Annotated in this window: 98 protein-coding genes, 1 tRNA gene, 1 pseudogene, 1 riboswitch and 1 other annotated feature; of the genes and pseudogenes, 60 read left to right on the forward strand and 40 right to left on the reverse strand. The window is 52.4% G+C overall.

The window, feature by feature from the left end; genetic code table 11:
- Nucleotides 1–36 precede the first annotated feature (36 nt).
- Nucleotides 37–123: transfer RNA gene (locus tag GTPT_RS05375), tRNA-Leu, on the reverse strand.
- 154 nt (nucleotides 124–277) lie between these two features.
- On the reverse strand, nucleotides 278–1309 hold the full coding sequence (rsmC, locus tag GTPT_RS05380; protein WP_025901156.1) for a 16S rRNA (guanine(1207)-N(2))-methyltransferase RsmC: 1032 nt from the start codon (nucleotides 1307–1309) through the stop codon (nucleotides 278–280).
- A gap of 104 nt (nucleotides 1310–1413) precedes the next feature.
- Here rsmC and GTPT_RS05385 point away from each other — a divergent pair, with 104 nt between their 5' ends.
- Genes GTPT_RS05385 through yjjG form a run of 3 tightly spaced genes read left to right on the forward strand, consistent with a single transcriptional unit; the run spans nucleotide 1414 to nucleotide 2949 of the window.
- The gene (locus tag GTPT_RS05385; protein ID WP_025901157.1) at nucleotides 1414–1824 is read left to right on the forward strand and encodes a DNA polymerase III subunit psi; all 411 of its coding nucleotides are present in this window, start codon (nucleotides 1414–1416) and stop codon (nucleotides 1822–1824) included.
- Complete coding sequence (gene rimI / locus GTPT_RS05390; protein WP_025901158.1) at nucleotides 1796–2236, forward strand: ribosomal protein S18-alanine N-acetyltransferase; 441 nt, start codon at nucleotides 1796–1798, stop codon at nucleotides 2234–2236. The genes GTPT_RS05385 and rimI overlap by 29 nt, the downstream gene beginning before the upstream one ends.
- Before the next feature lie 26 nt (nucleotides 2237–2262).
- Nucleotides 2263–2949: a pyrimidine 5'-nucleotidase gene (gene yjjG, locus GTPT_RS05395; protein WP_029989799.1), complete on the forward strand. Its 687-nt coding sequence runs from the start codon at nucleotides 2263–2265 to the stop codon at nucleotides 2947–2949.
- Between the two features lie 17 nt (nucleotides 2950–2966).
- Here the strand turns inward: yjjG and GTPT_RS05400 are convergent, their stop codons facing one another.
- The 5 genes from GTPT_RS05400 to GTPT_RS05420 form a co-directional block, all read right to left on the reverse strand.
- Nucleotides 2967–3842 (reverse strand): LysR family transcriptional regulator, encoded by an 876-nt coding sequence (locus tag GTPT_RS05400; RefSeq protein ID WP_025901160.1) that lies wholly within the window; start codon nucleotides 3840–3842, stop codon nucleotides 2967–2969.
- A 25-nt stretch (nucleotides 3843–3867) separates the two neighbouring features.
- Entirely contained in the window at nucleotides 3868–4761 is an 894-nt protein-coding gene (locus GTPT_RS05405) for an AEC family transporter (RefSeq protein WP_029989802.1), read from the reverse strand.
- 73 nt (nucleotides 4762–4834) lie between these two features.
- On the reverse strand, nucleotides 4835–6298 hold the full coding sequence (locus GTPT_RS05410) for an aldehyde dehydrogenase family protein (RefSeq protein WP_025901162.1): 1464 nt from the start codon (nucleotides 6296–6298) through the stop codon (nucleotides 4835–4837).
- Nucleotides 6299–6338: 40 nt separating this feature from the next.
- Nucleotides 6339–6866, reverse strand: coding sequence for a lactoylglutathione lyase (gene gloA, locus GTPT_RS05415; RefSeq protein ID WP_029989804.1), 528 nt, complete (start codon nucleotides 6864–6866; stop codon nucleotides 6339–6341).
- A 482-nt stretch (nucleotides 6867–7348) separates the two neighbouring features.
- On the reverse strand, nucleotides 7349–8047 hold the full coding sequence (locus GTPT_RS05420) for a YtjB family periplasmic protein (protein WP_025901164.1): 699 nt from the start codon (nucleotides 8045–8047) through the stop codon (nucleotides 7349–7351).
- Between the two features lie 119 nt (nucleotides 8048–8166).
- On the opposite strand from GTPT_RS05420, the gene serB reads away from it, so the two are divergent.
- The 3 genes from serB (at nucleotide 8167) to nadR (ending at nucleotide 11931) form a co-directional block, all read left to right on the forward strand.
- Complete coding sequence (gene serB / locus GTPT_RS05425) at nucleotides 8167–9144, forward strand: phosphoserine phosphatase (RefSeq protein ID WP_025901165.1); 978 nt, start codon at nucleotides 8167–8169, stop codon at nucleotides 9142–9144.
- 14 nt (nucleotides 9145–9158) lie between these two features.
- Complete coding sequence (gene radA / locus GTPT_RS05430) at nucleotides 9159–10544, forward strand: DNA repair protein RadA (protein WP_025901166.1); 1386 nt, start codon at nucleotides 9159–9161, stop codon at nucleotides 10542–10544.
- Nucleotides 10545–10671: 127 nt separating this feature from the next.
- Entirely contained in the window at nucleotides 10672–11931 is a 1260-nt protein-coding gene (gene nadR / locus GTPT_RS05435) for a multifunctional transcriptional regulator/nicotinamide-nucleotide adenylyltransferase/ribosylnicotinamide kinase NadR (RefSeq protein WP_025901167.1), read from the forward strand.
- 67 nt (nucleotides 11932–11998) lie between these two features.
- Here nadR and ettA read toward each other — a convergent pair whose 3' ends face one another.
- The 3 genes from ettA to GTPT_RS05450 all read right to left on the reverse strand — a co-directional run bounded on the left by ettA (nucleotide 11999) and on the right by GTPT_RS05450 (nucleotide 15361).
- Entirely contained in the window at nucleotides 11999–13666 is a 1668-nt protein-coding gene (gene ettA / locus GTPT_RS05440; RefSeq protein WP_025901168.1) for an energy-dependent translational throttle protein EttA, read from the reverse strand.
- A 172-nt stretch (nucleotides 13667–13838) separates the two neighbouring features.
- On the reverse strand, nucleotides 13839–14780 hold the full coding sequence (locus GTPT_RS05445) for a DMT family transporter (protein WP_025901169.1): 942 nt from the start codon (nucleotides 14778–14780) through the stop codon (nucleotides 13839–13841).
- The gene (locus tag GTPT_RS05450) at nucleotides 14777–15361 is read right to left on the reverse strand and encodes a TetR/AcrR family transcriptional regulator (protein ID WP_025901170.1); all 585 of its coding nucleotides are present in this window, start codon (nucleotides 15359–15361) and stop codon (nucleotides 14777–14779) included. The genes GTPT_RS05445 and GTPT_RS05450 overlap by 4 nt, the downstream gene beginning before the upstream one ends.
- 406 nt (nucleotides 15362–15767) lie before the next feature.
- Between GTPT_RS05450 and sltY the strand changes: the two genes are divergently transcribed.
- A complete protein-coding gene (gene sltY, locus GTPT_RS05455; RefSeq protein WP_029989810.1) occupies nucleotides 15768–17687 on the forward strand; it encodes a murein transglycosylase in 1920 nt (639 codons plus the stop codon).
- Between the two features lie 44 nt (nucleotides 17688–17731).
- Nucleotides 17732–18043, forward strand: coding sequence for a trp operon repressor (gene trpR, locus GTPT_RS05460; protein WP_025901172.1), 312 nt, complete (start codon nucleotides 17732–17734; stop codon nucleotides 18041–18043).
- A gap of 3 nt (nucleotides 18044–18046) precedes the next feature.
- On the opposite strand, the gene yjjX is transcribed toward trpR, so the two are convergent.
- Nucleotides 18047–18577, reverse strand: a complete 531-nt coding sequence (yjjX, locus tag GTPT_RS05465; RefSeq protein WP_025901173.1) for an inosine/xanthosine triphosphatase — start codon at nucleotides 18575–18577, stop codon at nucleotides 18047–18049.
- Between the two features lie 58 nt (nucleotides 18578–18635).
- On the opposite strand from yjjX, the gene gpmB reads away from it, so the two are divergent.
- Nucleotides 18636–19280, forward strand: a complete 645-nt coding sequence (gene gpmB, locus GTPT_RS05470) for a 2,3-diphosphoglycerate-dependent phosphoglycerate mutase GpmB (protein WP_025901174.1) — start codon at nucleotides 18636–18638, stop codon at nucleotides 19278–19280.
- A 62-nt stretch (nucleotides 19281–19342) separates the two neighbouring features.
- Here gpmB and robA read toward each other — a convergent pair whose 3' ends face one another.
- Nucleotides 19343–20230, reverse strand: a complete 888-nt coding sequence (gene robA, locus GTPT_RS05475) for an MDR efflux pump AcrAB transcriptional activator RobA (RefSeq protein ID WP_025901175.1) — start codon at nucleotides 20228–20230, stop codon at nucleotides 19343–19345.
- Nucleotides 20231–20436: 206 nt separating this feature from the next.
- Between robA and creA the strand changes: the two genes are divergently transcribed.
- A complete protein-coding gene (creA, locus tag GTPT_RS05480; RefSeq protein WP_025901176.1) occupies nucleotides 20437–20925 on the forward strand; it encodes a protein CreA in 489 nt (162 codons plus the stop codon).
- Nucleotides 20926–21005: 80 nt separating this feature from the next.
- On the opposite strand, the gene arcA is transcribed toward creA, so the two are convergent.
- Nucleotides 21006–21725, reverse strand: coding sequence for a two-component system response regulator ArcA (gene arcA, locus GTPT_RS05485; RefSeq protein WP_025901177.1), 720 nt, complete (start codon nucleotides 21723–21725; stop codon nucleotides 21006–21008).
- 558 nt (nucleotides 21726–22283) lie between these two features.
- Between arcA and GTPT_RS05495 the strand changes: the two genes are divergently transcribed.
- The 5 genes from GTPT_RS05495 (at nucleotide 22284) to thrC (ending at nucleotide 28013) form a co-directional block, all read left to right on the forward strand.
- A complete protein-coding gene (locus GTPT_RS05495; RefSeq protein WP_025901179.1) occupies nucleotides 22284–22970 on the forward strand; it encodes a tRNA/rRNA methyltransferase in 687 nt (228 codons plus the stop codon).
- Between the two features lie 120 nt (nucleotides 22971–23090).
- Nucleotides 23091–23240 carry a thr operon leader peptide gene (thrL, locus tag GTPT_RS16950; protein WP_241964926.1) on the forward strand — a complete coding sequence of 50 codons (150 nt, stop codon included), beginning with the start codon at nucleotides 23091–23093 and terminating at the stop codon, nucleotides 23238–23240.
- Nucleotides 23179–23297 (forward strand) — a sequence feature (Thr leader region). It overlaps the preceding gene by 62 nt.
- 25 nt (nucleotides 23298–23322) lie before the next feature.
- Nucleotides 23323–25785, forward strand: a complete 2463-nt coding sequence (gene thrA / locus GTPT_RS05500) for a bifunctional aspartate kinase/homoserine dehydrogenase I (RefSeq protein WP_029989814.1) — start codon at nucleotides 23323–23325, stop codon at nucleotides 25783–25785.
- Between the two features lie 2 nt (nucleotides 25786–25787).
- Nucleotides 25788–26717, forward strand: coding sequence for a homoserine kinase (gene thrB / locus GTPT_RS05505; RefSeq protein WP_025901181.1), 930 nt, complete (start codon nucleotides 25788–25790; stop codon nucleotides 26715–26717).
- A gap of 3 nt (nucleotides 26718–26720) precedes the next feature.
- Complete coding sequence (gene thrC / locus GTPT_RS05510; RefSeq protein ID WP_025901182.1) at nucleotides 26721–28013, forward strand: threonine synthase; 1293 nt, start codon at nucleotides 26721–26723, stop codon at nucleotides 28011–28013.
- Nucleotides 28014–28085: 72 nt separating this feature from the next.
- On the opposite strand, the gene yaaA is transcribed toward thrC, so the two are convergent.
- Complete coding sequence (gene yaaA / locus GTPT_RS05515) at nucleotides 28086–28859, reverse strand: peroxide stress protein YaaA (protein WP_025901183.1); 774 nt, start codon at nucleotides 28857–28859, stop codon at nucleotides 28086–28088.
- A gap of 261 nt (nucleotides 28860–29120) precedes the next feature.
- On the opposite strand from yaaA, the gene tal reads away from it, so the two are divergent.
- The 6 genes from tal (at nucleotide 29121) to nhaA (ending at nucleotide 36866) form a co-directional block, all read left to right on the forward strand.
- The gene (tal, locus tag GTPT_RS05520; protein WP_025901184.1) at nucleotides 29121–30074 is read left to right on the forward strand and encodes a transaldolase; all 954 of its coding nucleotides are present in this window, start codon (nucleotides 29121–29123) and stop codon (nucleotides 30072–30074) included.
- 98 nt (nucleotides 30075–30172) lie between these two features.
- Nucleotides 30173–30760, forward strand: a complete 588-nt coding sequence (gene mog / locus GTPT_RS05525; protein ID WP_029989815.1) for a molybdopterin adenylyltransferase — start codon at nucleotides 30173–30175, stop codon at nucleotides 30758–30760.
- 116 nt (nucleotides 30761–30876) lie between these two features.
- Complete coding sequence (locus GTPT_RS05530; RefSeq protein WP_025901186.1) at nucleotides 30877–32172, forward strand: MFS transporter; 1296 nt, start codon at nucleotides 30877–30879, stop codon at nucleotides 32170–32172.
- A 220-nt stretch (nucleotides 32173–32392) separates the two neighbouring features.
- A complete protein-coding gene (gene dnaK / locus GTPT_RS05535; RefSeq protein WP_029989712.1) occupies nucleotides 32393–34300 on the forward strand; it encodes a molecular chaperone DnaK in 1908 nt (635 codons plus the stop codon).
- Nucleotides 34301–34403: 103 nt separating this feature from the next.
- Nucleotides 34404–35546, forward strand: a complete 1143-nt coding sequence (dnaJ, locus tag GTPT_RS05540; protein ID WP_025901188.1) for a molecular chaperone DnaJ — start codon at nucleotides 34404–34406, stop codon at nucleotides 35544–35546.
- A gap of 159 nt (nucleotides 35547–35705) precedes the next feature.
- The gene (gene nhaA, locus GTPT_RS05545) at nucleotides 35706–36866 is read left to right on the forward strand and encodes a Na+/H+ antiporter NhaA (RefSeq protein WP_029989710.1); all 1161 of its coding nucleotides are present in this window, start codon (nucleotides 35706–35708) and stop codon (nucleotides 36864–36866) included.
- Between the two features lie 314 nt (nucleotides 36867–37180).
- Here the strand turns inward: nhaA and rpsT are convergent, their stop codons facing one another.
- Nucleotides 37181–37444, reverse strand: a complete 264-nt coding sequence (gene rpsT, locus GTPT_RS05550) for a 30S ribosomal protein S20 (protein ID WP_025901190.1) — start codon at nucleotides 37442–37444, stop codon at nucleotides 37181–37183.
- Nucleotides 37445–37762: 318 nt separating this feature from the next.
- On the opposite strand from rpsT, the gene ribF reads away from it, so the two are divergent.
- The 11 genes and pseudogenes from ribF (at nucleotide 37763) to ascB (ending at nucleotide 53960) form a co-directional block, all read left to right on the forward strand.
- The gene (gene ribF, locus GTPT_RS05555; protein WP_025901191.1) at nucleotides 37763–38701 is read left to right on the forward strand and encodes a bifunctional riboflavin kinase/FAD synthetase; all 939 of its coding nucleotides are present in this window, start codon (nucleotides 37763–37765) and stop codon (nucleotides 38699–38701) included.
- Between the two features lie 27 nt (nucleotides 38702–38728).
- Nucleotides 38729–41545, forward strand: coding sequence for an isoleucine--tRNA ligase (gene ileS / locus GTPT_RS05560; RefSeq protein WP_025901192.1), 2817 nt, complete (start codon nucleotides 38729–38731; stop codon nucleotides 41543–41545).
- Nucleotides 41545–42045: a signal peptidase II gene (gene lspA / locus GTPT_RS05565; protein WP_025901193.1), complete on the forward strand. Its 501-nt coding sequence runs from the start codon at nucleotides 41545–41547 to the stop codon at nucleotides 42043–42045. Before ileS ends, lspA begins: the two co-directional genes overlap by 1 nt.
- A gap of 3 nt (nucleotides 42046–42048) precedes the next feature.
- A complete protein-coding gene (gene fkpB / locus GTPT_RS05570) occupies nucleotides 42049–42519 on the forward strand; it encodes an FKBP-type peptidyl-prolyl cis-trans isomerase (RefSeq protein ID WP_029989709.1) in 471 nt (156 codons plus the stop codon).
- The gene (gene ispH, locus GTPT_RS05575; RefSeq protein ID WP_029989707.1) at nucleotides 42500–43453 is read left to right on the forward strand and encodes a 4-hydroxy-3-methylbut-2-enyl diphosphate reductase; all 954 of its coding nucleotides are present in this window, start codon (nucleotides 42500–42502) and stop codon (nucleotides 43451–43453) included. Before fkpB ends, ispH begins: the two co-directional genes overlap by 20 nt.
- A gap of 222 nt (nucleotides 43454–43675) precedes the next feature.
- Entirely contained in the window at nucleotides 43676–44491 is an 816-nt protein-coding gene (gene dapB, locus GTPT_RS05580; protein ID WP_025901196.1) for a 4-hydroxy-tetrahydrodipicolinate reductase, read from the forward strand.
- A gap of 443 nt (nucleotides 44492–44934) precedes the next feature.
- Nucleotides 44935–46083, forward strand: coding sequence for a glutamine-hydrolyzing carbamoyl-phosphate synthase small subunit (gene carA, locus GTPT_RS05585; RefSeq protein ID WP_025901197.1), 1149 nt, complete (start codon nucleotides 44935–44937; stop codon nucleotides 46081–46083).
- Between the two features lie 14 nt (nucleotides 46084–46097).
- The gene (carB, locus tag GTPT_RS05590) at nucleotides 46098–49322 is read left to right on the forward strand and encodes a carbamoyl-phosphate synthase large subunit (RefSeq protein ID WP_029989705.1); all 3225 of its coding nucleotides are present in this window, start codon (nucleotides 46098–46100) and stop codon (nucleotides 49320–49322) included.
- A gap of 699 nt (nucleotides 49323–50021) precedes the next feature.
- Nucleotides 50022–50504: a type 3 dihydrofolate reductase gene (folA, locus tag GTPT_RS05600; RefSeq protein ID WP_025901200.1), complete on the forward strand. Its 483-nt coding sequence runs from the start codon at nucleotides 50022–50024 to the stop codon at nucleotides 50502–50504.
- A gap of 588 nt (nucleotides 50505–51092) precedes the next feature.
- Nucleotides 51093–52460 (forward strand): annotated as a pseudogene (locus GTPT_RS05605) (PTS transporter subunit EIIC); the annotation flags it as partial.
- Nucleotides 52461–52568: 108 nt separating this feature from the next.
- Complete coding sequence (gene ascB, locus GTPT_RS05610) at nucleotides 52569–53960, forward strand: 6-phospho-beta-glucosidase (protein ID WP_029990251.1); 1392 nt, start codon at nucleotides 52569–52571, stop codon at nucleotides 53958–53960.
- A 41-nt stretch (nucleotides 53961–54001) separates the two neighbouring features.
- Here ascB and apaH read toward each other — a convergent pair whose 3' ends face one another.
- From apaH to lptD, 6 genes are read right to left on the reverse strand one after another with little or no spacing between them, the layout of a single operon-like run.
- Entirely contained in the window at nucleotides 54002–54826 is an 825-nt protein-coding gene (gene apaH / locus GTPT_RS05615) for a bis(5'-nucleosyl)-tetraphosphatase (symmetrical) ApaH (protein WP_029990250.1), read from the reverse strand.
- A 53-nt stretch (nucleotides 54827–54879) separates the two neighbouring features.
- Nucleotides 54880–55257 (reverse strand): Co2+/Mg2+ efflux protein ApaG, encoded by a 378-nt coding sequence (gene apaG, locus GTPT_RS05620; RefSeq protein ID WP_025901204.1) that lies wholly within the window; start codon nucleotides 55255–55257, stop codon nucleotides 54880–54882.
- Nucleotides 55258–55259: 2 nt separating this feature from the next.
- Nucleotides 55260–56084, reverse strand: coding sequence for a 16S rRNA (adenine(1518)-N(6)/adenine(1519)-N(6))-dimethyltransferase RsmA (rsmA, locus tag GTPT_RS05625; protein ID WP_029990249.1), 825 nt, complete (start codon nucleotides 56082–56084; stop codon nucleotides 55260–55262).
- Nucleotides 56077–57069, reverse strand: a complete 993-nt coding sequence (gene pdxA / locus GTPT_RS05630) for a 4-hydroxythreonine-4-phosphate dehydrogenase PdxA (RefSeq protein WP_029990248.1) — start codon at nucleotides 57067–57069, stop codon at nucleotides 56077–56079. Before pdxA ends, rsmA begins: the two co-directional genes overlap by 8 nt.
- Nucleotides 57062–58354 (reverse strand): peptidylprolyl isomerase SurA, encoded by a 1293-nt coding sequence (surA, locus tag GTPT_RS05635; RefSeq protein WP_025901207.1) that lies wholly within the window; start codon nucleotides 58352–58354, stop codon nucleotides 57062–57064. The genes pdxA and surA overlap by 8 nt, the downstream gene beginning before the upstream one ends.
- 55 nt (nucleotides 58355–58409) lie before the next feature.
- A complete protein-coding gene (gene lptD, locus GTPT_RS05640; protein WP_038011043.1) occupies nucleotides 58410–60782 on the reverse strand; it encodes an LPS assembly protein LptD in 2373 nt (790 codons plus the stop codon).
- A 179-nt stretch (nucleotides 60783–60961) separates the two neighbouring features.
- Between lptD and djlA the strand changes: the two genes are divergently transcribed.
- Nucleotides 60962–61774, forward strand: a complete 813-nt coding sequence (gene djlA / locus GTPT_RS05645) for a co-chaperone DjlA (RefSeq protein WP_025901209.1) — start codon at nucleotides 60962–60964, stop codon at nucleotides 61772–61774.
- 55 nt (nucleotides 61775–61829) lie between these two features.
- Here djlA and rluA read toward each other — a convergent pair whose 3' ends face one another.
- From rluA to GTPT_RS05660, 3 genes are all read right to left on the reverse strand, one after another.
- Complete coding sequence (gene rluA / locus GTPT_RS05650; protein WP_025901210.1) at nucleotides 61830–62483, reverse strand: bifunctional tRNA pseudouridine(32) synthase/23S rRNA pseudouridine(746) synthase RluA; 654 nt, start codon at nucleotides 62481–62483, stop codon at nucleotides 61830–61832.
- 37 nt (nucleotides 62484–62520) lie between these two features.
- Nucleotides 62521–65427 carry an RNA polymerase-associated protein RapA gene (gene rapA / locus GTPT_RS05655; protein ID WP_025901211.1) on the reverse strand — a complete coding sequence of 969 codons (2907 nt, stop codon included), beginning with the start codon at nucleotides 65425–65427 and terminating at the stop codon, nucleotides 62521–62523.
- 155 nt (nucleotides 65428–65582) lie between these two features.
- Nucleotides 65583–67943, reverse strand: coding sequence for a DNA polymerase II (locus GTPT_RS05660; protein WP_029990246.1), 2361 nt, complete (start codon nucleotides 67941–67943; stop codon nucleotides 65583–65585).
- A gap of 168 nt (nucleotides 67944–68111) precedes the next feature.
- On the opposite strand from GTPT_RS05660, the gene GTPT_RS05665 reads away from it, so the two are divergent.
- A complete protein-coding gene (locus tag GTPT_RS05665; RefSeq protein ID WP_025901213.1) occupies nucleotides 68112–68876 on the forward strand; it encodes a DedA family protein in 765 nt (254 codons plus the stop codon).
- Here the strand turns inward: GTPT_RS05665 and thiQ are convergent.
- From thiQ to thiB, 3 genes are read right to left on the reverse strand one after another with little or no spacing between them, the layout of a single operon-like run.
- Nucleotides 68853–69557: a thiamine ABC transporter ATP-binding protein ThiQ gene (gene thiQ / locus GTPT_RS05670; protein WP_025901214.1), complete on the reverse strand. Its 705-nt coding sequence runs from the start codon at nucleotides 69555–69557 to the stop codon at nucleotides 68853–68855. The two genes, GTPT_RS05665 and thiQ, sit on opposite strands and share 24 nt — an antisense overlap.
- On the reverse strand, nucleotides 69541–71151 hold the full coding sequence (gene thiP, locus GTPT_RS05675; RefSeq protein ID WP_029990244.1) for a thiamine/thiamine pyrophosphate ABC transporter permease ThiP: 1611 nt from the start codon (nucleotides 71149–71151) through the stop codon (nucleotides 69541–69543). Before thiP ends, thiQ begins: the two co-directional genes overlap by 17 nt.
- On the reverse strand, nucleotides 71127–72113 hold the full coding sequence (gene thiB / locus GTPT_RS05680; RefSeq protein WP_029990243.1) for a thiamine ABC transporter substrate binding subunit: 987 nt from the start codon (nucleotides 72111–72113) through the stop codon (nucleotides 71127–71129). The genes thiP and thiB overlap by 25 nt, the downstream gene beginning before the upstream one ends.
- Before the next feature lie 44 nt (nucleotides 72114–72157).
- Nucleotides 72158–72249, reverse strand: a riboswitch (TPP riboswitch).
- A gap of 270 nt (nucleotides 72250–72519) precedes the next feature.
- Here thiB and GTPT_RS05685 point away from each other — a divergent pair.
- Nucleotides 72520–73707 (forward strand): MFS transporter, encoded by a 1188-nt coding sequence (locus tag GTPT_RS05685; RefSeq protein ID WP_025901217.1) that lies wholly within the window; start codon nucleotides 72520–72522, stop codon nucleotides 73705–73707.
- 53 nt (nucleotides 73708–73760) lie between these two features.
- Here GTPT_RS05685 and leuD read toward each other — a convergent pair whose 3' ends face one another.
- The 4 genes from leuD to leuA are packed head-to-tail and all read right to left on the reverse strand — an operon-like array spanning nucleotide 73761 to nucleotide 78439.
- Nucleotides 73761–74366 carry a 3-isopropylmalate dehydratase small subunit gene (leuD, locus tag GTPT_RS05690; RefSeq protein WP_025901218.1) on the reverse strand — a complete coding sequence of 202 codons (606 nt, stop codon included), beginning with the start codon at nucleotides 74364–74366 and terminating at the stop codon, nucleotides 73761–73763.
- 10 nt (nucleotides 74367–74376) lie between these two features.
- The gene (gene leuC / locus GTPT_RS05695; protein ID WP_025901219.1) at nucleotides 74377–75777 is read right to left on the reverse strand and encodes a 3-isopropylmalate dehydratase large subunit; all 1401 of its coding nucleotides are present in this window, start codon (nucleotides 75775–75777) and stop codon (nucleotides 74377–74379) included.
- 2 nt (nucleotides 75778–75779) lie between these two features.
- Nucleotides 75780–76871: a 3-isopropylmalate dehydrogenase gene (leuB, locus tag GTPT_RS05700; RefSeq protein ID WP_029990242.1), complete on the reverse strand. Its 1092-nt coding sequence runs from the start codon at nucleotides 76869–76871 to the stop codon at nucleotides 75780–75782.
- A 2-nt stretch (nucleotides 76872–76873) separates the two neighbouring features.
- Nucleotides 76874–78439 carry a 2-isopropylmalate synthase gene (gene leuA, locus GTPT_RS05705; protein ID WP_025901221.1) on the reverse strand — a complete coding sequence of 522 codons (1566 nt, stop codon included), beginning with the start codon at nucleotides 78437–78439 and terminating at the stop codon, nucleotides 76874–76876.
- 888 nt (nucleotides 78440–79327) lie between these two features.
- Here leuA and ilvI point away from each other — a divergent pair.
- From ilvI to mutT, 22 genes are all read left to right on the forward strand, one after another.
- Nucleotides 79328–81049 carry an acetolactate synthase 3 large subunit gene (gene ilvI / locus GTPT_RS05710; RefSeq protein WP_029990241.1) on the forward strand — a complete coding sequence of 574 codons (1722 nt, stop codon included), beginning with the start codon at nucleotides 79328–79330 and terminating at the stop codon, nucleotides 81047–81049.
- A complete protein-coding gene (gene ilvN / locus GTPT_RS05715; protein ID WP_025901223.1) occupies nucleotides 81049–81540 on the forward strand; it encodes an acetolactate synthase small subunit in 492 nt (163 codons plus the stop codon). Before ilvI ends, ilvN begins: the two co-directional genes overlap by 1 nt.
- Before the next feature lie 182 nt (nucleotides 81541–81722).
- Nucleotides 81723–82733 carry a catabolite repressor/activator gene (gene cra, locus GTPT_RS05720; protein WP_025901224.1) on the forward strand — a complete coding sequence of 337 codons (1011 nt, stop codon included), beginning with the start codon at nucleotides 81723–81725 and terminating at the stop codon, nucleotides 82731–82733.
- A gap of 400 nt (nucleotides 82734–83133) precedes the next feature.
- The gene (mraZ, locus tag GTPT_RS05725; protein WP_025901225.1) at nucleotides 83134–83589 is read left to right on the forward strand and encodes a division/cell wall cluster transcriptional repressor MraZ; all 456 of its coding nucleotides are present in this window, start codon (nucleotides 83134–83136) and stop codon (nucleotides 83587–83589) included.
- Between the two features lie 3 nt (nucleotides 83590–83592).
- Nucleotides 83593–84534, forward strand: a complete 942-nt coding sequence (gene rsmH / locus GTPT_RS05730; RefSeq protein ID WP_029990240.1) for a 16S rRNA (cytosine(1402)-N(4))-methyltransferase RsmH — start codon at nucleotides 83593–83595, stop codon at nucleotides 84532–84534.
- Nucleotides 84531–84851 carry a cell division protein FtsL gene (gene ftsL, locus GTPT_RS05735; RefSeq protein ID WP_025901227.1) on the forward strand — a complete coding sequence of 107 codons (321 nt, stop codon included), beginning with the start codon at nucleotides 84531–84533 and terminating at the stop codon, nucleotides 84849–84851. The genes rsmH and ftsL overlap by 4 nt, the downstream gene beginning before the upstream one ends.
- A gap of 15 nt (nucleotides 84852–84866) precedes the next feature.
- Nucleotides 84867–86633 carry a peptidoglycan glycosyltransferase FtsI gene (ftsI, locus tag GTPT_RS05740; RefSeq protein ID WP_029990239.1) on the forward strand — a complete coding sequence of 589 codons (1767 nt, stop codon included), beginning with the start codon at nucleotides 84867–84869 and terminating at the stop codon, nucleotides 86631–86633.
- A complete protein-coding gene (gene murE / locus GTPT_RS05745) occupies nucleotides 86620–88107 on the forward strand; it encodes a UDP-N-acetylmuramoyl-L-alanyl-D-glutamate--2,6-diaminopimelate ligase (RefSeq protein WP_025901229.1) in 1488 nt (495 codons plus the stop codon). Before ftsI ends, murE begins: the two co-directional genes overlap by 14 nt.
- Nucleotides 88104–89468, forward strand: coding sequence for a UDP-N-acetylmuramoyl-tripeptide--D-alanyl-D-alanine ligase (gene murF / locus GTPT_RS05750; RefSeq protein WP_029990238.1), 1365 nt, complete (start codon nucleotides 88104–88106; stop codon nucleotides 89466–89468). Before murE ends, murF begins: the two co-directional genes overlap by 4 nt.
- Complete coding sequence (mraY, locus tag GTPT_RS05755) at nucleotides 89462–90544, forward strand: phospho-N-acetylmuramoyl-pentapeptide-transferase (RefSeq protein ID WP_025901231.1); 1083 nt, start codon at nucleotides 89462–89464, stop codon at nucleotides 90542–90544. Before murF ends, mraY begins: the two co-directional genes overlap by 7 nt.
- A gap of 2 nt (nucleotides 90545–90546) precedes the next feature.
- Nucleotides 90547–91863, forward strand: a complete 1317-nt coding sequence (gene murD, locus GTPT_RS05760; protein WP_025901232.1) for a UDP-N-acetylmuramoyl-L-alanine--D-glutamate ligase — start codon at nucleotides 90547–90549, stop codon at nucleotides 91861–91863.
- Nucleotides 91863–93089: a cell division protein FtsW gene (ftsW, locus tag GTPT_RS05765; RefSeq protein WP_025901233.1), complete on the forward strand. Its 1227-nt coding sequence runs from the start codon at nucleotides 91863–91865 to the stop codon at nucleotides 93087–93089. The genes murD and ftsW overlap by 1 nt, the downstream gene beginning before the upstream one ends.
- Nucleotides 93086–94144, forward strand: a complete 1059-nt coding sequence (murG, locus tag GTPT_RS05770) for an undecaprenyldiphospho-muramoylpentapeptide beta-N-acetylglucosaminyltransferase (protein WP_025901234.1) — start codon at nucleotides 93086–93088, stop codon at nucleotides 94142–94144. Before ftsW ends, murG begins: the two co-directional genes overlap by 4 nt.
- Before the next feature lie 72 nt (nucleotides 94145–94216).
- Nucleotides 94217–95692, forward strand: a complete 1476-nt coding sequence (gene murC / locus GTPT_RS05775) for a UDP-N-acetylmuramate--L-alanine ligase (protein ID WP_029990237.1) — start codon at nucleotides 94217–94219, stop codon at nucleotides 95690–95692.
- A gap of 73 nt (nucleotides 95693–95765) precedes the next feature.
- The gene (locus tag GTPT_RS18035; protein WP_029990236.1) at nucleotides 95766–95987 is read left to right on the forward strand and encodes a hypothetical protein; all 222 of its coding nucleotides are present in this window, start codon (nucleotides 95766–95768) and stop codon (nucleotides 95985–95987) included.
- A 216-nt stretch (nucleotides 95988–96203) separates the two neighbouring features.
- Nucleotides 96204–97052 (forward strand): cell division protein FtsQ, encoded by an 849-nt coding sequence (ftsQ, locus tag GTPT_RS05790; protein WP_029990235.1) that lies wholly within the window; start codon nucleotides 96204–96206, stop codon nucleotides 97050–97052.
- The gene (gene ftsA / locus GTPT_RS05795) at nucleotides 97049–98305 is read left to right on the forward strand and encodes a cell division protein FtsA (RefSeq protein ID WP_025901238.1); all 1257 of its coding nucleotides are present in this window, start codon (nucleotides 97049–97051) and stop codon (nucleotides 98303–98305) included. The genes ftsQ and ftsA overlap by 4 nt, the downstream gene beginning before the upstream one ends.
- 73 nt (nucleotides 98306–98378) lie before the next feature.
- The gene (ftsZ, locus tag GTPT_RS05800; RefSeq protein WP_025901239.1) at nucleotides 98379–99533 is read left to right on the forward strand and encodes a cell division protein FtsZ; all 1155 of its coding nucleotides are present in this window, start codon (nucleotides 98379–98381) and stop codon (nucleotides 99531–99533) included.
- A 101-nt stretch (nucleotides 99534–99634) separates the two neighbouring features.
- On the forward strand, nucleotides 99635–100552 hold the full coding sequence (lpxC, locus tag GTPT_RS05805; RefSeq protein WP_029990234.1) for a UDP-3-O-acyl-N-acetylglucosamine deacetylase: 918 nt from the start codon (nucleotides 99635–99637) through the stop codon (nucleotides 100550–100552).
- Nucleotides 100553–100805: 253 nt separating this feature from the next.
- A complete protein-coding gene (gene secM, locus GTPT_RS05810; protein ID WP_025901241.1) occupies nucleotides 100806–101318 on the forward strand; it encodes a secA translation cis-regulator SecM in 513 nt (170 codons plus the stop codon).
- Between the two features lie 65 nt (nucleotides 101319–101383).
- A complete protein-coding gene (gene secA, locus GTPT_RS05815) occupies nucleotides 101384–104089 on the forward strand; it encodes a preprotein translocase subunit SecA (RefSeq protein ID WP_029990232.1) in 2706 nt (901 codons plus the stop codon).
- Nucleotides 104090–104222: 133 nt separating this feature from the next.
- Nucleotides 104223–104618 carry an 8-oxo-dGTP diphosphatase MutT gene (gene mutT / locus GTPT_RS05820; RefSeq protein WP_025901243.1) on the forward strand — a complete coding sequence of 132 codons (396 nt, stop codon included), beginning with the start codon at nucleotides 104223–104225 and terminating at the stop codon, nucleotides 104616–104618.
- Nucleotides 104619–104671: 53 nt separating this feature from the next.
- On the opposite strand, the gene yacG is transcribed toward mutT, so the two are convergent.
- From yacG to GTPT_RS05855, 7 genes are all read right to left on the reverse strand, one after another.
- Nucleotides 104672–104863: a DNA gyrase inhibitor YacG gene (gene yacG, locus GTPT_RS05825; protein WP_025901244.1), complete on the reverse strand. Its 192-nt coding sequence runs from the start codon at nucleotides 104861–104863 to the stop codon at nucleotides 104672–104674.
- Nucleotides 104864–104872: 9 nt separating this feature from the next.
- Nucleotides 104873–105616: a cell division protein ZapD gene (gene zapD / locus GTPT_RS05830; protein ID WP_025901245.1), complete on the reverse strand. Its 744-nt coding sequence runs from the start codon at nucleotides 105614–105616 to the stop codon at nucleotides 104873–104875.
- Nucleotides 105613–106230, reverse strand: a complete 618-nt coding sequence (coaE, locus tag GTPT_RS05835) for a dephospho-CoA kinase (RefSeq protein ID WP_025901246.1) — start codon at nucleotides 106228–106230, stop codon at nucleotides 105613–105615. Before coaE ends, zapD begins: the two co-directional genes overlap by 4 nt.
- Before the next feature lie 645 nt (nucleotides 106231–106875).
- Nucleotides 106876–108072 (reverse strand): protein transport protein HofC, encoded by a 1197-nt coding sequence (gene hofC / locus GTPT_RS05840; protein WP_029990231.1) that lies wholly within the window; start codon nucleotides 108070–108072, stop codon nucleotides 106876–106878.
- Entirely contained in the window at nucleotides 108065–109453 is a 1389-nt protein-coding gene (gene gspE / locus GTPT_RS05845) for a type II secretion system protein GspE (RefSeq protein WP_029990230.1), read from the reverse strand. The genes hofC and gspE overlap by 8 nt, the downstream gene beginning before the upstream one ends.
- Nucleotides 109450–109896, reverse strand: a complete 447-nt coding sequence (gene ppdD, locus GTPT_RS05850) for a prepilin peptidase-dependent pilin (RefSeq protein WP_025901249.1) — start codon at nucleotides 109894–109896, stop codon at nucleotides 109450–109452. Before ppdD ends, gspE begins: the two co-directional genes overlap by 4 nt.
- Before the next feature lie 169 nt (nucleotides 109897–110065).
- Nucleotides 110066–110977 (reverse strand): nicotinate-nucleotide diphosphorylase, encoded by a 912-nt coding sequence (locus GTPT_RS05855; protein WP_025901250.1) that lies wholly within the window; start codon nucleotides 110975–110977, stop codon nucleotides 110066–110068.
- Nucleotides 110978–111180: 203 nt separating this feature from the next.
- Here GTPT_RS05855 and ampD point away from each other — a divergent pair, with 203 nt between their 5' ends.
- Nucleotides 111181–111750 (forward strand): 1,6-anhydro-N-acetylmuramyl-L-alanine amidase AmpD, encoded by a 570-nt coding sequence (gene ampD / locus GTPT_RS05860; protein ID WP_025901251.1) that lies wholly within the window; start codon nucleotides 111181–111183, stop codon nucleotides 111748–111750.
- Between the two features lie 17 nt (nucleotides 111751–111767).
- Nucleotides 111768–112622 (forward strand): beta-lactamase regulator AmpE, encoded by an 855-nt coding sequence (gene ampE / locus GTPT_RS05865; protein ID WP_025901252.1) that lies wholly within the window; start codon nucleotides 111768–111770, stop codon nucleotides 112620–112622.
- 78 nt (nucleotides 112623–112700) lie between these two features.
- Here the strand turns inward: ampE and aroP are convergent, their stop codons facing one another.
- Together aroP and GTPT_RS17425 are read right to left on the reverse strand one after the other, a co-directional pair.
- On the reverse strand, nucleotides 112701–114056 hold the full coding sequence (gene aroP, locus GTPT_RS05870) for an aromatic amino acid transporter AroP (RefSeq protein WP_025901253.1): 1356 nt from the start codon (nucleotides 114054–114056) through the stop codon (nucleotides 112701–112703).
- 173 nt (nucleotides 114057–114229) lie between these two features.
- On the reverse strand, nucleotides 114230–114484 hold the full coding sequence (locus GTPT_RS17425; RefSeq protein WP_145959595.1) for a hypothetical protein: 255 nt from the start codon (nucleotides 114482–114484) through the stop codon (nucleotides 114230–114232).
- A gap of 38 nt (nucleotides 114485–114522) precedes the next feature.
- On the opposite strand from GTPT_RS17425, the gene pdhR reads away from it, so the two are divergent.
- Complete coding sequence (gene pdhR, locus GTPT_RS05875; RefSeq protein WP_025901254.1) at nucleotides 114523–115287, forward strand: pyruvate dehydrogenase complex transcriptional repressor PdhR; 765 nt, start codon at nucleotides 114523–114525, stop codon at nucleotides 115285–115287.
- Nucleotides 115288–115343 lie beyond the last annotated feature (56 nt).

Genomic DNA, 115343 nt, shown 5'->3' on the forward strand with positions numbered 1-115343 from the left:
CGCAGTATTCAGGATAATGATGAAACTTGTGGTTTTTGGTGCGAAGAGAGGGACTTGAACCCTCACGTCCGTTAAGACACTAACACCTGAAGCTAGCGCGTCTACCAATTCCGCCACCTTCGCATACCATCAATACAAAAAGATTGTATTGTTACCACGGAGGCGCATTGTAGAGATTTTACACCCCGCGTCAACTGATATTTCGCTGACGGGGGTGTGATCGCTGTAAAAAACAGCAGCCTGCCATAAGCGCTACCGGCGTCAGGGACGTCCGGTATTATTTTGCCCGGCTGCCTCTGCCGTACACACTGCGGTAGACACGGAATTTACCGGTCTGCGCCAGGATCTCGTGGTTACCGAAAGTTTCTTCCAGGATTTGCGGATAAGGGAGGAAGGCATTCGCCACAATTCGCAGTTCGCCACCGGTATTCAGGTGTTTTGCCGCGCCGCGGATCAATGACGAGGCCGCGTCCAGGCTGGTCTGTAATCCGTCATGGAACGGCGGGTTAGAGATAATCATATCAAAACGGCCGCTGACGTCTGAAAACACGTTGCTGGCAAAGACTTCACCTTCCACACCGTTTGACGCTAACGTTGCTTCACTGGCGGCCAAAGCGGCGGCATTCACATCGGTCAGCCACAGGCGAACTTTCGGTGAATGTTTTGCCAGCGCCACGGAAAGCACACCCGCACCACACCCCATATCCAGCACTTTGCCTTTGGTATGTGGTGTCAGAGTGGAAAGCAGCAGCGCACTGCCGTTATCCAGGCCATCGCGGCTGAAGACGCCCGGTAAAGTATCAATGGTCAGGGTATCTGTCTGATACTGTTCTCTGAATTCAGCGATATCGAATGCCGGCTGAGTCTCCAGCTGGCCGTGATACAGACCACAGCGACGGGCACTGTCGATTTTCTCTAAGCGGGCCCACGGGGCCAGCAGATTTTCTGCGCTGCGTACGCCACTGCGGTTTTCGCCGATGACGAAGATATCGCAACCGGCGGGCAGCAGTGACAGCAGGTTCTGTAACTGAAAACGTGCTTCCGGCTTATTTTTCGGCCAGTAATACACCAGAGTATCGCAGCCACTGACCATGGCGGCATCGGCCACCAGGCTGAAGCTGGCATCTTCACCCATCAGCTGGCTCAGTTTTTGCCAGTGGTGATATTGCTGGGTATGAACTTTGCGGGAAGCCGTCACCAGATGTGCGGGCAGGTCATCCTGCAGGTCCCCGGCAAATAAAACATGACGGGTTTCGAATTCTTCACTGTGGCGCAGTATTACTTCACTGGCCGGTGTATATACGGACATGTTGGCTCCTTATGCTTTAGCCCGATGATTATAGTGGTTTGTTGGCGCATGTACGATGGGTTTGCTAGCATAGACACGCAATCTTCTTCAGGACGGATAAATGCATGGCAGGCAGGCGCGACTGGTTATTACAGCAGATGGGTATTACGCAATATCGTTTACATCGCCCACGGGTGCTCCGGGGGGAGGTGGCTGTTCGTCTGCGACCGGAAACCCGGCTGGTGATTGTCACGTCAGAGACACTCTCTCTGACACCTGCATTTATGCAGGACGTGTTGCGTACTCTGGCCCTTAATGAGCATCAGTTATTAATACTGACAGAGCGGCAACTTTCTATGCTGCCGGCTCCGGTCCCCTGTGCTGTATGGCTTTTGGGGGTTCCGGCCGAAAAACAGTATGCGGGGGTACAACTGACCACTCCGCCACTGGCAGAACTTATTGATAACAGCGAAGCGAAACGTAACCTGTGGCAACAAATAACAACTTATGACAGTCATTTCTCTTCTCGCGCCTGAAGATCAGGCGCTGGCGCTGGCGATAGAGCAGCGCAGCCACGCCTTTCCCTGGTCGGCTGACACCTTTGCCGGTAATCACGGCGAGCGTTACCTCAACCTGCGGCTGGATGCTGACGGAAAAATGGCAGGGTTTGCCATTACTCAGATAGTCCTCGATGAAGCCTCGTTATTCAATATTGCGGTCGACCCGGATTTCCAGCGTCGTGGCTTCGGAAGGCAGTTACTCGAACATCTGGTGACTCTGCTGACAGAGCGTGGTGTCCTTACCTTGTGGCTGGAAGTTCGTGAGTCCAATGCTGCCGCGATAGCGCTCTATGAGCAGATGGGGTTTAACCAGGTTTCCCGCAGAGCACGTTACTATCCGACCGCAACCGGCCGTGAAGACGCACTTATCATGGCGCTGGTACTGTAATCAGCCCCCAATTTCGCGGAGATTTCATGCTTAATACTCTGGATTGCATCATTTTTGATGCTGATGAAACCCTGTTTGCTTTTGATGCCTTTCGCGGGTTACAGAAGATGTTTCAGGCTTATGATGTCGCTTTTTCCGCAGATGACTATCAGGCCTATCAGGCGGTCAATAAACCTCTCTGGGTCGATTATCAGGACGGGAAAATTACAGCGGCACAGTTGCAGACCCGACGTTTTATCCCCTGGGCCACCCGTCTGAATGTGTCACCGGAAACCCTGAATAATCAATTTCTGTTGGCGATGGCGGATATCTGTCAGCCCCTGGACGGTGCGGCAGCCTTACTCGACAGTTTAAAAGGCAAAGTCAGACTGGCTATCATCACTAACGGGTTCACGGCCTTACAGCAGGCCCGCCTGCAACGTACCGGATTTGGGGATTACTTTGATGCCCTGGTTATTTCGGAGCAGGTCGGCGTGGCGAAACCGGACCGTATAATTTTCGAACATACATTGCAACTGCTGGGCAACCCGGCACCGGAACGGGTACTGATGGTCGGCGATACCCCGGAGTCTGATATTCTGGGGGGGATCAATGCCGGAATGAAAACCTGCTGGCTGGATCATGGCGTCCGGACTCTGCCGGACACTCTCCACCCGACCTGGCAGGTACCGAACCTGGCCGGATTACAGCAGTTATTAACCGGCCGCGAATAAGAGCCGATGCCAGGCTGTTACGATGTGCTGGCGGCAGCCTCTGAAAGCAGATGGCGATAAAACGTCTGTGCCAGCGCTGACTGTTCGGCGGCCGGGGCTGCCAGATAGATGTCACAGGGTGGCAGGTTATCCAGCGGAAAGTGATAAAGCCCGTCCAGCGCGGGGTTACCGGCAATAAATGTCTGCGGCATGACGGTAAACCCCAGTCCCTGGCGCACGGCATTCAGTATCAGGTCATAGGACTCAATATCCGCCTGCCGTGAATAGCTCAGAGCCTGCTGACTGAGCCACTGGCGGGCCTGCAGATAGTAGAAACAGCTTTCACCAAAACTGAACAAGGTCAGCCCCGCGGCCCGGGCCTTAAACTGCTGCTGATCCGGAAGATGGGTGACCAGCGACAGGCTTTCCGGCGCGAAAAAGCGGGTTTTCAGTGCCGGATGCTGAACCGGACCATCGACCAGAATCATATCCAGCTCCCCGCGAAGTAATCTCTCCATCAGCGGTAACGACGAATCACAGCAAATATTAATCTGTACCTGAGGGTTCTGTTGCATAAAGCTGATGACCGGTGCCTGTAACCGGCCTTTCAGAGCCACGTCCAGGACTCCCATCCGGAGTGTACCCTGCAACAAGGCATGCTGGAAAAAGGTCCGGCATTGCCGGCTCTGCTCCAGTAACTGCTGTGCTTTCGGATAAAAAGCACGACCTTCCGGCGTCAGTGTCAGACGCTGTTTATCACGGTTAACCAATGGTACTTCCAGGCTGGCTTCCAGTTCTTTAATACGGGTACTGACATTGGACGGAACACAGCACATCCGATCTGCGGCTGCTGCGATACTGCCTTCTTCCACCAGTGCGCAGAAAAAACTTAACTGATGCAGTTTTAATAGCATGCTGACTCCGTCATACACATAATCGCTATAAGATGCTGTGCCAGGCGGCCAGCGTGATGAATGAAAACAGGATACCGTAACTCTGTAGGGCATTGGCCAGTTCCGGTCTGAGCCCTGCCCGTTGTGCCATCATGGCGGCTGCAATCATCGGTGCCATGCCGGCCTGTAGTAGTGAAACACTGACGACCTCATGGCTGAGTGACGAAAAACCGGCGGACAACCACCAGACCACGGCGGGGGCGGCAATAAGCTTCCAGCAGGTGCCGGTGATCAGTGGGCCGAGTAACAGACGTGGTGGCCGAAGCCGGATTTGTAAACCGGTGCTGAACAGAGCCAGCGGCGTCATGGTGGCACCAATGGTGGCCAGAGGGGTCTGAAGTATTTCCGGCAATCCGCCAAAAGGTTTGAGTGCGAGGCTTACGATAAGAGCGATAAACGGCGGAAAGGTCGCAATCCGTGTGGCTACACTGCGCAGGCTGATCCCGCTTCCCGAGCAGAGCGCCATCGTCACCACACCTGCTGTGGACAGGATAATAAAACTGCCTAACTGATCGGCGATAACCGCTATCTTCAGCCCGTCCGCTCCGTAGTAGCCGGAGATCACCGGAAACCCCATAAAAGAGGTGTTACCGATACCGGCCACTAAGACCAGTACGCCACACACTTCCCGTGACCAGCCAGCGAAACGCCATGCCAGCAGGGCAATGACCAGAGCGCCCAGAAAGACCACCCACATACTCAGTACCGGAAACAGCCCGGTGCTGTCGAAGCGGGTATGGGGGATTAATGTCAGGATAACGCAGGGCAGGGCAATGGTGATAAGCCACCAGTTTACTGAAGGCACCAGTTGCTGAGGATAGCGGCCCGTACAACGGACACCTGCGCCAATCAGCAGACAGAGGACCAGTAACATATTCATGGGCGTTCCTGTCATGATATTGCACGGTCCCCGGCGTTGCCGCCAGGCGGGGAGAGGCTCTCCCCGCGTGCGATTAGTGATAATCGATATAGACGGTTTTACGTTTTACGTATAACTGATAGCCATGTTCGCCATCGTCGCCTCCCAGACCGGAGAGTTTCCATCCCGCATGGAACCCGTTGATCTCCTCAGGTCCGTGACGGTTGATATAGACTTCACCGTATTCCAGGGCATCAGACAGTGTCAGTGCAACTGACAGGTCCCGGGTGTAAAGATAGGAGCTGAGCCCGTATTCGGAGTCATTGGCCTTCTCAATCACTTCCTCAGGCGTATCAAAGACGACCACCGGTAATATCGGACCAAACACTTCTTCCCGCAGGATGCGCGCATTTTCCGGCAGATCGGTGACGATGGCGGGGGCAACCCAGTTTCCTCCCTGCAGTTCAGGATCGCGGGGTAATTCCGCCTGCCATATCACTTTGCCGCCTTCCTGCAGCGTTTCCTGCATCAGTTGTTCCACATGTTCTTTTTCCGGTACAGAGACTTTAGGGCCGACGGTCGTCGTTTCTGCCATCGGATCACCTACCACCACGCCGGCCGCCGCTTTCTGCAGCGCCTGAATAAAGGCGTCATAAACCCCGCGCTGGACATAGGTTCTTTCATTACAGATACAGACCTGACCGCAGTTTGACATCCGCGCATTCAGGGCATCGGTAGCTGCCCGCTCAATATCTGCATCGTCCATCACGATGAAGGGCGCTTTGCCGCCCAGTTCCAGTGACACCGGGATCACTTTCTCTGCGGCATTTTTCATTATCTGTTTACCGGCACCGGTAGAACCGGTCATGGTAATCAGTGCGGTGTCAGGATGTTTTACCAGCGCATCGCCAACGACGCGTCCGGTGCCGCAGACCACATTGATTACGCCCGCCGGGATGCCCGCCTTCTGGCTGAGCGTGGCCAGAGCGAGTGCACTGAGAGGCGTGACCTCACTGGGTTTGACCACAATGGTGTTTCCGGCCACGATGGCAGGGGCGGTTTTACGGATGAACAGGGCGAGCGGAAAATTCCAGGGCGTAATGGCTCCGACCACACCCAGAGGGACTTCCCGGGTTACGGAGTGCTGTCCCGGGGCGCTGGCTGCCAGGACTTCACCCTGATTTCTCCAGGCAAAGCTTGCCGAGTAACGCAACATGGTCAGCGCCATATCGACTTCGCCGCGGGCTTCACTTAAAGGTTTACCTTGTTCTGTCACCAGCAGATGAGCCAGTGCCTCAGCATGTTCTTTAACCTGTTCAATCCAGGCCTCAAGGAAGGCCGCGCGCTCCGGCTGAGGCTTTTTAGCCCAGCATTGTTGGGCTATAGCGGCCTGTCTGACGGCCTGGTCGATGGTTGTTTTATCCCCGGTAGCGACCCGCGTAATCACTTTACCGGTCGACGGGTTAAGAACCTCATCGCTTTCAGACGCGGAAACCCACTGACCATCGATAAAATGCGACGGTTGTTCAGGGAGCAGATGCTTAAACAGGTGAGTCATAGACACTCCTTAGCTTAGGGATAGAAATGAAAATAAGGCGTTAGTTCGCGAGCGGGGTGGGTTGCAGGATCTCAATCCAGTAGCCGTCAGGATCTTTGATAAACGCGACGTATTTCATCCGGCCTTCAGATAATTTTTTGCGGAAAGGCACGGATAGCTGCTCAAAGCGTTCACAGGCTTTGCGTACATCCGGTACGGTGACGCAGATATGGCCAAACCCCTGCGGGTCACTGTTACCATCGTGATAGCTGAATCCGGCTTCTTTTTCTGTACCGTGGTTCCAGGTCAGCTCAAGCACACCTGGCTGACTTAATACCCATTCTTTGAGTACCTCGTCATCCTGCGGAATTTCCGCAATCGGTCGGCGGACCAGGTAAACAATGGTAAACGCCGCCTCCTCAAAGCGTTCCTCATACACAGGAATAAACCCGAGAACACGACTATAAAAATCAATAGCGACCGGGAGGTCTTTCACGCGGATCATCGTGTGATTGAAAACATAACCGGCGGCCAGCAGGTTATCGCCCGCATTGATCCGGTATTTATCAATTAAGTCAGATAATGGCATGGTCAAATCCCTCATCGTTGATGAATAACCGGGTGATTATCATTACCGGCGGAGGGGCATTCAGGGCTCCGCGATCATCCCGGCGGGGGTGGAAGGCACTGCGTGCAACGGTGTGACGATCCCCCGCAAAACCTGGAACTTCCTTCCCCGTGACTGATGGAATAAGCCTGGCAGATAAGCGGAGTGCACGGTATTAACTTTTTTAGTAAAAAGTAATTCACTTTTAGTGAAGCGACGCGAAATACGCAGTGTGCAGGGGCAGTCAGGGCCATTAAAGCGGGTAGCAACAGCCGGGAGATGACACCGCAGAGCTGAGCTTCGGCAGCGGAGACCAGTAAGTGAGCTGAGTCGGTTCAGGGCAGCCAGCGAATATCAGGAGGAAGGCAGGGCTGGGTCATCCGGCCGGGTAAGCCCGGGCAGCGGAGACCAGCAAACTCAGGCCGCCGGAGCGGTCCGGCGGCTATGCGTTTTTTCCGGAGGCGTTATCGTTCAGGTGCGCCCGGTTTTTTTGCCGCAGTATGCGGAGGTGCAGCGGGTTCCCCGGTGCTGTCTGCCGGGTCCTCCGGCGGGACGGGCTGGCTGGCAGTCAGTAAAAAAGGCGATTGCTGCCAGTGGGTCCGTCGGTTCCTGAGTAATGTCTGGCTCAGGACCAGGCCGATCGCGAATGCCAGCAACAGCATCAGTCGCAGGATGTTGGTGGTGTTATCTACCTGCCGGGATTCAGTCGCCAGCACATGTGTGTCCAGAGTAATACGCAGAAAACCCAGCGGACCATTTTTCCCGACGATAGGCTCTACCAGCTGGTGGTTGAAATAGCTGCCGGCTCGCTGACCATCCAGAGCCAGCCTGTCACGCACTGTAATATTCTCACCGCTTTGTGTGATGATGGTGCCGGTAGTATCATAGACAGAAGCATCAAGGATACGACTATCGGTCGTCAGCTGCTTTAAAATGGCATTGATACGCACCAGGTGTTCGTTGCTGTCATCCATAAGTGGTTCGAGACTAAAAGTGACCTGCCGGGAGAGCGTCTGAGCCAGTTCCTCTACCTGCGTTGACTGAACTTTCTGATGATTCTGACTAAACCAGGAAACACCCTGCATCAGTAATACCAGTAATGCCAGACAGACCAGCGTGGTCACTGTCCGGTGCAGATTGATCTTCATTTTTTGCTGTGCCATGGGCGGCGGGTCTCATTCCTGACGTGAATATTCGCGATGACTTATGGTTTATGTTGCCAGAATAGCAGCAGTCAGGGTAGCCTCTTGCGTGGTTTTGTTGTCCCCCTACAGGAGTTCTGATGCCTAACCGTCTTACCTGGTGCGATCTGCCTGCGAATGTTGCGCAATGGCCGGGTCTGCCTTTATCTCTGAGTGGTGATGAAGTGATGCCACTGGATTATCGTGCCGGGAGTACCGGCTGGTTACTTTACGGACAGGGGCTGGATAAACAGCGTCTGACCGATTATCAGCACCGTTTAGGGGCTGCGATGGTGATCGTCAGTGGCTGGTCTGTTGATGATGTTCAGGTAATCCGGCTGGCCGGTTCGCTGACACCAAGAGCCAGTAAACTGGCCCATGACAGCGGGCTGGATGTCGTCCCGTTAGGGGATCTTCCGCATCTGAAAACCCCCGGGTTACTGGTGATGGATATGGATTCCACGGCGATAGAGATTGAATGTATCGATGAAATCGCCAGACTGGCAGGGTGTGGCGAACAGGTCGCGGAAGTCACAGAACGCGCCATGCGCGGAGAACTGGACTTTGAAGACAGTTTGCGTCAGCGGGTGGCCGCCCTGAAGGGTGCCGATGCCGGCATACTCAAACAGGTGCGTGATGAACTGCCGTTGATGCCGGGCTTGCGTTATCTGGTTAGCGAACTGCAGAAGTATGACTGGAAGGTCGCTATAGCGTCCGGGGGTTTTACCTTCTTTGCCGATTACCTGCGTGACGAACTCGATCTGGTCGCCGTGGCCGCGAATGAGCTGGAGATCTTTGATGGCCGTCTTACCGGTAATGTCATTGGTCAGGTCGTGGATGCAAAATATAAAGCCGTGACGTTGGAAAAACTGGCTGCACGCTTTGAGATCCCGCCACAGCAGACAGTCGCGATTGGCGATGGTGCAAACGATCTGGTGATGATGAAAGCCGCCGGTCTGGGCATTGCATATCATGCCAAGCCTAAGGTGAATGAAAAAGCCCGGGTCACCATCCGTCATGCATCCCTGCTCGGGGTACTGTGTATTCTGAGCGGTGGTTTGATTCACGAACAACGATAAGCTGAGGAGTAGTTTTGGCCAAAGCGGCAAAACGTGCCTATGTCTGTAATGAGTGCGGCGCTGATTATCCCCGCTGGCAGGGGCAGTGCAGTGCTTGTCAGGCATGGAACAGTATCACTGAGGTGCGTATCGCCTCTACACCTGCAGCGGCCCGCAGTGAGCGGTTATCCGGATATGCAGGGAGTGCCGGTGTTTCTAAGGTACAGAAACTCTCGGAAATCAGCCTTGAAGCCTTGCCCCGCTTTTCCACCGGGTTTATAGAATTCGACCGGGTGCTGGGCGGTGGCGTGGTCCCGGGCAGTGCAATCCTGATTGGCGGTAGCCCCGGAGCCGGGAAATCCACGTTATTGTTACAGACACTTTGTAAGTTGTCAGAGCAAATGAAAACGCTGTATGTGACCGGAGAAGAGTCATTACAGCAGGTAGCCATGCGTGCTCATCGTCTGGGGCTACCGACTGAAAACCTGAATATGCTGTCAGAAACCAGCATTGAGCAAATCTGTCAGGTGGCCGGCGAAGAAAAACCGGGCCTGATGGTGATCGACTCTATCCAGGTGATGCATATGGCGGATGTTCAGTCATCCCCTGGCAGTGTTGCCCAGGTGAGGGAAACGGCCGCTTATCTGACCCGTTTTGCGAAACTGCAGGGCGTCGCCATCATTATGGTCGGACATGTGACAAAAGATGGTTCACTGGCCGGCCCGAAAGTGCTTGAGCACTGCATTGACTGCTCGGTGTTACTGGACGGTGATGCGGATTCACGTTTCCGGACGTTGCGCAGCCATAAAAACCGTTTCGGTGCGGTGAATGAGTTGGGCGTGTTCGCGATGACCGGGCAGGGGATGCGCGAGGTGAGTAACCCTTCCGCTATCTTCCTGTCCCGCGGTGAGGAAGTTACCTCCGGCAGTGCTATCGTGGTGGTCCGCGAAGGAACGCGTCCTTTGCTGGTCGAAATTCAGGCGTTGGTTGACCATTCGATGATGGGGAATCCGCGTCGTGTGGCGGTGGGCCTGGAACAGAACCGGCTGGCCATTTTACTGGCGGTACTTCACCGGCATGGCGGCCTGCAAATGGCTGACCAGGACGTGTTTGTCAATGTGGTCGGTGGGGTGAAAGTGACAGAAACCAGTGCTGACCTTGCGCTGTTACTGGCATTGGTCTCCAGCCTGCGGGATCGTCCATTGCCTCAGGATCTGGTTATCTTTGGTGAAGTCGGGCTGGCGGGCGAGATCCGTCCTGTCCCGGGTGGACAGGAAAGGATCAGTGAAGCCGCCAAGCATGGCTTCCGGCGTGCGATCGTTCCGGCGGCCAATGTCCCGAAAAAAGCCCCGGAAGGAATGAAAGTCTATAGTGTGAAAAAACTGGCTGATGCGCTGGATATCTTCGACGAACTGGCCTGATACCGGGCAGACAGAGGCTTTTTCCCGGCTTAACGGCAGTATTCAGTGCTGCAGTTAAGCCTGCAGCGTCAGTCCCTGGAGCAGAGTGACAGACACGCTCTGCCTGCGAATCATTAAGAGGCACTGAATGTCGACTTACGATTATTTAAAAACGGCAATCCGCCAGCAGGGGCATACACTGCAACAAGTGGCAGATGCCTGTGATATGACTAAGGGTTACCTGAGCCAGTTGATTAATGCAAAAATTAACAGCCCGAGTGCCCGTAAGCTGGAAGCCTTACATCGTTTCCTCGGTCTGGAGTTCCCGCGCAGGGAGAAGACCGTCGGGGTGGTTTTCGGTAAGTTCTATCCGTTACACACCGGACATATCTATCTTATCCAGCGAGCCTGCAGTCAGGTGGATGAGCTGCATATCATCATGGGACACGATGACCCGCGGGATCGTCTGCTGTTTGAAAACAGCGCCATGTCAGAACAGCCGACCACCAGTGATCGCCTGCGCTGGTTACTCCAGACGTTTAAGTATCAGAAAAACATCCGTATTCATTCTTTTAACGAAGAAGGGATGGAGCCGTATCCTCATGGCTGGGATGTCTGGAGCCGCGGGATGACCAACTTTATGTCGGAGCATGGTATTACGCCTGACAGGGTATATACCAGCGAAGCCGCTGATGCGCCGATGTTTGAAAAGTTCCTGTCGATACAATCCGTACTGGTTGACCCGGATCGTTCTTTTATGAATATCAGTGGTAAACAAATCCGTCAGGATCCTTTCCGTTACTGGGAATACATTCCTACCGAAGTGAAGCCTTTCTTTGTGCGTAAGGTGGCGTTACTGGGGGGAGAGTCCAGTGGTAAGTCGACGCTGGTGAATAAACTGGCGAATATTTTCAATACCACCAGTGCCTGGGAATACGGGCGGGATTATGTCTTCTCCCATCTGGGGGGCGATGAGATCGCACTGCAATATTCAGATTACGATAAGATTGCCCTCGGTCAGGCACAGTATATTGATTTTGCAGTAAAATATGCGAACAAAGTCGCTTTTATTGATACGGATTTTGTGACCACTCAGGCATTCTGTCTTAAATATGAAGGGCGGCGACATCCCTTTGTTCAGGCGATGATCGATGAATACCGTTTTGATTTGGTGATCGTGCTCGAAAATAATGTGCCCTGGGTCGCTGATGGTTTACGTAGCCTGGGGAGTTCGGTGGATCGCCGGGAATTTCAGGGTTTGTTACTGGATATGCTGGCCGAGAATAATATCGATTATGTCCGGGTCGAGGAAGATGACTATGACTCACGTTTTCTTCGTTGTATTGAACTGGTGAAGCATATGCTGGAACATCCGGCAGAGCAGCCCCCGGTTATCCGTAAACAGTAAAGGGCAGGATGCCCATAAAAAAAGCCACCGGTATTCCCCGGTGGCTTTTTTACAGGAAAACCTGTAATTACTTGGTCATACGCTTGTACTTGATACGCTTAGGTTCCAGCGCATCGGCACCCAGGGTGCGCTTTTTGTACTCTTCATACTCGGTGAAGTTACCTTCGAAGAAGGCAACATTTCCTTCATCCTGATAATCCAGAATATGAGTCGCAATACGGTCAAGGAACCAGCGGTCATGGGAAATAACCATCGCGCAGCCCGGGAATTCCAGCAACGCATTTTCCAGCGCACGCAGGGTTTCCACGTCCAGGTCGTTGGTCGGTTCATCCAGCAGTAACAGGTTACCGCCAACCTGCAGCAGTTTTGCCAGGTGCAGACGACCACGTTCACCGCCGGACAGCTCGCCTACGCGTTTGCCCTGATCGGTGCCTTTGAAGTTAAAGCGGCCAACGTAGGCACGGCTTGGCATTTCAAAGTTGCCGATTTTCATGATGTCCTGACCCCCGGAAACTTCTTCCCAGACGGTCTTACTGTTATCCATGGCATCACGGAACTGATCCACCGAGGCCAGTTTTACCGTCTCGCCCAGAGTCACCGAGCCGGAATCCGGCTGCTCCTGACCTGAAAGCATACGGAACAGCGTGGATTTACCGGCACCGTTAGGACCGATGATCCCGACAATGGCCCCTTTCGGTACAGAGAAAGAGAGGTCATCGATTAATACGCGGTCGCCGTAGCTTTTCGTCAGGTGTTCAACTTCGATCACCTTATCGCCCAGGCGAGCTCCTGGCGGGATAAACAGTTCGCTGGTTTCGTTACGTTTCTGGTATTCAACGCTGTTCAGCTCATCGAAACGGGCCAGACGCGCTTTGCCTTTAGACTGACGGCCCTTCGCTCCCTGGCGCACCCACTCCAGCTCTTTCTCAATCGACTTACGGCGGGCGGCTTCAGAAGAGGCCTCCTGTGCCAGACGCTGATCTTTCTGCTCAAGCCAGGAAGAGTAGTTACCTTCCCACGGGATCCCTTCACCACGGTCCAGTTCGAGGATCCAGCCCGCAACATTGTCCAGGAAGTAACGGTCATGGGTAATCGCAACGACGGTCCCTTCAAAGTCGTGCAGGAAGCGTTCCAGCCAGGCGACAGACTCTGCATCCAGGTGGTTCGTCGGTTCATCCAGCAGCAGCATATCCGGCTTTTCTAACAGCAGGCGACACAGTGCAACACGACGACGTTCCCCCCCGGAGAGGTTCGCAATTTTTGCATCCCAGTCCGGCAGGCGCAGTGCATCCGCCGCACGTTCAAACTGGGTATTGATATTGTGGCCATCGTGGGCCTGGATGATCTCTTCCAGACGTCCCTGCTCGGCGGCCAGTTTATCAAAGTCGGCCTCCGGCTCGGCATAGAGCGCATAGACTTCGTCCAGGCGTTTCAGGGCACCGACAACTTCAGCCATCGCTTCTTCTACGGACTCGCGTACCGTATGTTCAGGGTTCAGCTGAGGTTCCTGTGGCAGATAGCCGATTTTCAGGCCAGGCTGCGGACGGGCTTCACCTTCAATATCGGTATCAATCCCGGCCATGATACGTAACAGCGTTGATTTACCTGCACCGTTAAGACCGAGGACCCCGATTTTTGCGCCGGGGAAAAAACTCAGAGAGATATTTTTCAGTATGTGACGCTTCGGCGGGACAACTTTGCCCACGCGATGCATGCTGTAAACGAATTGAGCCACGGAAATGAGCCTCTTTTAATACATAGTGTTCATAGGAATTCAGGCGGCAAGTGTAGCCTTTTTCCTGACATATTCACACCCACTGTCGCTGAATGTCCCCCTCTTATCGGCGGGTGCTCCGGAGCAAAGAAGAGCGAGCCTGAATGCCCCACCCGGCGGCATGCCGCAGTTATCACGGGTCCATGCGGGATTTTACCCGTTGCCGGAAAAAAACGAGGTGCTGTACCGGTAACGAGATAATGATCAGACACAGCAGGATCAGCCCGATCCCGACCCAGCCACTTAAAGGCAGTCGCTCACCGACCAGAGTCACCGCGAGCAGGGCTGCTACGACCGGTTCCGTCAGGGTCAGAGTCGTGGCTGTGCTGGCCCGGATACGGGCCAGACCATAGCCGTAGCAAAGATAGCCAATAAACATGGGCACCAGCGCCATATAGATACCCACAGCAGTGTTCACCCGACTGTCGAGCAGAGGCGCCCCGGTGACCAACAGTACCGGCAGCAACAGCAGGGCACCCGCACCAAAGGTGGACCCCATGGCTGCGCTGGCACTCACTCCGTATTGCATCATCTTTCTGGCTGACCAGGAGTAGAGGGCATAAGTAAACCCGGCGACCAGCCCGGTAATGATCCCGGTCGCGATTTGCAGGATGTTACCTGCGGAAGTCGCGTGGCTTTCCGCCAGACACAATAGAGTCATCCCGGAGACGCCGGTCAGTGCACCAAGGGACCATTGACGGTTCAGCGGATGCTTATCACACACATATTCAATCAGTGAGGAGAGCAGCGGGGCTGAGCCAATAGAGACAACGGTACCGACAGCCACACCGGCGTTGTGCATGGACGTATAAAAGGCCAGCGGATAGATGCCGACAGCAATGGCTCCGATCAGCAAATAGCGGAAGTTCCCGGCAATTCGGCGGCGCTGACGCAGTACCGGACGTAATGCGATCAGGGCCTGCAGCAACCCCCCGGTTCCCATGGCGATGGAACCAATAGCCAGCGGACTAACGCCGGTGGCGAAAGTGGCCGCGGTGCCGGTGGTTCCCCATAATACTGCAGCCAGCAGGACCGCAAATATCCCCGGTAAATTACGGGCGTCAGCCTGACTCATAGGGCCTCCACTAAGGCTTTCGCCATCGTTCCCGCCTGCAGAACACAGGCACTGTTACCTTCGAGTCCGGCGCGGGAAGCACTGCCTTCCAGCAGAAAAGCCAAATGACGGGCCAGCAGATGACAGCGTTGTGGATCCGGGACAAGCTGGCAAAGGTGGCTTTTCAGTATCGCTTCAATCTCTTCTTTGTGTTGCCGGATAGCCTGCCTGCCGGGCGCACCGGCGGGCAGTTCAGCCGCAGCATTCAGCAGGCCACAGCCGCGGAACCCTGCCTCATAGGCAACCCCTGCATGATCCGCATAAGCATCAAACACGGCCATCACCCCTTCCCGGGGGTTTTTGATTAGCGCAGCCCTTTTCTGATAGAGATCCAGCCATTCCTGGTGACGCACGGCCAGGTAGGCGGCAATCAGTTCGTCCTTTGAGCTGAAGTTGTTGTACAGACTTTTTTTCGCCACTCCGGCACGTTTCACAATGGCATCAATTCCGGTCGCGGTGATCCCGTAGTTATAAAACAGTACACGGGCCGCATTGATCAGTTTGTCATGGGCGGAAATTTTGTCGCGCTGTATCGCAGTCATGGCAATGCCCTCTGGTAAAGTAGGTAGACCAGTATACTTACTTTATGTCAGAGATCGAGACGGATCATAAGGAAAACGTCGACAGAACCCCGTCGCCATGCTCAGAGAGTTCCGGAAATGGCGATGCTGGTGGCCCCGGGCCACTGCAGGACAAGGTTTTCGGGACGGTTCCCCGCAATAGTGTTTGCAGCACGTGCTATAACTAAAGATAACCTGGTCGGTCCGGCGATATATCCCCCCGGAATTCCGCAGATTTGTTCAGTATGATTGCCCTCAGTGGAGAATTATTCTGTCAGTCAGTGCGGGTAAATTTTCAGCCAGCCATAGCAAGTCAGGGGGCAACCCGTTAGCATGGAAGACTGCCAGTGATACGGTATTCAACGCCAGGCGATAAGAGGAGAGAAGTGTGATTAAGTGGAAGAACTGGGTATTGGGCATCTGTCTGACAGGAATTGCGGGGATGAGTCAGGCCGATTCCTTAGATCAGCAGCGTCTGCGTTATCAGCAAATCAAACAAGCCTGGGATAATAATCAGATGGACACGGTAGAACAGATGCTACCGTCACTGAAGGATTATCCGCTTTATCCTTACCTTGAATACCGCCTGATCTCACAGGATCTTGATCAGGAAACCCCGCTGGCGGTGACCAATTTTATTAACCAGTACCCGACCCTGCCTTCTTCTTATACCCTGAAGGGCCGCTTTATCAATGAGCTTGCCCGCCGTCAGGACTGGCAGGGGATCATCAGTTTCAGTCCGAATCCGCCAGGCCCGGTCCAGGCGCGGTGTAACTGGTATTACGCCAACTGGGCGACCGGTAAACAAGCCGTCGCCTGGGAAGGTGCAAAGAAACTGTGGATGACTGGCGCGGATCTGCCGTCGAGTTGTGATGCCTTGTTCACGGCATGGCAGTCCTCGACGACCTTCTCCCCGCAGTCTGTGCTGTTACGGATAGAGTTAGCCTTTAACGATGGCAATGATGCATTGGTAAGAAAGTTAATTGCCATGCTGCCCGCCGACTACGGTACGCTGGCCGGTGCGCTCAGTGCGCTGCAAAAGGATCCTCAGGGACTGAGTCTGTTTGCCGGTTCAGTGTCGCCTACCGATTTCAGTCGCGAAATTACCCGTATCGCTTTTGCCAGGCTGGCCCGACAGGATGCGGATAATGCGAGAGCGATGATCCCTGTCCTTGCTTCTGAACAGAAAATGAGTGATGCGGAAGTCCAGCATCTGAAGGAAGATGTCGCCTGGCAATATATGGGGACCGATATCACCTCAGATCAGCTGCGCTGGCGTGACAATGTGGTGATGGACAGTGATTCGACCGCACTGATTGAGCGCCGCGTCAGACAGGCAATTTCGGATGATGACCATCGTGGACTGAATACCTGGATAGCCCGTTTGCCGGTGGAAGCGAAACAGAAAGATGAATGGCAGTACTGGCAGGCGGAATTACTGCTGGAGCAAGGGCATAAGCCGGAAGCGCAGCAGATTTTACGTGATTTGATGCAGAAGCGCGGTTTTTATCCGATGGTTGCCGCTCAGAAGCTGGGCGTACCTTACCACTTAACCATAGATTCGGCCCCGGCACCGACGGCAGCCATCACCCAGGGGGATGAAATTGCCCGGGTCAGAGAACTGATGTACTGGGGAATGGATAACCTGGCTCGCAGTGAATGGGCTAATCTTATCCGCAGCAAATCCCGTACAGAGCAACAGATGCTGGCACGCTATGCAGACGAACAGGACTGGTGGGATCTGAGTGTTCAGGCGACCATTACTGCGAAAATGTGGGACAGTCTGAAAGAGCGCTTCCCGCTCGCCTGGCAGCAATACTACCAGCAGTACGCCGCGGGCAAAGCGATCCCTGTGAGTTATGCCATGGCTATCTCTCGTCAGGAAAGTGCCTGGAACCCGAAAATCCGCTCTCCTGTCGGTGCGAGTGGTTTAATGCAGGTGATGCCGGGAACGGCTGCACATACCGTGAAAATGTTCCCGGGCAGCAATTACGTTAACAGCAGCCAGTTGCTTGACCCGCAGATGAATATTCAGATTGGTATGCAGTATCTGGATTACGTTTATCGTCAGTTCGACCAGAACCGTATCTTTGCCTCGGCAGCTTACAATGCGGGACCAGGACGGGTCCGTAAATGGCTGACAGTCAGTGGCGGTAAGCTGGATGCGGTAGGCTTCATCGAAACGATCCCGTTTGCCGAAACACGCAACTATGTGAAAAACGTGCTGGCTTATGATGCTTATTACCGTTATTTCCTGGGCCAGCCTGATCAGATAATCCAGGACGCGGAGTGGAATCGCCGCTACTGAGTATGCTATGCTTCCGTACTCATTAACGAGTACGGAAGTCTCCTATGCTGCCTGATGCACCTGCAGACGAAAATTTTGAATTTAACTGGTCACGTTTTGTGATGCTGCTGCAACAGGCAGTGCATGATAAGCAAGCAGAAACCCTGCTCCGGTTAATGATGACTCCGGATGAACGTGAGGCATTAGCCACACGTTTACGGATAATTGAAGAGCTGATGCGGGGGGAACTGAGCCAGCGACAGCTAAAAGATCAACTGGGGGTGGGGATTGCGACCATTACCCGTGGCTCAAACAGTCTGAAAGAGTCGCCGGCAGAACTGCGTCAGTGGCTGGAAACACTGCTGCCGAAGCTCTGAGTGTTATCGCAGCGTCGCCTGCTGATAAAGCGGATGCCTCATCGAACATAAGGCCAGTAACAGCGCCTGATGATACACCGAAGTCCGTGTCAGCAGGCCTTCAGTAATAACACTGATGGCGCCGCCTTTTTGCTTGATATTCTCAATACCGGTCAGTCCGGCCATCACATGCCCCAGTTCCTGCCCCTGGCGGAGCGCATCCATAATCGTTGAAGGCAGGGGTAAACTGGCCGAGCGGGATTCTGCCCGGGTGGCAGTGTTTTCTATAACAATCCAGCCAAACGTCTGATTTTCATCAATACCGGCTTCGATGGCGACCCAAAAATCAGCTTCCGGATGTTGCTGCCGTGCATTGGATACCCGCTGACGCGCACCGGTCAGGGTTTCCTGACTACTCATTGGCTGATCTGCAACACCACTCTCAGTTTCTGCGGCAGAAATATGGCACTGATCAGGTCCGAAAACGTCCGTAAAGGCTCTGGTAATAGCACTGATTTTTGCCGGGTTGCGGGTAGCGGCGACAACATGGTACATAATGGTTAACTCACTTCGGGCAGTGGCTGGATCTGCCTCAGTATAATGGATAGGTAACATGCTACAAGTCTTTCTGGTTCGTCATGGTGAAACACAATGGAATGCCGAACGCCGTCTGCAGGGACAGAGTGATAGCCCTTTAACCGCACAGGGAGAGCTGCAGGCAAAGCAGGTCGGAGAACGTCTGAAATCTTACGGCATCACCCATATTATCAGTAGTGATCTGGGACGTACGCAGCAAACCGCAGCTATCATCGCGGAGTGTATCGGGTGTTCAGTACAAACAGATCCCCGCCTCAGGGAATTAAATATGGGGGTGCTTGAAACCCGTATTCTGAGCGAACTGACCGCAGAGGAAGAAGGCTGGCGTCAGTCGCTGGTGGACGGAACCTGTGAGGGGCGTATCCCGCAAGGGGAGAGTATGTCTGAAGTCGCCAGCAGAATGCGTCAGGCACTGGATGCCTGCAAAGCGTTACCTGCCGGGAGCCGGCCTTTGCTGGTCAGCCACGGTATGGCTCTCGGCACGTTGCTTAATACGTTACTGGGGTTACCCGCCTGGGCTGAAAGACGTCTCAGACTCAGAAACTGCTCATTGTCACGGGTGGATTTTCAGCACAGCCCCTGGCTTGCCGATGGCTGGATCGTGGAAACGGCAGGGGATGTGGCACATCTTGGGGTTGTGACTGAGAGCGCCAGTCAGTAAACGTCGGGATTTCATGACAATCAGACAGCTCTTTTTGCCGGATTGCAGGAAATCCCGGAAGTTTAACCGGTGTGTTGCCCTTCATTGCGAATGGGGATGAGATATTCGCAATGGACTTCCACGTTGACTTCACGGCTCAGTTTACCGCCGCGCGTAAAGAAGCGTTCGATATCCTGGCCGGCACGACGGGTCAGACCGAGGGTCGGCATACAGGTACTGTAAAGCACCAGAATGAAATCCTGCAGTTTTTCCTTTGGCCCCTTGTAGGTAAACTGCACATAATCGCCGCCCTCAAGCGTGATTTTTTGTGCCGTTTGCAAATTACGGGTCGTATCGTCATCCGGGACTGCCGTGGTATACAGGATTTCCTGTTCGTCTTCTTTATCGATGCTCGAACGGACCTGATGCAAGCCATAAAGAATACGCGGAGCGGATTCGGTATCATGAAGAAACTGACGCCAGAAGTGACTGCGCATTTCAGCCCTGTAGACAGAGATTTGCTCCAGAGTACAGTTATAGCTTTGTGTCTGGCCCAGCAGGGAGGTTTCCGGCAGAGTCACAAATGTCGCCTGCGGCATAGAGAACTCACCCATACGAATAGGCGGACGCAGACCATAAGAGTTCCAGTCAGATGCCCGACGATATCCGGCCGGCGTCTGATTAAACTGTTTTTTGAACGCCCGGGTGAATGTCTGCTGAGAATCAAACCGGTATTGCAAAGCGATGTCCAGAATCGGACGACTGGTTAGCCTGAGTGCGACTGCCGCTTTAGATAAACGCCTTGCCCGGATATAGGCGCCGATTGCATGACCCGTTACATTTTTAAACATCCGCTGTAAATGCCACTTTGAATACCCGGCCTTGAACGCAACATTATCCAGAGATAAAGGTTGGTCCAGGTGGCTCTCCAGCCAGACAAGCAAATCGCGAATGATACCAGCTTGGTCCATATTACATCCTCATCGTCCTGGTTGGCACAAAAAGTCAGCAACCTACGTCAAACTAAGAATAGCATTAAATGCAAAAAAAAAGGGGCCGGCACACTTGTACCGTTTCCTGTTGTTACAATAAGTCAGTGCTGCAAAAGGAACACTTGAAGATATCAATAGTAACCTTATATTGATTATTCAGTAATCACCTAATAACGAGTAATTTAATGAAAATCAAAAAAATTCAGTATTTTGTCAACAAACTCCTCGCAGCTGGCTGCATTTTCTGTGCTGTTCAGGGAGTGGTGCATGCGGAGGAAATTGGTTCTGTTGATACAGCGTTCAAACTGTTAGGCCCTGATCATAAGATTGTAATCGAAGCCTTTGATGATCCAGATGTTAAAAATGTTACATGTTATATCAGCAGGGCGAAAACCGGCGGTATAAAAGGTGGACTGGGATTGGCAGAAGATACCTCCGATGCGGCTATCTCCTGTCAGCAGGTAGGGCCGGTTGAGTTATCCGATACTATTCAGCCCGGAAAGTCAGAAGTGGTCTTTAAGAAACGCACCTCACTGATTTTCAAAAGCCTGCAGGTTGTTCGTTTTTACGACAAGAAGAGAAACACACTGGTTTACATGAGCTATTCGGATAAGCTGGTTAACGGCTCGCCGAAAAATGCGATCAGCGCGGTGCCGATTATGCCCTGGCATTAAGCATTAAGACGGGTGCGGGTTATAAAAAAGGGCCTGGCAGAATAACTGTCAGGCCCTCAGAAAGCAGTGGCTTCAGCAGATTAGTGCTCTTCTAACTCACCACAAAAACGATAGCCTTCACCATGAATGGTGGCGATGATTTCCGGGGTATCCGCATTCGACTCAAAGTGTTTACGGATACGGCGGATAGTCACGTCGACAGTCCGGTCATGAGGTTTCAGATCACGGCCCGTCATTTTTTTCAGTAAGTCGGCGCGGGTCTGAATTTTGCCCGGGTTCTCACAGAAATGCAGCATCGCGCGGAATTCGCTACGCGGCAGTTTGTACTGATCACCCTGAGGACTAATCAGTGAACGGCTATTGATATCCAGCGTCCAGCCATTGAACTGATAGTTCTCAACATGCTTACGCTCTTCTGTGCTCACGGCCAGGTTCATGGTACGTGACAGGAGGTTACGGGCACGGATCGTCAGCTCACGCGGGTTAAACGGTTTAGTGATATAATCATCCGCACCGATTTCCAGACCCAGAATTTTGTCGACTTCATTGTCACGTCCGGTCAGGAACATCAGCGCAACACTGGCTTGCTCACGTAATTCACGCGCCAGCAGCAGTCCGTTTTTACCTGGCAGGTTGATATCCATAATCACCAGGTTGACATCGTTGTCAGTCAAAAGCTGGTGCATTTCGGCACCATCAGTCGCCTCGAATACAACGTATCCTTCAGCTTCAAAAATACTTTTCAGGGTATTTCGGGTTACGAGCTCGTCTTCGACGATAAGAATTTGCGGGGTCTGCATGTTTTGCTACCTAAAATTTGCCATCAAAATTGATACAAGGCATACAGTGCTGATGTCTGAAGATATCGGTTAACGTATTATGAGTCTGCATTGCCAATTTACGACGTTTTGTTCTTGATGCAGTACAGAATAACGCTAACGGCGGATTCAGCTTAAACACAATCTGTCTGTATGCGCCGAAACGGGTCTTTATCTGTTTCATCCTAACCGCTTTAACAGCCAGCTAACAGCACCAACAACATTCAGGAAGCAAATAAAAACGCTTCGTTGACTTATATCAAAACTGAGTGTAGCACGTTAACACTTGTGTGAAAAATATCTCTTTTTTATCTTACATGCGATAAATCGCAAAATAATTCACATCCCGGCGGGGGCTGGCGGATATTGCGGGAATTTTCACATATAACCTGTTGTATTTAAATAGTTAAATGGAATTTAACATCGATTATTATCCGTTACACATGAATTTTGCGTCGTCAGCCGGTTAAAATAGCCCGGAATCTGGCGGAGTAAAGTCTTCAGGCTTATCCCGTTTATACGCATAGATAAGGTTATGAAATGTCCTTTCCTGTTATTTTAGTCTCACCGGCCAGGCCAGAAAATGTGGGTGCCGCTGCCCGGGCAATGAAAACCATGGGATTTAGCGAATTACGCATTGTTAACAGCAGTGTCTGGCAGGATCCTGCGGCCTATCGGGTAGCACATGGTGCGACGGAGATCCTCGATAACGTTCGCTCGTTTCCTGATTTGGCCTCTGCTCTGGCTGACGTGGACTTTTCCGTTGCAACTACCGCCCGCAGCCGGGCGAAATTTCGTTATTACGCCACGCCGCAGCAGGCAGAGGGATTGCTGAAAGAAAAACAGCAATGGGCAGGGCGTCTGGCATTAATTTTCGGTTGTGAAGAGAGCGGTCTGACCAATGAAGAGCTGGCGCTGGCCGATCTTCTGACCGGTATTCCCATGGCTGTGGAATATCCGTCTCTTAATCTCGGGCAGGCAGTGATGGTACTCTGTTATCAGTTCTCTTCCCTGATGCAGGTTTCTACGCCCCGTCAGGAAACGGCGGACCCTCAGCAGTTACAGGCCTTGCGTGTGCGTTTACATCAATTGCTGGAACGTCTGGACGTCAGTGATGATATAAAAATGACAGACTGGGTGGATCAACGGCTGGGGTTACTGGAACAAAGAGACAGTGCAATGTTACACCGATTACTTCATGACATCGAAAAAAAACTCGCAGAGTAAATCTCTGCAGATGTTCCTGTTTATAGTGCCTGCTGTGGCATTAACGGTTCAGAATTTAGGGATCGTAAGGCTTTTTGCTGAAAGTGCCGAGTATTAAAGTGCCGGAGAAAAGCGGTGAATATGATAAATTTATTGACTTGGCGGGCACTTTGTTTTACTTCTGAAAGCAGACAGATTAAAAGCAAAGCAGACAGAGAATACATGCGTAACTACAGCCTGAACATTACTATTATTACCACCACCATTACCACAGGTAACGGTGCGGGCTGACGCATAACAGGAAAAAACGAAAAAGCCCGCACCCTATCAGGTGTGGGCTTTTTTTTGGCGTAAATTCAGGAGTTAGTGAATCATGCGAGTGTTGAAATTTGGCGGAACCTCCGTTGCCAATGCCGAAAGGTTTATGCGCGTTGTCGACATACTGGAAAATAATGCAAAGCAGGAGCAGGTTGCGACAGTTCTCTCTGCACCGGCCAGAATTACTAACCACTTAGTCGCGTTAATAGAGAAGACGATTTCCGGGCAGGATGCGTCCGCCAATCTGAATGAAGCCCGACAAATTTTTGAAACTCTGCTGCAAGAGTTATCGGCCGCACAGCCGGGCTTAGATGTTGCGGCACTCACACACTTCCTTGAGACTGAATTTACCCGCCTGCAGCACGTTATCCACGGTATCACCTTACTGGGGCAATGCCCTGACAGCGTCAATGCTGCAGTCATCTGTACCGGTGAAAAACTTTCGATTGCTATCATGCAGGCATTATTACAGGCCCGCGGCCACCGTGTGACGGTGATTGATCCGGTTGAGAAATTACTGGCCATTGGCGGTTATCTTGAGTCCACGGTGGATATTACCGAATCAACCCGTCGGATTGCTGCCAGCCAAATCCCTGCGGATCACTTTATTCTGATGGCAGGGTTCACTGCCGGTAATGAGCAGGGTGAACTGGTCGTGTTGGGACGTAATGGTTCTGACTATTCTGCAGCGGTCCTGGCCGCCTGTTTACGGGCGGATTGTTGTGAAATCTGGACAGATGTTGACGGAGTCTATACCTGTGATCCGCGTCAGGTACCCGATGCCAGATTACTGACCTCAATGTCGTACCAGGAAGCGATGGAGCTTTCTTACTTCGGTGCCAAGGTACTTCACCCCCGTACCATTACGCCAATTGCTCGTTTCCAGATCCCCTGCATCATTAAAAATACCGCCAACCCTGCCGCTCCCGGCACCCTGATTTCGGGAAATGCCGGTGATGACAACACGCCGGTCAAAGGGATCACCAACCTGAATAATATGGCGATGTTTAATGTTTCCGGTCCCGGAATGAAAGGGATGGTTGGCATGGCGGCCCGGGTATTTGCGGTGATGTCACGCAAAGGGATCTCGGTCGTTTTAATTACCCAATCCTCCTCCGAATACAGCATCAGTTTCTGTGTTCCGCAAAATGAGATGCTGGCGGCCCGTCGGGCGCTGGAAGATGAGTTTTATCTGGAACTGAAAGACGGGCTGTTAGAGCCGCTGGACGTGATAGAAAAACTGGCTGTCATCTCGGTCGTCGGCGATGGTATGCGTACACTGCGTGGGATCTCCGCCAAGTTCTTTGCCGCACTGGCGCGGGCTAACATTAATATTGTTGCGATTGCTCAGGGGTCATCAGAACGCTCTATTTCGGCGGTGGTCAGCAATGAAGATGCAACGACCGGCGTCAGAGTCGTCCATCAGATGTTATTTGCGACCGATCAGGTCATTGAAGTGTTTGTTGTCGGTACCGGGGGCGTAGGCAGTGCCTTGCTGGAGCAGTTGCATCGTCAGCAGAAATGGCTGAAAAATAAACATATTGACCTGCGTGTCTGTGGTATCGCTAATTCACGGGCCATGCTGACCAATGTTCACGGCATTCCGCTGGACAATTGGCAGGAACAATTATCAGGGGCAAAAGAGGTCTTCTCTCTTGAGCGCCTGACACGACTGGCTAAAGAGTATCACCTGCTGAACCCGGTCATTGTGGACTGTACCTCCAGCCAGTCAATGGCTGATCAGTATGCGGATTTCCTCAGTGAAGGCTTCCATGTGGTCACGCCGAATAAGAAAGCGAATACCTCTTCCCGGGAGTACTATCAGGAAATCCGTACTGCGGCTGAAAAGTCACGCCGTAAGTTCCTGTACGATACCAATGTCGGTGCCGGGTTGCCGGTCATCGAAAACCTGCAGAACCTGCTGAATGCGGGAGATGAGCTGATTAAATTCGACGGGGTTCTGTCCGGCTCGCTTTCCTATATTTTCGGTATGCTCGACGACGGTGTCACGCTTTCAGAAGCCACCCGTAAGGCCCGTGAGCTCGGGTTTACTGAGCCGGACCCGCGTGATGACCTTTCCGGTATGGATGTCGCTCGTAAGTTACTGATCCTGGCCCGTGAAGCCGGAATGTCACTGGAGCTGAGCGATATTGCTATCGAAGCCGTACTGCCGCAGGCATTGACTGACCTGGCAGATACGGAAGAGTTTATGCGTCGTCTGCCGGAACTGGACGCTGCGTTTGCCGCCCGCGTCAGTGAGGCGCGCGAAGAAGGCAAGGTATTACGTTTTGTCGGTGCGATTGACGAGCAGGGGCAATGCAGCGTGAAAATTGCTGCTGTCGATAATAATGACCCGCTCTATAAAGTGAAGAATGGTGAAAATGCGCTGGCTTTCTACAGCCGTTATTATCAACCGATCCCGCTGGTCCTGCGTGGATACGGTGCAGGAAATGATGTGACTGCAGCCGGCGTATTTGCAGATTTATTGAGAACTCTGTCGTGGAAGCTGGGAGTCTGATCATGGTAAAAGTTTACGCACCGGCCTCTATCGGCAATGTCAGTGTCGGCTTCGATGTTCTGGGAGCCGCGGTCTCCCCGGTGGATGGTACCTTACTGGGGGATTGCGTCACCGTTGAAACGGCTGATGTCTTCAGCCTTGAAAACCGGGGGCAGTTTGTGACAAAGCTTCCGGCTGACCCGAAAGAAAATATTGTTTACCAATGCTGGCAACGTTTTTGCCAGGAAATCGGCCGCGAAGTTCCGGTAAAAATGGTACTGGAAAAAAATATGCCTATCGGCTCCGGTCTCGGTTCCAGTGCCTGTTCGGTCGTTGCCGGACTGATGGCAATGAATGAATTTTGCGGAAAGCCTCTGGATGATAACCGCCTGCTGGCGCTGATGGGGGAGCTGGAAGGCCGCGTCTCCGGTAGCGTCCATTTTGACAATGTGGCTCCCTGTTTCCTCGGCGGTTTACAGTTGATGCTGGAGTCTGCAGGGATCACCTGTCAGCCGGTCCCTTGCTTTGAAGAGTGGTACTGGGTCATGGCCTATCCGGGAATTAAGGTCTCGACAGCCGAAGCCCGCGCGATTTTACCGGCGACTTACAGTAAAGCCGACTGTATTACTCATGGCCGTCTGCTGTCCGGGTTCATCCATGCTTGTCATACCCGTCAGCCACAACTGGCAGCGAGCCTGATGAAAGATGTGATGGCTGAACCCTATCGTGCCGGACTGCTGCCCGGGTTTGCAAAAGCACGCCAGGCCGTCACCGGGTTAGGCGCACTGGCCTGTGGTATTTCCGGGTCGGGTCCGACATTGTTCGCCGTCTGTGACACGCAGGAAGTCGCTGAGCAAGCCCGTCAATGGTTACAGCAGAACTACCTGCAGAACGATGAAGGCTTTGTACATATTTGCCGTCTTGATACGACCGGCGCACGTAAACTGGGATAAGCAATGAAATTATATAATCTGAAAGATCACAATGAGCAGGTCAGCTTTACTCAGGCCGTAAAACAGGGTCTTGGCTCACAACAGGGGCTGTTCTTTCCTAACGAACTTCCTGAATTTGAACTGACAGAGATAGACCAGCTGCTGGAGATGGATTTTGTGAGCCGCAGCAGCAAAATCCTGTCAGCGTTTATCGGTGATGAAATCCCTGAACAGGAACTGGCTTCCCGTATCAAAGCGGCCTTTACTTTTCCGGCCCCGGTACAAACGGTTTCTGACGATGTGGCATGCCTGGAACTGTTCCATGGCCCGACGCTGGCGTTTAAAGACTTCGGCGGCCGTTTTATGGCGCAGATGCTGGCGTTAAGCAAAAGCAGTGATGAAAAAATCACGATTCTGACCGCTACCTCCGGGGATACCGGTGCGGCAGTGGCCCATGCGTTTTATGGCATGGAAAATATTAATGTGGTGATCCTCTATCCGCAGGGAAAAATCAGCCCGCTGCAGGAGAAGTTATTCTGTACGCTGGGGGGAAATATCCGGACTATCGCCATTGAAGGTGATTTTGATGACTGTCAGGCACTGGTAAAACAGGCATTTGATGATCAGGAACTGAAACAGGCTATCGGTCTGAACTCCGCAAACTCAATTAATATCAGCCGGTTACTGGCACAGATATGCTACTACTTTGAAGCCGTCGCGCAGTTGCCACAGGAAAAACGTAATCAGCTGGTGATCTCTGTCCCCAGCGGTAACTTCGGGGATCTGACGGCGGGCTTACTGGCGAAGAGTCTGGGGCTGCCGGTGAAGCGTTTTATCGCGGCCACCAATGCCAATGATACGGTTCCGCGTTTTCTGAGCAGTGGCGACTGGACTCCGCACAAAACGGTAGCCACCTTATCGAATGCGATGGATGTCAGCCAGCCGAACAACTGGCCACGCGTTGAAGAGTTGTTCCGCCGTAAATCCTGGCAGCTGAACGCGCTGGGATACGGTGCGCTCAGTGATGAGCAAACCCGTGCGGCGGTACGTGAGCTGGCTGCAGAAGGCTATATTTCTGAACCCCATGCGGCCATCGCCTGGCGGGTTCTGCGTGATCAGTTACAGGACGGTGAGTATGGTCTGTTCCTGGGAACGGCCCATCCGGCGAAATTTAAGGAAAGCGTGGAAGATATCCTGCAACAGACACTGCCACTGCCGGCAGAGCTGGCAGAACGTGCTGACCTGCCGCTGTTATCAGACACTCTGCCTGCTGAGTTTGCAGCGCTGAGAACTTACCTGACCGGCAAAGCCTCTTAATGGGGTGATGCACACTGCGGGTCGCCAGACCCGCGGTGTGCAGCGACAGAAGGGCAGGTCTCGCAGGCTGAATTACTGTTCGTGACGTTTGAAGACCAGTTCATCTGCACTGCTGGCGGCTTCATCATAGAAATACCCGTCAGTATCGAAGGCCTTAAGCTGTTCAACAGAGGTCAGGCGATGGCGGATAATGTAGCGGGTCATCAGTCCGCGGGCCTTTTTAGCGTAGAAGCTGATCACTTTAAACTTGCCATTCTTTTCATCCAGGAAGACCGGCTTCACTATGCGTCCTTTCAGGACCCCGGGCTTCACTGCTTTGAAATATTCATCGGAGGCCAGGTTGACCAGCACGTCGTCACCCTGATCGTCCAGCGCGTCGTTCAGCACTTTTGTCAGACGCTCTCCCCAGAAACTGTACAGGTCCTTGCCATGCGGATTTGAAAGTTTAATTCCCATTTCCAGACGGTAAGGCTGCATCAGGTCGAGCGGTCGTAACACGCCGTATAACCCGGAGAGCATCCGCAGGTGTTGCTGTGCAAATGTGAAATCGTCTTCTTCCAGCGTCCCGGCATCCAGCCCGGTATACACATCGCCTTTGAAGGCCAGAATTGCCTGGCGGGCATTGTCGGGGGTGAAATCTGCCTGCCAGTCATTAAAACGTTCGGCATTCAGGTGAGCCAGTTTATCGCTGATACTCATCAGGGAGGCTATTTGTGCCGGGCTTAGCTGGCGGGCGATATCGATAAGTTGCTGCGATGCGGCGAGCAGTTCAGGCTGTGTATATTTTTCAGTGGCCAACGGGCTTTCATAATCCAGCGTTTTCGCCGGGGATATCACCATTAACATTTACCATTCCTCTTGATTTAAGGCCCGCAGGCGATAACTTACTGCCTGAGTTTAACAAAAAAGTTGCACGGATTGATCAATCGTTACTATTCCTCCGGGCTATGGTTAACAGGCCTGCCGGAATTTCAGCAGACCTGACATGCTACCCGCAGGGCATTATTTCACGGCTGTTTATCCGGGCTGGCCTTGCGCCTCAGCAAGTGCGTGATATTATCCGGAGAGGCTTTTTACACTGACAGTACAACAGAAGAGAAGCAAAACATGACGGACAAACTCTCATCACTGCGCAAGATCACTACCGTTGTAGCCGATACCGGTGATATCGAAGCAATGAAACTCTACCAGCCACAGGATGCAACCACTAACCCTTCACTGATCCTGAATGCGGCACAGATCCCTGAATACCGTAAACTGATCGATGAAGCTATCGACTGGGCGCGTAAACAAAGCAATGATAAAGAGCAGCAGATTGCTTTTGCTTCCGACAAACTGGCGGTAAACATCGGTCTGGAAATTCTGAAATTAATCCCCGGCCGTATTTCAACAGAAGTGGATGCTCGTCTTTCTTATGATACCGAAGCGAGTATTGCTAAGGCCCATAGCCTGATCAAGCTGTACAATGATGCGGGTATCAGCAATGACCGTATCCTTATCAAGCTGGCATCGACCTGGCAGGGCATCCGTGCTGCAGAGCAGCTGGAAAAAGAAGGGATCAACTGTAACCTGACGCTGTTGTTCTCTTTTGCTCAGGCCCGTGCCTGTGCAGAAGCCGGCGTATTCCTGATTTCTCCGTTTGTTGGCCGTATTCTGGACTGGTACAAAGCGAACACCGATAAGAAAGAGTATGCGCCTCAGGAAGATCCGGGTGTTGTTTCTGTGACTGAAATTTATGACTACTACAAGCAGCACGGTTATGAAACTGTGGTCATGGGCGCAAGCTTCCGTAACACCGGTGAGATTATTGAACTGGCCGGGTGCGATCGCCTGACAATTTCTCCGGCACTGCTGAAAGAACTGTCTGAAACTCAGGGTGAAGTTGAGCGTAAACTGAGCTATAGCGGTGAAGTTTCAGCTCGTCCTGAAAAAATGACCGAAGCTGAATTCCTGTGGGAACACAACCAGGATCCGATGGCCATCGACAAACTGGCACAGGGTATCCGCAACTTCGCTCTCGACCAGGGCAAACTGGAAAAAATGATTGCAGACCTGCTGTAATCTTTTCCTCTCTCCCGCAACATGCTGAGTGTTGCGGGTTATTAATGTTCTCCTGCCGCTTTTACTGTTTCGCTACCCTCAATACAAAGTGAATTATCATGAATACTCTACGAATCGGACTGGTTTCGGTCTCTGATCGTGCCTCGCAAGGCCTGTATCAGGATCAGGGCATTCCTGCATTGTCTGACTGGCTCAGCCAGGCGATGGCCACGCCTTTTGAACTGGAAAGCAGGGTTATCCCTGATGAGCAGTCACTGATTGAACAGACCTTGTGTGAACTGGTCGATGAATACCATTGTCATCTGGTATTGACGACCGGCGGGACCGGGCCCGCACTGCGTGATGTCACCCCGGAGGCGACTGTGGCGGTGGGTGATCGTGTGATGCCGGGCTTTGGTGAACAGATGCGCCAGATAAGCCTGAATTTTGTCCCGACCGCTATTTTGTCCCGACAGACGGCCGTCATCCGTAAACAGTCACTGATCCTGAATTTGCCGGGGCAGCCAAAATCGATAAAAGAAACCCTGGAAGGGCTGAAGGATGAATCCGGGCATGTCCGTGTTCCGGGTATTTTTGCAAGTGTACCGTATTGTTTACAGTTACTGGAGGGGCCTTACGTCGAAACACACCCCGCAGTCGTAGCATCTTTCCGCCCTAAAAGTGCAAAACGTGAGATAAACAACTGAGTGTCGTGTTTTTTTGGTATAAAATTCAGGGGTGCTGGTGTATAAAAATATTGACGATATAGTAATGAAAGATTTACGACTATATCGTCACCGGACCCCTGAAAAGATGACTTAACATGGAAAAACACGCTGCAAGACCCCTGAATGCACAGGATTATAAGACCTTGCTGCTGGCCGCCCTGGGCGGAGCGCTGGAGTTTTACGACTTTATTATTTTCGTTTTTTTTGCTGCCGTCATTGGCGAACTCTTCTTCCCCGCCGATATTCCTGAATGGCTGCGGCAGGTACAGACCTTCGGGATCTTTGCCGCCGGTTATCTTGCCAGGCCGTTGGGCGGCATCATCATGGCCCATTTCGGCGATATTCTGGGCCGGAAAAAAATGTTCAGCCTGAGTATTCTGCTGATGGCTCTGCCGACACTGGCGATGGGCCTGTTACCGTCCTACCAGGTGATTGGCCTGGCCGCTCCGTTGTTACTGTTATTGATGCGTCTCCTGCAGGGGGCTGCTATCGGCGGTGAAGTTCCCGGTGCCTGGGTCTTTGTTGCGGAGCATGTTCCGGAAAAACGCACGGGGATTGCCTGCGGAACACTGACAGCCGGCCTCACCGTCGGGATTTTACTGGGGTCACTGGTGGCGGGTGAAATTAACCGGCATATGACTCCTCAGCAGGTGGCCTCCGTCGGGTGGCGTCTGGCATTTCTGCTCGGCGGCGTGTTCGGGTTCGTAGCGCTTTTCCTGCGGCGCTGGCTGCAGGAAACTCCGGTGTTTAAGCAGATGCAACAGCAAAAAGCGCTGGCTGAGTCGCTGCCTTTGCAGACGGTTGTCCGTCATCACCGTAAGAGTCTGGTGATCTCGGTATTACTGACCTGGTTATTGTCGGGCGCGTTGGTGGTATTGATCCTGATGGCTCCGGCGTTGATCCAGAAAATGTACCATATCCCGGCGGTGGTCAGCCTGCAGGCGAACAGTATTGCGACCCTGATGCTTCTCATCGGCTGCCTGCTGGCCGGTCTGCTGGTGGATCGTTATGGGGCAGGGCCTTGCCTGATCGCAGGATGTGCGTTGCTGGCAGTGACGACCTGGGTGTTTTTCACAGTGACTGCGACGTACCCACAGTATCTGATGCCCGCCTATGGCTTACTGGGGCTGAGTGTCGGAACGGTGGGGATTGTCCCGTTTGTGATGGTGAGGGCATTTCCGCCTGCTGTACGTTTCAGCGGGATTTCACTGGCCTATAACCTTTCCTATGCCGTTTTCGGCGGCCTGACGCCGGTAATTGTGACGATGGCTTTACGTCTGACGCCGATGGCGCCCTGCGGATATATGGTCAGCCTGTGTGTGATGGGGGCAGTGATCGGGGGTTATCTTTGCCGGCGCAGCCTCTGCCGGACGGTACCGCAAACGGTGTAATTCCCTAAAGGCAGGAAAAAAGCAGCGCCCGGCGCTGCTTTTTTTTGATTTTTTTTTAGGGTAACCACTTGATGCGCGATAAAGCAGCCCCATTTACTTTGTCATACCGGAGAATGAACCTGAAAAAAAAGTTTTTTCTGCCGCTTGAAAATAGTTTCGGCGACCACATTTATGGTTCATATCCGAACAAAAACAGAATTTACGTGGGAGATGTGTAGAGATGGGTAAAATTATAGGTATTGACCTGGGTACAACCAATTCATGTGTTGCAATTATGGATGGTGGCAAAGCGCGCGTACTGGAAAATGCTGAGGGTGATCGTACCACACCTTCAATCATCGCCTACACTCAGGATGGCGAGACTCTGGTAGGTCAGCCTGCTAAACGTCAGGCCGTGACCAACCCGCAAAACACCCTGTTCGCTATTAAGCGTCTGATCGGTCGTCGTTTCCAGGACGAAGAAGTCCAGCGTGACCTGAAAATCATGCCTTATAAAATCGTCGGTTCAGACAATGGCGATGCCTGGCTGGAAGTGAAAGGCCAGAAAATGGCACCTCCGCAGATTTCTGCTGAAGTGCTGAAGAAAATGAAAAAAACCGCAGAAGATTACCTGGGTGAGCCGGTTACCGAAGCTGTTATCACCGTACCGGCTTACTTCAACGATGCTCAGCGTCAGGCAACTAAAGATGCCGGTCGTATCGCTGGTCTGGAAGTTAAGCGTATCATCAACGAACCTACCGCAGCGGCATTAGCGTACGGTATGGATAAAGCACAGGGTAACCGTACTATTGCGGTATACGACCTGGGTGGTGGTACTTTCGATATCTCTATTATCGAAATTGATGAAGTTGATGGCGAAAAAACCTTCGAAGTTCTGGCAACCAACGGTGATACCCACCTGGGTGGTGAAGACTTCGATAGCCGTCTGATTAACTATCTGGTTGACGAATTCAAGAAAGAGCAGGGTATTGACCTGCGTAACGACCCGCTGGCAATGCAGCGTCTGAAAGAAGCGGCAGAGAAAGCGAAGATTGAACTGTCTTCTGCACAGCAGACCGACGTTAACCTGCCGTATGTCACCGCAGATGCGACCGGTCCTAAGCACCTGAACATCAAAGTGACGCGTTCAAAACTGGAATCACTGGTTGAAGATCTGGTTACCCGTTCTATCGAGCCACTGAAAGTTGCTCTGAATGATGCCGGTCTGTCAGTGTCTGAAATCCATGACGTTATTCTGGTCGGTGGTCAGACCCGTATGCCTATGGTTCAGACCAAGGTTAAAGAATTCTTCGGTAAAGAGCCGCGTAAAGACGTTAACCCTGATGAAGCTGTTGCTATCGGTGCTGCAGTACAGGGTGGTGTTCTGGCCGGTGATGTGAAAGACGTTCTGCTGCTGGACGTTACCCCGCTGTCCCTGGGTATCGAAACCATGGGTGGTGTCATGACCAGCCTGATCAGCAAGAACACCACTATCCCGACCAAACACAGTCAGGTGTTCTCAACGGCAGAAGACAACCAGTCTGCGGTAACTATCCATGTGCTGCAGGGTGAGCGTAAACGTTCTTCTGACAACAAGTCACTGGGTCAGTTTAACCTGGACGGCATTCAGGCAGCACCACGCGGTATGCCGCAGATCGAAGTGACTTTTGATATCGATGCCGATGGTATCCTGCACGTTTCTGCTAAAGACAAAAACAGCGGTAAAGAGCAGAAAATCACCATCAAGGCCTCTTCCGGTCTGAACGATGATGAAATCGAAAAAATGGTTCGTGATGCAGAACTGAATGCAGAATCTGACCGTAAGTTCGAAGAACTGGTTCAGGCTCGTAACCAGGGTGATCAGGTTGTTCACAGCACCCGTAAGCAGTTAGAAGAAGCCGGTGACAAACTGTCTGCTGATGATAAAGCACCGATTGAAGCTGCACTGGCAGAGCTGGAAACCGCACTGAAAGGCGAAGATAAAGCCGCTATCGATGCGAAAATTCAGGCACTGGCTGAAGTTTCCGGCAAACTGATGGAAATGGCTCAGCAGTCCGCCCAGGCGAATGGCGCGGGTGCAGACGCTTCAGCTCAGAAAGATGACGATGTTGTCGATGCTGAATTTGAAGAAGTTAAAGATAAAAAATAATTGCCCATGAAGGGCCGGGCGATGGGGTAATCCATCGCCTTCAACCAGCACGGGCGTAGGATAATATCCACGCCCGTGCGATCATGTTAAGGGCAATGAAAAAATGGCGAAGAGTGATTACTACGAGGTTTTAGGCGTATCCAAAACAGCGGATGAGCGTGAAATCAAAAAAGCCTATAAACGGCTGGCAATGAAATATCACCCTGACCGCAATCCGGATGATGCAGAGGCGCTTGAAAAATTTAAAGAAGTTAAAGAAGCCTATGAGATCCTGACGGATGAGCAGAAACGCGCAGCTTATGACCAGTATGGTCATGCAGCCTTTGAACAAGGTGGCATGGGCGGCGGCGGATTCGGGGGTGGCTTCGGCGGCGGCGGTGCTGACTTTGGCGATATTTTTGGTGACGTATTTGGCGATATCTTCGGCGGTGGCCGTCGGCAGCGCTCTGCGCGGGGTTCTGACTTACGTTACAATATGGAACTTACGCTGGAAGAAGCCGTACGGGGTGTCAGCAAAGAGATCCGTATCCCGACGTTGCAGGAATGCGATACCTGTGATGGCAGTGGTGCAAAAGCAGGTTCAAAACCTCAGACCTGTTCCACCTGTCAGGGTGCCGGTCAGGTACAGATGCGTCAGGGCTTCTTTGCTGTTCAGCAACCCTGCCCGACCTGCCAGGGGCGCGGGACGATTATCAAAGATCCTTGTAACTCCTGCCACGGTCATGGCCGTGTAGAAACCACCAAAACACTGTCAGTAAAAATTCCTGCCGGTGTGGATACCGGTGACCGTATTCGTCTGTCAGGCGAAGGTGAAGCCGGTGAGCAGGGTGCGCCTGCCGGTGATTTATATGTTCAGGTGTCGGTGAAAAAACACCCGATTTTTGAACGTGAAGATAATAATCTTTATTGCGAAGTGCCTATCAACTTTGCAATGGCTGCACTGGGGGGAGAAATTGAAGTTCCAACCCTGGATGGCCGGGTCAAACTGAAAATTCCTGCCGGTACACAAACGGATAAATTATTCCGTATGCGTGGCAAAGGCGTTAAGTCGGTACGTGGTGGTGCTATCGGTGATCTGCTGTGCCGGGTCGTGGTCGAAACGCCGGTTAACCTGAGTGAGAAGCAGAAAGAACTGCTCAGCGAACTGGGTGAAACCCTCGGCGGGCCTTCAGGTGATCACAATAGCCCGCGTTCAAAAAGCTTTTTTGACGGCGTGAAAAAATTTTTTGATGATCTGACGCGCTAACCGGTCTGTTCCGGTGAACACGGAAGCCAGTACCCGCGGGGTGCTGGCTTTTTTTTGGCTGGAGGAAAGTGCCGGCGGGTAAACGTAATGCGATGTTAAACGCTGTGCTGCTATGTGAAAATACGCAGACAGAAAGTTCACGACGAGGATAATATCGGGATGTCAGCACTGCAAAAATGGGTAAAAAGTGAAGCCGCCGGGGGCGTGATACTGATTATCGCCGCGGCACTGGCACTCATACTGGCCAATGCCGGCTGGAGCGCTAAAGGTTATCAGCAGTTCCTGCATTTTACGCCGACAGGTGGAAACCGCAGTGAGCATCCGCACGATATTCTTTTCTGGATCAATGATGCCCTGATGGCCTTATTTTTCCTGCTGGTCGGATTAGAAGTTAAGCGGGAACTGGTGGCCGGAGCACTGGCCAGTAAACAACAGGCTCTTTTTCCGTTTATTGCCGCCCTTGGGGGGATGATTGCTCCCGCTCTGATTTTCCTGTCCTTTAACGCCTCCCACCCCGGTATCCGCAATGGATGGGCTATCCCGACGGCGACGGATATTGCTTTTGCATTAGGGATCCTTGCTTTACTGGGAAGCCGGGTTCCGCCGGTATTAAAAGTGTTTCTGATGGCGCTGGCGGTGATTGATGACCTGGGTGCGATAGTGATTATTGCATTATTCTATAGCAGCCATATCGCCTGGGGCGCGATGGCGCTGGTTGTGGCGGCGGTAGCCGTATTAGCATTGATGAACAGAGCGAAGGTTTCCTCGCCGGTACCTTACCTGCTGGTCGGGGCCGTGTTATGGGTCGCGGTGTTGTTGTCCGGTATTCATGCCACGATTGCCGGGGTGATCCTTGGTCTGATGATGCCTGTAAAGGGGGTACCGGATACCGCGGCTGCACCGCGCTTAACGCATACCCTGGAACCCTGGATCCGCTGGCTGGTATTGCCGTTATTTGCATTCGCCAATGCCGGGGTGGTTGTTGGTGATATTTCGCTTTCTCAGGCCTTTTCTTCACTGCCGTCAGGGATTATTGCCGGTTTGCTGGTGGGTAAGCCATTGGGTATCACGGTGGCGTGCTGGCTGAGTCTCCGGCTCGGCCTGACCCGCTTGCCGGAAAATACCGGTATCAGGGATATTGCTGCGATAGGCGTGCTTTGCGGGATAGGCTTCACGATGTCTATCTTTATCGCTTCTCTGGCCTACGGTCAGGAAGCGGCTTCACTGGTCAATGAAGCAAAACTGGGCATTCTGGGAGGGTCAGTGCTCTCTGCGGTTTCCGGTTATCTGCTACTGCGCCGTCGGTATGCCTTGCCGTAAACGCAGAGGCACTCCCGGTGGAACTGCCGGTTGTTGCTGGCGGAGTGTAAAACGGTCTGCGTTCCGGAGTGAAGATGCAGGTGAGCGGTTCTCTGTCGTTCCCTGCCGTGTTCACGGTGATTTCCCGGGGTAAGTGACTCCTGAGTGCAGCGCGCCGTTCAGCAGCGATTTATGCAAGCTTAAAGGCCGGTGTGGCAGGTTATGCGGATGGTGACAGGAAGCAGAGGCAGAAAGAACAGGCAGGGGGAAGGGATAGCGGACATAAAAAAACCGGCCTGAGGCCGGTTCTTTTCAAAGCAACAACAAATCAGCGATTAAGCCAGTTTGTTGATTTGTGCAGTCAGGTTTGCTTTATGACGTGCAGCTTTGTTTTTGTGGATCAGACCTTTAGCAGCCTGACGGTCCACGATTGGTTGCATTTCGTTAAATGCGTTCTGCGCAGCAGCTTTATCGCCAGTAGCGATTGCAGCGTATACTTTTTTGATGAAAGTACGCAGCATTGAGCGACGGCTTGCATTGTGCTTGCGACGTTTCTCAGATGTTACAGCGCGTTTCTTAGCTGATTTGATATTAGCCAAGGTCCAACTCCCAAATATGTTCTATATGGACAAATCAAAGGCCGAGGACTATGCCTTTTGCGCCTTCTCTTGTCAATGGATTTGTGCAAATAAGCGTCGTTTAAAAAACAACACCCGGTTACGTAATTGATGGCGCAAGATTCTACCAGCTTCCTTGTGTTGAATACAGCTTTTCGCAACAAAATTGTCGGGATTTTGCCCGGCAGGGAAGAAACATGAGGAAAAGCAGCAAAGAAGCGACGAAAGGCTTCGCTAACGGGTTAATTTTGTACGCTGTAAAGGGTATAATCCGGCGATTTCCAGCGATTTGAGTCGGCCATGAAGTTTATCCGCGGTTTACATAATCTCACTAAGCAGCATCGTGGCTGCGTTTTGACTATTGGTAATTTTGACGGTGTGCATCGCGGGCATCAGGCGTTGCTGAAACAACTTTGTGATGAAGGCAAAGAGCGACAATTGCCGGTGGTGGTGATGTTATTTGAACCACAACCTCGCGAGTTTTTTACCGGCGGAGAAGTGCCACCCCGCCTGACCCGTCTGCGGGAAAAAGTGAAATATCTGACAGAGGCCGGGGTAGATACCGTTCTCTGCGTGCGCTTCGATAGGGACTTCGCCGCACTGAATGCCAGCAGTTTTATCCATGATGTTCTGGTGGATAAGCTGGATGTCCGTTTTCTGGCGGTCGGTGATGACTTCCGGTTCGGTGCTGGCCGTGAAGGGGATTTCCTGTTATTACAGAATGCCGGTCGTCAGTATCACTTCGATGTGGTGAATACCCGGACCTTCTGTGAGCAGGGGACCCGAATCAGTAGTACCCGGGTCCGCCAGGCGCTGGCAGACGATGACCTCACCGGGGCAGAACGGTTGCTGGGACGGCCTTATGCCATCAGCGGGCGGGTGGTTCATGGTGATGCGTTAGGCAGAACGCTGGGATTCCCGACGGCCAATATTCCCCTGCGACGAGCGGTTTCACCGGTGACCGGTGTTTATGCCGTCGAGGTTCTGGGGATTGCAGAAAAACCGTACTTCGGTGTGGCTAATATCGGCACACGACCAACGGTGAAAGGCATACGACAGCAGCTTGAAGTCAACCTGCTGGACGTCAGTATTAATTTATATGGCCGCCATATCTCTGTGGTATTGCGGCATAAAATACGCAATGAGCAACGATTTGCCTCTCTTGATGAATTAAAAGCGCAAATTGCCAAAGATGTGGTGACGGCCCGCGAATTTTTTGGGCTTAAAGCAACGGTGTAATAACCGAAATATGGAACCGAGAATCTGATGAGTGACTATAAATCTACCCTGAACTTGCCGGAAACAGGCTTCCCGATGCGTGGCGATTTAGCCAAACGGGAACCTGCGATGTTGCAGCGCTGGACTACCGATAACCTGTACGGTGCGATCCGCGCGGCTAAAAAAGGCAAAAAAACATTTATCCTGCATGATGGCCCTCCGTACGCCAACGGCAACATTCATATCGGTCACTCAGTTAACAAGATTCTGAAAGATATTATTGTTAAATCTAAAGGACTGTCCGGATTTGACGCGCCTTATATCCCCGGCTGGGACTGCCACGGATTACCGATTGAGCATAAAGTCGAACAAATGATCGGTAAGCCTGGTGAAAAAGTGTCGGCTGCTGAGTTCCGTGCTGCCTGCCGTCAGTATGCTGCGGAGCAGGTGGAAGGGCAGAAAAAAGACTTTATTCGCCTGGGGGTACTGGGTGACTGGGATCGCCCGTATCTGACGATGGACTTCAGGACCGAAGCGAACATTATCCGTGCCTTAGGTCGCATCATCGGCAATGGTCATTTGCATAAAGGGGCCAAGCCTGTTCACTGGTGTCTGGATTGTCGTTCTGCACTGGCGGAAGCCGAAGTGGAATATTATGACAAGACATCACTGTCTATCGATGTCATGTTCAACGCCACGCAGCCGGAAACTGTCGCTGCCGCGTTCTCTGCAGCAACGCCGGCAACGCCGGTCTCGCTGGTGATCTGGACGACTACCCCCTGGACGATGCCATCAAACCGGGCCATCTCGGTCAACCCGGAGTTTGATTATCAGCTCATCCAGACGGAAGAGAGAGCACTGATCCTGGCGAAAGATCTGGTCGACAGTGTGATGAAGCGTGCCGGTATTACCGAATGGCAGGTACTGGGTGAATGCAAAGGCAGCGCGCTTGAAATGTTACGTTTCGCGCATCCGTTCCTGGCCTTTGATGTGCCTGTTTTACTGGGCGACCATGTCACCCTGGATGCCGGTACCGGTGCCGTGCATACCGCCCCTGGCCACGGTCCGGATGACTATGTCATCGGGCAGAAATATGGCATTGAAGCGGCAAACCCTGTCGGCCCGGATGGATGCTATTTACCGGGCACTTACCCGGGGCTGGACGGCGTGAATGTCTTTAAAGCTAACGAAATGATCGCCGATCTGCTGCGTGAAAAAGGCGCATTACTGCACCTGGAAAAACTGCACCACAGTTATCCGCACTGCTGGCGCCATAAAACGCCTATCATTTTCCGTGCGACTCCGCAGTGGTTTATCAGCATGGATCAGAAAGGACTGCGTGCGCAGTCGCTGAAAGAAATTAAAGGCGTACAGTGGATCCCGGACTGGGGCCAGGCACGTATTGAATCGATGGTAGCTAATCGTCCGGACTGGTGTATCTCGCGTCAGCGTACCTGGGGCGTACCGATGGCACTGTTCGTTCATAATCAGACCGAAGAGCTGCATCCGGATACGCTTAACCTGATGGAGCAGGTTGCCCTGCGGGTTGAGCAGGACGGTATTCAGGCCTGGTGGGATCTGGACGCGAAAGAACTGCTGGGTGCAGATGCGGACAACTACACCAAGGTACCGGACACGCTGGATGTCTGGTTTGACTCCGGGTCAACCAGCAGTTCGGTTGTCGATGTACGTCCTGAATTTAACGGACATAGCGCAGATATCTATCTGGAAGGCTCCGATCAGCACCGTGGCTGGTTTATGTCATCACTGATGATTTCGACGGCGATTAAAAACAAAGCCCCTTACCGTCAGGTACTGACCCACGGATTTACCGTCGATGGTCAGGGCCGTAAGATGTCGAAGTCTATCGGTAATACCGTCAGTCCTCAGGACGTGATGAACAAACTGGGCGCCGACATTTTACGTCTGTGGGTGGCTTCAACCGACTATTCCGGGGAAATGGCGGTCTCTGATGAGATCCTGAAACGTTCGGCGGATGCCTATCGTCGTATCCGTAATACTGCCCGTTTCCTGCTGGCTAACCTGAATGGCTTTAATCCGGAAACGGATCAGGTGGCCCCGGAAGAGATGGTCGTGGTTGACCGCTGGGCGGTGGGCCGTGCGCTGGCTGCACAGCAGGATATTGTGGCCTCTTACGAAAATTATGACTTCCATGAAGTGGTTCAGCGTCTGATGCAGTTCTGCTCTGTGGAAATGGGGTCGTTCTACCTGGATGTCATTAAAGATCGTCAGTACACCGCGAAAGCTGACAGTGTGGCTCGTCGCAGTTGTCAGACCGCGCTCTGGCATATTGCTGAGGCTCTGGTTCGCTGGATGGCACCGATTATGTCGTTCACTGCCGATGAAATCTGGGGTCATTTATCAGGGCAACGTGATCAGTACGTGTTCACCGGTGAATGGTATCAGGGGCTGTTTGGCCTGCCTGAGAACGAAGCACTGAATGATTCGTACTGGGAACAACTGCTTAAAGTTCGTGGTGAAGTTAACAAGGTCATTGAGCAGGCGCGTTCCGATAAGCGTGTCGGTGGGGCGCTGGAAGCCTCCGTCACTCTGTATGCTGATGCGGCACTGTCAGAAAAACTGACAGCGTTAGGTGATGAACTGCGTTTCGTGTTACTGACCTCGGCCGTTAAGGTTGCACCGCTGGATACCGCACCGACAGATGCGGTACAGAGCGAGCACCTGAAAGGTCTGAAAATTACTCTGGCTAAAGCCGATGGTGAGAAATGTCCGCGTTGCTGGCATTACACTACGGATGTGGGTCAGAACCCTGAACATGCTGAAATCTGTGGACGCTGCTACACCAACGTCTCCGGTGAAGGTGAAGAGCGTAAGTTTGCCTGATGAGTAAATCGTTATGTTCAACCGGCCTGCGCTGGTTGTGGGTTATGGTGCTGGTGATAGTCGCAGACTTCGCCAGTAAACAGTGGATTATGGCCCACATGCAATTGCATGAAACCCGGGCCCTGTTCCCCTCTCTTAATCTTTTTTATGCCCATAATTATGGGGCGGCCTTCAGTTTTCTGGCCGACAAGGGCGGATGGCAGCGCTGGTTCTTTGCCGGTATCGCCATAGCCATAGCCATCGCGCTGGTTGTGATGATGTACCGTAATCGCGCCAGTCAGCGCCTGACGAATATCGCCTATGCGCTGATCATCGGTGGTGCGCTGGGTAATTTGCTGGATCGTTTCTGGCATGGCTTTGTGGTCGATTTTATCGACTTCTATGTCGGTAACTGGCATTTCGCGACCTTTAATATTGCCGATTGCGGTATCTGTATCGGGGCCGCGCTGGTGATCCTGGAAGGATTTATCACGTCCTCCCGCAAAACGGACAAAGGGTAAGCCATGAGTCATCAGGTACAGCACGACAGCTCATTGTTAGTGCATTTTACCCTTACTCTGGAAGATGGCTCGGTAGCAGAGTCCACCCGGGCTAATGGCAAACCTGCCTTGTTTCGCTTAGGCGATGGCAGTTTGTCTCCGGCTTTCGGTCAGGCTCTTTTCGGTATGGCTGCCGGGGAAACCCGGCAGTTTACGCTGACGCCGGAGGATGCTTTTGGCACGGCCAGCCCTGACCTGATCCAGTACTTCTCGCGCCGGGATTTCGCCGGTGCGGCTGAACCGGAGGCGGGAACCATTATGTTGTTCACCGCCATTGATGGCAGTGAAATGCCTGGTATTATCCGTGACGTTTCCGGTGATTCGGTGACGGTAGATTTTAATCATCCGCTGGCAGGGCAGACGGTGACGTTTGCTGTCGACGTGCTAGAGGTTGATCCGGTCCTGGAGAATGAAAATGCAGATTCTGCTCGCTAACCCCCGAGGTTTTTGTGCCGGTGTAGACCGCGCTATCAGTATAGTGGAGCGGGCGCTGGAAATGTACGGCGCACCTATCTATGTCCGCCATGAGGTCGTGCATAACCGTTACGTGGTCGATAGTTTACGTAACCGTGGCGCTATTTTTATTGAAGAAATCAGTGAAGTCCCTGACGGGGCTATTCTGATCTTTTCAGCGCATGGGGTTTCACAGGCGGTCAGGGCTGAAGCCCGTGCCCGCTCACTGACCATGCTTTTCGATGCTACCTGTCCACTGGTCACCAAGGTGCATATGGAAGTGGCCCGGGCCAGCCGTAAGGGCGTGGAAGCGATCCTTATCGGTCACGCCGGCCACCCGGAAGTGGAAGGCACCATGGGGCAGTATAATAATCCTGAGGGTGGCATGTATCTGGTGGAATGTCCGGAAGATGTGTTCAGACTGAAGATTAAAGATGAGTCCAATCTGAGCTTTATGACTCAGACCACGCTGTCGGTGGATGACACTTCTGAGATCATCGATGCACTGCGTCAGCGTTTTCCGGCGATTATCGGCCCCCGTAAAGATGATATCTGCTATGCGACCACCAATCGTCAGGAAGCGGTTCGTACGCTGTCTGAACAGGCGGATGTCATTCTGGTTGTTGGTTCCCGGAACTCTTCAAACTCGAATCGTCTGGCTGAACTTGCCCGCCGGGCCGGTAAGCAGGCGTGGCTGATTGACTCTGCGGAAGATATCAGTGATAGCTGGCTGAAGGGTGCCGCCTGTATCGGTGTGACCGCAGGGGCATCGGCACCGGATATTCTGGTACAGCAAGTGATTGCCCGCCTGCGTGAGCTGGGCGGTGAGGCCGCTATCGAATTGATCGGCCGTGAAGAAAATATCGTTTTCGAGGTTCCTAAAGAGCTTCGTGTGGAAGTAAAAGAAGTCGAGTGATCTGCTTTATCCCGTAGCGGCCTCCTGCGGCCGGCTACGGGACCCTCGTTCCTGCTCCGTTTTTTACCGGTATTCTGCCGGGCTACACTATTCACGTCCTATTGATTTTACTGATAAGATTATCGGTGAAGCCTGAAATTCTAATGATATTTTTTTTGCTGGTACTGGCTCTGGTGGCTGGTTACCCTGACTCCGCATGCATATGTACAGGAATGAATAGTTATGAGTAATATCCGAATAGGTGTTGTCGGAGCTTCCGGAAGAATGGGTCGTCAATTAATTGAAGCGACGATGCTGGCTGAAGGGGCTACCCTGGGTGCCGCAGTCGTGCGTCAGGGATCATCTCTGGTGGGCTGTGATGCCGGTGAATTAGCCGGAGGTGCCAAAACCGGTGTGCTGATCAGTGACAGCCTGGAAGCGGTGAAAGATGACTTCGATGTGCTGATCGATTTTACACGTCCTGAAGCGACTTCTGACTACCTGAAGTTCTGTCAGGCGCATCATAAAGCTATCGTGATAGGCACGACCGGATTTGATGAGGCCGGTAAACAGGCTATCCGGGCTACCGCAGAGTCTGTCCCGGTCGTTTTTGCTGCAAATTTCAGTGTCGGTGTAAACCTGGTTCTGAAACTGCTGGAGAAAGCGGCTAAAGTTATGGGCGAGTACAGCGATATTGAAATTACTGAGGCCCACCATCGTCATAAAGTCGATGCTCCGTCAGGTACAGCTTTGGCGATGGGGGAATCCATTGCTGATGCCATGAACTGGACACTCTCTGAACATGCTGTTTATAGTCGTGAAGGGCATACCGGTGAGCGTAAACCGCAGACTATCGGTTTTGCGACAGTCCGTGCCGGCGATATTGTCGGAGAACATACTGCAATGTTTGCCGATATCGGAGAGCGGGTAGAGATTACCCATAAGGCTTCCAGTCGTATGACTTTTGCAAATGGCGCAGTAAAGGCTGCTTTATGGCTAAGTCATCATAAAAATGGCTTTTATGATATGCGGGATGTGCTTTCATTGAACGATATCTGATTTTCCAGGTTAGTGTCTTTGTTGTAATGCCTTAATTCTAAAGGGGGATTTTATATCTCTCTTTTGTTTTGACGTTTTGGGTGTGTTTTTTGATTTAGTCCGGTGTTATCCTTTCTTATTGCTCTTTTCTTCTTCTTATTCTCCCTGTTAAAAGTGTTTATGCTCATATATTGCACAGCAATCTCCGTCGGAGGACACATTTCTTCAGGCAATCGTTTTATTCACCCTCCATATATGCCTTTTTATGGCTATTTTATGGTTTTTACTCCCAGTGGCGTAAAAAAACAACTTTATCCGCTTTCAGACTGGACATCAGTTACGCTGCTCATTAGAATGCGCCCAATTTGCCGAAAATCGAGTATTCAGCGTTTTTTGGATTGATTCAGGCGATGCTTATGAATTAATATGCAGGTATAGTGACTATTTATTCCCCGGAGGAAGTTTTGATTAAGTCAGCAATCCTGGTTCTGGAAGACGGAACCGAGTTCCATGGCCGGTCCATAGGCGCAAGCGGGTCGGCAGTCGGAGAAGTCGTTTTCAACACATCAATGACCGGCTATCAAGAAATTCTTACTGATCCTTCCTATTCCCGCCAGATTGTCACTCTTACTTATCCCCATATTGGTAATGTTGGTACTAACCCGGCTGACGAAGAGTCATCCCATGTTCATGCTCAGGGCCTCGTTATCCGCGATCTGCCACTGATCACCAGCAATTACCGTAGTAAAGAAGACCTTTCTGCTTATCTTTCCCGTCACAACATCGTCGCTATCGCCGATATTGATACCCGTAAACTGACCCGCCTGCTGCGCGAAAAAGGGGCTCAGAACGGCTGTATCATTGCAGGTGATGCACCGGATGTGGCTGCGGCCTTAGCCCGGGCGAAAGCCTTCCCGGGACTGAAAGGGATGGACTTAGCGAAAGAAGTGACCACGCAGAAAAGCTATTCCTGGACACAGGGGAGCTGGACGCTGAGTGATGAACTGCCTGCGCCGAAAGACGAAAGTGAACTGCCGTATCACGTGGTGGCTTATGATTTCGGTGCGAAGAGCAACATCCTGCGTATGCTGACCGACCGTGGATGCCGCCTGACTGTGGTTCCGGCACAGACTTCTGCTGAAGAAGTCCTGAAAATGGCACCGGACGGGATTTTCCTGTCTAACGGACCGGGGGACCCGGAGCCTTGTGATTATGCCATCAGCGCGATTAAAGAATTCCTGACCACAGAAATTCCGGTGTTTGGTATCTGTCTCGGTCACCAGTTGCTCGCTCTGGCGAGCGGTGCGTCAACCGTAAAAATGAAACTGGGACACCACGGCGGAAACCATCCGGTCAAAGATCTGGACCGTAATGTCGTGATGATCACTGCGCAGAACCATGGCTTCGCCGTCGATAAAGAAGACCTGCCGGAGTGCTTACGCGTCACTCATACGTCACTGTTTGACCATACCGTGCAAGGGATCCATCGTACGGATAAGCCTGCATTCAGCTTCCAGGGACACCCGGAAGCGAGCCCGGGGCCGCATGATGCCGCGCCATTGTTCGACCATTTTATCGAGTTAATCAATACCTACCGTTCAGCAACCCGGTAATCAGGAGCTAATCAATGCCAAAACGTACAGACATAAAATCCATCCTGATCCTGGGTGCCGGTCCGATTGTTATTGGTCAGGCTTGTGAATTTGACTATTCCGGTGCACAGGCGTGTAAAGCCCTGCGTGAAGAGGGTTACCGCGTTATTCTGGTGAACTCAAACCCGGCAACCATCATGACCGACCCGGAAATGGCCGATGCGACCTACATTGAGCCGATTAACTGGGAAGTTGTGCGCAAAATCATCGAAAAAGAGCGTCCGGATGCTGTCCTGCCGACCATGGGTGGGCAGACGGCACTGAACTGCGCCCTGGAACTGGAAAGACAAGGCGTACTGGAAGAGTTCGGTGTCACTATGATTGGTGCAACTGCTGATGCGATTGATAAAGCAGAAGATCGCCGTCGTTTTGATAAAGCGATGAAAAGCATTGGCCTGGACACTGCGCGTTCAGGTATCGCACATACGATGGAAGAAGCATTTCAGGTAGCTGATGATGTTGGCTTCCCTTGTATCATCCGCCCATCCTTTACTATGGGTGGCACCGGGGGCGGAATTGCTTATAACCGCGAAGAATTTGAAGAAATTTGTACCCGCGGGCTGGATCTTTCCCCGACCAATGAGCTGCTGATTGATGAATCACTGATTGGCTGGAAAGAGTATGAAATGGAAGTGGTCCGTGACAAAAATGATAACTGTATCATTGTTTGTTCCATCGAGAACTTCGATGCCATGGGGATCCATACCGGTGACTCCATCACGGTTGCGCCAGCGCAGACGCTGACCGACAAAGAATACCAGATCATGCGTAATGCCTCGATGGCAGTATTACGTGAAATCGGTGTGGAAACCGGCGGCTCTAACGTTCAGTTCTCCGTGAATCCGGAAAACGGTCGTCTGATTGTTATCGAAATGAACCCAAGGGTATCTCGTTCGTCAGCCCTGGCCTCTAAAGCAACGGGCTTCCCGATTGCGAAAATCGCCGCAAAACTGGCCGTAGGTTATACGCTGGATGAGCTGATGAATGATATTACCGGTGGACTGACACCGGCCTCATTCGAACCCTCCATCGATTACGTTGTGACCAAAATCCCGCGTTTTAACTTCGAAAAATTCGCCGGCAGTAACGATCGCCTGACCACCCAGATGAAATCTGTGGGTGAGGTTATGGCTATCGGACGTACGTTCCAGGAATCGGTACAGAAAGCACTGCGTGGCCTGGAAGTGGGTGCCAGCGGATTTGACCCGAAAGTTGAGGCTGAAGATCCGGAAGCGCTGACCCGCATCCGCCGCGAACTGAAAGATGCCGGCAGCGACCGTATCTGGTATATCGCTGATGCTTTCCGTCTGGGAATGTCAGTGGATGGCGTTTTCAACCTGACCAATATTGACCGTTGGTTCCTGGTGCAGATTGAAGAGCTGGTCCGTCTGGAAGAGCAGGTTGCCCGCCAGGGAGTTAATGGCCTGAGCCACGATTTCCTGCGTCAACTGAAGCGTAAAGGCTTCTCTGACCTGCGTCTGGCTAAACTGGCCGGCGTTGCAGAAAACGAAATCCGTAAACTGCGTCAGCAATACAACCTGAACCCGGTATATAAGCGTGTGGATACCTGTGCGGCGGAATTTGCGACCGATACCGCGTATATGTATTCAACCTATGAAGAAGAGTGTGAAGCTAACCCATCCACCGATCGCGCCAAAATCATGATCCTGGGTGGCGGTCCTAACCGCATCGGACAGGGAATTGAGTTTGACTACTGCTGTGTTCATGCGGCACTGGCCTTACGTGAAGACGGTTATGAAACCATTATGGTTAACTGTAACCCGGAAACCGTATCCACCGATTATGATACCTCTGACCGTCTCTACTTCGAGCCGGTGACGCTGGAAGATGTGCTGGAAATTGTCCGCATCGAAAAGCCTGAAGGGGTGATTGTACAGTACGGCGGTCAGACGCCACTGAAACTGGCCCGTGAGCTGGAAGCTGCCGGTGTCCCGGTGATCGGTACCAGCCCGGATGCCATTGACCGCGCAGAAGACCGTGAACGTTTCCAGCAGGCAGTTGATCGTCTGGCACTGAAGCAACCGGCGAATGCCACTGTGACCGCGCTGGAACAGGCTGTCGAAAAAGCAGCGACCATTGGCTATCCATTAGTGGTACGTCCTTCCTATGTACTGGGCGGCCGGGCGATGGAAATCGTCTATGATGAACAGGATTTGAAACGTTACTTTATGACGGCGGTATCGGTCTCGAATGATGCGCCGGTTCTGCTGGACCGTTTCCTGGATGATGCGGTCGAGGTGGATGTTGATGCCATTTGTGACGGTGAACGGGTACTGATTGGCGGGATCATGGAGCATATCGAACAGGCCGGTGTTCACTCCGGTGACTCGGCATGTTCTTTACCGGCTTACACGCTGAACCAGGAAATTCAGGATGTCATGCGCGATCAGGTCACTAAACTGGCCTTTGAGCTGAATGTCCGTGGTCTGATGAACGTACAGTTTGCGGTTAAAGATAACGAAGTGTATCTGATTGAAGTGAACCCGCGCGCTGCCCGTACGGTACCTTTTGTGTCGAAAGCGACCGGTGTACCACTGGCGAAAGTCGCTGCCCGTGTGATGGCAGGTAAAACGCTGGCGGCTCAGGGGGTCACTGAGGAAGTCATTCCGCCTTACTATTCAGTGAAAGAAGTGGTGCTGCCGTTTAACAAGTTCCAGGGGGTTGACCCGATCCTTGGCCCGGAAATGCGGTCCACCGGTGAGGTCATGGGCGTAGGCCGGACTTTTGCCGAAGCCTTCTCCAAAGCGATGCTGGGCGCGCAGGCGACGATGAAAAAATCAGGCCGTGCGTTATTATCGGTCCGTGAAGGCGATAAGAAACGTGTGGTTGACCTGGCCGCTAAATTGCTGAAATTTGGTTACGAGCTGGATGCAACACACGGTACTGCGGTTGTTCTGGGTGAAGCCGGGATTAATCCACGTCTGGTGAATAAAGTTCATGAAGGTCGTCCGCATATTCAGGACCGTCTGAAAAATGGTGAATACAGCTATATCGTAAACACTACCGCCGGACGCCAGGCTATTGAAGATTCACGCCTGATCAGACGCAGCGCACTGCAGTATAAGGTGCACTACGACACCACGCTGAACGGTGGTTTTGCGACCGCGATGGCACTGAATGCTGACCCTACCGATCGTGTGATTTCGGTCCAGGAAATGCATGCTGAAATAAAAGGCTAAGGCCTTATCCGAATAAGCAACCCTGTTTCAGGGTTGCTTATCTCTTTCCGTCACGACCTCCTTATACCTCACTGTTGTTCCTTTATCTCTGCTGACTCCGAACTTCGGGTTTAAAAATGAGTTTCGTCCTGTTCTGTTTTTTTCCGGAAAAAGACCTGCTCCCTGATGCTATGTTCATGACGGATATCCGGCCCTGACATATTTTGGTGACCAGGCTGTCTGCACCCTCGGCAGATATTTATCTACCGGGATGTCTGTCATAGAACAGAAGCAGCCATGACTTTCTGCTTATTTTAATTCACTTCGTCAGTTCGTTTGCTCGCGGATAGGCTAAAAATATTTTCATTTTTGAAATGATTATAAAAACCCGATGTGAGTCACATGTCTGATTAATGAATAAGAAGAAATATAAACATTTTTATATTTATCAGGGGTGTTTATATTCCCTGCGGATGTCCAGGGATCAAATTTGTGCCACTGCTCAACGCGTTTATGTCCATCATAACGTCGCCAGGGGGCGGAGATCATTTCATCCTGACGGTGCACATCCGGAGCCCCGGAGGTCGGCACATACCGGGACCGCTTGTCATGGCGTGGCTATGTGCGGGGACAGGGTTTAGTGAAATAATGAACAATCCCTATCGACGAAGTCGATCCCTTTCCGTATGATGGCGCCAATTTTTCCAGCGGGTTAATGTAATGATTAGTTTGATTGCTGCAATGGCGGCAGATCGGGTGATTGGTATGGATAATGCGATGCCATGGAGTTTGCCAGCCGATCTGGCCTGGTTTAAAAAACAGACCCTGAATAAACCCGTGATCATGGGGCGGCGAACGTTTGAGTCCATCGGCCGACCCTTACCGGGACGACTGAATATCGTGATCAGCCGTACCGCAGGCACCTCTGAAGGTGTTAGCTGGGTAACGTCACCCGACGAGGCGCTGGCATTGGCCGGTGATGTGCCGGAAATTATGGTGATCGGTGGCGGGAAAATCTATGCTCAGATGCTGGAAAAAGCTGACCGGCTCTATCTGACACATATCGATGCAGAAGTCGAAGGAGATACACTGTTCCCGGATTATGATCCCGATCAGTGGCAGTCAGTATTCAGTGAGTTTCATGATGCTGACAGTAATAACACGCACAGTTTTTGCTTTGAGATCCTGGAGCGCCGGGTCTGAAGTGACTGACTCAGGGTATTGAGCGGCGGTACATGATAATACCCTCCCACAGGGGCGTCGGCACGTGTGGGAGGTTGCCATTATAAAATATCCAGCGTGATTAATACGTTAAATACGTTCTTTTATTCTAAAATAGACCTTCCTCACAGTTTTACTTACCCATTAAAATTAATCTGTATTCCGTTGTCGATGGAATAACACTCCCGGCTGGTTATATAAAATCTTTTAATAAAGGTTTATTAATATATGCTGGTTGGCGCGGGTATATTCCTTCCGGGCGTAAGAACACCCTGTAAGTTATGCTTTATATGAAAATTAATATCTATTCTTTGGTCCGGGAATAAGTATTCATCCGAAGGGGTGAGATTTTTACCCGCTGAAAAAGGCTGAAGGTTCTTTCCGGGGAATGGGTGGGTTTTCATTTTTCTTTAAACTTCATCAGTTATGACGAACGTCATGTATCCCGTATATCGGGAGTTAATACTCTGTTGTTAAGAAAAGTGCTCAATAAGGATCCTCCGGGCACAATAAACTGCGGAAGAATAATCATCCGGTAAAGGAATGGCGCTGTAAATTAAGGAGATTAGGATGACCCGATATTTGCAATTAGCTGAACAGATTATCGAGGGCGTCGGGGGAAAGAAAAATATCCGGACACTTGTCCACTGTGCAACCCGACTACGTTTTAAACTACAGCATACGCCGACAGGGGCCGCGGATCAGATAAAATCCCTTGACGGGGTTATGACGGTCGTCGAAAGCGGGGGACAGTTTCAGGTAGTTATCGGCAACCATGTGAGTGAAGTGTTTCGTGCCATTGAAAGCTCCCTGGCCGGAACGGCTGCTGTTTCTGATGAATCCGGCCCCGGGGCTGAAAGCGGGGACGAAACTTCCTCCTCAGCTTCTCTGCTGGCACGCTTTATCGATCTGGTCTCCGGAATTTTTACTCCGGTATTGAGTGTGATGGCCGCTTCGGGGATCCTGAAAGGTTTTCTTGCCTTATTTGTCGCGCTCAATCTGCTTGATCCGCAAAGTTCCACGTATCAGGTCTGGTTTGTCGCCAGTGATGCGTTGTTCTATTTTTTCCCGATGGTGCTCGGTTATACCGCCGGTAAGAAGTTCGGCGGATCACCTTTCCTGACGATGGCCATCGGTGGTGCACTGGTACATCCGACGATATTATCGCTGTCGGAACCGGCGACATTCTTTGGTATTCCGCTGACCCTGATCAATTACAGCTCGTCGGTGATCCCGATTATTTTCTCCGCATGGCTGAGCTGCTGGCTGGAGAAAAAACTTTATCCGCGCTTACCTGAATCGGTACGAAATTTTACCGCCCCACTGATTTGCCTGATTATTATTGTCCCGCTGACTTTCCTGGTGATCGGGCCTCTCTTTACGTTCCTCAGTCATTTACTGGCCAGTGGTTATCAATGGATTTATGACATCGCCCCCTGGCTTGCCGGGATTTTCCTCGGTGCCGTCTGGCAGGTCTGTGTCATTTTCGGCCTGCATTGGGGGCTGGTACCTATCGCAATTAACAATCTCAGTGTGCTGGGGTACGACACCATCATACCGTTGCTGCTTCCTGCAGTGATGGGGCAGGCCGGCGCAGCGTTAGGGGTCTTTCTGGCAACCCGTGACGCCAGACTGAAAATGCTGGCCGGCACATCAGTGACGGCAGGTATCTTCGGCATTACAGAACCCGCTATCTATGGCGTGACATTACCGCTGAAGCGACCTTTCCTGTTCGGATGCATTGCCGGGGGATTGGGGGGAGGCATTGTGGGGCTTTTCCAGGTGAAAGTCTGGTCTTTCGGCCTGGTGAGTATTTTTTCTGTGACACAAATCATCCCGCCGGGCGGGATAGACTTTACCGTCTGGGCCGCAATCTGCGGGACAATACTGGCACTGGTCTTGTCCTGTCTGCTGACGTTTCTGTTTGGGGTACCCCGTAACGGACAGACGCAGGAAACAGTGAAAAACGGATAACGTGACCCGCCTGTATCTGCTTTTACAGGCGGTGAACGGTATGTTTAAGTCATCATCATCAGGGAGAGAGTCATGAAATTATTTCCGGAAAGTTTTCTGTGGGGCGGGGCGATTGCAGCCAATCAGGTAGAAGGCGCATGGCGTGAAGGGGGGAAAGGATTATCGACATCTGATGTGTTACCTGAAGGTATTTTTGGCGGCCTTGATGAGCGCGGGTCTGAGAAAGAATATCTGAAGGATGTGGCTATCGATTTCTATCATCGTTATCCGCAAGATATCGCTTTATTTGCTGAAATGGGCTTTACCTGCCTGCGACTATCGATCGCCTGGAGCCGCATTTTTCCCCGCGGGGATGAAGAAACCCCGAATGAAGCCGGGCTTGCATATTATGATGCGATTTTTGCTGAACTGGAAAAATACAATATCCAGCCAGTGGTGACACTTTCTCATTACGAGATGCCCTGGGCATTAGTGAAAGAGTATGGCGGCTGGGGGGATCGTCAGGTCATCACTTTCTTCCTGCGCTACGCCAGAACGGTGTTTCAGCGTTACCGGCACCAGGTACGTTTATGGCTGACCTTCAATGAAATTAATATGTCTCTGCACGCGCCGCTGACAGGTGTGGGTATTCCGATGGAAAGTTCGCTGGGTGAAATTTACCAGGCCATCCATCATCAACTGGTTGCCAGTAGCCTGACGGTCAAAACCTGCCACGAAATGATCCCGGGCGCGAAAATAGGGAATATGCTGTTAGGCGGGTTACAGTATCCGTTAAGCAGTAAACCGGCCGATGTGATGGCGGCTATGCAGGGAAACCGGCATTGGTTATTTTTCGGGGATGTCCAGGTGAGGGGAGAGTACCCTGGCTATATGCAACGCTATTTCCGTGATAATAATATTGAACTGCACATTACGGATGAAGACCGGGAAGCTCTCAGACACGGGGTGGATTTTGTCTCGTTCAGTTATTACATGTCCGGGTGTGCCAGTGCCGAGCCGGAAAAATATCTGCAGGAGCGCGGAAATATCCTGAACATGATCCCAAACCCTCACCTGAGTGCATCGGAATGGGGCTGGCAAATCGATCCGCAGGGGTTACGGGTACTGCTGAATCTGCTATGGGATCGTTATCAAAAACCGCTGTTTATTGTTGAAAATGGTCTGGGAGCGCGGGATCAGCTCACTGCGGATGGCCAGGTGAACGATGATTATCGTATCAGCTATCTGAATGATCATCTGCAGCAAGTCCGGGAAGCTCTGGAAGATGGCGTGGATATTATGGGGTATACCAGCTGGGGGCCTATCGATTTAGTCAGTGCTTCTAAAGGTGAACTTTCCAAACGCTATGGCTTTATTTACGTCGATCGTCATGACGATGGTACCGGGACGCTACAGCGTTACCGTAAGAAAAGTTTCGGCTGGTATCAGTCAGTGATTGCCAGCCGGGGAGCCGTACTGAAATAAAGTTTATTCCGGGGCGGCCACTGACGGACGGCCCCGGAAGGTTAACTCTTTTTCTTTTGCAGGGAAGGCTGGTGGAAATATTGCTGGTCTTCCCAGCGCAGTAAGGTAAGGGTTCCGCCCCAGCAGCATCCGGTGTCCAGTCCCAGTATACCTTCCGGAGTACCTTTACCCTCCAGCGATGCCCAGTGTCCGAATGCAATGGTATAGCCTTCACGTACCGGGCCTTCCAGCATAAACCAGGGTTTCAGCGGCGGAGTGGCTTTTTCCGGAACATCTTTACATATCATGTCCAGTTGCCCGTTCGGAAAGCAATAGCGCATCCGCGTCAGTGCATTAGCGCTGAAACGCAGCCTGGCCAGTCCGCTGAGTTCAGGTGTCCAGTTGTTAGGCATATCGCCGTACATGGCATCCAGGAAGAGTGGATAGCTGTCACTGGAAAGTATGACTTCCAGTTCTCTGGCACAGGCTTTAGCCGTGTCGATATCCCATTGCGGGGTGATCCCGGCATGGGCCATGACCAGCTTTTTATCTTCATCGACCTGTAATAAGGGTTGGCGACGTAGCCAGTTGATCAGCTCATCACAGTCCCCGGCAGCCAGCAGTGCCGCCAGGTTATCTTTAGGTTTGTTGCGACTGATCCCGGCATAGACAGCCAGAATATGGAGGTCATGGTTCCCCAGCACCAGTCGGACAGAGTCACCCAGTGACTTCACCTTTCTTAATACCGCAAGGGAGTCCGGGCCACGAGCGACTAAATCACCGGTCAGCCAGAGTTCATCCCGGGTCGGGTCAAAACTGACCTGATCCAGTAATGCACAAAATTCTGTATAACAACCGTGAATATCGCCTATCAGATAAGTACTCATGTAAATCCTGTCAGCATAAACATCAGGCCTGCAGACACAGGCCGGAGGGGGGCTTAATGAAGCTGAGTAGAGACTGCAAGGCGAAACACCGGGATCGGTGTCGTAAAGCGCTCACCATTTTCATCTTCCATGACATAGTGTCCCTGCATGGTTCCGATCGGCGTTTCGAGGACGGCACCACTGGTGTACTGGTATTCGTCCCCGGGCTTTATTCGCGGTTGTTCACCGACGACGCCTTCACCCTGAACCTCAGTCTCTTTCCCGTTACCATTCGTGATTAACCAGTAGCGTTCACGTAATTGCACTTCAGAGTGCCCTAAATTACGGATGGTGATTGTATAGGCAAAAACATAACGTTCTTCCTCAGGCAGCGATTGCGAGGCGACATAAAATGTTTGTACATGTACGTAAACGCGTCTGGATCCACTCATGATTAACTCTCCCGGGGTTGTTCCGGATGCTCTGTCAGCCAGTGTGCCAGCTGGCAGTATTGGGCAATCGAAATGTTCTCGGCTCGCAGGGTATCATCAATACCCAGATCAGAAAGCACCTGTGCGGAGAACAGATGGCCGAGGCTGTTGCGTAGTGTCTTACGACGTTTACCAAAGGCCTCTGTCGTGATCCTGCTGAGGACTTTGACATCCACTTCAGGGTACGGAGAACAGGTATGTGGCACCAGGCGCACGACGGCAGAATCTACTTTCGGTGGCGGAGTAAAGGAGTGCGGCGGAACTTCCAGTACCGGAATGACCTGACAGTAGTACTGAGCCATGACCGTCAGGCGGCCATAAGCTTTACTGCCGGGGCCTGCCACCAGGCGATTGACGACCTCTTTTTGCAGCATAAAGTGCATATCTTTAATCGCACCCGGATAGCTGAACAGATGGAACATCAATGGCGTTGAGATATTGTAAGGCAGGTTACCGAAAACACGTAACGGCTGCCCGCGCTCAGCGGCCAGTTCAGCAAAATTGAATGTCATCGCATCCTGCTGAAAAATAGTCAGTTTCGGGCCCAGGAACGGGTGAGTCTGCAGGCGGGCAGCCAGATCTCTGTCGAGTTCGACCACTGTCAGCGCATCGACTTTTTCACCGACCGGTTCGGTCAGCGCTCCGAGGCCGGGACCAATTTCAACCAAAGCATCACTCTTAAGCGGATGGATGGCTGAGACAATGCTATCAATAATATATTGATCGTTCAGGAAGTTCTGCCCGAAACGTTTACGGGCATAGTGCCCCTGATGGACGCGATTATTCATTACTGCTCTTAATCATATTGATGGCGAGTTTAATCGCCGTAATAAAGCTGCCCGGATCGGCCTGCCCACGACCTGCCAGTTCAAGTGCAGTTCCATGGTCGACTGAAGTCCGGATAAATGGGAGGCCCAGGGTAATATTTACCGCCCGGCCAAATCCCTGATATTTTAATACCGGCAATCCCTGGTCATGATACATCGCCAGTACGGCATCGGCATGTTCAAGATACTTTGGCTGAAACAGGGTATCGGCAGGCAGCGGCCCGATGAGCGAAATGCCCTGCTGGCGTAACTCTTCCAGTGCCGGTTCGATAATATCAATTTCTTCTCGTCCCATATGCCCGCTTTCGCCGGCATGAGGATTTAATCCGCAAACCAGAATTTTCGGTTCAGGAAGATGAAATTTCTGCTGTAAATCCCGATGAAGAATAGTGATCACTTCGTGCAGGTTTTCCCGCGTGATCGCGGCAGAGACATCTTTCAGTGGAAGATGTGTGGTCGCCAGAGCCACCCGCAGTTCGGTGGTTGCCAGCATCATCACGACTTTATGACAGCCGGCACGATCTGCAAAAAACTCGGTATGCCCGGTAAAAGGAATACCGGCTTCATTAATCACGCCCTTATGAACCGGGCCTGTGACCAGTGCTGAAAATTCTCCGGAAAGACAGCCATCACAGGCGGTCCTGAGAGATTCGACAACATATTCACTGTGACTGACGGATAACTGACCTGCTGTCACGGGGGCATTCAGTGCCACCGGCAGCAAGGTCAGAGTTCCTGCTTGCTGGGCAGTGGCAGGGAGATCCGGCTGATAATCGGTCAGCGTGACGGAAACCCCCAGCGCTGCGGCTCTGTCCAGTAACAGTTGTCTGTCGGCACAGACCACTAACTGAACTGGCCAGTCAACACTGGCCAGTTGCAACGTCAGGTCCGGACCAATCCCGGCGGGTTCGCCGGGAGTGATGACTATACGGGGTATATCAGTCATTATTATCCAGAATCTTCACATAAGCAGATGCGCGTTCTTCCTGCATCCAGGTCTGAGCTTCTTCCGCAAATTTACGATTGAACAGGATATTATAGGCACGATCTTTCGCGACTTCATCTGTTCTGTCTACCTGACGGGTATCCAGCAACTGGATCAGGTGCCATCCGAAGGAAGAGCGAACTGGCTGACTGAGCTGACCTTTTTTCAGTTGCATCACTGCATCGCGGAACGCCGGGTCATAAATGTTCGGAGAGGCCCAGCCTAAATCGCCCCCCAGGTTGGCAGAACCCGGATCATCAGAATATTTATTAGCGGCATCAGCAAAGGTAATTTTCCCCGCGCGGATCTCGGCCGCGATCTGCTCAATTTTGGCGTGAGCCTGCTGATCACTCATTATAGGGGTAATTTTGATCAGAATATGGCGTGCATGAACTTCCGTTACCGAAACGTTCTGAGATTCACCGCGCATATCATTCACTTTCAGAATATGGAAACCCACACCTGAACGGATAGGCCCGACAATATCGCCTTTATGGGCAGCGCTTAAGGCCTGGCTGAACAGACCTGGCAGCTCTTCAATTTTGCCCCAGCCCATATTACCGCCTTTCAGCGCCTGTGGGTCGGCGGAATAGGTGACGGCCATTTTTCCGAAGTCGGCACCGTTTTTCAGCTCACCCACCAGTTTTTTCGCCAGGGCCTCTTCTTCATCAACCTGTTGCTGTGTCGGGTTTTCCGGCAACGGCAGCAGGATCATGCTGAGGTTAACTTCTGTGCCCGGCACGTTCTGGGATGAAATCTGTTTAGCCAGGTTATTCACCTCTTCAGGGAGGATAGTAATACGGCTTCTGACTTCATTATTGCGAACCTCAGCAATCAGCATCTCTTTGCGGATCTGGTTACGGTAATCGTTGTAATTCACCCCGTCGTACGTCAGACGGCTACGTAACTGATCCATGCTCAGGTGGTTCTGAGCCGCGATGTTCTGAATCGCCTGATCCAGCTGCTGGTCACTGATCTGCAGGCCGGCACGCTGGCCCATCTGTGTGATGATGCTATCCATAATTTCGCGTTCGAGGATCTGATGACGTAAAGTCTGATCATCGGGCAATTGCTGGCCGGCCTCCTTTGCCTGAGTTTTAACCGTGCTCATCAGGTTATCAACATCGCTTTCGAGAACGACACCGTTGTTGACTATCGCTGCGACTTTATCAATCATCTGTGGCGCAGCCAGAGCAGTCGTTGCTTTAAGCGCGACACACAGAATCAGCATTCTCCAGTTCTTCATACTATTTCCATCGTTGTTACCGCTATGCGGAATTTACCGGCCATACATTACAACATCAAAATGCGGACTGATAAGGGATGATCCCCTGGCTCAGCATTTGACGGGTTCCCAGGCCATAGTCAGAACTCAGGCCCCGGAACTCAATGTTGAATGAAATCTGGTTGTCATAATTACTTGTATCGTTTTCCCAGCCATTGATCTTACGCTCATAGCCTAAACGGATGGCATAACAGCAAGAACTGTATTGGACACCTAACAATTGCTCAGCAGGTTTACGGTTACGGGTATCGTAATAGTAAGCGCCGACCACTGACCATGCATCTGCAATCGGCCAGCTGGCGGTGGCACCTGCCTGTGATATTCCGTTTTTGTAAATCGGGCTGCTCAGCAAGGATTCATCGTTCAGTGCCGCAGCAACATACTGAGGACTGCTATAACGATAGCTCAACTGCACTAAGCGGTCAGCATCACGACGATATTCCAGGACAGCATTCCCCTGAGAGACATTGTCCAGTTTGGTGTCATATTGCAGACCGCCACGAACCCCCCAGCGATCACTGATCTTCCAGTAAGTATCTCCGGCCCAGGTCAGGCTCCCTGTACTGTCTTGATCGTCAATTGACGAAATTCCGGTACGTGCAGGGGTAAACGAATATATCTGACCCACAGAAATGTTAAATCGTTCAACCAGATTGCTATCATAAATGCGGGAAGTGACCCCGGTGGCCACCTGATCCGCAGAAGCGATACGATCCAGGCCACTGTAGCTACGGTCACGGAACAGTCCGGTATAGTCCGTTTGCAGTAACGTTGAATCGTAAGGGTAGATATTGCTCTGATTACGATAAGGGACATACAGATACTGAACCCGGGGTTCCAGAGTCTGAGTGTAGCCCGGAGACCAGGTCATATCCCGGTCAAAGACCATACGGCCATCGACTTTGAATTGCGGCATCGTCCGGTTGACGGAATTTGCCAGATTATAGCGTGAACCGCTTTCTGTCAGCGCACCACTGTTGTAATCATCCAGATTATCCTGCTGATAATGTGTCGCCAGCAGTTTGGCTTCGGTATTCAGACTTGCCCAGCCGTTGGATAACGGTAAGTCCAGGGTCGGCTCGATATGTAAACGGGTCGCCTGCGGATAACGCGGGTTGGTGTTGGTAAAACGCGCTATCTGACCAAAGACATGGCCATCAAACGGTCCGATATCATTCTGATACAGGTTAACATCCAGCTGCGGCAGGGTGCGGTAAATATTACTGTTGGTGCGTGAGAACGTCTGGAAATCACGTGTCGATAAGGTGGCATCCCAGTGCGTATCGGCATAGCCAATGCTGAATTTCTGCGATGCATAACCATCTGTCGAGCTGTAGTATTTGGAATCCAGATCGTTAAAGTAGTAAGTATCACTGACCTTGGTGTAGTCAGCATTGAAACGCCAATGCTGATCATAAACACCGGAATGACGCCAGTAAAATAACCAGCGGTCAGAGCTGGCGCTGTCTGCGATCCCCCTGGCGGATTTTTCATTGTTATATTGCTGATCCGAAGGCAGGTAATCCAGCTCCATGAGTCCGCCACCTAACCCTGAAAGATAGCGGAATTCGTTCTGCAGCTGCATACCCCGCTTACTCATATAATGAGGCGTGATGGTGGCATCCATCTGCGGCGAAATATTCCAGTAATAAGGCAACATAAATTCGAAGCCATTATTATTACCGTATCTTGCATTCGGGATCAGGAAGCCTGAACGGCGGCGATCGCCGATCGGCAGTTGCAGATAAGGGCTGTAAAAAACAGGTACCGAGCCGATTTTGAAGCGGGCATTCCAGATTTCTGCCACTTCTTCCTGCCGGTCCTGAATAATTTCAGAACCCACAACACTCCAGCTGTTACTGCCTGGCAGACAGGACGTAAAACTGCCGTTTTCCAGGATAGTGTATCGGTTATTATCGCGCAGTTTCATCTCGGTCGCAGTGCCACGGCCCTGACGTCCGACCATCTGATAATCGCCATTCCAGACGTTGGTATTTTTATTATTCAGATTGCTCCAGGCTTTTGAGCCCTTCAGAATAACCTGATTATCGTCATAATGAACGTTGCCCAGTGCATCGACAGTCCGGGTGGGTGTACTCTGCCCGGGTTGCTCATTCTGATGAAGTTGTATTTCATCGGCCTGAAGCTGACCATTTCCCTGATTGACACTGACTTTACCGGAAAAAACGGAATTATTCGGATACGTCCCTTTTGCCGAGTCAGAATTTATGGTTACGGGCTGCTCATTAGGCGTTCCGCTGGTCAGCGGGCGATTATATGAGGGAACGCCCAGCATACATTGCGACATCAGGTCATCGGCAAGGGTGTGCTGACTGTAGAGCGCTGCACCAATCATCGTGGCAAGCAGGGTAGGTATACGTTTATTCATACGCAGTATCTGGGATTCCGTTAAAACTGGCATCATGCCGACAATTGGGCGAAGACTAACTTACCGCATTATGAAGCTGGTGTTAATCCTGATCTATCCGGTTTGCCGATAGGCGGTTGAGCAAATGACGGGTATGATAATGCAAATTTCGACCTGAAGCATGGCGAATTGAGGAGTTTATGCGCTATTGGGGTAAAGTAATTGGATTTATGGCAGGTCTTCTCTCCGGCGCCGGTTTTTGGGGCGTGGTTCTGGGGATGATGATTGGCCATGCTATCGATAAAGTGATGAGCAGTAAGGGGCAGGGATATTTTTCTGACAACCAGTCACGTCAGAACCTGTTTTTTCGCACGACCTTCCAGGTGATGGGACATCTGACCAAATCGAAAGGACGGGTCACCGAAGCTGATATTCAGATGGCCACAGCGTTTATGGATCGTTTGCAATTGCATGGCGAGTCCCGTCGCTCAGCTCAACAGGCCTTTCGCGAAGGTAAGGACAGTCAGTACCCGTTACGCGAGAAGTTGCGTGAATTTCGCAGCGCCTGTTTCGGTCGTTTTGACCTGATTCGGATGTTTCTGGAAATTCAGGTTCAGGCGGCTTTTGCCGACGGCATTCTGCATCCCAGTGAACGACAGGTCTTATATGTCATTGCCGAAGAACTGGGCATTTCCCGCGGACAGTTTGATCAGTTTCTGCGGATGATGGCGGGAGGTGAGCAGTTCACCGGGGGGAGTTATTCCCGGCAGGAACAGTATCAGCAAGCGCAACGCGGACCGACACTGGAAGATGCCTGCAGTGTGCTGGGCGTCAAGCCGGGCGATGAGCCGACAACCATTAAGCGGGCTTACCGGAAACTGATGAGTGAGCACCATCCGGATAAACTGGTGGCGAAAGGGTTACCGCCGGAAATGATGGAAATGGCGAAACAGAAGACACAAAAAATCCAGTCTGCTTATGACCTGATCCGTAAAGAGAAAGGTTTTAAGTAGTCAGACGGAAGGGCCATTACCCGCGAGGGAAGTGGCCCTTTTTCATGATAGCCGTTCAGAAGCCGGCAGGCTGGCGAAATGTCATCGGCGTACCGTACGCCGGATGCGTGATGGTCAGTGATTCTGCATGCAGTAACAAACGATCTGCCATCGCTAAGGCCTCAGGATGTGCATAGAACCGGTCTCCCAGAATGGGATGGCCCAGCGCCAGCATATGCACCCTGAGCTGATGTGAACGCCCGGTGATGGGTTTTAGTTCGACCCGGCAACTGGCTTCATCACAATAGTCCGTCACCCGCCATTCGGTCTGCGCCGCTTTTCCTGTCTCGAAGCACACTTTCTGCATCGGACGGTTTGGCCAGTCACAGATTAACGGCAGGTCGACCATTCCCTTTTCTGCCTCCGGATGGCCCCAGATGCGGGCAACATAGGTCTTCTGAGGTTCGCGCTCACGGAACTGACGCTTCAGTTCACGTTCAGCCGCTTTGGTCAGGGCGACCACAATTACACCGCTGGTGGCCATATCCAGACGGTGAACCGACTGTGCCGTCGGATAATCACGCTGGACCCTGAGCATGATACTGTCATGGTGTTCCGGCAAACGTCCCGGAACGGACAGCAGCCCGCTCGGTTTATTCACCACCATGATATGGCTATCCTGATAAAGGATATGCAGCCAGGGTTCGCTGGGAGGATTATAGGGTTCCATTCACGTTTCCATCGGGGACCGAAGCCCCCGTAACCGGTTACTGGTGAGTGACAACGATCAGCCGTAAAGCATCCAGTCGCCAGTTTGCCTGAGCCAGACTTTCCATCACTTCCTGACGGTTGGTTTCCAGTGCTTCGACTTCATCGTCACGGATATTCGGGTTAACTGCCTGCAGGGCACGTAACCTGTCCAGCTCAGCCGTCAGCGTCTCGTCCGCCTGACGGCGGGCTTCTTCAATGACGGCCTGAGCATCGGTCACCACGAGTTCTTCACCCCGGGTCAGGATTTGATAAACATCCTGCTGAACCGCATTCACCAGTTTACTACCGGTATGGCGATTAACGGCACTCAGCTGACGGTTAAAGCTTTCAAACTCGACTTTCGCCGCCAGGTTATTACCGGCTTTATCCAGCATCAGACGCAATGGCGTCGGTGGCAGGAATCGGGTCAGTTGCAGGTGCTTAGGTGCCTGAGCTTCAACCACATAGACCAGTTCAACCAGCAAGGTGCCGACCGGCAGTGCTTTATTTTTCAGTAAAGAAATGGCGCTGCTGCCGGTATCACCGGACAGGATCAGGTCCAGACCATTACGGATCAGCGGGTGTTCCCAGGTAATAAATTGGGTATCTTCCCGGGAGAGTGCCTGATCACGGTCAAAGGTGATGGTACAGCCTTCTTCCGGGAGCCCCGGAAAGTCCGGCACCAGCATGTGGTCAGACGGCGTCAGCACAATCAGGTTATCACTGCGGTCATCCTGATTAATACCGACAATATCGAACAGGTTCAGTGCAAAGTTAACCAGTTCGGTATCGTTATCCTGCGCGGCGATAGCTTCAGCTAAACCGACGGCGGCCTCACCGCCGTTAGAGTTCAGCTCCAGCAGACGGTCACGGCCCTGTTCCAGCTGTGATTTCAGAGCATCGTGTTGCTGACGGCAGTCGGCAATAAACTCATCCAGCCCTTCGGTTTTTTCCGGGGCCGCCAGGTATGACAGTAACTGCGGATGCACCTTGTCATAAACTGTTCGTCCGGTCGGGCAGGTATGCTCAAAGGCATCCAGCCCTTCGTGGAACCAGCGCAGTAATACGGCCTGAGCAGTATTCTCCAGCCAGGGAACCAGGATCTGAATATCGTTCTGTTGTCCGATACGATCCAGACGCCCGATACGCTGTTCCAGCAGATCCGGGTTGAAAGGCAGATCAAACATGACCAGACGGCTGGCGAACTGGAAGTTACGTCCTTCTGAACCGATTTCGGAACACAGCAGGACCTGTGCGCCTTCTTCCTGTGAAGCAAAGAACGCCGAAGCCCTGTCACGTTCAATAATAGACAACCCTTCGTGGAAAACGGCGGCACGGATACCTTCCCGCTCACGCAGGTATTGTTCCAGTTGCAGTGCCGTGGCTGCCTTGGCACAAATCACCAGCACTTTCTCTTTACGGTTTTCCAGCAAATAGTCGGTCAGCCATTCGACACGCGGGTCAAAGGCCCACCAGGTACCGGAGTCGCCTTCAAACTCCTGGTAAATCTGCTCAGGGTAGAGCATATCGCGGGCGCGCTCTTCGGCACTTTTACGGCTCCCCATAATTCCGGAGACCTTGATGGCCGTCTGGTATTGCGAGGGCAGCGGCAGACGAAATTGCTGCAGTTGACGTGAAGGAAAGCCTTTCACACCCTGACGGGTATTACGGAACAGAACGCGGCTGGTGCCGTGGCGATCCATCAGCAGAGAAACCAGTTTTTTACGGGCTTCGAGGCGTAGTTCATCGCCGCTGTTTGCCCGTGCGATCAGATCTGAAATGTCCTGGTCACTGATCAGGTCATTGATCATCGCTTCTTCACTGGTCGCGATCGGGGTATCCGCCAGCAGGGAAGTCACGGCATCCGCGACCGGCTGGTATTGCTCCTGCTCTTCAACAAATAACTGATAATCGTGGAAACGGTCCGGATCCAGCAGGCGCAGACGGGCGAAATGGCTTTCCATACCCAGCTGCTCCGGGGTGGCGGTCAGCAGTAACACACCGGGAATATTTTCAGCCAGCTTCTCGACGACCAGGTATTCACGCCCTGGTTTTCCTTCAGACCATGACAGGTGGTGGGCTTCATCGACCACCAGCAGATCCCATTCAGCCTCAGACATCGCTTCCAGGCGCTGCCGGTTCTTACAGGCAAAATCAAGCGAGCAGATGACCAGTTGTTCGGTAAAGAACGGGTTACTGGTATCAAACTGCGCTTCGTTGTAACGGTCATCATCAAACAGCGCAAAGCGCAGATTGAAACGACGCAGCATTTCAACCAGCCACTGATGTTGTAATGTTTCAGGGACTACGATCAGCACACGCTCAGCACGGCCCGCCAGTAGCTGTTGCTGAATGATCATCCCGGCTTCAATGGTTTTTCCGAGGCCCACTTCATCGGCCAGTAACACGCGGGGTGCATGGCGACGACCCACATCGTGGGCGATATGCAGCTGGTGCGGGATCAGGTTAGTCCGCATGCCACGCATACCACTGACGGGCAGGCGATATTGTGCACTCTGATATTTACGGGCGCGGAAACGCAAGGCAAAACGATCCATCCGATCGAGCTGGCCGGCAAATAACCGATCCTGAGGCTTGCTGAATACCAGTTTACTGTCGAGCATGACTTCACGCAGGCTGACATCACTTTCCTGAGTATCCGTACGTGTGCCGGTGTAGGTCATGACGCCGTCATTATCCCGGACACTTTCTACGGTTAACTGCCAGCCTTCATGGCTGGTGATGGTATCGCCCGGGTTAAAAATGACCCGGGTAATAGGAGAATCATTACGGGCATACAGTCTGTTTTCGCCAGTAGCCGGAAAAAGTAAAGTGACCATACGTGCATCGATAGCGACGACCGTCCCCAGTCCAAGTTCACTTTCTGTATCACTAATCCAGCGCTGACCAAGTGTAAAAGGCATAAATAATTAGCTCGATTCTCTTAACGTGTAAAAAGATATTCATGCGCTGCAGGCAATAGCATGGCGACCAGACAAAAGGTCTGGTAAATAAAATGCAGAGCAATGAGATTCAGGGAGGCCGCTATGGTACTGGAAGGCGAGCCATTCGTCACCTATCAAAACAGTCCCAGCTGCCCGGTAATTAGTGTGGTGAAGTCACCGCCGACAAACCCGAGTATTCCGTCCGCCACCGGTTCAAGCTGACGTGTCAGATAATGATCGTAATCCAGCGGGGCGCTCCGTGCATTCAGGGGTTCCGGCCCGCGGGTGGTCATCACATAACGTATTGTCCCGCCTTTCTGATACCGTAAAGGATGTCCGGCCTTACGGGCATAGTCATCTGACAGCCTGGCGGCCCGCGCATGGGGCGGGACATTTCTCTGGTATTCTTCCAGCGGACGTCGTAACCGCTTGCTGTAAATTAATTTATCATCCAGTTCACCCGCCATCAGTTTAGCCACCGTGTCCCGGACGTATTGCTGCCAGGACTGACGGCGGAAAATCAGAGAATAGAGTGTTTGCTGAAACTCTTTGGCCAGCGGGGTCCAGTCAGTTCGGACGGTTTCCAGTCCTTTAAAAATAATCTGGTCCCGGCCATGATGATTCACCCAGCCGGCGTAACGTTTTTTACTGCCCTGTTCGGCCCCCCGGATGGTGGGCATCAGAAAACGGCAATAGTGGGTTTCATATTCGAGCTCAAGGGCGCTGTCCAGCTGAAACTGTTGTGCGAGCTGCTGCTTCCACCAGTCATTAACGCTGGCTGCCAGCTGACGACCAATCTCCTCTGCCCGGGCTTCGCTGTGGGCGGTTTTCAGCCAGACGAAGGTCGAGTCGGTGTCCCCGTAAATCACGCGATACCCCTGTTGTTCAATAAAATCACGGGTCTTCTGCATAATTTCGTGACCGCGCAGGGTAATGGACGAGGCCAGCCGGGGGTCAAAAAACCGGCAGGATGGGGTTCCCAGTACGCCGTAAAACGCGTTCATAATGATTTTCAGCGCCTGAGACAGTGGCTGATTATTCTGCTGTTTTGCCTGCTCACGGTTTTGCCAGATTTGCCCGACAATCTCCGGCAGGCAGAATGTCTGCCGGGAAAAGCGGGCATCCAGAAAGCCGGCGACGGAAGTTTCATCCCCCGGGTGCGCCATCCCTTCCACCAGGCCGACCGGGTCGATCAGAAAGGTTTTGATGATGGAGGGGTACAGACTTTTATAATCCAGCACCAGCACGGAGTCATATAATCCGGGGCTGGAGTCCATCACATATCCCCCGGGGCTGGCGACCGGGGCCACTTCACCGGTATTCGGTGCCACATAACCCGCCCGATGCATCCGCGGAATATAAAGGTGGCTGAAAGAGGCAACGGAGCCGCCGTGACGATCGGCCTGCAGTCCGTTCACACTGCTGCGCTCCAGCAGGAAGGGCATCAGGCGGGTATGGCGGAAGATCCGCGTCACCAGCTCGCAGTCCCGCAGGTTATAACGTGCCAGGGCGGGTTTGTCTGTCGCAAAGCGTTGATTGATCTCCGCCATCCGGTTGCCCGGCTCATCGATAAACTTCCCTTCGCCGAACAGTGCTTGTGAGACATTTTCCAGACTGAAGGAATCAAAATTCATAAAGGCCGATTTAAGTGCTTCAATACCGTCAATGATCAGCCTGCCTGCCGCCTGAGCCATATAGGTCCCGGGCTTGAAGCCATGTTCCCGCCACTCGAGGGGAACACCGCCGCGTCCTGCCAGCAGAGGTATCTGATACCGGTCTGCCTGTTTTTGTAAAACGCGTAAATCGAACTGGATCACATTCCAGCCGATAATGACATCAGGATCGTGTTCGGTGAACCACTGGTTCAGCATTTCCAGCAGTTCCCTGCGGGTACGGGCATACTCCAGGGTGAAATCCACCGCCTTTCCGCCGGGCGTCGGTGGTCCGAGCATCATTACCCGCCGCTCACCGCAGCCCTCAATACCAATGCAGTACAGTTCGCCATGCTCGTTTGTTTCAATATCGAGTGACATCCACGTCAGGGACGGACGATAGTCCGGGTGAGGCTTGAGCCGTGCTTCGTCGATCATACCGTCACGGGCCACGCCGCTGAACCAGACCGGCGCCGTGATAAAGCGTTCCATCAGGTAGCGGTCCGGTGGGCGGATATCGGCTTCGGCTACCGGAATGGCATTTTCCCGTAACAATTTCTCAAGCCGTTGCAGTTGACGATATTGCGGACAATACAGGCCGGCCTGGGGCTGCCGATGAAAATCCAGCAATTGCAGCGGACTCAGCCGGACCTCTTTTTCCCGTGACAGTAACGCCCGGGCTTTTTCGGTGTCGGACTGCGGGATAAAAGCCACCGCCTGCTGCGCGGGCACGCGCACTTTCACCGGCCCGGAATCTGTGGCCAGCCAGAAAGAAAGTTCGATTCCCCGGGGGGTATCCCGCCAGTGACGGGTTAATAAAAAGCCAGCTTGAGGGTTGTTCACAAAGACTCCGGAGCCGCAGAGTCATCAGTATAGCACAGGGGGCAGAGAGCCCGGTGAGGGGAGAGGTGCCGGGATGTTTTGTATCTGTTTGTATTTAACCGAACACTTAGCTTGACGTTCCGGGGCTTGCTCAGGACAATCCAGGCTCAGTTTATTCGAGGAATCTTTATGGAAGTCTGGATCCAACATCTGCTTACCCAATCGCTGGAGTGGGCTCTGTTTGCGGTCGCGGTGGTGACATTTTTTGAGTCACTCGCTCTGGTCGGGTTAGTTCTGCCCGGCACCGTAATGATGGCGAGCCTGGGAGCGTTGATCGGCAGTGGTAAGATCGGGCTGTATCCTGCCTGGGGAGCCGGATTTATCGGGTGCCTGCTGGGAGACTGGATTTCTTTTTATATCGGCTGGCGTTTTAAAGGTCCGCTGCATCGCTGGAAGTATCTGCAAAAGTATCGGAAACTGCTGGATAAAACCGAGCATGCCCTCAACGAACACAGTATTGCGACCATTCTGATCGGCCGTTTTGTCGGCCCGACCCGCCCGCTGATCCCGATGCTGGCGGGAATGCTGGAACTGCCGGTGAAGAAGTTCCTGCCACCGAATATTGCCGGCTGCCTGTTATGGCCTCCGGTGTACCTGTTACCGGGGATACTGGCCGGCGTCGCGATTGATGCACCGCATACCGCTCAGAGCAGCGATTTTAAATGGCTGTTGCTGGCGGAAGCCGTGGTGATTTGGCTGGCGGCATGGACGGGCTGGCGATGGGGCCGCGCTATCAAAAGTAAAAAACCGGCGACCGGATTTTTATCTACGGAACGTTTGCGCTGGCTGGCCCCGTTACTGATTATTCTGGCGATTGGCGGATTTGTCGCACTTCAGTTCCATCCGATGATGCCGGGCTTCCGTCATCTGTTATGGCGGGTCTTCATTGCCTGATCCCGGGACAGTAAAGCCCGGGATCTCTGCGTCGCCAGGGGCATTGACCTCCCGGACGACATGTCCGTCACGGATAACAATGGCCCGGTCCGCGATCCGGCGGATGTCCTCCTGATGGTGGGAGACCATTAACAGGGTGATGTGATGCTCACGGCAGAGCTGATCCGTCAGGGTGATCATTTCCTCTCGCAGGTGCGGGTCTAAGGCCGAAAAGGGTTCGTCCAGCAGCAATAGGGGGCGCTGGCGTAACAAACAACGGGCCAGAGCTACCCGCTGACGCTGTCCGCCGGATAACTGTCCGGGTAAGCGGTCAGCTAAGCCTTCCAGTCCCGTTTGCCGGAGAATATCACTGACCTGTTGTTTCTGACGTGAATTCAGCCGCAGACCCGGGTGCAGACCTAACCCCAGGTTCTGCTGCACGTTCAGATGCGCGAACAGATTATTTTCCTGAAAAAGCATCGAGACCGGACGTTCTGCCGGCGGCAGGCCGGTGCAGTCTTTCCCGTCAATCCATAACTCTCCCCCGGTGACCGGCAAAAAACCCGCGATCAGGCTGAGCAGCGTACTTTTACCGGCGCCGCTTGGGCCGAGGATGGCAAGCCGTTCCCCTTTCGCGGCCTGCAAAGTAAAGCTTAGTGTCCGGGACTGATAACGGTAGCTCAGGTCATTCAGTGTCAGCATGGGTTCCTGCTATTTTTTCGATCAGTGTGAAAAGGATAAAACAGACCAGTAACAGTAAAAAGGCGGTGATGGCACCCTGCTGCTGCCGGTAGGCGCCGATCTGCTGATACAGATAAAACGGCAGGGTCCGGAAATCATCATTGCCGAACAGAGAAATAACGCCGAAATCACCCACCGATAGGACACTGGCAAAGGCCAGTGCCTGGGCCAGGGGACGTTTTAACGCCGGATACTCGATTAACCGCAGTCGCCGCCAGCCGGTAACATCCAGAGACAGGCATAACCGGCTATAGTCGCGGGCGATATCCCGCATCGGGTTATCCAGGATCTTCATAGCGTAAGGCATCGCCATCAGGGCATTGGTGACAATAATGATCAGTGCGGGTGAGTCAGGGATCCCTGTCGTGGCATTAAAAAACATAAAGAAGCCGCTGGCCAGCACAATGCCGGGCATAGCCAGGATCAGCATACCACTGGTTTCCAGCACTCTGGCGGGAAACAGGTGTTCGCGTAAACGCAGCTCACGGCTGCTCCATAGCAACATAACGGTCAGGCCGGTGGCGAGTAAACCCGCCCGCAAGGCAATGCTGACGGAGGTCAGCGTAGCCTGCCAGAGGGCTGGCTGCTGCAGTGAGGGCAGAATATTGCCGTTAATTCCGTTAATGATCACCGCCAGCACCGGGGGGATCAGCAATAGGAGGGCCAGCAGGATCCACACACTGTCAGACAACCGTGCCAGCCAGCGTTGCTCCGGGGCGCGCCAGGGTGACATCAGTGAGGTGTTACCGGTCAGGACGGTATTCAGCCGCAGACTGAGGAGGACCAGTGTCAGACAAAAACCTAACTGAACCAGTGCCAGCATGGCGGCTTTGGCCGGGTCAAAGTCATAGCTCAGGGCCTGATAGATCGCCAGTTCAAGCGTGGTGGCACGGGGGCCGCCCCCCAGCGCAAGGACGATGGCGAAGCTTGAAAAGCAGAGCATAAAAATCAGTGCAGCCACCGGCAGCAACTGGCGTTTAAGCCAGGGCCACTCCAGCCAGCGGAACAGATTCAGTCCCTGCATATTAAGCTGGGCGGCCAGCTGGCGCTGTTCGGCGGGTATTTGTTCAAAGGTCTGTAACAGAAGGCGAGCCGCCAGAGGAAGATTAAAAAAGACATGGGCCAGTAAGATGCCATGCAGCCCGTAGAGCGAGAAGGTATAGGGCAGGCCCAGCCAGGCGCAAGCCTGTGCCAGCCAGCCCTCACGGCCATAGACACTGATAATGCCAAACACTGCCACCAGTACCGGCAATACCAGCGTCATGGCACACAGGCGAAGTAACCATCGTCGTCCCGGGAAGCGACGACGATAGAGTGCTCTGGCCACGGGTATGGCCAGCAGTACAGAGAGGGCAGTGGACAGCGTCGCCTGTTCAAACGAGAAGCGGACGACGTGCCACAGGTAAGGGTCGGAAAGCAGACTCAGCCAGCGCACCTGCGGCGCGTTGCAGAACAGGCTGACCAGCGCCAGTAGTGCGACACTGCAACTTAACAGGGCTGCAAGCAGCCCGGGAATAAGCCAGCGAGGCATTACTGACTCACTGCATTTTGCCAGGCATCCACCCAGGCTTCACGGTGTTCAGCGACCTGTTCAGGGGAATATTGCAGGGCTGTTTTCGGAGTGACCAGTTGCTGATAGCCGGCAGGCAGTGGCATTTTTATGACCGGGTACATCCAGTTGCCTTCCGGCAATGTTTTCTGGAAGTCCGGACTCGTGACAAATTGCATAAACGCTTTTGCCAGTGCGGGCTGCGGGCTGTTTTTCAGGCGCGCGGCAACTTCGACTTCCATATAATGGCCTTCACTGAAATCCGCGGCGGCATAATTATTATTATGCTCTTCAATGATATGGTACGCCGGTGACGTGGTGTAGCTAAGTACCAGATCACTTTCACCTTTCAGGAACAGGCTGTAGGCCTCACTCCAGCCACGGGTCACGGTCACTGTTTTCGCCGCCAGTTTCTTCCAGGCGGCCGGGGCGTTATCACCATAGACTTTCTGCATCCATAACAGCAGGCCCAGTCCCGGTGTACTGGTACGGGGATCTTCATAAATGACGCGCCATTTTTCAGGGCTCTCAACCAGTTGTTTCAGGCTGGTGGGTGGGTTCTTCAGCGTTTTCTTATTGTAGACAAACGCGAAGTAGCCATAGTCATAAGGTACAAACGTTTTGCTGGTCCAGCCGCCCGGTACGGTAAGCTGGCCGGTGCTGACGTCTGACGGGGCGAACAGGCCGGTTTTTTCTGCAGAATCCAGCAGGTTATTATCCAGTCCGACGACCACATCGGCTTTGCTGTGGCGGCCTTCCATGCGCAGGCGGTTGAGCAGAGCCACACCATCGCCCAGAGCGACATACTTCAGCTCGCAGCCACAATGGGCTTCAAAGGCTTTTTTTACCGCCGGGCCGGGGCCCCAGTCTGACGAAAAAGAGTCATAGGTATAGACAGTTAACACAGGTTTGGCGGCCAGTGCCGGGGTGCAGACAACCAGTAAAACGGGCAGAATTTTTTTTAACACTTTGCGCTCCTTGAGGCGTGATTTAGCAAGGCGCAAAGGATCTGAGGGGGCTGACTCTCAAATCCCTACGCCGGTATTAACCGGATCAGGTTCGACGGGTATCTCTCAGCATTCACATGCACCCCGTTGAGAACGGCTTATTCTATGCAATTCTGCCCGGGCGGGGAAGCCCGGAGTGATGTGCGGGCGGCGCTGTTACGATGAAAATACGGGTTCCGGGAGGGCGGGCAGTCATATGTGCATTTACCGGCTGACCGCGGACTGCGGATTTTTGTTATGACCTCCGGTTCTCCGCAGATATTCTGCGGTAAATGTGGCCGTTCCGGTGTAGATTATCTACCGGGCCTGCATTCACGCGAGCAGGAGCCTTAACGCCACTGTTGTCTCACCTCATACGGATGTTTTTATGGAAACCCCTGAAAGGATGCCTGCGAAAGGCAATACCGTATTTATCTTTTTTATGCTGGTCACCTTTTTTGTCAGTATTGCCGGGGCATTGCAGGCTCCCACGCTGAGCTTGTTTCTTAGTCACGAACTGCACGCAAAACCGTTTATGGTCGGCGCATTTTTTACTGTTAATGCAGTGACGGGAATTATTGTCAGCTTTCTGCTGGCCCGACGGTCAGATAAACAGGGAGACAGACGAAATTTACTGATGCTTTGCTGCCTGATGGCGCTCGGCAACGCGATTGTCTTCGCCTTTACCCGCAGTTACTGGGTGCTGATCACACTCGGACTGATACTGTCGGCCTTTTCCACTGTCGTGATGCCTCAGATTTTTGCCCTCGCCCGGGAATATGCGGATCACACTTCCCGTGAAGTGGTGATGTTCAGTTCGCTGATGCGTGCCCAGATGTCACTGGCGTGGGTCATTGGCCCGCCCATTTCTTTTGCGCTGGCCCTGAATTATGGCTTTATTGCGCTCTATCTGGTGGCGGCCTGTTTATTCTTACTGGCGCTCGGGTTTATACGTTTTACTCTGCCTTCCGTACCGAAAGTTTTCCCCCCGACGGATATTGCCCGTAGTGCGGTGACCGGCTGGAAAAACAGCCATGTCCGTCGCCTGTTTATCGCCTCTGTCCTGATGTGGACCTGCAATCTGATGTATATCATCGACATGCCGCTCTATATCAGTCAAACCCTCGGGATGCCGGAGAAAATGGCCGGTGTCTTTATGGGAACAGCCGCGGGGCTGGAAATACCGATCATGCTGCTGGCCGGATTACTGGCTAAACGGATCGGCAAACGTCCACTGGTACTGCTGGCGGTGATGGCCGGGGCACTGTTTTACCCGGGCATGCTGATTTTCCCTACCCGCGGAGCGATGCTGGCTTTACAGCTATTAAATGCTGTTTTTATCGGCATCGTTGCCGGTCTGGTCATGCTCTGGTTCCAGGATCTGATGCCGGGTAAAGCGGGCGCTGCGACGACGATGTTTACCAATTCCGTATCGACCGGGATGATTTTTGCCGGATTATTACAGGGGAGTCTCAGTGACTGGCTGGGACATCGGGCCATTTACTGGCTGGCCTCGGGGCTGATCCTGCTGGCATTGGTACTGATATGGCGGGTGAAAGAGCCTGTTGAGGGCTGATTTACCCCCTCCGGAGGGGAGGGGGAAGTGCTAAAACTGTGGCTCAGTGCGACTTAACGCAGGAAAGCAGGCTGTGCAGACTCGTACGAGGAAATAGCATCTTCATGCTGCAAGGTCAGACCGATGCTATCCAGTCCATTGATCATGCAATGGCGGCGGAAGCTGTCCAGAGTAAACGGATAGACTTTGTCACCGGCAGTGATCACCAGTTTCTCCAGGTCTACGACAAATTCGATGCCCGGTTCGGCTTTCACCAGACGGAACAGCTCGTCCACTTCAGCGTCGGTCAGCGTGACCGGCAAAAGCTGGTTGTTGAAGCTGTTTCCGTAAAAAATATCGGCGAAAGAAGGCGCGATCACCACACGGAATCCAAAGTCAGTCAGCGCCCAGGGGGCATGTTCGCGTGATGATCCGCAGCCAAAGTTTTCACGAGCCAGCAGAATGCTGGCACCTTTAAACTCAGGCTTATTCAGCACAAATTCCGGGTTAGGCACCTGACCGGCATCATCCAGAAAACGCCAGTCATTAAACAGATGTTGCCCGAAACCGGTACGGGTCACTTTCTGTAAAAATTGCTTAGGAATAATGGCATCGGTATCGACGTTAGCCGCATCCAGCGGGGCAACAATGCCGGTATGTTGTGTAAATTTACTGGCCATAAAATATTCCTTAATTCAGTTCACGAATGTCGGCGAAGCGACCGGTGACGGCGGCAGCGGCAGCCATTGCCGGGCTGACCAGGTGAGTACGTCCGCCACGACCCTGACGACCTTCGAAGTTACGGTTGCTGGTCGAGGCACAACGCTCACCGGCGTTCAGGCGGTCATTATTCATCGCCAGACACATGGAACATCCGGGCAAACGCCATTCAAACCCGGCATCGATAAATATTTTGTCCAGGCCTTCTTCTTCCGCCTGTGCTTTGACGGGACCGGAGCCCGGGACGACCATGGCAACGATCCCCGGAGCGACCTTACGTCCCTTCGCAATCGCGGCCGCTGCCCGTAAATCTTCGATACGTGAGTTAGTACAGGAACCGATAAAGACTTTATCGATGGCAACGTCGGTCAGTTTGACTCCCGCATCCAGCCCCATATAAGCCAGTGCTTTCTCCGCTGAAGCGCGTTCGACCGGATCGCTGAAGGATTCCGGTGCCGGAATCGGCTGGTTAATTGCAATCACCTGGCCCGGGTTAGTCCCCCAGGTGACCTGTGGGGCAATGTCGGCGGCATCCAGGGTGACGACAGAGTCAAAAACGGCATCACTGTCTGATTTCAGGCCCTGCCAGTAGGCCACAGCCTGTTCCCATTTCTCTCCTGTCGGCGAGAACTGACGCCCTTTCAGGTAATTAAAGGTAGTTTCATCCGGCGCGACCAGGCCTGCTTTGGCTCCCATTTCGATAGCCATGTTGCACAGGGTCATCCGGCCTTCCATGCTCAGTGCTTCGATTGCCGGACCACAGAACTCGACGACATGACCGGTACCGCCAGCGCTGCCGGTTTTACCGATCACGGCCAGCACGATATCTTTTGCAGTGATACCCGGAGCGGCATCTCCGGTGACTTCAATTTTCATGGTCTTAGCACGACCCTGTTTCAGGGTCTGGGTGGCCATGACATGTTCGACTTCTGAGGTACCGATACCAAAGGCCAGCGAACCGAACGCGCCGTGGGTCGCCGTATGGGAGTCACCACAGACAATGGTCATTCCCGGCAGCGTCATACCCTGCTCAGGGCCAATGACATGCACAATGCCCTGGAAGGGATGATTCAGGTCATATAACTGTACGCCGAACTCTTCGCAGTTTTTAATTAATTCCTGCATCTGAATACGTGCCATCTCACCGGAGGCATTAATGTCACGGGTCTCTGTAGAGACGTTGTGATCCATGGTGGCGAACGTTTTTGAAGGCTGACGTAACTGGCGTCCCTGTGCCCGCAGGCCATCAAATGCCTGCGGAGAGGTCACTTCATGGACCAGGTGACGGTCGATATACAGTAACGGTGTTTCATTAGGGGCTTCATAAACGACATGTGCATCAAATAACTTCTGGTATAAGGTCTTGCTCATTTTTATTTTTCTCCGGTGATAAAGCGGGCAATGATGTCGCCCATTTCATCGGTGCTGACAGAAGGCCCCTGACCGGCCAGATCGCGTGTCCGGTAGCCTGCTTCCAGCGCCTGGTTAACGGCTTGCTCAATACTGTCTGCGGCTTCGCCGGCGTTCAGGCTGTAACGTAACAGCAGTGCCAGTGATAAAATCTGTGCCACCGGGTTGGCGATATTTTGTCCCGCGATATCCGGTGCGGAACCGCCTGCCGGTTCGTACAGACCAAAGCCTTGTTCATTCAGGCTGGCGGAGGGCAGCATACCCATCGAACCGGTGATCATGGCACATTCATCTGACAGGATGTCACCGAACAGGTTTGAACATAACAGGACATCAAACTGTGACGGGTCTTTAATCAGCTGCATTGTCGCGTTATCGATGTAGATATGTTCCAGCTCAATTTCCGGGTACTCTTTGGCGATTTCCGTCACAGTCTCACGCCACAGGATGGACGATTGCAGTACGTTTGATTTATCCACCGAGGTGACTTTTTTACGGCGTTTCGCCGCAGACTCGAAAGCCAGCCGGGCAATACGCTCAATTTCATAGCGGTAGTAGACTTCCGTATCAAAAGCCCGCAGTTCGTCACCGCTGCCTTCACGGCCTTTGGGTTGTCCGAAATAGATGCCCCCGGTTAATTCGCGGACGCATAAAATATCGAACCCGCGGGCGGCAATATCACTGCGCAGAGGACAGAAGGCTTCCAGCCCGTGATAAAGCGCAGCAGGACGCAGGTTGCTGAACAGTTTGAAATGCTTACGCAGGGGTAACAGCGCGCCACGCTCAGGCTGCGCATCCGGGGCCAGGTGTTGCCATTTCGGGCCGCCTACCGAACCAAACAGGACCGCATCGGCCTGCTCACAGCCGGCTAACGTTTCCGGCGGCAGAGGCTGACCATGATTATCAATGGCAATACCGCCTACATCATACTGACGGGTGGTGATATCGAGAGAAAAGCGTTCACGGATAGCCTTCACTACTTTCAGGGCCTGCGCCATGACTTCCGGACCGATGCCGTCACCCGGCAATACTGCAATGTGAAATGATGTAGACATAATTACACGGTTTCCTTAGCTTCATTCTTAAATTTACGCTGCAATTCGATTTCAACCTGCTTCGCCTGCCAGATATTATTCAGGGCATTCACCATCGCGGTCGCCGACGACTCCACGATATCTGTAGCCAGTCCGACACCATGGAATTTACGGTTGTTGTAGCTGATAACGATATCTACCTGACCCAGAGCATTTTCTCCGTGGCCTTTCGCGGATAACTGGTATTTGACCAGTTCAGCCTGATACCCGGTAATGCGGTTAATGGCCTGATAAACGGCATCAACAGGGCCGTTGCCGGTCGCGGCTTCTTCTTTGATTTCATCACCACAGGCCAGCTTCACGGATGCGGTGGCAGAGATGCTGGAACCTGACTGAACGTTGAAATCCTGCAGACGGAAATGGTCGTGCTCTTCATTCTGTTTGTTAATAAAGGCCAGTGCTTCCAGGTCGTAATCAAAAATCTGACCTTTTTTATCAGCCAGTTTCAGGAAGGCATCGTACAGTGCCTCCGCATTGTAGTCGGTCTCTTTATAGCCCATCTCTTCCATGCGGTGCTTAACCGCGGCACGGCCTGAACGGGAGGTCAGGTTCAGCTGGACCTGATGCAGACCGATAGATTCCGGGGTCATGATTTCGTAGTTTTCACGGTTCTTCAGTACGCCGTCCTGATGGATCCCCGAAGAGTGAGCAAATGCGTTGGAACCCACAACCGCTTTGTTCGCCGGAATCGGCATGTTACAAATCTGGCTGACGATCTGGCTGGTGCGGTAAATCTCCTGATGATTAATACCGGTCGTGACATTCAGGATCTGCTGACGGGTTTTAATCGCCATAATCACTTCTTCCAGCGCACAGTTACCGGCACGTTCACCCAGACCGTTCAGTGTGCCTTCCACCTGACGGGCGCCGGCCTGCACTGCGGCAACAGCATTCCCGGTCGCCATTCCCAGGTCGTCATGGGTATGTACAGACAGGATGGCTTTATCGATATTCGGGACGCGTTGGGTTAACTGAGAGATGATATTGGCATATTCATGAGGCAGGGTATAACCGACGGTATCAGGGATATTGATAGTGCGGGCGCCGGCATTGATCGCGGCTTCAACGACGCGACACAAATCGTCTATCGGCGTCCGTCCGCCATCTTCACACGAGAATTCCACATCATCGGTATAGCGGCGGGCGTGCCTGATCATATGCACCGCACGCTCAATCACCTCCGGCAGCGTACTGCGTAATTTTGTGGCGATATGCATCGGTGAGGTGGCGATAAAGGTGTGGATACGGAAGGCTTCTGCCACACGTAAGGCTTCACCGGCAGCATCAATATCTTTCTCTACACAGCGGGCCAGCGCACAAACACGGCTGTTTTTAATGGTTCTGGCAATGGTTTGTACGGATTCAAAATCGCCCGGTGACGAGACCGGAAAACCGACCTCCATCACATCGACTTTCATACGTTCCAGTGCCATTGCAATTTGCAGTTTTTCTTTAACACTCAGGCTTGCCTGTAACGCTTGTTCACCATCACGCAATGTTGTATCAAAAATAATGACTTGCTGGCTCATATTCGTAGATTCCTTAAGTGTTTTTGGCACCGGCCAGCGGGTATAAAAAAACCCGCGCTGCGGCGCGGGTTTTTCTGTTTTCAGGCCCGAATCATTTATTAATTCCGCCCGCAACACTACCGCGCATATTTAATGCGAGAAGTAGTAGTCCTGCGAGGCGGATAAAACGAATCATTAGCTCAGACCCAATAAATAAAGTATGCCTATATTGGTACTGTAAACGCTGCCTGATGTCAACCTTATTGGGGCAGGAATAAATTCCGGGAGAAAGACGAATATTCTGCATTTTTACCGGCAGAGAGAGCTCTGTCATGTACAGACGGGACTTTCCACAAGTCACCGGCTGGAAAGCGTGGCGCCCCTAACGATGATAACCGCATAATATATTGATATTTATTGTTTTTATTTTACCTTTGCCCTGGCATAAAAGGTGGGGTTTTTATGGGTAGCTAGTGAAATATATCGGAATATTAAGTTTTTTCAGTAAATGACTTCGCTTGTTGGCAATTATTCCGAACAGGGCGCTGACATTCACGAGAATATAAAAAAGCTAAATTTAATAACTCTCTGCGATTAAATAAAAATACAGGATATTTAACTAATAACTTTGCCTCATCCGCTATTATTCTGAGCCCTGAGTTACAGATAGCAGGAGCTTTTATTAACTCTTCCGCTGGCTTCTCCCGGCAGAGGTTTGCCTGAGGTCGTTTCTGCGGTTATGTTAACCACAACAAAAACCGATAATAAAATGCCCGCTATGCTGTTTAAACGTAATAAAGCAACCCTTTCCCTGTTCTGAGGGGCGGTTTTGCGCGTTACGTCGTTGACGGAAGGTTGTGCTGGTGAATTATAGGTATCCGTGAGTTCAGTGTTTACCTGGAGGAAAGAATGGAGATGTTGTCAGGGGCCGAGATGGTCATCCGATCGTTGATCGATCAGGGCGTAAAACAGGTATTTGGTTATCCCGGAGGGGCAGTGCTGGATATTTATGATGCACTACAAACCGTTGGTGGTGTTGACCATATCCTTGTGCGTCATGAGCAGGCAGCGGTACATATGGCGGATGCACTGGCCCGTGCCACCGGTGAAACGGGGGTTGTACTGGTAACCTCCGGCCCTGGCGCGACCAATGCGATCACCGGTATTGCGACGGCGTATATGGATTCGATTCCGATGGTGGTGCTTTCCGGACAGGTTGCCTCTTCACTGATCGGCAGTGATGCCTTCCAGGAGTGCGATATGGTCGGAATTTCACGGCCTATCGTCAAACACAGCTTTCTGGTCAATAAAGCCGAAGAGATTCCGGCCGTGATCAAAAAAGCCTTCTGGCTGGCATCGTCGGGCCGCCCGGGGCCGGTAGTGATTGATTTGCCGAAAGATATCCTGAACCCTGCGGCGAAATATTCGTATCAGTGGCCTGAACAGGTGTCTATGCGCTCTTACAATCCGACGACGCAGGGGCACCGCGGGCAGATTAAACGAGCTTTACAGCAGCTATTAGCTGCCAGAAAGCCGGTTATCTATGCCGGGGGCGGCGTCATCACCGCGGGCGCTGAAAAAGCGCTGATTCAGTTAGCCGAAGTGCTTAATATTCCGGTGACGACCACGCTGATGGGGTTGGGAGCCTTTCCCGGAACTCACCGCCAGAGTGTCGGTATGCTGGGCATGCACGGTACCTATGAAGCGAACATGACCATGCATAACGCAGATGTCATTTTTGCTATCGGTGTTCGTTTTGATGATCGTACGACAAATAATCTGGAAAAATATTGTCCGGATGCCACGGTGATCCATATCGATATTGACCCGACCTCTATTTCTAAAACTGTGATGGCGGATATTCCCGTCGTCGGTGATGCTGCCCTGGTGCTTCAGCAGATGTTGGAATTGCTGCCGGCGGAAGGGGCGGATAACGCAGAAAACGCTGACTGGTGGGCACAGATTGAAACGTGGCGCGCACGCCACTGCCTGGCGTTTGACAAACATTCCCCGACCATCAAACCGCAGGCTGCCATTGATGCGCTGTGGCGTCTGACCGGCGGCGAGGCTTATGTGGCGTCTGATGTCGGCCAGCATCAGATGTTTGCAGCGCTGCATTACCGCTTTAATAAACCACGACGCTGGATCAACTCCGGAGGTCTGGGCACTATGGGGTTCGGCCTGCCGGCGGCTTTGGGCGTGAAAATGGCACTGCCGGAAGCCACCGTCGTCTGTGTGACAGGCGATGGCAGTATTCAGATGAATATTCAGGAGTTGTCGACGGCCTCACAATACAATCTGCCGGTGCTGATACTGAATCTGAACAATGGCTATCTGGGGATGGTCAAGCAGTGGCAGGATATGATCTATTCCGGTCGCCACTCGCAATCCTATATGGAATCATTACCTGATTTTGTGCGTCTGGCAGAGGCCTATGGCCATGTGGGGATGGTCATTGATAAACCGGAAGAGCTGGATGAAAAAATGGCAGAGGCCCTGGCGATTGTGGCCAGTGGCCGGCTGGTGTTTCTGGATGTCCGTGTCGATGGCAGTGAGCATGTCTACCCGATGCTGGTACGCGGGGGAGCGATGAAGGATATGTGGTTAAGCAAAACGGAGAGGACAGAATAATGCGCCGTATTTTATCGGTATTACTTGAGAACGAATCAGGGGCATTATCCCGCGTGGTTGGCCTGTTTTCCCAGCGGGGCTATAACATTGAGAGCCTGACCGTCGCTCCAACCGAAGACCCGACGCTGTCACGGATGACTATCCAGACGGTGGGTGATGAAAAGGTTCTGGAGCAGATCGAGAAACAACTGCATAAGCTGGTTGATGTTTTACGTGTCAGTGAACTCGGCCAGGGGCCGCATGTTGAGCGTGAAATTATGCTGGTGAAGGTGAAAGCTGAAGGTGCGCAGCGTGAAGAGGTCAAACGTTGTGCCGATATCTTCCGCGGCCAAATCATTGATGTGACAGCGACTTTGTATACGTTACAGCTGACAGGGACCAGCGAAAAGCTGGATGCCTGTCTGAGCGCATTACGCGCGGTAACGGAAATTGCCGAAGTTGTGCGTTCCGGTGTTGTGGGCGTTTCCCGCGGCGAACGCACTATTGGCTAACGCCAGGCGTCACTCTCTGCCATGATGATCATCAGGCCCGGGCGACCCGGGCCTTTTTTATGGTCACGGTTTACAATAAAAAAGTTGCCGGTGGCGGTTATCTGCGCTTAGATACGGAAGATAAAGGAATATCCCGCTGAGAGTGCTTATCCTGACGGGACAACGTGTGCAATGGGGTGAGAGTGAAACTGGATGAAATTGCTCGTCTTGCGGGAGTGTCGCGAACGACCGCGAGTTATGTCATCAATGGCAAAGCCAGACAATACCGGGTCAGTGAAAAAACGGTAGAGAAGGTGATGGCTATTGTCCGGGAATATAACTATCAGCCGAATGCCGTTGCCGCAGGATTACGCGCAGGCCGGACCCGCTCTATCGGGCTGGTGATCCCTGATCTGGAAAATACCAGCTATACGCGTATTGCTAACTATCTGGAACGTCAGGCCAGACAACGCGGTTATCAGTTACTGATAGCCTGCTCAGAAGATCAGCCGGATAACGAAATTCGCTGCATCGAACATTTGCTGCAACGTCAGATAGATGCCCTGATAGTCTCAACGTCACTGCCCCCGGAACATCCTTTTTATCAACACTGGGTGGGGAAATCATTGCCGATTATCGCCCTTGACCGCGCCCTCGACCGTGAGAATTTCACCAGCGTCGTCGGTGCTGACCAGGACGATGCCTTCTCCCTGGCCCGGGAATTACGTAAACAACCGATCAGTGATGTCCTTTTCCTGGGGGCATTACCTGAGCTATCTGTCAGCTACCTGCGTGAACAGGGGTTTCGTCAGGCCTGGGAAGGGGATGAACGGCGGGTTCAGTTTATCTACAGTAATAGTTTTGAACGGAGTATTGCCGCAGATACGTTTGTCCGCTTTTTAAGTGAAAATGACATGCCGGCGGCAGTATTTACGACCTCTTTCGGATTATTACAGGGGATGATGGACGCCTGCCTTCGCGTGCACGGCCATTTGCCCGCGCATGTCTCAATTGCGACATTCGGAGATAATGAATTACTGGATTTTCTGGAATGCCCGGTTTTGTCGGCAGGTCAGCGCCATCGTGATGTAGCGGAACGGGTACTGGAATTAGTGCTGGCAAGTCTTGATGAGCCTTGTAAACCGAAGCCCGGGCTGACACGTATTCGTCGCAATCTTTATCAGCGTGGCCGTCTCGGACGTCGTCCTCAGTAATACGGCTGGCGGCGGAAGATCTTAGAATAATGCCAGGTTTTCTGCCGCATCCTTCATTTTACAAATATCGTGCCGATCACGCTGTGCTTCCCCTAAGAAATTCCTTAAAATAACATTTATGAGGGTGCCGTACGAAGTTCACCCTTTTGTTGCTTTTTGCCGCTGTTTTTGAAGCCTTCCTCGCCATTTTCTCAAATTTCTTTAATTATTCATCAGGTTAATACTATCTGTACTGTTTTTTGTTCGTTTTACCTCTGGATTTCAGCGAATTCACGGCAGGAAATAATGTTATTAAGCGACCGTTGTCGCTTGACAAGGATTTCGTCCGCTCCGTACACTCAATCAGTGGTAAAATGTGGGATAAAGTGGTGAAACAGGTTAACTGAGGGCAACGACAGTTATGTTTCGTGGGGCAACGCAGGTTAATCTTGACGGTAAAGGCCGTATAGCTGTCCCTACACGCTATCGGGAAATACTGATTGGAGAATCTCAGGGACAAATGGTGTGCACCATTGACCTCCATCAGCCCTGCCTGCTGCTTTATACCTTGCCCGAATGGGAAGTCATTGAACGAAAGCTCTCACGCCTTTCTACCATGAATCCGGCAGAACGTCGTGTTCAGCGGTTGTTATTGGGGCATGCCAGTGAATGTCAGATGGATAATGCCGGACGACTCTTACTCGCCAGTACTCTGAGACAACACGCCGGTTTACAGAAAGAAATTATGCTGGTCGGTCAGTTCAACAAGTTTGAGCTGTGGGATAAACCGGCCTGGTATCAACAAATCAGGGAAGATATCGAATCAGAATCGGCTCAGGGGGAACTCTCTGAGCGATTGCAGGATTTATCGTTATAGCCTATGTCGGAAAATTTTAAACATACGACCGTCCTCTTAGATGAAGCGGTTAACGGACTCAACCTTCAGCCGGAAGGCATCTATATTGATGGAACCTTTGGCCGGGGAGGTCACTCGCGCCTGATCCTTTCACAATTAGGTGAAAAGGGCCGGTTAATCGCCATCGACAGAGACCCGCAGGCTATTGCAGCAGCCGCCGAAATTACTGACCCCCGTTTTTCGATTATTCATGGGCCGTTTTCCGGGCTACAGGAATACGTTGAATCGCTCGGATTGAGCGGGAAAATCAACGGGATTTTGCTGGATTTAGGGGTCTCTTCACCTCAGCTCGATGATGCCGAACGCGGATTTTCCTTTATGCGGGACGGGCCACTGGATATGCGTATGGACCCGACCCGCGGACAGTCCGCCGCAGAATGGTTACTACAGGCCGAAGAGCAGGATATTGCTTTTGTTCTTAAAGCGTACGGTGAAGAGCGTTTTGCGAAACGAATTGCCAGAGCCATTGTCGAACGTAACCGCGAGCAGCCAATGACCCGCACAAAGGAACTGGCGGATGTGATTTATCATGCCACTCCGGTGAAGGACAAATTTAAACATCCGGCGACCCGCAGTTTCCAGGCTATCCGTATCTGGGTGAACAGTGAACTTGAGGAAATTACTCAGGCACTGAAAGGGTCACTGAGCGTACTGGCCCCGGAAGGACGGTTATCAATTATCAGTTTCCACTCCCTTGAAGACAGACTGGTAAAGCGTTTTATGCGGGATCAGAGTCGGGGTGTTCAGGTGCCTTCCGGCCTGCCATTGACTGAAGCTCAGTTAAAATCGCTGGGGGGACGTGAACTGAAAACGCTCGGGAAACTGATCCCGGGAGAACGTGAAGTGAAAGAAAACCCGCGTGCGCGTAGCTCAGTGTTACGCATTGCGCAGAGGACGGCTGAATGACAGGGAACGAGCGCCATAGTCTGCCCGGTATTATCGGCGGAGATCTGCTGCGTCACGGAAAGCTGCCGTTATTACTGCTTATTGCGGTACTGGTCAGTGCGATAATGGTGGTTATCACTACGCATAAGACCCGGCTGCTGACGGCACAACGTGAGCAAATGGTGCTGGAGCAGGATTCGCTGGATATCGAATGGCGAAACCTGATCCTGGAGGAGAATGCATTAGGGGATCATAGCCGGGTTGAACGGTTGGCTATCGAAAAGCTTCATATGCAACATGTTGATCCTTCACAGGAAAATATAGTGGTTCAACCATAGGGAATCCATGACTGAATGAGCAGCGCGAAGAAAACGCTGAAATCCGAAAAACAGGAAAATAAGGCCAGCTTTATAAGCTGGCGTTTTGCGTTGCTCTGTGTGGGGATTCTGGCGGCTTTGGTCGGCCTGATATCCCGTATCGGATACCTGCAGGTTGTTAACCCCGGAAAACTGGTCAGGGAAGGGGATTTGCGCTCGTTACGTGTGCAGTCCATTCCGTCTTCCCGGGGAATGATAAGCGATCGCGCTGGCCGGCCTTTAGCCGTCAGTGTGCCGGTCAATGCCGTCTGGATAGACCCGAAAGTCGTGATTGAGAAAGGCGGGGTCACACCCGATAACCGCTGGAAAGCCCTTGCGGAAACCTTATCGATGACGACGGATCAGTTGTCTGCCCGTGTTACTGCTAATCCGAATAGCCGCTTTATCTATCTTGCCCGTCAGATAACCCCGTCCGTGGGTGAATACATTAAAAAGCTGAAACTGCCTGGTGTAAACCTGCGGGAAGAATCGCGCCGTTATTATCCGGCAGGGCAGGTAACGGCACACTTAATCGGTTTTACAAATATTGATGGCGTCGGAATTGAGGGCATCGAAAAGAGTTTCAATCGGTGGTTAACCGGTCAGCCGGGGGCTCGTACGGTCCGTAAAGATCGTCAGGGCCGTGTGATTGAGGGCATCTCTTCTACGGATAGCCAGGCCGCACATAACCTGACGCTGAGTATCGATGAGCGATTACAAGCCCAGGTCTATCGTGAACTTAACAATGCCGTGGCTTTTAATAAAGCAGAATCCGGGTCTGCGGTGCTGGTGGATGTGAATACCGGCGAAGTGCTGGCGATGGCCAACAGCCCGGCGTATAACCCTAATAACCTGGGGAATACCTCCAAGGATGCGATGAGAAACCGGGCCATTACCGATATTTTTGAGCCCGGTTCTACGGTGAAGCCGATGGCGGTGATGACGGCTTTACAACGTGGTGTTGTGCGGGAAGGTAGCGTGATTAATACCGTACCTTACCGGGTTAATGGCCATGAAATCAAAGATGTTTCTCGTTATAACGAACTGACACTGACCGGGGTATTGCAGAAATCGAGTAACGTCGGTGTGTCCCGACTGGCGTTAGCGATGCCATCTTCGGCGCTGGTCGACACCTATTCCCGGTTTGGCCTCGGAAAACCGACCAATCTCGGGTTAGTCGGTGAAAGCAGTGGCATATATCCCAAAAAACAACGGTGGTCTGACATTGAACGGGCGACCTTCTCATTCGGTTACGGTTTGATGGTTACACCGCTACAGTTAGCCCGTGTTTACGCCACCATCGGCAGCTATGGCATCGCCAGGCCCCTTTCCATTACGAAAGTCGATCCTCCGGTCGCGGGTGAACGGGTCTTCCCGGAAGCCACTGTCAAAACGGTTCTCCATATGATGGAAAGTGTAGCTCTGCCTGGCGGCGGCGGGGTAAAAGCAGCCATTAAAGGCTACCGCATTGCCATTAAGACCGGCACCGCGAAGAAGGTCGGCCCTGACGGACGCTATATCAATAAATATATCGCTTACACCGCAGGTGTCGCGCCGGCAAGCCACCCACGTTTTGCGTTGGTGGTTGTTATCAATGATCCGCAGGCCGGTAAATATTACGGAGGTGCGGTATCTGCACCGGTATTCGGCGCCATTATGGGCGGCGTGCTACGCACGATGAATATCGAGCCGGATGCCTTACCTGCCAGTAACAAAAATGATTCAGTAACTAATAACAATGGGGATTCAAGTGACAGATCGTAACTTGCGTTACCTGCTGGCCCCCTGGGTGCCGGGTGCGCCGGAACGTCAGCTGAGGGAAATGACACTGGATAGCCGCGTTGCGGCATCCGGCGATCTGTTTGTGGCTGTCTCGGGGCATCAGGTTGATGGCCGCCAATATATTCCGCAGGCGATTGCCGGGGGCGTGGCGGCAGTGATTGCTGAGGCTGAAGGTGAAGCTGCCGATGGTGATATTAAAGAATTTCAGGGTGTGCCGGTTATCTATCTGAAGCAACTGTCGCAACGCCTTTCTGCGCTGGCCGGACGTTTCTATGGGCAGCCGGCAGAAAAGCAGAAGGTTATCGGTATTACCGGGACTAACGGTAAAACCACTACCAGTCAGTTGCTGGCGCAGTGGGCTAATCTGCTGGGAGAAACCGGCGCAGTCATGGGAACCGTCGGCAACGGTCTTTTCGGCCAACTGGTGCCCAGCGAAAATACCACCGGTTCAGCGGTAGATATTCAGCATGTACTGTCAGATCTGCAGGCCAAAGGGGCCACGCTGACGGCGATGGAAGTATCGTCTCATGGCCTGGTACAGCATCGTGTTGCCGCCATTCCCTTTGCCGCCGCAGTATTCACCAATCTGAGCCGTGACCATCTGGATTATCACGGCGATATGCAAAGCTATGAAGCTGCAAAATGGTCATTATTCTCCGAGCATCAGGTCGGGCAAGCCATTATTAATGCGGATGATGCGACCGGGCGTCTGTGGCTGAAAAAACTGACAGACGGAGTGGCTGTCAGTATGGAAGGCAATATTGCCGCTGAACATAGTGGCCGCGCTATCGAGGCCACCGGGATCGTCTATCTGGAAAAAGGCGCCAGGGTCACCTTCCGTTCTGACTGGGGGGAAGGGGAGTTCACCAGCCAGCTGATGGGCGCGTTCAATGTCAGCAACATGCTGATGGCAATGGCAACCTTGCTCTCACTGGGGTATCCGCTGGCGCGCCTGTGTGAAACGGCACAACAGCTGCAACCGGTCTGCGGACGTATGGAGGTTTTCCATACTGAAGGCCGCCCGGCAGTGGTGGTTGATTACGCACATACCCCGGATGCACTGGAAAAAGCGTTAACCGCTGCCCGTTTACACTGCCGTGGGAAACTGTGGTGCCTGTTTGGCTGTGGCGGTGACCGGGATAAAGGTAAACGTCCGCTGATGGGGGCAATCGCTGAAGAGCTGGCCGATCAGGTTGTGATCACTGACGATAATCCGCGTACCGAAGATCCCGCCGCCATCGTCAAAGATATTCTCAGTGGTCTGCTGGATCCGGGGAAAGCGATGGTGATCCCCGGCCGGGCCCGTGCCGTTGAACAGGCACTGTCACAGGCTGGCCCGGACGATATTGTATTAGTCGCCGGTAAAGGTCATGAAGATTATCAGATTATCGGGCAACGACGTTTTGATTACTCGGACAGAACGACTGTCGCGGGGCTGCTGGGGGTAATGGCATGATTTCGGTAAGTTTACAGCAACTGGCAGAGGTTACCGGCGGGCAGCTTTCCGGGGAACCGGCATTTGAATTTACTGCCGTCACCACAGATACCCGTAAAGTAACCCCGGGCTGCCTGTTTGTTGCACTGATCGGCGAGCGCTTTGATGCTCATGATTTTATTGCTGATGCGATAAACGCCGGTGCCGGTGCTTTACTGGTGAGTAAACCCCTGCCAACAAACATTCCGCAGGTCGTGGTTAAAGATACCCGCATTGCTTTCGGGGAACTGGCTGCCTGCGTTCGGCGACAGGTCCCTGCCCGGGTTGTGGCTCTGACCGGCTCTTCGGGTAAAACCTCTGTGAAAGAGATGACCGCCGCTATCCTGAAGCAATGCGGAAATACGCTCTATACCGCAGGTAACCTGAATAACGACATCGGTGTGCCGATGACGTTATTACGTCTGACCCGCGAGCATGAGTTTGCTGTCATTGAGCTGGGGGCAAACCACCAGGGTGAAATCGCGTATACCACGGCGATGGTCCGGCCTGAAGCGGCGCTGGTCAATAACCTGGCAGCGGCACACCTGGAAGGTTTTGGCTCCCTGGCCGGAGTGGCGAAAGCCAAAGGTGAAATTTTCGAAGGGCTCCCTGCGGGGGGCATCGCTATTCTGAACAATGACAGTAATGATCAGGCGAACTGGCAGCCTCGTCTGGTCGATAAAATCGTCTGGCGTTTCTCGCCGAATGCGGAAGCCGGTGTCGGCTTCTATGCCAGCCACGTTGTGATCCACGGCGGAGGGACCGCATTTACGTTGCATTCTCCGCAGGGAGAGGTGGACGTGACTCTGCCATTGCCTGGCCGCCACAATATTGCGAATGCCCTGGCGGCGGCGGCGCTGTCTCAGGCGGTCGGCGCACCACTCAGCGCTATCCGTCACGGACTCAGCACCCTGCAACCGGTCCCCGGGCGTCTCTATCCTGTCCGGCTGTCAGAGACACACCGCTTACTTGATGACAGCTATAACGCGAATGTGGGATCCATGACCGCAGCGGCACAAGTGCTGGGTGAAATGCCGGGCTACCGGATCATGGTGGTCGGAGATATGGGCGAACTGGGCGATGAAGCGGAACAATGCCATCGTGCGGTGGGTCAGGCCACCCGGGAGGCAGGGATCGATAAAGTATTAAGTACCGGTCATCTGAGCCGGTTTATCTCAGAAGAAAGCCCTGACGGGGAACATTTCACCACTAAACCGGCGCTGGTTGACCGGTTAAAGACATTATTATCTGAACATCAGGAAGTCACTATTTTGATTAAGGGTTCGCGAAGTGCAGCTATGGAAGAAGTGGTTCAGCAATTACAGGAGAAGGGCACATGTTAGTCTGGCTGGCTGAACATCTGGTTTCATTTTACTCCGGATTTAATATTTTTTCTTACCTGACATTTCGCGCGATTGTCAGTCTGCTGACATCGTTATTTATCAGCCTGTGGATGGGGCCTCGCCTGATCAGCTGGCTGCAAAAATTACAGATTGGCCAGGTTGTCCGTAACGACGGCCCTGAATCACACTTCAGTAAACGAGGAACCCCGACGATGGGGGGCCTGATGATCCTTGCCTCTATCACTATTTCGGTACTGATGTGGGCTTATCCGTCAAACCCGTATGTCTGGTGTGTGCTGTTCGTATTGATTGGCTACGGGATTGTCGGGTTTGTTGATGATTACCGCAAAGTTGTACGTAAAGATACCAAGGGCCTGATTGCCCGCTGGAAATACTTCTGGCAGTCCGTGATCGCACTGGCGGTTGCCTTTGCATTGTATGCGACAGGCAAAGGAACGCCGGCCACAGAACTGGTGGTGCCGTTCTTCAAAGATGTGATGCCTCAACTAGGCCTGAGCTACCTGTTACTGACCTACTTTGTCATTGTGGGAACCAGTAATGCGGTGAATCTGACCGATGGCCTGGACGGCCTGGCGATTATGCCGACCGTGTTTGTGGCTGCCGGATTCGGGCTGGTGGCCTGGGCCACCGGTAACGTGAATTTTGCCGAATATCTGCATATCCCTTACCTGCGCTATGCCGGCGAACTGGTGATTGTCTGTACTGCTATTGTGGGTGCCGGACTGGGCTTTCTCTGGTTTAACACCTATCCGGCTCAGGTCTTTATGGGCGATGTCGGGTCGCTGGCCCTGGGCGGCGCGTTAGGAACCATTGCCGTATTACTGCGTGAAGAGTTCCTGCTGGTGATCATGGGCGGTGTGTTTGTCGTAGAGACCTTGTCGGTCATTCTGCAGGTCGGGTCGTTCAAGTTACGCGGGCAGCGTATTTTCCGCATGGCGCCGATCCACCACCATTATGAACTGAAAGGCTGGCCGGAACCGCGTGTCATCGTACGCTTCTGGATTATCTCATTAATGCTGGTTCTGATCGGGCTGGCAACCCTTAAGGTACGTTAATTATGTCTGACTATCGGGGTAAAAAAGTCGTCATTATCGGGCTGGGGCTGACCGGCCTCTCCTGTGTTGATTTCTTTCTGGCGCGGGGGGTAACCCCGCGTGTCACAGATACCCGGATATCGCCGGCGGGACTCGAAAAACTCCCTGAAACGGTAGAACGTTTTCTGGGGGGGATTAATGAAGACTGGCTGCTGGACGCGGATTTAATCGTCGCAAGCCCGGGCATCGCACTTTCTCACCCGGCACTTTCCCGTGCTGAAGAGGCGGGTGTCGAGATTGTCGGGGACGTTGAACTGTTTTGTCGCGAGGCCCGGGCACCGATAGTGGCTATCACCGGGTCGAACGGTAAAAGCACCGTGACGATGATGGTCGGCGAAATGGCGAAAGCTGCAGGTTGTCATGTGGCCGTCGGCGGAAATATCGGCCTGCCGGTACTCTCACTGCTCAGTGAGACCATTGAGCTCTATGTGCTGGAATTATCAAGCTTTCAGTTGGAAACCACCCATAGCCTGAAAGCGGCAGCCGCGACGATCCTGAATGTCAGCGAAGACCATATGGATCGGTATCCGCTGGGAATGCAGCAATACCGTGCCGCCAAATTACGTATTTACGAACATGCAACGACCTGTGTCGTCAACGCTGATGACGGATTAACGATGCCGGTGCGCGGCGTCGATAGCCGGTGTATCAGTTTCGGTGTGAATGTCGGTGATTATCACCTGAATACTCAGCAGGGGAGTACCTGGTTACGGGTGAAAGGGGAGAAAGTGCTGGATACCGGGGAAATGAAACTGACCGGGCAGCATAACTACACCAATGCCCTGGCCGCCCTGGCACTGGCCGATGCCGCCGGATTACCACGAGCGACCAGCCTGAAAGCGCTGACCACCTTCACAGGGCTTAGCCACCGGTATTGTCTTGCTCACCGGAGTCATGGCGTCGACTGGATTAATGATTCGAAAGCGACCAATGTGGGGAGCACGGAGGCAGCGCTGAAAGGGCTGATCGTGAAAGGTCAGTTGTGGTTGCTGCTGGGCGGTGACGGTAAATCGGCAGACTTTACACCGTTGTTACCGTACCTGCAGAGAGATAACCTGAAAATTTACTGCTTTGGTCGTGATGGCGATGAGCTGGCGGCGCTGCGTCCGGAGGTTTCCGTGCGTACCGATACCCTGCAGCAGGCAATGGCAGCGATTGCTCCACAGACTGCGCCCGGTGATCTGGTCTTATTATCCCCGGCTTGTGCCAGCCTCGATCAGTTTAAAAATTTTGAGCAACGGGGCGATGAATTTACCCGTCTTGCTAAGGAGTTAGGTTAATGCGTATCCCGGGCCTGAGATACCCTGTCGCACTGATACTTGCCATCTCCGGTCGCCTGAGAGACTGGGTGATGGGGGCGAAAGAAAGCGATGATACAGCCATTATTCTGTATGACCGTACGTTGTTATGGCTAACGTTTGGCTTAGCCATCGTCGGCTTTGTGATGGTGACCTCTGCGTCGGTACCGGTCGGGCAGAGAATGGATGATGATCCGTTCTATTTTGCGAAACGTGATGCGTTCTACCTGGGGCTGGGGTTTGCCATATCCCTGGTCACGCTGCGCTTACCGATGTCGTTCTGGCAGAAGTACAGTAACGTAATGCTGCTGATTTCTATCGTCATGCTGCTGGTCGTGCTGGTGGTTGGGAGCTCGGTCAACGGTGCTTCCCGCTGGATAGCCCTGGGCCCGTTGCGTATTCAGCCGGCAGAATTTTCTAAATTATCCCTGTTTTGTTATCTCGCCAGTTATCTGGTGCGAAAGGTAGACGAGGTCCGGAGTAACTTCTGGGGATTCTGTAAACCGATGGGGGTCATGGTGGTGCTCGCGGTCCTGCTGCTGGCGCAGCCTGACCTGGGGACGGTGATCGTATTGTTTGTAACAACGCTGGCGATGTTGTTTCTGGCGGGGGCTAAACTCTGGCAGTTCCTCGCGATCATCGGGTCGGGACTTTTTGCTGTGGTACTGCTGATCCTTGCAGAACCCTATCGTATGCGCCGCGTGACTTCTTTCTGGAATCCCTGGGCGGATCCTTTCGGCAGTGGCTACCAGCTGACGCAGTCTCTGATGGCCTTTGGGCGTGGTGAGTTCTGGGGACAGGGGTTGGGAAACTCGGTTCAGAAGCTGGAATATCTGCCTGAAGCCCATACCGACTTTATTTTCTCTATTATCGGCGAAGAACTCGGCTTTTTCGGTGTGTCACTCGCACTTTTGATGGTATTCTTCGTCGCTTTTCGGGCGATGTCGATTGGCCGCAGAGCATTGGAACTGGATCAGCGTTTTTCCGGTTTTCTGGCCTGTGCTATCGGGGTCTGGTTCAGTTTCCAGGCGTTGGTTAACGTAGGTGCCGCCGCGGGGATGCTCCCGACCAAAGGTCTGACCCTGCCGTTAATCAGTTACGGTGGTTCCAGCCTGATTATTATGTCGACAGCTATCGTGCTGTTATTACGAATAGATTATGAAACACGCCTGACAAAAGCGCAGGCGTTTACCCGGGGTAGCCGATGAGCGGCAAGCGATTAATGGTCATGGCCGGGGGCACCGGCGGACATGTTTTTCCGGGCCTGGCAGTGGCCCATCACCTGATGGCTCAGGGCTGGCAGGTTCGCTGGCTGGGGACCGCTGACCGTATGGAAGCGGACCTGGTCCCGAAGCATGGTATCGATATTGATTTTATCCGCATCAGCGGATTACGGGGTAAAGGCATAAAAGCTCAGTTGCTGGCTCCCTGGCGTATCTTTACGGCATGGCGTCAGGCCAGAGCGATTATGAAGCGCTGGAAACCGGATGTGGTGCTGGGTATGGGCGGCTATGTTTCCGGCCCCGGCGGACTGGCGGCGTGGAGTTGCGGTATTCCTGTGGTACTGCATGAGCAGAACGGGATCGCCGGTCTGACAAATAAAGGGTTGTCCCGGATTGCGCGTAAAGTGTTACAGGCTTTCCCGGGCGCTTTTGCGAACGCCGATGTTGTCGGAAATCCGGTTCGTACGGATGTACTGGCATTACCGGCTCCTGAACAACGTTTTGCCGGGCGTGAAGGGCCGATTCGGGTGCTGGTCGTCGGGGGCAGTCAGGGGGCCAGAGTGTTAAACCAGACGATGCCTTACGTGGCTGAAAAATGTGGTGACCGTATCACCCTCTGGCACCAGACCGGAAAAGGTGCGCTGGAGGCTGTTGAAGCGGAGTATGCCAGTGTCGGGCAGACCGGCCACCGCATCAATGAGTTTATTGATGATATGGCGCAAGCGTATGCCTGGGCTGATGTGGTGGTTTGTCGTTCCGGTGCATTAACGGTCAGTGAAGTCGCTGCCGCCGGACTGGCGGCGATTTTTGTGCCTTTTCAGCACAAAGATCGGCAGCAGTACTGGAATGCACTGCCGCTGGAAAATGCCGGGGCGGCCAGAATTTTTGAACAACCCGCCTTTACGGCTTCTGTCATCGCAGAAACCTTAAATGGCTGGGACCGTCAGCAATTGCTGACGATGGCATTAAAAGCCCGCGCAGTCGCCGTTCCGGACGCGACTGAACGCGTAGCAAATGAAGTGGCGAAAGTCGTTAAATGAATATAGCTCCGGGTGAGCGGCTTTTTCCGGGCAGAATGTCCCGGGGAAAGTATGAACAGGTAGTGTAACGAGATGAATACTCAACAATTAGCAAAACTGCGCTCTGTTGTGCCTGAAATGCGTCGGGTCAGGCATATCCATTTTGTCGGCATTGGTGGTGCAGGGATGGGCGGTATTGCTGAAGTGTTGGCGAATGAAGGGTATCAGATCAGTGGTTCTGATCTGGCACCGAACCCGGTCACTCAGCATCTGAGTGCTCTGGGGGCTATCATTTATTTTAACCACCGGCCAGAGAACGTGACCGATGCCAGTGTGGTTGTGGTTTCCAGTGCCATCTCTGCGGATAACCCGGAATTGATCGCCGCCCGTGAGGCCAGGATCCCGGTGATCCGTCGGGCAGAAATGCTGGCGGAACTGATGCGTTTCCGCCACGGGATTGCGATTGCAGGCACGCACGGTAAAACGACGACCACCGCGATGGTGTCCAGCATTTATGCAGAAGGCGGGTTAGACCCGACTTTCGTTAATGGCGGACTGGTTAAAGCCGCCGGAACGCACGCCCGTCTGGGAAGCAGTCGTTACCTGATTGCCGAAGCAGATGAGAGTGATGCATCGTTTTTGCATCTGCAGCCGATGGTTGCAGTGGTGACAAATATTGAAGCTGATCACATGGATACGTATCAGGGAAATTTTGACAACCTGAAACAGACCTTTGTGAATTTTTTACATAATCTTCCGTTTTATGGCCGCGCCGTATTATGTGTCGACGACCCTGTTATCCGGGAGCTTATTCCGCAGGTTGGTCGTCAGATAACGACTTATGGTTTCAGTGACGATGCAGATATCAGAATTGAAGATTACCGGCAGAAAGGTGCTCAGGGGCATTTTACCCTGGTCCGTCATGATAAGCCGGTCATGGAAGTCACTCTGAATGCACCGGGGCGCCATAATGCGCTGAATGCCGCCGCGGCGGTGGCTGTGGCGACAGAAGAAGGGATCGAAGATAGCGATATCCTTACCGCGCTGGAAAATTTCCAGGGGACAGGACGCCGCTTTGATCTGCTGGGTGAATACCCCACCGAACCTGTGAATGGTCAGCCAGGAACGGCGATGCTGGTGGATGATTATGGTCACCATCCGACAGAAGTGGATGCCACTATAAAAGCAGCCCGTGCCGGCTGGCCGGATAAAAAGCTGGTGATGATTTTTCAGCCTCACCGCTATACGCGCACCCGTGATTTGTTCGATGATTTTGCGAACGTGCTTTCTCAGGTGGATGTCCTGCTGATGCTGGAAGTCTATTCTGCGGGAGAAGCTCCGATAGCCGGGGCAGATAGCCGGGCGCTTTGCCGCTCAGTCAGAAGCCGCGGGAAAGTTGAACCGATATTGGTCTCCGATAATGAGATGCTGGCCGATGCGCTGGCACCGGCACTGAGCGGAAACGATCTTGTCCTGGCGCAGGGCGCCGGCACGGTGGGGCGAATTGCGCGGACTCTGGCTGACCGGAAACTGCAGCCGGTGACCCGGACAGAAGAACTGCCTGGCTGATAAAAGACGACCGGGAAAGCCCAGGTTTACAGCACCGGGGAGAGGACGTTACATTCTGCGGACTTATGGCGAAATGGTCATCGCCCGGAAAGCGTTTTCAGCGCCGTGTTTTCAAGGGGATAGTGATATCTTCGTAATGAACGGACAGAATGACACGGAATATGTTGCCGATGCAGAAGATGAAAAATCACTGTGTTCGGCGCGTATTAAGGTTAAAAATGAATTTTGCGACTACAATGCTAAGTATCTTGCTGATGAGACACAGTATTTCTGCCTCTCAGACGTTAAAAAATGAGCACAGTGCGCGCAGAATCAAACTGTCCTGCAGAGGTTAAAGGATCACAGAAGGGAGGTATCGATGTGCAATGGGTTGATAAGCATTATTTTCAGCCATTCTTCGTCGGTTTCTCGTCAGAGACGGTTCGCCGGAATCCGGGTACTTTAACAGTAAGGCAGGCGGCTATGAATTTTTCGGAATTATTGAGCAATAGGCTGGAGTTAACAAACTGATATGTCTCAGGCGGCTTTAAATACGCGGAACCGGGAGTCCCAGGGGCACCAGGGATCCGGACGGAGTCCCGGACGGAGTAATGGTACGCGCCTGTTCGGATTGATCTTTTTGTTACTGGTCATTGGTACTATGGTGTTGGGGAGTGTCATGGTCCTGAAATGGATGGATGATGCCTCCCGCTTACCGTTATCGAAACTGGTGGTCACAGGACAAACGCGCTATACCACCCACGATGACATCCGGCAGGCGATTTTATCACTCGGGCCTCCCGGAACGTTTATGTCACAGAATGTGGATGTGATACAGCAGCAGATTGAACGACTTCCCTGGATTAAGCAGGTAAGTGTCCGGAAACAATGGCCGGATGAATTAAAGATTCATCTGGTTGAATATGTGCCGGTTGCACGGTGGAATGATCAGAATGTCGTTGATGCTGACGGTGTCTCTTTCCGGTTGCCTTTAAGTCTCCCGGTTCAGCAGACTATGCCAATGCTTTACGGACCGGAAGGCAGCGAAAAAGAGGTGATGGCCGGTTTTTATCAGATGAGTGATGCCTTAAAGCCTTCGAAAATTACGCTAAAGGCGGCTTCGATGACAGCAAGGCGGTCATGGCAGCTGGTCACCAGCGATGACATGAAAATTGAGTTGGGGCGTGATGACACAATGAAACGTCTGCAGCGTTTTATTGACCTCTATCCGGTTCTGCTTCGTCAGGCGCAGACAGATAATAAACGGATAGGTTATGTAGATTTACGTTATGACTCCGGTGCGGCTGTGGGATGGCTTGCCGCCCCCGTCGACCCTAAGAACAGTAACCAGCAACAAAAGCAGGCACAGGCTAAACAATGATCAAGTCAACGGACAGAAAACTTGTAGTAGGACTAGAAATCGGCACCGCTAAGGTTGCTGCCCTTGTAGGGGAGATTCTGCCCGATGGTATGGTCAACATTATCGGCGTCGGTAGTTGTCCTTCCCGCGGTATGGATAAAGGCGGCGTTAATGACCTGGAATCGGTGGTCAAATGTGTACAGCGCGCGATTGATCAGGCTGAATTAATGGCCGATTGTCAGATTTCTTCTGTATATCTGGCGCTTTCTGGTAAACATATAAGTTGTCAGAACGAAATCGGGATGGTTCCGATTTCCGAAGAAGAAGTAACCCAGGATGATGTAGAAAATGTCGTGCATACAGCGAAATCTGTGCGTGTTCGTGATGAGCACCGTATTCTGCATGTGATCCCTCAGGAATATGCCATTGATTATCAGGAAGGTATCAAGAACCCTGTCGGTTTATCCGGGGTCAGGATGCATGCCAAGGTTCACCTGATCACCTGCCATAATGATATGGCAAAGAATATCGTGAAGGCCGTTGAGCGATGTGGCCTGAAAGTGGATCAGCTGATTTTTGCCGGGCTGGCATCCAGTTATGCCGTGTTAACTGAAGACGAACGCGAATTAGGCGTCTGTGTGGTTGATATCGGTGGTGGTACAATGGATATGGCAGTGTATACCGGGGGCGCATTACGGCACACGAAAGTGATCCCTTACGCGGGTAATGTGGTGACCAGTGATATCGCTTATGCCTTCGGAACACCACCGACCGATGCGGAAGCCATTAAAGTCCGTCACGGGTGTGCATTAGGCTCGATTGTCGGTAAAGACGAAAATGTCGAAGTGCCAAGTGTGGGCGGACGACCGCCACGCAGTCTGCAACGTCAGACCCTGGCTGAAGTCATCGAACCGCGTTATACCGAATTACTGAACCTGGTGAATGATGAAATTCTGGAATTACAGGAACAACTCCGTCAGCAGGGTGTAAAACATCATCTGGCCGCGGGTATCGTGTTAACCGGTGGGGCAGGGCAGATTGAAGGGTTAGCCGCGTGCGCTCAGAAAGTGTTCCATACCCAGGTCCGAATCGGACAGCCGTTAAATATTACCGGCCTGACCGATTATGCTCAGGAACCTTATTATTCGACGGCTGTAGGGTTGTTGCACTATGGTAAAGAATCACACCTGGGTGGCGAAGGCGATAGCGAAACAAGAGCATCAGTAGGCGGTTGGTTTAAACGAATTAACAGCTGGCTGAAAAAAGAGTTTTAATTTTTTACTAAAAGGAGGCCATGCTGTTAGCATTTATGGTCTCCAGGCGACAGGCACATAACGGAGAGAAATCATGTTTGAACCTATGGAATTAACCAATGATGCGGTGATAAAAGTCATCGGCGTTGGTGGCGGCGGCGGTAACGCCGTAGAACACATGGTACGCGAACGTATCGAAGGTGTTGAATTCTTTGCAGTGAATACCGATGCTCAGGCACTGCGTAAAACCGCAGTGGGTCAGACAATTCAGATTGGTAATGACATTACTAAAGGTCTGGGAGCCGGTGCGAACCCGGAAGTCGGACGTAACTCAGCAGAAGAAGACCGTGAAGCTCTGCGCGCAGCGCTGGATGGTGCGGATATGGTCTTTATTGCCGCAGGTATGGGTGGCGGTACCGGTACCGGTGCTGCGCCGGTTGTGGCTGAAGTCGCGAAGGACCTGGGGATCCTGACCGTTGCTGTGGTAACTAAACCCTTTAACTTTGAAGGCAAAAAGCGTATGGCTTTTGCCGAGCAAGGTATTGCTGAGCTTTCCAAGCATGTCGATTCACTGATCACTATCCCGAATGACAAGCTGCTGAAAGTTCTGGGCCGTGGTATTTCATTATTGGATGCTTTCGGTGCAGCCAATGATGTACTGAAAGGTGCGGTACAAGGTATCGCTGAGCTGATCACCCGTCCGGGCCTGATGAACGTCGACTTCGCGGATGTGCGCACAGTGATGTCTGAAATGGGCTATGCGATGATGGGCTCCGGTGTTGCCTGTGGTGAAGACCGTGCTGAAGAAGCGGCTGAAATGGCTATTTCCAGCCCGTTACTGGAAGATATCGATCTCTCCGGTGCCCGTGGTGTGCTGGTCAACATTACTGCTGGCTTCGATCTGCGTCTGGACGAGTTTGAAACCGTGGGTAATACCATCCGTGCATTTGCCTCCGACAATGCAACCGTCGTTATCGGTACCTCTCTGGATCCGGAAATGAACGACGAACTGCGCGTGACTGTCGTTGCTACCGGTATTGGTATGGATAAGCGTCCTGAAATCACCCTGGTCACGAATAAAACAACCAGCCAGCCAGTGATGGATCACCGTTATCAGCAGCATGGTCTGACTCCGTTACCTCAGGAACAGAAACCTGCCGCGAAAGTTGTGAATGATCCTGCCGGTCAGGCGAATAAAGAACCTGATTATCTGGATATTCCTGCGTTCCTGCGTAAGCAAGCGGACTAAGAATATACCGATATTTGGTCTGGTTCGCTCTTTGTGCTAAACTGGCGGTCAGTCAGTCATGTATAGTGACGAACGAAGAGTAATATTGCGAGATTAATACGATGATCAAACAAAGGACACTAAAACGTATTGTTCAGGCGACAGGTATCGGTTTACATACCGGTAAAAAAGTCAGCCTGACACTGCGCCCTGCGCCAGCCAATACTGGGGTCATCTATCGTCGCACTGACTTGAATCCACCGGTAGATTTCCCGGCTGATGCAAAATACGTGCGCGATACCATGCTCAGTACTTGCCTGGTAAACGACGAAGGCGTGCGTATTTCAACGGTTGAGCACCTTAACTCAGCCCTGGCCGGTTTAGGTATCGACAACATTATTGTTGAAGTCGATGCGCCTGAAATCCCGATTATGGATGGTAGTGCTGCGCCTTTCGTTTATCTGCTGCTGGATGCAGGGATCGACGAGCTGAACAGCGCTAAGAAATTCGTTCGTATTAAAGAAGCCGTACGTGTTGAAGAGGGTGATAAGTGGGCAGAGTTAACGCCTTATAATGGTTTTTCTCTCGACTTTACCATCGACTTCAAGCATCCGGCGATCGATTCAAGCTCACAGCGTTATCAGCTGAACTTCTCAGCAGATGCGTTTGTTCGCCAGATCAGTCGTGCGCGTACCTTCGGTTTTATGCGTGAAATTGAGTATTTACAGTCTCGTGGCCTGTGCCTGGGCGGTAGTCTTGACTGTGCCATCGGCTTAGATGATTTCCGTGTATTAAACGAGGAAGGCCTGCGTTTTGACGATGAGTTTGTTCGTCACAAAATGCTGGATGCTATCGGTGATTTGTTTATGTGTGGTCACAATGTTATCGGTGCGTTCAGTGCCTTTAAATCAGGGCATGCATTGAATAACAAATTGCTGCAAGCCGTACTGGCTAAACAGGAAGCCTGGGAATGGGCAACCTTTGAAGATGATGCTGAACTGCCACAGGCATTCAAAGCACCGAATCTGGTACTGGCATAAAATTGCTTAATGCAGCAGGTGTTACTGATAATCTCTCCGGTCAGTAACCCTGCTGTTTTTTTATGCTCCTCGTGCTCTGTCTAAAAATCCCCCAAAAACACCGAATTTATTCACTGCTTCCTTATTCTCTGATGTTGAAATCCGGCATTAGTGATACTATCTCACTCATACTATATTGGCGTATCCGGCCAGCGGACGCAGGGATTGCTGAGAGTCTCCCGGAACGCATACATCAGTTTTCAATGGATAGAATGTGATCGGAATTTTTTCGCGTTGGCGACAACTTGGCAGACGGTACTTCTGGCCGCATCTCCTTTTGGGGATGGTCGCGGCCAGTCTGGGCTTGCCTGTCGCTAATGCGCAACCCCCGGAGTCTGGTTCTGTCTCCGGTAAATCGGCCAATACCCTCTTTGTCGGTAATGCGGTTCGCTTTGAAAATCTTATCCGCTTGCGTGATACGGCCCGCAGGCCGGGGCTGAGTGCTGATTACTGGCATCAGCATGCTATCAGGGTGGTGATCCGCCATCTCTCATTCTCCTTACCGCAACTGCAAGCGCAGGTTCAGCATCCGCTTCTTCCTCTGACGGCACAGAAAATTGCTGTTTTACAGTCACTGCATGCCTTGCTGACGACACATAACCCTGTCTGCCCGCATCCCCCGGTCGGGAGTGCATTATCTTCCGTTCAGCAACCCGGCTTTAACAGTGGCTTGTGGCTTTCCGGGGTTCAGGGTATCCGGGCCGGGCCCGTGCTCTCTGAGATCTGATAGTCCAGGACGTAAACCCACCCCGAATTTTGCAGCCAGTGAGCTGAACTGAGATTATAAAAACTATGGTCATGAAATTATTAACTAAAATTTTTGGCAGCAGCAATGATCGTACCTTACGTCGTATGCGTAAGACGGTTGATATTATTAATAAAATGGAACCGGAATTTACGGCGCTGACCGATGAACAACTGAAAGCGAAAACCGTCGAATTCCGTGCCCGTCTGGAAAAAGGTGAAGCATTAGAAAGCCTAATCCCGGAAGCCTTCGCCACGGTACGTGAAGCCAGTCGTCGTATCTTCAATATGCGCCACTTTGACGTTCAGTTGATGGGCGGTATGGTGCTGAATGAGCGCTGCATCGCAGAGATGCGTACCGGTGAAGGTAAAACGCTGACCGCAACATTACCGGCCTATCTGAACGCACTGAGTGGCAAAGGTGTACACGTCGTTACCGTCAACGATTACCTGGCGCAGCGTGATGCCGAAAATAACCGCCCGTTGTTTGAGTTCCTGGGCCTGACTGTCGGTATCAACCTGCCAGGGATGCCGGCACCGGCTAAGCGTGAAGCTTACAATGCTGATATCACCTACGGTACTAATAACGAATACGGCTTTGACTATCTGCGCGATAACATGGCTTTCAGCCCGGAAGAGCGTGTGCAGCGCAAACTGAACTATGCGCTGGTAGATGAAGTCGACTCCATCCTGATCGATGAAGCCCGTACTCCTCTGATAATCTCAGGTCCGGCGGAAGATAGCTCTGAGCTTTATATTAAAGTTAATAAGGTTATTCCTCATCTGGTTCGTCAGGACAAAGAAGATTCTGATACGTTCCAGGGGGAAGGTGATTTCTCGGTGGACGAAAAGTCTCGCCAGGTTCACCTCACCGAACGCGGTCTGGTAAAAATTGAACAACTGCTGGTCAGCCAGGGCATTATGGAAGAAGGCGAGTCCCTCTATTCTCCGGCTAATATCATGCTGATGCACCACGTCACAGCAGCTTTGCGTGCTCATGCCCTGTTCACCCGTGATGTTGATTACATCGTCAAAGATGGCGAAGTTGTTATTGTCGATGAGCATACCGGTCGTACCATGCAGGGACGTCGCTGGTCAGATGGCCTCCATCAGGCAGTAGAAGCGAAAGAAGGTGTTGAAATCCAGAATGAGAACCAGACGCTGGCATCGATCACCTTCCAGAACTATTTCCGCTTATATGACAAACTGGCGGGGATGACCGGTACTGCGGATACTGAAGCCTTTGAGTTCAGCTCTATTTACAAGCTGGATACCATTGTGCTGCCGACTAACCGTCCGATGGTCCGTAAGGATATGCCGGATCTGGTGTATATGACCGAGCAGGAAAAAATTGCGGCTATTATCGAAGACATCCGTGAACGTACTGCCAATGGTCAGCCTATTCTGGTCGGGACCATTTCTATCGAAAAATCTGAAGTTGTCTCTCATGAGCTGACAAAAGCCGGTATCAAACACAATGTTCTGAATGCTAAATTCCATGCCAGCGAAGCAGATATTATCGCACAGGCAGGGCAGCCGGGTGCGGTCACCATAGCGACCAACATGGCGGGGCGCGGTACCGATATCATGCTGGGCGGTAGCTGGCATGCGGAAGTTGAAGCGAGAGAAAATCCGACGCAGGAAGAGATCGAGGCTATCAAAGCCGAATGGCAGAAACGTCATGATGCGGTTCTGGAATCCGGCGGTCTGCACATTATCGGTACTGAACGACATGAATCCCGTCGTATCGATAACCAGTTACGTGGTCGTGCCGGTCGTCAGGGGGATAAAGGGTCTTCACGCTTCTACCTGTCAATGGAAGATGCCCTGATGCGTATTTTCGCTTCTGACCGTGTCTCTGGCATGATGCGGAAACTGGGTATGAAGCCAGGTGAAGCCATCGAGCACCCGTGGGTGACTAAAGCGATTGCGAATGCACAGCGTAAAGTGGAAAGCCGTAACTTCGATATCCGTAAGCAGTTGCTGGAATATGATGATGTTGCCAGTGATCAGCGTCGGGCGATCTACACTCAGCGTAACGAGTTGCTGGATGTTTCCGATGTGAGCGAGACCATCAATGGTATTCGCGGTGATGTGCTGACCGCCATTATCGATAACTATATTCCGCGGCAATCTCTGGAAGAAATGTGGGATGTTCCGGGGCTGGAAGAGCGTTTACGTACTGACTTCGACCTTAGCCTGCCGATTGCTGAATGGCTGGATAAAGAACCTGAACTTCATGAAGAAACACTGCGCGAACGTATTATGGAACGTGCCGATGAAAGCTATAAAGAGAAAGAGGCTGTCGTCGGTGCTGAAATGATGCGTAACTTCGAAAAAGGTGTGATGTTACAGACTCTGGATACCTTGTGGAAAGAGCACCTGGCGTCGATGGATTACCTTCGTCAGGGCATCCACTTACGCGGTTATGCACAGAAAGATCCTAAGCAGGAATACAAACGTGAGTCTTTCGCCATGTTCTCTGCGATGCTGGAGTCACTGAAATATGAAGTGGTCAGCACCTTGAGCAAAGTTCAGGTAAGTATGCCTGAGGAAGTTGAAGCCATGGAGCAGCAGCGCCGTGAAGAAGCCGAGCGTCTGGCGGCTCAGCAACAACTTAGCCACGTCGATTCAGAAACTGAAGCCGCTGCCGAGCTGGCCGCGCAGGGAGGGGAACGTAAAGTCGGACGTAATGACCCTTGCCCGTGTGGTTCCGGTAAAAAATACAAACAGTGTCACGGGCGTATTGCATAATCTCCCGTCCCTGGCCTCTGGCCAGGGTTCTGTATGATTGTCTCAGGTCCATGGTGACATGGACCTTTTTATCGTCTGTCATAAAGTAAACCGCTGACAGATCGGCTGTGTGCTTTATATATAAGGGTAACTCATGAAACATCTGCAAGTCGCGGTCGGGATTATCCGGGACCCGCAACGGGGTATTTTTCTGGCCCGTCGTTCATCCTCTTCCCATATGGCAAATAAATGGGAGTTCCCTGGCGGTAAAATTGAAAAAGATGAAACCGCTGAACAGGCACTGAAACGTGAACTGATGGAAGAGACGGGTATTGAGGTGATGAGTGCACAGGCTATCGGACAGGCTGATCATACTTACGAGGATGTTCACGTCACACTGCACTTTTTCCTGGTTGAGCAGTGGAAAGGGGAACCCTGGGGGAAAGAGGGGCAGCCACAACGCTGGGTCAGGCAGGAGGCATTAATTGCGGAAGAATTTCCGCCGGCAAATCATCAACTGGTGGGCAGACTGGTGGCCGGTGAGCTGTAAGGATAACAAAGGGCACAACCTGGTGGTCTGTGCCCTCTGCTTTGCGGAAAACGCTATTCTCCGCTCCATTCATCTTCATCAGAAAGTTTGTCATCCACCGGGATACGCTTTTCTTCAGCCGCCCATTCGCCTAAATCAATCAGCTGGCAGCGTTTAGAACAAAACGGGCGCCAGGGACTGAGACTATCCCAGATCACATCAGCCTGGCATTGAGGGCATTTCACTGTGACAACTTCTTCCTGCATAGTACCTTCTTAACAACATGCGATTTCAAACTGCAGACGAGCGGGTATTTCACCGTATTCACTGTCCATTGGCATAAAGCGGATAGCATAGCGATTTTTATGTCCGGAGATCTGCGGGTAGAGCTGGTCTTCTGCTGTGAGTTGCAGACGGATCAGATCGGCGTCTTCCGCGTTATCCTGAAAAAAGCCATTGAGACTGGTTTCTGCATGGAAATTACCAGACTGACGGATGAGATCCAACACCAGACGTAAACTTTCTCTGAGGGGTTGCAGAGTAGAGCACCATTCGTCGACCCGGGTCTGACGTTCAGCCGCAGCACTATTGAGCCATATATGAAGGGCAGGCAGGTCAAAGCTGCAACATCCACCGGGTATTCCCAGTCGCTGACGAACCTGACTAATAAATCTGTCTTCTCTGAGTTGTTGACCCATACGCGGAACCGTCATCATCAGGGTACCCTGCTTTTTGAGTTCCTGCTGCAGCTCACTGACTCTGGTAGCATCTACGCCACTGACGGATAACCAGCTGTAAAGTTTTTGTTGCTGGCGATCCAGTTCCTTAACCAGGTCAGCACGGATATCTCCGCGGTCAAAAATATCTAATAAGTCACCGATCCCGCGGAAGAAACTCAATGCACTGGCAGGATCATCCACAGGCTGACTGCTACTGAGGTTGTTCAGAATATATTCAACCCGGAGCCAGGTACGCATTTTTTCGTTGAGCGGGTACTCAAACAGGATAACGGTGCTCATGATACAGATCCTTTTTTCACTGACGCCAGCCTCTGATAGAGGCGAAACAACGTATTGATATCCTGCTCTTGTTCGGCAGGTGTCCCGGTGTTGTCGATAATATCATCGGCAACCGCTAAACGTGATTGCCTGCTCGCTTGTGCAATCAGTATAGCTTCAGCCTGCTGGCGGCTGATCTGATCTCTTGCCATGGTACGATTGATTTGGGTTTCTTCATCCACATCGATCACCAGCACACGATCCGCTTTCAGGTGCAAATTATTTTCCACCAGCAAGGGAACCACCCACAGACACCAGTCAGCCGTGACAGCTTTTATCATGTCCTGAGTCCGTTGCTGGATCAACGGGTGAAGGAGGTTATTCAACCAGACCTTCTGTGGTGGTTCGGCAAAAATCTGCTGGCGTAACCAGCTGCGATCCAGTGAACCATCAGGCAGTAATGCCTGTGCGCCGAAATGTGTCTCAATCTGCTGAAGAGCTGTTGAACCTGGCGCAACGACTTCACGGGCAATCACATCGGCATCAATGACCGGAACCCCCCGTTCAGAAAACCGGTTAGCCACAGTGGTTTTACCGCTCCCGATCCCGCCGGTAAGTGCAACAACATAGGTCATAACATAGGTATCCTGGCTATTAAGAAACTCCCCGGGTCAAAATAGCGGGGAGCGTAAATTATTTTAGTCAGATTAGACGAATTATCGGCTAATAAAAAATAAAAACTCCGTTCTGTTATGACGTTATTACTTATCCGTTCCGGCTGCAGGTAGTCAGAAAATGAGCGGGCAGTCATCTTTCACTGACACAGTAACAGCTTACCGCGAGCTGAAAAGTAATACTCTAAGCGCTGTTTATTTAATGCCATAACCCGTATGGCAGCATTATATTCACCGCAGGGGGATGTTTTTTATGACTGATTTCAGGGCAACTTACTGTTTTGCAGTATGAATTTTGCTCAGTCTATTCTCTCAAAGAATAATGTCTTTTTCTGTCAGAGTTGATCACTCACGTATGAGCTAATCACCGGGAAAATTCATTTTCTATATCGCATTAATTAAATGTATAGAGCTTGTATCTGGTCGTTTTTTACGCTTGTCCGGGGGGCGTATTCTCTCTTTTCCGGAAATATTCACCCGGAAAGAGTAAATCTGAACGCCTTATATTTCCGTTTGGAAATAATATCTGCAGGTGATTTTATGGATAACCGTCGCGGGGGACTAAGCGGCGTGCGGTCAGCGTGGAAAACAGGCGGAGCGGACAGATTAAAATATCGCCTCACCCAGATTAAACATCGGCAGATACATACCGATGACAATACTTCCCGTGATAAGCCCGGTGATCAGCAACATAGCTGGCTCAATACTGTTACTCAGAAGATCGGTTTGTTGCCTGGCCTCAGTTTCAAACCACTGCGCCAGCCGCATAAAAACCACATCCAGGGTGCCGGTTTGTTCTCCTGAGCGGGTCAGCAGGTAACATATTGGCGGAAAACCGGGTTGATCATTCAGGCCAGCGGAGAGAGGAAGGCCCTGTTCAATATGGTGACGCAGCGTGTTTAGTGCTTGTTGCCAGAAAGGTGTAGCAAACACGTTCTCTGCTATCTGTAATCCTTCGCTCAGTGGTAATCCTGAACGCTGGGTCAGTGCCAGAATATCAAAAAGTTGTGCCAGCAGCGTGAACTGCCATAGCCGGCCAGCCAAAGGCAGACGTAACAATAAGCGCTGGGTTGTCAGCACCCGCGCGGCATTTTTTCTGCATCTCAGGTATCCGACACTGCCAGCCACAGCCATTAGCAGCACCGCTGGTATGGCGTGTACTAAAGACTGTGAAAAACCGATCAGATACCGCGTGAAAGCAGGCAGAGGTGTGTTAGCAGAGCGGTAAATGGCGGCAAACTCCGGTAATATCCACAGCAACATTCCCAGACTTATCACTGCGGCCAGCAGGAGGACAAACAGCGGGTATCTCAGGGCCTTGATAAGTTGCTGCTTCAGTTGGCGCTGTTTTTGCTGCTGCTCCGCCAGATTTTTACAGCAATATTCCAGTTGGCCTGTTTGTTCTCCGGTTCGTATCATTGAGATGCAGAGGGGCGGAAAAATACCGGGCCAGTGGCTGAGTGCGGACGAAAAGCTGGTACCGGACAGGATTTGTTGCTGCAATTGTTCCAGTAACGAGCGCCATGCCTTCGCCGGATGGCCACCTGCCAGCAGAAGTAAGCCCTCGGACAGTGTCAGGCCCGCCTGAAGCAACATACCGGTCTGGCTGAAGAAGACAACCCTTTCCTGACGCAGCCAGTAGCGTGCTGAATAACACTTTTTTCGTGTGATTTTCAGCGGAATTAAGTCCTGTTGAGACATCATATCCTGCAACCGGCGGGGGTTATCCGCCAGCATTTCTCCCTGACAATAACCCCCTTCAGCATCGATAGCCCGCCAGTGAAATAAACAGTAATTACTCATCCAGCCCCCCCGTCACACGAAGTACTTCAGCCCAGGAGGTGTCAGCACGGCTGACGGCATTCAAACCAGACATAAACAGAGGCTGCATGCCCTGGCGGGAAGCAATCATTTTTAACTCCTGAGAGGAGACATCGTCAGCGATAGCCTGGTGTAAATCACCGGTAATGGCCAATACTTCAAAAATGGCGAACCGGCCATAATAGCCGCCAAAACAGTGGTCACAACCTTCAGCCAGCCAGTGTGTTATGGCGGACGGTTGCCGGCCGGGCGGGCCGGGTAGTGTGGTATCTGCCTGGCGACGACAATGCCGGCACAACCTGCGGACCAGCCGTTGGGCGATGACTAACCGCAGCGAAGCGGCCAGCAGATACCCGGCAATGCCCATCTGGCGTAAGCGCGTTATCGCTTCAGGTGTCGAATTGGTGTGTAGCGTTGATAGAACCAGATGGCCGGTCTGAGCTGCTTTGACGGCAATGTCTGCCGTTTCGTTATCCCTGATTTCGCCAATCATAATGACATCCGGATCCTGGCGAAGCAGCGCCCGCAGGATACGGGCGAAGTCCAGCCCGGCACGGGTATTGATTTGCGTCTGATTAATGCCGGGCAGAGTCATCTCTATCGGGTCTTCCACCGTGGAGAGGTTTCTATCCGGGGTATTTAAGGCATTTAACAGACTGTAAAGCGTCAGGGTTTTACCGCTGCCTGTCGGCCCGGTGACCAGAATCATCCCCTGAGGTTGCTGTAATACGGCCAGTAACTGAGTCAGCGTGTCTGGCTCCAGCCCTAACTGTGCAGGAGTCAGGGCTGCGGACAGGGTCTGCAGACGTCTGAGCACGACTTTCTCTCCGAAGTGTGTCGGCAGAGTCGACAGACGAAAGCTCTGTCTGTCATCGCCGGTTTCATAGCTCAGTTGACCATCCTGCGGCAGTCGGTTTTCAGCGATATCCACGCCGGCCAGAATTTTAAATCGGGCAATCAGTGAATTCCCCGGACAGGGCAACCTGAGCGGGCAGGGGGAGAGAATACCGTCGATTCTCAGACGGGCCCGTATTCCTTCCGGGGTCGGTTCAATATGAATATCAGAGGCCCGTAAGCGAATGGCCAGTGCCAGTAGCTGCCCGGCAAGCTCCGGGATATTGGTGCTTTCAGGGTTTCCGCTTACCGGAGATGATGACGGAGAAGCCGTCTGCTGGCGGCAGTTTTCAATCCGGGCTAGTGGCCAGACTTCAAAACTGACTTGTCGCTGGCTGGCGAAACGCAGAGATTCGATAATTTCCTCAGCGGGCAACGCTGTCACTGCCAGCCTGAGTAACGTGGCGTCCAGTGAGAGGATGCAGGCAGGGATCTGGCGGCATAAATTATCCAGCGATTGCGGGATCATAGCTCCTCCTGCTGATCGTCGAACCGGAATTGTGATCGACAATTGTTGAGAAGCAGTCGGTTTTCACTCAGGCATCGCTTGGTCCATGAAAACTCACCGTCCTGTGCATTCCAGTGGGGGAGCAGCTCGACCGTTAACCCTTTCAATGTCTCGCTGCCAGTGAGAGTCATTTTACCGTCACTGACCTGCAGGCTTCCGGTGTAACGAGACCCTTTCACGGCGGGGATACCGTATGTCTCTGCATTACATCCCTGGCTGGTTCCTTTTTCCATACTGCAAAGTTCAATCGCGGTTTTATACGGTAACATTAGTTGCAACATATCGGTGATGGCCGCTTTCTGCAGATAGTTCTGATACGCCGGTAAACCGATAGCACTGAGGATGGCGATAATCGCGATCACGATCATTAGTTCAATCAGGGTAAAACCTTGTTGTTTTTCCATAGATACCCTCCTTGTAATAAGCCGGGAAGAGTAAAGCGTTATGCCGGCAGGAGGGATGGATGATCTCCGGCGGCAGGAGATCGCATCCGGAGTTTTATCGGTTGTTTCATCGCAAAGCAGTCAGGATGTGTGCCGGCATCCGTAACAGATAAACCGGCCCGGGAAAGGTTTAGGCGCTGGCGGGCAAAAACTGCAGTGAAATATTCAGAGGCTGTGGCTGGTTCAGTAGTGCATTGGCGGAAAGGTAATCCACACCGGTATGTGAAAGGGCCGGCAGATGCTGACAGGTATTTTGTCCGCTGATAATCAGCATCGGTGACACCTGTTGTTTGTGGCGTTCAGTGACCGCAGCATTGACTTCCGGCAAGGTGAAGTTTTGCAACTGTATAAGATCTGCCCCGGCGACCAGTGCCTGTGAGAACTGTGTGAACGATGTCACTGTGACTTCAATCGGGCGGTCCGGGTCGATCCAGCGGGCATTTTCTATTGCCGAAACGACCGAGCCACAGGCGATAATATGGTTTTCGTTAATGGGGATCAGATCGCTCAGGTCCAGCCGCTGTGCCGTATGATCGCCGCAGAGAAGCGCATATTTTATCGCGTTACTGAATCCCGGCTGAGTATTCAGGGAATCCATCACCCGGAGCTGAGTGTCAGCTAACTGGCTAAGGGTATGGCTGAAGCGGGTTGAAATTCCGGATAATGTCTGTAAAAAATGCAACACCGAAGTTTCGGCACTGAGTAATGCGGTAGCGGGCCCGGTCAGGGTGGCCAGTATTTGCCCCTGATGAATCGCGGCGGCATCGCTGGTATGCCACTGCCACGTTATGTCGGGGCTAATCTGCTGAAGCACCGCCTCAGCCCAGGCTTTACCGCAGAATATACCGTCTTCATGGCTGATAAGCTGCGCCTGGCTGCGCTGCGTTTCGCTGACCAGACGAGTCACCAGAGGATGGTCAGGGTGTCGCTTGCCTGCGGGGGCATTCTGTAATGCCTGCGTAACGACTTCCGGAATGTCATACCTGACGCGTTCGAGTAGCTGTCGTTTGCAGTGTTCTGAGGCAGTATGGCTTACGGGCATGGGGCTGTTTGCTCCTTTAGTCACAGGAATAAATACTGTAGCCTGAAGTGTCATGACTCTCCAGCCGAATAGCGTAACCAGTTGAGTCATCGGGTCTGACGGCAGAGGTAGTCAGTCTGAGAGTCGCTGGCACCCGGAACGGATAAGCAATATCATGATAACTCTTATGTTATTCTCGACCTTATGCAGGGAACATGACCCATATGAAACTTGAATCTGGCTGGCTGACAACGGCAAGAAAAGTCCCTTCAGCGCATTTTAACGAGCGTCCGGAAGAGGTGTCCCCCTGGCTATTGGTGATCCATAATATCAGCCTGCCTCCGGGGAAATTTGGCGGTCCCTGGATAGACCAGCTCTTTACCGGCACCCTGAATCCCGACGATGACCCGTATTTTGAGGGGATCGCGGCGCTAAAGGTGGCTGCACATTGCCTGATCCGACGTGATGGTGAAATAGTGCAATATGTGGCTTTTGATAAGCGCGCCTGGCATGCCGGGCAGTCTTCCTATCACGGGCAGGATAATTGTAATGATTTTTCCATCGGTATTGAACTGGAAGGCACGGATACCGTGGCGTATACCGCGCAGCAATACGAGTCATTGTGTCAGATAACACGCCTTCTGATGCACTGTTATCCGATAAAAACTGACGATATTACCGGGCACAGTGATATTGCCCCCGGACGTAAGACGGATCCCGGGGAGGCATTTGACTGGCAATACTACCGGCAACAACTGCAGGCGATAACCGGCGAGCAGGCCGGACAGAAATGAAATAAGGGCTGGAAAGAATGACGTTATTTACCTTGTTACTGGTACTGGGCTGGGAACGGTTATTTAAATTGGGTGAACACTGGCAGCTGGAGCATCGGTTACGGCCGATTTTCCGCGGGCAGACCCATTTCTCGATGATACGCACGACCGGTATGGCGGTTCTGGCAATGCTGATAACGCTGGTGCTGGTGCTGAGCCTGCGAGGGTTATTCTTCGGAGTACCGTCGTTGCTGCTATGGGTCGTGGTCGGGGTATTATGCATCGGCGCCGGGGTCACGCGTCTGCATTATCATGCTTATCTGAAGTCGGCCAGCGTCGATGATCAGGCCGCCCATCAGGCAATGGCTGATGAGCTGAGTTTAATTCACGGATTGCCGGATACCGCGAATGAGCGTGTGTATCTGCGTGAGTTACAGAATGCACTGCTGTGGATTAACTACCGCTTCTACCTCGCACCGCTGTTCTGGTTTGTGGTGGGGGGGCCGTGGGGGCCGGTAACGCTGGTCGGATACGCGTTTCTGCGCGCCTGGCAAGGCTGGCTGGCGGCTCATCAGACAGCAGCCGAACGTGAGCAGTCCGGCGTGGAGAAATTACTGTTTGTGCTGGACTGGATCCCTGTACGCCTTGCCGGTGTGGCTTATGCGCTGTTAGGGCATGGCGAAAAAGCCTTACCTGCCTGGTTCAAATTTATCAGGGATGTGCGACACACGCCGTATCAGGTTCTGACCCGTCTGGCCCAGTTCTCGCTGGAACGCGACCCCTGTACGGATAAAGTGGAAAAACCCCGTATGGCGGTGGCGCTGGCGAAACGTATCACGCTGGTGCTGGTGGTGGTGGTGGCGCTACTGACAATCACAGGGACACTGCTCTAGCCGGTCATCCTCTGAGAGACAAAAAGGGCGCAGTCAGATCTTTCTGAACTGCGCCCTTTTTACGTCAACCGTGGATTATCAGGCCGGATGCTTCTTCGTCCGGAATAAATACCCGATGGCCAGAATAACCAGCCAGACGGGGATCAGCCACACAGAAATCGCCATTCCCGGGGTCATGACCATGATGACCAGGATAGCTGCCATAAACAGCAGACAAATCCAGTTACCCAGCGGATAAAGAAGTGCTTTAAAGCGTGGGGTAACGCCCTGCCTCTCTTTCGCTTTACGGAATTTCAGATGCGCCAGGCTTATCATGGCCCAGTTAATGACCAGAGCAGAGACCACCAATGACATCAGTAAACCAAAGGCTTTCGCCGGCATCAGATAGTTGATCAGTACCCCGAGAGCAGTGGCTACGGCAGACAGTCCCAGAGCAACATAAGGCACCCCACGGCGGTCGACCTTCAGCAGAGCGCGGGGACCATTACCCTGTTTCGCCAGCCCGTACAGCATACGGCTGTTACTGTAGACGCAACTGTTATAGACCGAGAGAGCGGCGGTCAGGATCACAATATTCAGCGCATTCGCGACCAGGCTGTCACCCAGTTCATGGAAGATAAGCACAAACGGGCTGCCACCTTCGACCACTTTCGTCCACGGGTAGAGTGATAACAGGATGGTCAGTGAGCCGATGTAAAAAATCAGAATACGGTACAACACCTGGTTGGTGGCTTTAGGGATGCTGCGCTCCGGATTATCGGCTTCTGCCGCGGTGATCCCCACCAGTTCAAGCCCGCCGAAAGAGAACATGATGACTGCCATCGACATCACAAGCCCGGAAATACCGTGAGGGAAGAAGCCCCCGATGGCCCAGATATTGGAGAAAGAGGCTTCAGGCGCACCGTGTCCGCTGAACAACATCCAGCCACCAAACAGGATCATACCGATGACAGCTACGACTTTAATGATAGAGAACCAGAACTCCATCTCACCGTAGACTTTCACATTGCTCAGGTTAATGGCATTGATCAGTACAAAGAAGACCGCTGCAGACACCCATGTGGGAATTTCCGGCCACCAGTACTGAATATAGACGCCGACAGCAGTGAGTTCAGCCATGGCTACCAGCACATAGAGCACCCAGTAGTTCCAGCCGGAAGCAAATCCTGCAAAGCTCCCCCAGTATTTATAGGCAAAATGACTAAATGACCCGGCGACCGGCTCCTCTACCACCATTTCACCCAGCTGACGCATGATCAGAAAGGCGATAAACCCGCCGATGGCATACCCCAGCAGGACGGAAGGACCGGCCATTTTTATCGTTTGCGCTATTCCGAGAAACAGGCCTGTACCAATGGCTCCCCCCAGAGCGATTAACTGAATATGGCGGTTCTTCAATCCCCGCTTCAGCGTGTCCTCTTGCTGTTTTTCCATAAAAAACCTCTTAATCATCTACAGTTCTGCTTTCCCAGGGTGAGGGAAGGCAGTGATTTATAGTGCTTTCGTTATTATTTTACCTGTCCGTAACAGCACGATACTGCCGTCTGCCTGCGGATCAGAATAGTGATAAGTCATACGCTTTGCACCTTGCTTTTGTTGTTTCGTGCTCAAAAAAGCCTATCTTTGACGATGGGTTCGGTTCCATCCTGTCGGGACAGGAAAAACAGGGGATGAATTACCCGCCACAGAGGGCGAGATAACAGCAGGAAATCCGGAGTAAACAGGCTGACGACGTTGATGGTAAAGAAAAAATCGCGCATTTCCGGGATTTGATCCTGACGCAAAGCTGGCACCGGTATATGGACAGCAGGTAAATAATTTGTTACTTTTAGCGCCCGTATTTTGCTAATTGGTAATACCAATTATCCGGCACAATGACAGGAATAAATTAACGACTGTGATGGCGTACAGCAAAATCCGACAACCTAAGCTGTCAGATGTGATTGAGCAGCAACTGGAGTCGCTGATTATGGAAGGCTCATTGTGTCCGGGAGAACAACTCCCCCCGGAGCGCGAGCTTGCCCGTCAATTTGATGTATCGCGCCCCTCCGTGCGTGAGGCGATACAGCGCCTGGAAGCCCGGGGACTGTTATCTCGTCGTCAGGGAGGCGGGACCTTTGTGCAGACGACTCTCTGGCAAAGCCTGAGCGACCCGCTGGTCGGTATACTGGCGAATTCTCCTGAATCCCGTTTTGATTTACTGGAAACCCGGCATGCGCTGGAGGGGATAGCGGCGTACTATGCGGCGTTGCGGGGGACGGAAGAGGATTTAGCGCGTATCCGCGCACATCACATCCGTATTCAGCAGGCACAGGACAGCGGTAACCTGGATGCCGAAGCTGACGCCGTCATTAAATATCAAATAACCGTCACTGAAGCCGCCCATAATATGGTGCTGTTGCATCTTGTGCGCGCTATGGGGCCGCTGCTGGAACAAAATGTCCGGCAGAATTTTGAAACACTTTACTTACGACGCGATATGCTAGCGAAAGTAAGTGGACACCGCGCCAGAATTTTTGAGGCGATTATTGCACGTGAGCCGGAAAAAGCCCGTGAAGAATCACACTCGCACCTGGCGTTTCTTGAAGAAATATTGCTGGAAAGAAGCCGGGAAGAAAGCCGGCGGGAACGTTCATTAAGACGTCTTCAGCAACGCAAGGGTTAGGCACATCAAGGTATGTGCAATTATGAAGTGCTTGTCTGCTCTGTACCCCAACTTTG

The organism is Tatumella ptyseos ATCC 33301 (genome assembly GCF_000735525.1).
GTDB lineage: Bacteria > Pseudomonadota > Gammaproteobacteria > Enterobacterales > Enterobacteriaceae > Tatumella > Tatumella ptyseos.

Coding starts and splice junctions, on each gene's coding strand:
- rsmC (WP_025901156.1), bottom strand. CDS start 1,309: ATGTCCGTATATACACCGGCCAGTGAAGTAATACTGCGCCACAGTGAA.
- GTPT_RS05385 (WP_025901157.1), top strand. CDS start 1,414: ATGGCAGGCAGGCGCGACTGGTTATTACAGCAGATGGGTATTACGCAA.
- rimI (WP_025901158.1), top strand. CDS start 1,796: ATGACAGTCATTTCTCTTCTCGCGCCTGAAGATCAGGCGCTGGCGCTG.
- yjjG (WP_029989799.1), top strand. CDS start 2,263: ATGCTTAATACTCTGGATTGCATCATTTTTGATGCTGATGAAACCCTG.
- GTPT_RS05400 (WP_025901160.1), bottom strand. CDS start 3,842: ATGCTATTAAAACTGCATCAGTTAAGTTTTTTCTGCGCACTGGTGGAA.
- GTPT_RS05405 (WP_029989802.1), bottom strand. CDS start 4,761: ATGAATATGTTACTGGTCCTCTGTCTGCTGATTGGCGCAGGTGTCCGT.
- GTPT_RS05410 (WP_025901162.1), bottom strand. CDS start 6,298: ATGACTCACCTGTTTAAGCATCTGCTCCCTGAACAACCGTCGCATTTT.
- gloA (WP_029989804.1), bottom strand. CDS start 6,866: ATGCCATTATCTGACTTAATTGATAAATACCGGATCAATGCGGGCGAT.
- GTPT_RS05420 (WP_025901164.1), bottom strand. CDS start 8,047: ATGGCACAGCAAAAAATGAAGATCAATCTGCACCGGACAGTGACCACG.
- serB (WP_025901165.1), top strand. CDS start 8,167: ATGCCTAACCGTCTTACCTGGTGCGATCTGCCTGCGAATGTTGCGCAA.
- nadR (WP_025901167.1), top strand. CDS start 10,672: ATGTCGACTTACGATTATTTAAAAACGGCAATCCGCCAGCAGGGGCAT.
- GTPT_RS05445 (WP_025901169.1), bottom strand. CDS start 14,780: ATGAGTCAGGCTGACGCCCGTAATTTACCGGGGATATTTGCGGTCCTG.
- GTPT_RS05450 (WP_025901170.1), bottom strand. CDS start 15,361: ATGACTGCGATACAGCGCGACAAAATTTCCGCCCATGACAAACTGATC.
- trpR (WP_025901172.1), top strand. CDS start 17,732: ATGCTGCCTGATGCACCTGCAGACGAAAATTTTGAATTTAACTGGTCA.
- yjjX (WP_025901173.1), bottom strand. CDS start 18,577: ATGTACCATGTTGTCGCCGCTACCCGCAACCCGGCAAAAATCAGTGCT.
- gpmB (WP_025901174.1), top strand. CDS start 18,636: ATGCTACAAGTCTTTCTGGTTCGTCATGGTGAAACACAATGGAATGCC.
- robA (WP_025901175.1), bottom strand. CDS start 20,230: ATGGACCAAGCTGGTATCATTCGCGATTTGCTTGTCTGGCTGGAGAGC.
- creA (WP_025901176.1), top strand. CDS start 20,437: ATGAAAATCAAAAAAATTCAGTATTTTGTCAACAAACTCCTCGCAGCT.
- arcA (WP_025901177.1), bottom strand. CDS start 21,725: ATGCAGACCCCGCAAATTCTTATCGTCGAAGACGAGCTCGTAACCCGA.
- GTPT_RS05495 (WP_025901179.1), top strand. CDS start 22,284: ATGTCCTTTCCTGTTATTTTAGTCTCACCGGCCAGGCCAGAAAATGTG.
- thrL (WP_241964926.1), top strand. CDS start 23,091: ATGATAAATTTATTGACTTGGCGGGCACTTTGTTTTACTTCTGAAAGC.
- thrA (WP_029989814.1), top strand. CDS start 23,323: ATGCGAGTGTTGAAATTTGGCGGAACCTCCGTTGCCAATGCCGAAAGG.
- thrB (WP_025901181.1), top strand. CDS start 25,788: ATGGTAAAAGTTTACGCACCGGCCTCTATCGGCAATGTCAGTGTCGGC.
- thrC (WP_025901182.1), top strand. CDS start 26,721: ATGAAATTATATAATCTGAAAGATCACAATGAGCAGGTCAGCTTTACT.
- yaaA (WP_025901183.1), bottom strand. CDS start 28,859: ATGTTAATGGTGATATCCCCGGCGAAAACGCTGGATTATGAAAGCCCG.
- tal (WP_025901184.1), top strand. CDS start 29,121: ATGACGGACAAACTCTCATCACTGCGCAAGATCACTACCGTTGTAGCC.
- mog (WP_029989815.1), top strand. CDS start 30,173: ATGAATACTCTACGAATCGGACTGGTTTCGGTCTCTGATCGTGCCTCG.
- GTPT_RS05530 (WP_025901186.1), top strand. CDS start 30,877: ATGGAAAAACACGCTGCAAGACCCCTGAATGCACAGGATTATAAGACC.
- dnaK (WP_029989712.1), top strand. CDS start 32,393: ATGGGTAAAATTATAGGTATTGACCTGGGTACAACCAATTCATGTGTT.
- dnaJ (WP_025901188.1), top strand. CDS start 34,404: ATGGCGAAGAGTGATTACTACGAGGTTTTAGGCGTATCCAAAACAGCG.
- nhaA (WP_029989710.1), top strand. CDS start 35,706: ATGTCAGCACTGCAAAAATGGGTAAAAAGTGAAGCCGCCGGGGGCGTG.
- ribF (WP_025901191.1), top strand. CDS start 37,763: ATGAAGTTTATCCGCGGTTTACATAATCTCACTAAGCAGCATCGTGGC.
- ileS (WP_025901192.1), top strand. CDS start 38,729: ATGAGTGACTATAAATCTACCCTGAACTTGCCGGAAACAGGCTTCCCG.
- lspA (WP_025901193.1), top strand. CDS start 41,545: ATGAGTAAATCGTTATGTTCAACCGGCCTGCGCTGGTTGTGGGTTATG.
- fkpB (WP_029989709.1), top strand. CDS start 42,049: ATGAGTCATCAGGTACAGCACGACAGCTCATTGTTAGTGCATTTTACC.
- ispH (WP_029989707.1), top strand. CDS start 42,500: ATGCAGATTCTGCTCGCTAACCCCCGAGGTTTTTGTGCCGGTGTAGAC.
- dapB (WP_025901196.1), top strand. CDS start 43,676: ATGAGTAATATCCGAATAGGTGTTGTCGGAGCTTCCGGAAGAATGGGT.
- carB (WP_029989705.1), top strand. CDS start 46,098: ATGCCAAAACGTACAGACATAAAATCCATCCTGATCCTGGGTGCCGGT.
- folA (WP_025901200.1), top strand. CDS start 50,022: ATGATTAGTTTGATTGCTGCAATGGCGGCAGATCGGGTGATTGGTATG.
- ascB (WP_029990251.1), top strand. CDS start 52,569: ATGAAATTATTTCCGGAAAGTTTTCTGTGGGGCGGGGCGATTGCAGCC.
- apaH (WP_029990250.1), bottom strand. CDS start 54,826: ATGAGTACTTATCTGATAGGCGATATTCACGGTTGTTATACAGAATTT.
- apaG (WP_025901204.1), bottom strand. CDS start 55,257: ATGAGTGGATCCAGACGCGTTTACGTACATGTACAAACATTTTATGTC.
- rsmA (WP_029990249.1), bottom strand. CDS start 56,084: ATGAATAATCGCGTCCATCAGGGGCACTATGCCCGTAAACGTTTCGGG.
- pdxA (WP_029990248.1), bottom strand. CDS start 57,069: ATGACTGATATACCCCGTATAGTCATCACTCCCGGCGAACCCGCCGGG.
- surA (WP_025901207.1), bottom strand. CDS start 58,354: ATGAAGAACTGGAGAATGCTGATTCTGTGTGTCGCGCTTAAAGCAACG.
- lptD (WP_038011043.1), bottom strand. CDS start 60,782: ATGAATAAACGTATACCTACCCTGCTTGCCACGATGATTGGTGCAGCG.
- djlA (WP_025901209.1), top strand. CDS start 60,962: ATGCGCTATTGGGGTAAAGTAATTGGATTTATGGCAGGTCTTCTCTCC.
- rluA (WP_025901210.1), bottom strand. CDS start 62,483: ATGGAACCCTATAATCCTCCCAGCGAACCCTGGCTGCATATCCTTTAT.
- rapA (WP_025901211.1), bottom strand. CDS start 65,427: ATGCCTTTTACACTTGGTCAGCGCTGGATTAGTGATACAGAAAGTGAA.
- GTPT_RS05665 (WP_025901213.1), top strand. CDS start 68,112: ATGGAAGTCTGGATCCAACATCTGCTTACCCAATCGCTGGAGTGGGCT.
- thiQ (WP_025901214.1), bottom strand. CDS start 69,557: ATGCTGACACTGAATGACCTGAGCTACCGTTATCAGTCCCGGACACTA.
- GTPT_RS05685 (WP_025901217.1), top strand. CDS start 72,520: ATGGAAACCCCTGAAAGGATGCCTGCGAAAGGCAATACCGTATTTATC.
- leuD (WP_025901218.1), bottom strand. CDS start 74,366: ATGGCCAGTAAATTTACACAACATACCGGCATTGTTGCCCCGCTGGAT.
- leuC (WP_025901219.1), bottom strand. CDS start 75,777: ATGAGCAAGACCTTATACCAGAAGTTATTTGATGCACATGTCGTTTAT.
- leuB (WP_029990242.1), bottom strand. CDS start 76,871: ATGTCTACATCATTTCACATTGCAGTATTGCCGGGTGACGGCATCGGT.
- leuA (WP_025901221.1), bottom strand. CDS start 78,439: ATGAGCCAGCAAGTCATTATTTTTGATACAACATTGCGTGATGGTGAA.
- ilvI (WP_029990241.1), top strand. CDS start 79,328: ATGGAGATGTTGTCAGGGGCCGAGATGGTCATCCGATCGTTGATCGAT.
- ilvN (WP_025901223.1), top strand. CDS start 81,049: ATGCGCCGTATTTTATCGGTATTACTTGAGAACGAATCAGGGGCATTA.
- mraZ (WP_025901225.1), top strand. CDS start 83,134: ATGTTTCGTGGGGCAACGCAGGTTAATCTTGACGGTAAAGGCCGTATA.
- rsmH (WP_029990240.1), top strand. CDS start 83,593: ATGTCGGAAAATTTTAAACATACGACCGTCCTCTTAGATGAAGCGGTT.
- ftsL (WP_025901227.1), top strand. CDS start 84,531: ATGACAGGGAACGAGCGCCATAGTCTGCCCGGTATTATCGGCGGAGAT.
- ftsI (WP_029990239.1), top strand. CDS start 84,867: ATGAGCAGCGCGAAGAAAACGCTGAAATCCGAAAAACAGGAAAATAAG.
- murF (WP_029990238.1), top strand. CDS start 88,104: ATGATTTCGGTAAGTTTACAGCAACTGGCAGAGGTTACCGGCGGGCAG.
- mraY (WP_025901231.1), top strand. CDS start 89,462: ATGTTAGTCTGGCTGGCTGAACATCTGGTTTCATTTTACTCCGGATTT.
- murD (WP_025901232.1), top strand. CDS start 90,547: ATGTCTGACTATCGGGGTAAAAAAGTCGTCATTATCGGGCTGGGGCTG.
- ftsW (WP_025901233.1), top strand. CDS start 91,863: ATGCGTATCCCGGGCCTGAGATACCCTGTCGCACTGATACTTGCCATC.
- murG (WP_025901234.1), top strand. CDS start 93,086: ATGAGCGGCAAGCGATTAATGGTCATGGCCGGGGGCACCGGCGGACAT.
- murC (WP_029990237.1), top strand. CDS start 94,217: ATGAATACTCAACAATTAGCAAAACTGCGCTCTGTTGTGCCTGAAATG.
- GTPT_RS18035 (WP_029990236.1), top strand. CDS start 95,766: ATGGTCATCGCCCGGAAAGCGTTTTCAGCGCCGTGTTTTCAAGGGGAT.
- ftsQ (WP_029990235.1), top strand. CDS start 96,204: ATGTCTCAGGCGGCTTTAAATACGCGGAACCGGGAGTCCCAGGGGCAC.
- ftsA (WP_025901238.1), top strand. CDS start 97,049: ATGATCAAGTCAACGGACAGAAAACTTGTAGTAGGACTAGAAATCGGC.
- ftsZ (WP_025901239.1), top strand. CDS start 98,379: ATGTTTGAACCTATGGAATTAACCAATGATGCGGTGATAAAAGTCATC.
- lpxC (WP_029990234.1), top strand. CDS start 99,635: ATGATCAAACAAAGGACACTAAAACGTATTGTTCAGGCGACAGGTATC.
- secA (WP_029990232.1), top strand. CDS start 101,384: ATGGTCATGAAATTATTAACTAAAATTTTTGGCAGCAGCAATGATCGT.
- mutT (WP_025901243.1), top strand. CDS start 104,223: ATGAAACATCTGCAAGTCGCGGTCGGGATTATCCGGGACCCGCAACGG.
- yacG (WP_025901244.1), bottom strand. CDS start 104,863: ATGCAGGAAGAAGTTGTCACAGTGAAATGCCCTCAATGCCAGGCTGAT.
- zapD (WP_025901245.1), bottom strand. CDS start 105,616: ATGAGCACCGTTATCCTGTTTGAGTACCCGCTCAACGAAAAAATGCGT.
- coaE (WP_025901246.1), bottom strand. CDS start 106,230: ATGACCTATGTTGTTGCACTTACCGGCGGGATCGGGAGCGGTAAAACC.
- hofC (WP_029990231.1), bottom strand. CDS start 108,072: ATGAGTAATTACTGTTTATTTCACTGGCGGGCTATCGATGCTGAAGGG.
- gspE (WP_029990230.1), bottom strand. CDS start 109,453: ATGATCCCGCAATCGCTGGATAATTTATGCCGCCAGATCCCTGCCTGC.
- ppdD (WP_025901249.1), bottom strand. CDS start 109,896: ATGGAAAAACAACAAGGTTTTACCCTGATTGAACTAATGATCGTGATC.
- GTPT_RS05855 (WP_025901250.1), bottom strand. CDS start 110,977: ATGCCCGTAAGCCATACTGCCTCAGAACACTGCAAACGACAGCTACTC.
- ampD (WP_025901251.1), top strand. CDS start 111,181: ATGAAACTTGAATCTGGCTGGCTGACAACGGCAAGAAAAGTCCCTTCA.
- ampE (WP_025901252.1), top strand. CDS start 111,768: ATGACGTTATTTACCTTGTTACTGGTACTGGGCTGGGAACGGTTATTT.
- aroP (WP_025901253.1), bottom strand. CDS start 114,056: ATGGAAAAACAGCAAGAGGACACGCTGAAGCGGGGATTGAAGAACCGC.
- pdhR (WP_025901254.1), top strand. CDS start 114,523: ATGGCGTACAGCAAAATCCGACAACCTAAGCTGTCAGATGTGATTGAG.